Origin of the sequence: Janthinobacterium aestuarii (assembly GCF_046113285.1) — a bacterium.
Lineage (GTDB): Bacteria > Pseudomonadota > Gammaproteobacteria > Burkholderiales > Burkholderiaceae_D > Janthinobacterium.
On record NZ_CP142524.1, the window covers coordinates 5726985 to 5840829 of the forward strand.

A 113845-nucleotide genomic window follows, 5' to 3' on the forward strand; every position below is an offset into this window, starting at 1 on the left:
CGACGCCGCTTGCGCGACGGCGTTTTCATCGTCGCCGACGATGTCGCCAAACAGGGCCATCTTCGGCAGCACGCCCCGCTTCGACTTGGTGGCGTAGCCGACGGCGCGCAGGTAGCGCTCGTCCAGGTGTTCGAGACCCGCCAGGCGGATGCTCGTGTATTGCTCGCCTTTCGCCGGCAAGCCGTCGAGGTAATCCTTGATTTCCACGATCGACGGAATCGCGTCGCGCGCCTGGCCGAAGAATTCCAGGCAGACGGTGCGGGCGAACTTCGGCATCTTGTGCAGAATCCAGCGCGCCGACGTAATGAGACCGTCGCAGCCTTCTTTCTGGATGCCCGGCAAGCCGGCGAGGAATTTGTCCGTCACGTCCTTGCCCAGGCCCTCTTTGCGGAACTTGCGGCCAGGAATTTCCAGGATTTCCGTCTTGAACGGCGCGTTCGGTTTCGTCGCGTCGCGCGTGCTCGGGTGACGCCATTCCAGCTGGAAACGTGCCAGCGCGATATCGTGGATCTTGCCCAGGTTATGGTCGAGGCGCGTGACGTCGAGCCAGTCGCCGTTCGGGTCAACCATGCGCCACGAGGCCAGGTTGTCGAGCGCCGTGCCCCACAGCACGGCTTTCTTGCCGCCCGCATTCATGGCGACGTTGCCGCCGATGCAAGAGGCGTGGGCCGAGGTGGGGTCGACGGCAAACACGAAACCGGCCTTCTCCGCCGCTTCCGAAACCTTGTTCGTGATCACGCCGGCGCCCGAATGGATCGTCGCGTATTCGTGCGTCAAGCCAGGCAAGACCGTCATTTCCACGGCGCCCAGGGTGATCAGTTTTTCCGTGTTGATGACGGCCGACATCGGCGTCAATGGAATCGCGCCGCCCGTGTAGCCGGTGCCGCCGCCGCGCGGGATGATGGTCAGCCCCAGCTCGATACAGCCTTTGACCAGGCCGGCCATTTCCTCTTCCGTGTCGGGCGTGAGCACGACGAACGGGTATTCCACGCGCCAGTCGGTGGCATCCGTCACGTGCGACACGCGCGTCATGCCGTCGAAGCGCACATTGTGTTTTTCCGTGTAGCGGCCCAGCACCTTGACCGTGCGCTTGCGCAAATCGTAGGTCTTGCGGAATTCGTCGCCGAAGTCGGCCACGGCCTTGCTGGCGGCCTTGAGCAGCAGCTCGACGTTATGGCTGCGCGCCTGCGCCACTTCCGGCGTCTCGCCGCTGGCAGCCACGTCGCCGCCGGCCGCATCGATGGACAGGCGGCGCTTGTCGACTTCGGCCAGGCGGTGATGCAAGGCATCGATCAAGCCCTGGCGGCGCTTCGGATTGTCGAGCAAGTCATCCTGCAGATAGGGGTTGCGGCGCACGACCCAGATATCGCCCAGCACCTCGTACAGCATGCGGGCCGAACGGCCCGTCTGGCGGGCGCCGCGCAGCTCGTCGAGCAGGCGCCAGGAGTCCTCCCCCAACAGGCGTATGACGATCTCGCGATCGGAAAACGACGTGTAGTTATACGGGATTTCGCGCAGGCGGCTTGCTGCGGGACCATTCGGCGTTTCTGCCAGTAAAGCTTGGATTTGTGCGGGAGCGTTCATGGAGTGTGGTGACGATGTGGACTGGACCCTAAAGACCCATTTTATCTTATTGCGCCGCACCATGCGGGAACAGCCTTAGGCAGCCTAAGGTTTAAGCACCGCATCCGCCACCATAGCAAATATGGAAAAGCCCTCCATTGCCGAATAAAAAACCAGATTCCACGAATTTTCAACGAAAAAATACCAAAAATCAGACCCTGCTGCGAACTATCGAACTGCACGAAATGGGGCAAACTGGCGTTGCAGGCCGTCCCATTCAAGCCAGCATCTGGCCGATCCGGTGCCAAACACCATCGGGGACGTACAGCAGCAAGCCTGTCATGGTCAGGTAGCGTGCGCACTTGCCGATGGCCATATAGGCCACGCTGGGCCAGAACGGCAACTTGAGCCAGCCCGCCAGGGTACACAGGGGATCGCCCACGAGGGGCAGCCAGGCCAGCAGCATGGTCTTGGCGCCATAGCGGGCCAGCCAGCGGAACCAGCGCGTATCGCGCTCCTTGGCGAACGCCTGCTTGGCCCGGTAGCCCATCCAGTAGTCGACGATGCCGCCCAGGGTATTGCCCAGGGTGGCGACGCCGATGGCGGCCCAGAACAGCGCGGGATTGGCCTTGATGACGGCAAACACGGCCGGCTCCGAGCCGAGCGGCAAGAGGGTAGCGGAAATAAAGCTGATCAGAAAGACCGATGTCAGCCCGACTTCCGGTGCTGCGATCAGCTGCAGCAGCCAGGCGATTGCGGATTCGATCATGGAACACTTCGCGATGCGGTAAGGCTCTCCATTATAATGAAGAGCAGCCTGGGCGCCGCACACATCGCGCCGGCTGGCAAAGGCAGACCCGCCCGCAGTTCCACAGAGCATTATTGTCGCCAGGCTATCCGCCGCCGCGCCGCCGCTATCGACAGACACGCTCCAGACCCTTTCTGGCCCAGAATCACTTGCTTGCAGACTATGAACATCGACTACCTCAAGAAAATCCTGACCGCCCGCGTCTATGACGTCGCCACCGAAACGCCGCTGGAACTGGCCCCAGCCCTGTCGCAGCGCCTGAACAACCAGATTTACTTCAAGCGCGAAGACATGCAAAGCGTGTTCAGCTTCAAGATTCGCGGCGCCTACAACAAGATGTCCAAGCTCAGCGAAGCGGAACGCAAGCGCGGCGTGATCTGCGCCTCGGCCGGCAACCATGCCCAGGGCGTGGCCCTGTCGGCCGCCCGCATGGGTTGCCGTGCCGTCATCGTCATGCCCACTACCACGCCGCTGGTGAAGGTCGAGGCGGTCAAGGGGCGCGGCGGCGTGAACGTGGAAGTGGTGCTGCACGGCGAGTCGTACACGGATGCCTACAACCATGCGCTGACTCTGGAAAAGGAACAGAAGCTGACCTTCGTGCACCCGTTCGACGACCCGGACGTGATCGCCGGCCAGGGCACGATCGGCATGGAAATCCTGCGCCAGCACGCCGGCCCCATCCACGCCATCTTCGCCCCCATCGGCGGCGGCGGCCTGATCGCCGGCATTGCTGCCTACGTAAAACAGATTCGCCCCGACATCAAGATCATCGGCGTGCAAAGCGTCGATTCGAATGCCATGGCCCGCTCGCTGAAGGCGGGCGAACGCGTGACCCTGAACGACGTGGGCCTGTTTGCCGACGGCACGGCCGTGCGCCTGGCCGGCGAGGAAACCTTCCGCCTGGTGCAGGCGTATGTCGATGAAATCATCACCGTCGACACGGACGCCATCTGCGCCGCCATCAAGGATGTGTTTACGGATACGCGCAGCATCCTTGAGCCGTCCGGCGCCTTGGCCATCGCGGGCGCCAAGGCCTATGTGGAGCGGGCCAGCCTGACCAAGCACCCCGTCAACAATGAAACCCTGGTCACCATCGCCAGCGGCGCCAACATGAATTTCGACCGGCTGCGCTTCGTGGCGGAACGGGCCGAGCTGGGCGAATTCCGCGAAGCCGTGTTCGCCGTTACCATGCGCGAACAGCGGGGCAGCTTCAAGCGTTTCTGCTCCCTCATCGGCGCGCGCAACGTGACGGAATTTAACTACCGCATCAGCGATGAAAAAGCGGCGCACGTGTTCGTCGGCATTCAAATTGCCGACAGGCATGAATCCAGCGTGCTGGCGAAGACCTTCGAGGAACACGAATTCAAGACCCTCGACCTGACGCACGACGAGCTGGCCAAGTCGCACATCCGCCACCTGGTGGGCGGCAAGAGCCGGCTGGCGCAGGACGAGCTGCTGTACCGCTTCGAATTCCCCGAACGCCCGGGCGCGCTGATGCGCTTCCTCGACAGCATGGCGCCGAACTGGAATATTTCCCTGTGCCATTACCGCAGCCAGGGCGGCGACGTGGGCCGCATCCTGATCGGCCTTCAAGTACCGCCCGATGAAATGGGAGAATTCGCCCGCTTCCTCGATACCCTCGGTTACCGTTATTGGGATGAGAGCAGCAATCCCGTCTACAAGCTGTTTTTAGGTTAGTTCTAACCCAGGCGAACAAGCTGGGGTCAGACCCGACGGGTCTGACCCCGAAATAGGCTACCATGCGTGCTTGACTGAATTCACGCCACACGACCATGACCACCACCAACGACCTCGCCGAACAATCCCCGCTGGGCAAAAGCTCCGCCTACCACACCGATTACGCGCCGGAATTGCTGTTTCCGATTCCGCGCCAGGGCAAGCGCGACGAGCTGGAACTGCACGGTACATTACCGTTTTTCGGCCTCGATATCTGGAACGCCTACGAACTGTCGTGGCTGAACCAGCGCGGCAAGCCGCAGGTGGCCATTGCCAAGGTCAGCGCGCCGGCCGATTCGCCCAACATCATCGAATCGAAATCGTTCAAGCTCTACCTGAACTCGTTCAACCAGACCAAGCTGGACAGCCCGCAAGCCCTGCTGGCATTGCTCCAGCAGGATTTGTCGAATGGTTTCGGCGCGCCCGTGCAAGTGGAACTGACTTTGCAGGAAGATTTCGGCAAGCTCAAAATGGGCGAGTTCGACGGCGTGCTGCTCGACCGTCTGGACCTGGAAATCACGCAATACACGCCCTCGCCGCTGCTGTTGAAGGCGGCGCTCGATGAGGCGCCCGTGGAAGAAAAACTGGTGTCACATTTGCTCAAATCAAATTGCCTGGTGACGGGCCAGCCCGACTGGGGCAGCGTGCAGATCGTGTATGCGGGGCCGCAGATCGACCAGGAAAGCCTGTTGCGCTACCTGATCGGTTTCCGCGAACACAATGAATTCCACGAGCAATGCGTGGAACGCATCTTTGTCGATATCTTGCGTCAGTGCAAGCCCCAAAAACTGTCCGTGTATGCGCGCTATACGCGCCGCGGCGGCCTCGACATCAATCCCTGGCGCAGCAACTTCAGCACGGGAGCGATGCCGGGCAATCTGCGCAACGCGCGCCAGTAACGCTAGGCAACACCGCGCAACACCCCAAAACCATGCCAACAGGAATGTTGGCTGTGTTTTAAAACAACGTTGCAGTAGTGCCGCAGAGCATGTCAAAGACGCTGAAAAATCGGAAAATCGGCATTCGGCGGCGGAAAAACCGGCGCGCCGCGTGTTTTTAATCAAGAAATAGCCGATACACGCCGATGTTATTTTTTTGCTAAAATGATGGTCACATTGGCTGTAGCGCCCACTGCGCCCGCAGCGGACGTATACTGTTGAGAATTGGCGTTACAGGCCGCGAAAACAGGCCTATAATTCGGCTCGCAAGCCCTCTGCGCATTGCACCATTTCATTGAGTGTCATGACTAATCTTAGCAAAATATTATCCCTCGAAAACGTCCTGCTGGATCTGGAAGTTTCCAGCAAGAAGCGCGCCTTCGAGCAAGCCGGCCTGATCTTCGAAAACAATTACGGCATCGCCCGCTCTACCGTCTCGGACAATCTGTTTGCCCGCGAACGTCTGGGCTCGACCGGTCTGGGTCATGGCGTGGCCGTGCCGCATGGCAGAGTCAAGGGCAGCAAGACCTTGAAATCGCCGCTGGGCGCCTTCGTGCGCCTGGCCGAACCGATTCCGTTCGAGTCGCCCGATGGCAAGCCCGTCAATCTGCTGTTTTTCCTGCTGATTCCCGATCATGTCACCCAGCAACATCTGGAAATCCTGTCGGAAATCGCCGAAATGTTTTCCGATGACGCCTTCCGTACGGCATTGGCCACGGATCCGGAACCGAAATCCGTGCATTCGCGCATCGTCAATTGGCAACCCAGTCTGCAAGCGGCGGGTTAAACTTCAGGTATTCCTCCACTCCTGAAGAAGACTGCCATGTTGCAAACGCCGCTGACGATACAACGCCTGTACGACGACAATCGTGAAAGTCTGCAACTGGGCTGGTTCGCCGGCTTCCCCGGCGGCGAGCGCCTGATCTCGGGCGACGTCTCGTCGGCCGCCGACCAGGTGGGCCACTTGAACCTGATCCATCCGGGCCGCATCCAGGTCTTTGGCCACCAGGAAATCAATTACTATCAGCGCCTGAAGGTCAATACGCGCACCCACGTGATCGGCGAACTGATCGCCGGCGGTCCGCCCGCGCTGATCATCGCGCAAGGGCTGGAAACGCCGCCCGACATCCTCGCCATCTGCGACGAGCAAAACATCCCCCTGTTCTCCACCCCGCTGCCGGCCGCGCAAGTGATCGACTTTCTGCGCGTCTACCTGTCGAAAAAACTGGCGCAGCGCATCATCATGCATGGCGTGTTCATGGACGTGCTGGGCGTGGGCGTGCTGATCACGGGTGATTCGGGCCTGGGCAAGAGCGAGCTGGGGCTGGAGCTGATTTCGCGCAGCCACGGCCTGGTGGCCGACGACGCCGTCGAATTCTCGCGCATCGCGCCGAACATGATCGAAGGCCGCTGCCCGCCCCTGTTGCAAAACCTGCTGGAAGTGCGGGGCCTGGGCTTGCTCGACATCAAGGCCATCTTTGGCGAAACGGCCGTGCGCCGCAAGATGCGCCTGAAACTGATCGTGCACCTGGTGCGCCGCAACGCGCTGGAAGAAGAAGTCGAGCGCCTGCCCTTCCTGTTTCCCACGGAAGACGTACTGGGCTTGCCCGTGCGCAAGGTCGTCATCCCCGTCGCCGCCGGCCGCAACATCGCCGTCCTGCTGGAAGCGGCCGTGCGCAACACGATTCTGCAGCTGCGCGGCATCGATACCTTGCAGGAGTTCATGGAACGGCAACGCCTCGCCATGAGCGGCGATTAGCAACGTAGGTCGGATTAGCGGGGCCGCCGAGGTGGGGCAAGGCCCCGCGTAATCCGACAGCATTGTTGGCGCGTGCAGCAAAGAAATATCACAGCCCAAATTGCAATAATTTGTAAAGATAATTGCATCGGGAGCGCGGTGCCGGTCTTTATTGTATGATCGGGCTATGCATATCGTCCTTATCACCGGAATATCCGGCTCCGGTAAATCCGTCGCGCTCAATGTGCTGGAAGATACCGGCTACTATTGCGTCGACAACCTGCCGCCGGCCTTGCTGCCGAGCCTGGTGCAAACCTTGCTCGACGAAGGCACGCCGCAACTGGCCGTCGCCGTCGATGCGCGCAGCGCCGAATCGCTCGTCAGCTTGCCGCACAATGTCGCGCTGTTGCGCGACCAGGGGCATGACGTCAAGGTCATGTTCCTGACAGCCACCACGCATTCGCTGGTGGCGCGCTTCTCGGAAACGCGGCGCAGCCATCCGCTGTCGCACGAGTTGCGCCCGAACCAGAATCCGGCCAGCCGCCGCACCCTGATCGAGTGCATCTCGGAAGAACGCGAACGCCTGTCGGCCATCGAACAGCTGGGCCATGTGATCGATACCTCGGAACTGAGCGCCAACAAATTGCGCGCATGGATCAAGGATATCGTCGCCTCAGAGCGCGCGCCGCTGACCCTGTTCTTCGAATCGTTCGCCTTCAAGCTGGGCGTGCCGCTCGATGCCGATTTCGTCTTCGACGTGCGGGCCTTGCCCAATCCCTATTACGACCTGGCCCTGCGCCCGCTCGACGGCCGCGACGCGCCCGTGATCGCTTTCCTCGACGCACAGCCGAGCGCGCTGGAGCTGCTGGCCGACATCCGCGCCTTCATCGAGAAATGGTTGCCGTCGTTCAAGTCCGACAACCGCAGCTATTTGACGGTGGCGCTGGGCTGCACGGGCGGCCAGCACCGCTCCGTGTACATGGCGGAACGGCTGGCGCAGTATTTCGGCCCCAAAGAAAGAGTCGTACTGCGCCACCGCGAGCGTTCTTAATCAGTCCAGGTGGCGCAGCGGATGGGCTTGCGCCGGCCAGACGGGGGCGAAGAACCGCGCCACCATGGCCGCGTCGACCCCGTCCAGGCTGGCAGGCTGCCAGCGCGGCGCATTGTCCTTGTCGACCACCAGCGCGCGCACGCCCTCGAGCACTTCGCCATGTTCGAAATTGTGGCGCACCACCGTGCGCTCCATGCGCAGGCAATCGGCCACGCCCAGGTGGGCGCCCCGCTGCAGCAACTCCAGGGTCACCGACATCATCAAGGGCGAGCGCAAGCGCATGGCCGCCAGCGCCTTCGCCGCGAATGCGCCGTCATCCTGCGCCAGCGAGGCCATGATGGCGGCCACCGAACCCGCGCTGAAGTGGCGGTCCAGCGCCGCGCGCGCCGTGGCCAGGAGGGAAGCGCCCGCCTCGGCCTGGAATGGTGCCGCCAGTGCCTTGATAGCGACCGGCAAGCCTTCGCCCGGCGTGCACTCGAACAGGGCCAGCAGCGCCCCCATCTGCGCCTCGGGCAGGTAGACATCGGCCAGGCCCGTGTAGAGGGCGTCGGCCGCGTTGATCGTCAAACCCGTCAAGCCCAGGTACAGGCCCAGCTGACCCGCCAGACGGGACAAAAAGTAACTGCCGCCCACATCGGGGAACAGGCCGATATTGACTTCCGGCATGGCCATGCGCGTGCGGCCCGTGACGATGCGCAGGCGGTTGCCGGGCCCCGCTTGCGCCACGCCCATGCCGCCGCCCATCACCACCCCATCCATGACGGCGATATACGGTTTCGGATAAAAATGGATCAAATGATTTAAAGCATATTCTTCCGTAAAGAAATCTTCCAGCAAGGCGCTGCCGCCCTGTGGCGTGGCCAGGCCAGCGTCGTAAAAGAAACGGATGTCGCCGCCCGCGCACAGGGCTTTTTCGCTGCTGGAGCGGATCACCACGGCGTCCACCTGCGGATCGTCGCGCCAGGTCAGCAAGGCCGCGCTCAGGGCGCGCACCATCGCCAGCGACAGGGAATTCAAGGCTTTCGGACGGTCGAGCACGATGTGGCCCGTGCGGTGGCGGATGGAAATCTGGACGAGGTCGCTCATGGCAGGCAGGAAAGAAGTGAAAGTGCAAACATTCTAGCGCCTGCGCGGCGAACATTGCGTTTCGCTGGACGCAAAAAAGGGCGCAATGTGCGCCCTTAGTTGATCACAGCCGGTTGAAAGTCGCGGGCCGCTTAGGCGGGGGCGAATTCTTCTTCCGAACTGTCTGGCAGATGCTTGATCGCCTCTTTACCGTGCCCTTGCACTTTGGTTTTGTATTTCATCACTTGCCTATCGAGCTTGTCGATCAGGGTATCGATCGCGGCATACAGGTCGTGCGCCAGGCTTTCCACATAGACAGTTTTGCCACTCAGACGCAGGTTGACTTCGGCCTTTTGACGTTTTTCTTTCTCTTTGAGGTTATCCACGGTCAGAATCACGGCGATATCGATAACTTGATCGAAATGACGTTTCACGCGCTCCAGCTTCGTTTGTACGTATTCACGGATGGCTGGTGTCACTTCGAGATGATGTCCGCTGATGGTGAGATTCATACACACTCCTAAAGATGATCGGGTTCGTGCGGTCCATCGTATCCGGCCCGCAGAGGAACCGAAAAAAACTTACAAACACTTACGCAGGCTCACTGGCGGAATTTTTAATGCTTCCCGGTATTTGGCAACAGTACGTCGCGCAATCACCATGCCTTGTTCCCCCAGCATGTCCGCAATCTTACTGTCGGATAAAGGATTTTTAGGGTCTTCTGCTCCTGTCAGTTGCACGATCAATGCCCGTATCGCCGTCGATGACGCTTCGCCCCCCGCTTCGGTGGCGACGTGGCTACCAAAGAAATATTTCAACTCGAACATGCCGTGCGGGGTCAGCATGTACTTTTGAGTTGTTACCCGCGAGATAGTACTCTCGTGTAAACCCAGTGTATCAGCTATTTCACGGAGCACAAGGGGGCGCATGGCAACGGCCCCATGCGAGAAAAAGTTCTTTTGTCTTTCTACTATCGCCTGCGCCACGCGCAGAATCGTGTCGAAGCGCTGGCGCATATTCTTGATCAGCCACTTGGCTTCCTGCAACTGTGCACCCATGGCGCCCTCGCCCTTGCCCTGCTTGAGCAAGTTGGCGTACATGGCATTGACGCGCAGGCGCGGCATGACGTCGTTGTTCAGGGTCACTTGCCAGCCATTGCGCGCGCGCTTGACGACGACGTCGGGCACCACGTAATCGGACACGTCCGCAGCGAACACGGCGCCCGGATGCGGGTTGCACTGGCGAATTACCGTCTGCGCTTCACGCAAGTCTTCATCGTCGCAATCGAGGGCTTTTTTCAGCTTGTTGAAATCGCGCTGGGCAAACCAGGCCAGGTGCTTTTCCACGATGACGAGGGCCATGCGCCGCGTCACCATGGCGATGTGCGGCAAGCGCTTGATTTGCAGCGCCAGGCATTCGGACGCATTGCGCGCGCCCACGCCGGGCGGATCGAAACTTTGCAGCAGCGACAAGGCCGTGCGCATCTCGTCGGCATCGATTTCCAGCTCTTCCGGCAGGCGCGCCAGGATGTCGTCGAGCGACTCTTCCAGGTAGCCATTGTCGTCGAGCGCGTCGATGATCAGCTCGACCAGCGCGCGGTCGCGCAATTCGAGCACCGTCACGCGCATCTGCTCCATCAGGTGTTCGCGCAGGGTACAGTGATGGGCCTCCAGTTGCGGGCGGGAATCTTCGTCGTCGGGCGCCTTGCCCCGACTCGCTTCGCTCCAGTCGCTGTCGCCGCCATCCGCGGCGGCCGGGCCCTCGCCCGCCTCGCCGTCAAAGGTTTCCGCTTCGGCCGGCGCCGCGGGCGCCTCCTGGCCTGGCGGCTGGGGCGGCGCTTCGGCCGGCGCGGCCGTGGAGCTCAAGGCCCCGTCGGACAGCAGGCGCAGCGAACGGTCGAGCGGATCGTCGAGGCGCTCGAGCAAGGGATTGTCCGTCAGCAGTTGCTCGAGTTCCTGGTGCAATTCCAGAGTAGACAATTGCAACAGGCGTATCGATTGCTGCAACTGCGGCGTCAGTGCCAGGTGCTGCGAAGTGCGCAGCTGCAATGATTGTTTCATTGGCTTACATGCGGAAGTGTTCGCCCAGATAGACCCGGCGTACCGACTCGTTCGCGATGATGTCGTCGGGGCGTCCCGACGCCAGTACCGAGCCCTGGTTGATGATGTAGGCACGGTCGCAGATACCCAGCGTCTCGCGCACATTATGATCGGTGATCAGCACGCCGATATTGCGCTCCTTCAAGAAGCGCACGATGCGCTGGATCTCGATCACGGCGATCGGGTCGACGCCGGCGAACGGTTCGTCGAGCAGCACGAAACGGGGATCGGTGGCCAGGGCGCGGGCGATTTCCACGCGGCGGCGCTCCCCGCCCGACAGGGACAGCGCCTGGTTCTCGCGCAACTTTTCAATCTGCAAGTCGGCCAGCAGTTTATCCAGGCGTTCCTCGATCTCGGCCTTCTTCAAAGGACGGCCTTCGACGGTCTGGATTTCCAGCACGGCGCGGATATTGTCTTCCACCGTCAACTTGCGGAACACGGACGCCTCCTGCGGCAGATACGACAGGCCCATCTGTGCGCGGCGGTGGATCGGCAGGCTGGAAATGTCCACGCCGCTGATGTCGATGCTGCCGCCGTCCGACGGCACCAGGCCGACGATCATGTAGAACGAGGTGGTCTTGCCGGCGCCGTTCGGGCCCAGCAGCCCCACCACTTCGCCGCATTCGACTTGCAGCGAGACATCATGCACGACTTGCCGCTTGCCATAGGTTTTCTGCAGTCCGCGAACGATCAGGGTGCTGCCGCAACGGGTATTGTCCATTATTTCGTTCCTGGCACAGGTGTGGCCGGCGCTTTCTCCGCCGCGGGCGCCTTGGTCTTCGGCTGGATCACCATGCGCACGCTGCCGCCGTCGGAGGTGCTGGTGCCGCTGTCGGAATTTTCCATCTTGAATACTTCCTTGCGGCTGTCATACGAGATGAAGGCGCCATTGGCCACGTCCGTCACTTTCGTGCCCTCCAGGCGCGTCAGCTTGGCCTTGGAAAACAGTTTCACCACTTCCGTCTTGTTGTCGTATTCCACGCGCTCCGCTTCGCCTTCGACCCACAGGTCGCCGGCGCCATCGCGCTTCTGGCGGAACGTGGCCAGCTTGCCGGGATCGGCCCAGAAGGTGATGAACTGGTAGCCTTGCGGGTCTTCCGTGATCAGGGCCCGGCCCGCCTTCATGGTCAGCGTGCCCTTGACCAGCACGACGTCGCCCGTCAGGGTACGAATCTGCTTGACGTCATCGACGTGGCCGCTACGCGCCGTGATGACGGCTTCCTTCTCGGAATCGGCCTTCTCGGCATGCGCCACGCCCATGAGGGCCAGAGAAAATACGCTCAACAGCAAGATGTTCTTCATAGTATGGTTTCCTTGTTTCATTCTGTCATTTTGCCGCCGCGGCCGGGCGCGGTTTCGGCGGGAGGACCATGCGCAAGGCATTCTGCACTTCCACCACGCCGGTGGCGTTATTGGCCTTCATGCCGATACCATTGATGCGCGAGGCGCCCGTCAGGATATCGACAGGCACGTCCGTTTCCATTCTTTCTTCGTCCGGAAACACCGTCAGCGCTTCCGTCCTCACGGTCAGGTTCTGCGCCTTCGGACTGGCCACGCGGTCGATCACGACCTTGCGGTGCAGTTGCAGCCGGGTATTGTCCTGGTCGATATGCGCCAGTTCCGCATTCATGTTCAGCGGCGGCATGCCCGGCGTGAGCTTGCGCACGAAGGGCTGGTCGATATCGGACGAATCGTCGGCCGGATAATGCGTGAGCTTGTTGCCCGACACGATATAGCTGGGCTTACCCGTCAAGTCCATGCGCACCAGGCTGAAATTGGTGATGAAATAGTCGGGCTCACCCAAATTCTTGCTGGCCTTGATGTCCTGGCCATTCTTGTTCATCACTTCAAGCAGCCAAAAGCTGGCCAGCGCGACGACGACCGCGCCCAGCAGGGTAAAAATCATGCGCCAGCGATGGGCGCCTCCTGGCTTACGCATAGGGTTTCACTCTTTCATAGGTCACTGGCGGCAAGGAGCACCTCACTCCAGGAACGGCGCCATGACGCGCGCATAGTTGTCCTGGGCGCGCAGCAGGAATTCGCAGATTTCGCGCACCGCGCCGCGGCCGCCGCCGGCCTGCGTCACATGGTGCGCCAGGCCCTGCGCTTCCGGACGCCCGCCCGGCACGCTGACGGCAAAGCCCACGCGACGCAGGATGGGCGCATCGATGACGTCGTCGCCGATGTAGCCGCATTGCTCTTCCGTCAAGCCCGTCAGCGCCAGCAGTTCGCGAAACGGCGTCAGCTTGTCGTGACCGCCCTGGTGCACATGGGTAATGCCCAGGTCTTGCGCGCGGCGTGCCGTGATGGCCGAGCGGCGCGCGCTGATGATGGCCGTCTGCACACCGGATTCCTGCAGCAGCTTGATGCCCAGGCCATCATACACATTAAACGTTTTCATCATTTCGCCATCGGGGCCGAAATGCAGGCTGCCGTCGGTAAGCACGCCGTCGACGTCAAAGATCATCAGTTTGACCTTGGCCGCGCGCGCCAGGTTGTCCGCTACGCTCTCCATCAGATCACCTTCGCTTGCGTCAGATCATGGATATGCAGGGCGCCCACCAGCTTGCCGTCGGCATCGACGACCAGCATCTGGTTGATGCGGAACTGTTCCATCACGGCCACGGCATCGACAGCCAGGCGTTCGGGCGCGATGCTGCGCGGCTGCGCATGCATGACGTCGCAGATCGCCACTTGCGTGAAATCCTGCACACGCTCGAACATGCGGCGCAAGTCGCCATCCGTAAACACGCCCACGGGGCGGTTGTCCGCATCGACGACGGCCGTCATGCCCATGCCCTTCTTCGTCATTTCTTCCAGCGCCTGCAGCAGCGAAGCGTCCACGGGTACTTTCGGCACCCGTTCGCCGCTGCGCATGACGTCATGCACGTGCGTCAGCAGGCGACGGCCCAGGGCGCCGCCCGGGTGCGAGCGGGCGAAATCTTCTTCCTTGAAGCCGCGCAAGTCGAGCAAGGCCACGGCGATCGCATCGCCCAGAGCCAGGGTGACGGTGGTGCTGGCCGTCGGCGCCAGATTCAGCGGACAGGCCTCTTTTTCAACAGAAATATCCAGGTGCACATCGGCCAGCTGGGCCAGGCTCGAGTTCGGCTTGCCCGTCATGGAAATCAGTACGCCGCCCATGCGCTTGACGACGGGCATGATGGCCATCAGTTCGGACGACTCGCCCGAGTACGAGATGGCAATAAAAGCATCGTCCGAGGTGACCATGCCCAAGTCGCCATGGGCCGCTTCGGCCGGATGCACGAACAGGGCCGGCGTGCCGGTGGAAGCGAGGGTGGCGGCGATCTTGCGCGCGATATGGCCGGACTTGCCGATGCCCGAGACGACGACACGCCCCTTGCACTGCAGCAGCAGCGCCACGGCGCGGCCCACGCTGTCGTCCGTGGCCAGGCGCGCGTGCAGCGCATTGATGGCGTCGGACTCGATCTGCAAGGTGGTGCGGGCCAGCGCGACGGCGCGCTCGGTCGTCGCTTGCATGTCAATTCGATCAAAAGCTTTCAGCATTGTTTTTTCATGGGTTACACTCATGCCCAAAGTATAAACGAATTAGGAAAGCAAAAAACTTGCCAGTCACAACAAACAACGATTTCCATTGACCGCACCGGGCAACCCATGTTTTCCTCGCTTGAACTGACCCTGATGTTACTCGGCAGCGCCGTGCTGGGCGTGGTCGCTTTCAGAATGTTGCATTTGCCGCCCATGCTCGGCTACCTGGCCGTCGGCATCGTCATCGGCCCCCATGCGCTGGGCCTGGCGGCGGAAAACGAAGCGAGCCATACCCTGGCCGAGTTCGGCGTCGTCTTCCTGATGTTTTCCATCGGGCTCGAGTTTTCTTTGCCCAAGTTCCTCGCCATGCGGCGCATCGTTTTCGGCCTTGGCATGGCGCAGGTGGTCACCACCATCATCGCCACCGTCGTCTTCGGCTGGTTCGTCGGGCGCTACCTGTCCGCCTACATCCACCTGAGCTGGCAAGCCGCGTTCGCCCTGGGCGGCGCGCTGGCCATGTCGTCGACGGCCATCGTCTCGAAAATGCTCACGGAGCGGCTGGAACTCGAAAGCGAACACGGCCGCAAGATCATCGGCATCCTGCTGTTCCAGGACCTGGCCGTCGTGCCCCTGCTGATCCTGATTCCCGCCCTCACGCGCGATTCGGACAACCTGGCCGAAACCCTGGCCTGGGCCGGCGGCAAGGCCCTGGTCGTGCTGATCTTGCTGCTGTTCCTCGGCCAGAAGATGGTGCGCGGCTGGCTGACCATCGTCGCCAAGCGCCGCTCGCAGGAATTGTTCATGCTCAATCTGCTGCTGATCACCCTGGGCGCGGCCTGGATCACGGAGCGGGCCGGGCTGTCGCTGGCCCTGGGGGCGTTTGTGGCCGGCATGCTCATTTCCGAAACGGAATTCAAGCACCAGGTGGAAGAGGATATCAAACCGTTCCGCGACGTGCTGCTGGGCCTGTTCTTCATCACCGTCGGCATGCTGCTCAATATCCGCGTGGTGCTTGATAACTGGTGGCTCGTCCTGCTCTTGCTGTGCGGCCCCGTGCTGCTGAAATTCACCCTGATCGCGGGCCTGGCCCGGCTGTTCGGCTCATCGACAGGCGTGTCATTGCGCACGGGCCTGGCGCTGGCGCAGGCGGGCGAGTTCGGCTTCGTGCTGCTGAATCTGGCTGGCGGCATCAAGCTGATGGACCCGTTCGTCGTACAGGTGGTGCTGGCCTCGATGGTGCTGTCGATGCTGGTGGCGCCCTTCCTCATCGCCAAGTCGGACGCCATCGTCATGAAACTGGCTGCCAACGACTGGATGATGCAATCGCTGGCGCTGACGAAGATCGCCACGCGCACCATGGCTTCGCAGAAACACGTGCTGATCGCCGGCTTCGGGCGCAGCGGGCAAAGCCTGGCCACCCTGCTGGCGGAGGAAAAGATCGAATACCACGCGCTGGACCTGGACCCGGAACGGGTGCAGGAAGCGCAGCTGGCCGGCGCCCACGTCTCGTATGGCGACGCGGGCCGGCGTGAAAGCCTGGTGGCGGCCGGCATCTACCGGGCCAGCGCCGTGGTGATCACGTATGCGAATACCCCCTCGGCACTGAAGTTATTACATTTACTCAAAGAAATGGCGCCGACCTTGCCCGTCATCGTGCGCAGCCACGACGATACCGACCTCGACCAGCTGAAAAGCGCGGGTGCGGCCGAAGTCGTGCCGGAATTGATGGAAGGCAGCCTGATGCTCGCTTCGCACGCGCTCATCATGATGGGCGTGCCCCTGCGCCGCGTGGTGCACCGGGTGCAGGCGGCGCGCGAGGAGCGCTATGCGTCCCTGCGCGGCTATTTCCACGGTTCCAGCGACGCGGGCGACGATGCCGAACTGGAGCGCCTGCATACGGTCACCGTCAGCGAAGGCGCGCACTGCGTGGACTTGCCCTTGAGTGCGATCGACGTGGCCGGCTGCGGCGCGTTTGTGACGGCCATCCGCCGCGGCCGCGGCAGCCTCGATGTCAGCCCCGAAACGCAGCTGGCCAGCGGCGACGTGGTGGTGCTGCGCGGCACGGCCGACGCCGTGGCCAAGGCGGAAACCTTGCTATTGAAATAATCAGCCGATCTTGCTCAGCTGCTCTGCGGCTGCCAGCTGACGACCTTGTTGCGGCCATCGGCCTTGGCCTGGTACAAAGCCTGGTCGGCGTGCGCCACCAGTTGCTGCGCCACCGTTTCGATCGGCAGCAGCGCCGCGTCCGCTTCAAGGCTGGCCACGCCGATCGACACGCTGACCCACGCTTGCGCGCTGCCTGGCAAGTCGAACATGGTGCCGGCGATGCTGGCGCGGATGCGTTCGGCCACGAAGGTCGCGCTGTCGAGGTCGGCGTCGATCAGCAGCACGACGAATTCTTCGCCGCCGAAGCGGCCCAGTGCATCGGAGCGGCGCAATTCCGTGCGGATGCGCGTGGCCACTTCGCGCAGCACTTCATCGCCGCCCTGGTGGCCATGCTTGTCATTGAACAGCTTGAAATGGTCGATATCGATATACATGCATGAGATGCAATAATTCTGGCGCCGCGCACGGGCGATTTCTTCCAGCAGGCGGCGGTCGATATAGCGGCGGTTGTAGACGCCCGTCAGGGAATCGGTCAAGCCGATGTATTTGAGCATTTCATTGCTGATCACGTTTTCCAGGCAAATGGCGATGATGGACGCCATGTGCTTGATGAAATCCGTGCCCAGCGCGGGCGTAAAGCGCGTCACGTCGCTGCTGGCCAGGTTCAGGCTGCCGATCAGGCGCTTGTTGCGCAACAAGGGCACCAGCGCCACGCTGCGCAGAGATGCGATCTGCGGAAAACGCGGGCCATGCACGGCCGCGTCGAAGGCACCGAGCAACGGCGATGGCGGCAAGGCCGCTTCGCCCTCGGCCGCCGGCACCGGCGACGTAAACCCCAGCTCCGCCACGGCATGCACGAACAGCAACTGCGGGAAGGCGCTGAAATCGACGCCCAGCTTTTCCATCACCAGCACGATATCGTCATCCTCGTCGAGCAGGCTCAAGGTGACGCCGTCGAGGTCGGAAATCACGGGCAAGGTGCGGAAAATGGTGCCGATCAACTCGGGAAACGTGGACGCGCTGACGATTTCCAGGTCGAACGCCTGGTGGCGGCACATGATGTCGTGGTTGCGCTCGACCTGTTCCAGCAGGAAAGCCATGCGCGCGCGCAAGGCCTGGTTTTCGGCTTCGAGGCTGGCAATGCGCGGGTCCGGCGGTATTGCTTGATTCATAGAAACCTTAAACCCTTGTGTACGGGCGCCATGCTTAAAATGCCAGTTCGAAACCGATGTCCTGCCCCACCACGATACGCTCATCGCCGCCTTCGGTGACGATGGCGTTCATGCCGAAGCAGATGGCGCCGTCGAGTTCGGGCTTGGCGCGATAGCCATGCATGACGTCGAGCGGATCCGGGCCGGGCACGCCCGTGGCCTGGTCCACCGACGGGATCGGGCAGCGCGAACACGGCTTGACGGGTTTCAAGGTCGTCGCGCCCAATTGCAGGAACGCGGCGTAGTCTTCCTCGAAGGCGCCGATATCGCCGATGACGAGGTTGGGCCGGAAGCGGTTCATCGGCAGCGGTTCACGGCCGGCGGCGCGCAGCTTGTCGTTGACATCGGCCAGCGAGGCGGCACCCGCGATCAGCACCGGGTAGCCGTCGGCAAACATGGTCGAGGCGGCAACGCCATCCGTCCATTTGGTGCTCGTGGCGCGCACCACGTCCGGGTGAAAGCGCGCGAGGCGGCACGGCACGCCGATGGCCTGGGAAAACCACGTCGCCGTCACCTCGTCGCAATCGTAGGCGCGCACGGTATCGTCCCACACCTGCACCTCCAGCATCGGTGCCAGTTGCGGATGCGGCAAGCCCAGCTCGATTTCCAGGCGCAGCATGCCCGGCGCGCGCAATTCCAGCGTGCTGGCCTTGATGGATGGCACGATCAGCGCCATGCGCGGATGCTCGCGCTGGGTCAGAAAGCGGCCCTGCGGGTCGACCACCATCCATTCGCGGTCGAACACGTGCTCGCTCATCAGCCCTGAGCGCGTCAGGACCGCCTCGCGCAAATGGATGCCGGCGCACGATTTGATCGGATACAGGATGATGTCGGACAGGATAGCCATGGACAGGGGGAGAAGGAACAGTGTTGCTGCTTCTGCCAGGAAATTATTCAGAAGCGAAGTATGGCAGCAAAGCGGGCAAGCGTAAATCAGCCAGATTCAGCCAATGAGGCTGAATCTGGCGCGGTCATGATCAATACGTGTAGAAAATACGCTGGATTTCTTGCGTGCTGTTGGTTTTGGTCAAGGCCAGCATCAGCAGGATGCGGGCTTTTTGCGGGTTCAGGGTGTCGGATACGACACTGTCGAGTTCATCGTCGTTGGCTTCGCCATTGCGCGCCACGATGCCCTGCCCGACCCGGCTCGAACGCACGATCAGCACGCCCTTCTGGCGCGCTTCCACCAGGGCCGGCTTCATTTGCGCGGCCACGCTGCCATCGCCCACGCCCGCGTGGATGATGCCCTTGGCGCCGGCGGCAATGAAGGCGTCCATGCCGACACGGTTCATGTTGGCATAGCCGTAGACGATGTCCACTTGGGGCAAAGCGTCGAGCTTGCTGATGTCAAATTCCGATTCCAGGGTGTGCTTGCGCGTCGACTGGCGATAGAAGAAAGGCTTGCTGCCCTGGATGTAGCCGAGCATGCCCAGTTCCGGCGACTTGAACGTGTCGGTGGTGGACGTATTTGTCTTGGTCACTTCACGCGCCGCGTTGATCTGGTCGTTCAAGGCCACCAGCACGCCCTTGCCCACGGCTTCCTTGCTGCCGGCCAGCATCACGGCGTTGTACAGGTTGATGGGACCGTCAGCCGAGATGGCCGTCGAGGGACGCATGGCGCCCACCACCACGACCGGCTTGTGGCTTTTCACGGTCAGGTTCAGGAAATACGCCGTTTCCTCGATGGTGTCGGTGCCGTGCGTGACGACCACGCCATCGACATCGTTCGAGGCCAGCAGCACGTTGATGCGCTTGGCCAGGGCCAGCCAGTGGCTGTTGCCCATGCTTTCGCTGGCGATCTGGAACACTTGCTCGCCTTTCACATTCGCCACTTTCTTCAATTCCGGCACGGCCGCGATCAGGCGCTCGACGCCCACGGTGGCCGAGGTGTAGCCGACGGTGGTGGTGCTGTCGGCGCCGCTGCCGGCGATGGTGCCGCCCGTGGCCAGGATCACCACATTCGGCAATTTGACGGCCGCCTGCTGCGCGCGTGCGGGGGACGCGGCAACAAAGCCCATCAGCAAGGTGGCCAGCATCAGCTGTGCACAAGAATGGAATTTGCGTGAAAACATGGTGCTCCTGTTCGGTGATGTGTCAAAGATAACAAAGTCGTGTGCAAATTATATGTCATCAGTGCTACAAAAAAGCCCCGATTGACGCGTTCAGCGCAAACGTGCGCGCCTTCCCATGCGCTACAGTGGCGCCATGTCCACACTCCCGTCCTTCCGCTCTTGCCTCGTCCTGCCGTTCGTCCTGATGGCGCTGGGCGCCTGCTCCACGCAGGTCGAACTGCGCACGGCGGCGCAGCAGGAGCAGTGGGGACGTGAAGCCGCTGGCCAGGGCGACTGGGCGCAAGCCATGCGCAGCTACGCGGCCGCGGCCGAGAATGCCGAACTGGGCCATGGCGATGCAGCTTGGCAGGCGCGGCTGCACCACGAAGCGGGACGCGCCGCCAGCGCCGCCTGCCGCTACGATGCGGCCGCATTTCATTTCCGCCAGGCTATCGCGCTGGCAAAGCAGGCCCGTACATCGAGCGCCCTCAGCGACAAGGCGCTGGCATCGCTACAGGCCGGCAAACCTTGCGCAGTTCCCCCATGAACGTCGCGCACACCTTGCTGGCAGCATCCACCCTCCTCGCCGCCATGGCGCCGGCGCGCGCCGTTGAACAACCGCTGCCTTTATGGGAAGCGGGCGTCTTCGGCGGCACAGCCGTCACGCCCGCCTATCCGGGCGCCAGCGAACGCTCGACGCGCAGCCTGGCCCTGCCCTATCTGATTTATCGCGGGAAAGTATTGCGCGCCGACCGTTCCGGCGTGGGCGCGCGCCTGCTTGATACGGATCGCCTCGACTTCGATATCGGTTTTGCCCTGTCCTTGCCGGCCCGCTCCAGCGATGTACCGGCCCGGCGCGGCATGCCCGACCTGGGCACCTTGGTGGAATTTGGCCCGCGCCTGAAAATCAAGCTGGCCGAGCCGACGCAGCACAGCCGCCTGGGCCTGGAACTGCCCTTGCGCGCCGTCATCGAAGCGCGCGGCGGCCTGCGCCGCCAGGGCGCCACGTTCGAACCGCGCCTCGTGTACGCGCTGCAAGGCGAGGGGCAGGCATGGCATGTCGATGCCAGCGTCGGCGCCGTGCTGGGCAATGCCGCCATCAACGATTACCTGTATGGCGTCAGCCCCGCGTTTGCCACCGATGGGCGCCCCGCGTATGCGGCCAAAAGCGGGCTGATGCTCACCCGTCTGGGCCTGGGCGGCTCCTACCGGCTACAGCGGGACTGGCGCGCCTTTGCCTTTTTACGCTACGACAATTACACGGGCGCCGCCAACCGCGCCAGCCCCCTGCTGCGCCAGAACAGCGGCACCTCGGCCGGCATCGGCCTGATGTGGACGTGGCAGCGCTCGGAGAGCCTGACACGGGGCCACGACGATTAGAGAACCAGCTGATGGCAGACATGCTGGCCATCCGGGCAATAAAAAACCCTGCAAATCAATGACTTGCAGGGTTCGTTGTCGCCCCGTATGGGACCGGCGTAGGGATTAGACGTTGAACAGGAAGTTCAGCACGTCGCCATCCTTGACCACGTATTCCTTGCCTTCGGCGCGCATCTTGCCCGCTTCCTTGGCGCCCGCTTCGCCCTTGTAGGCGATGAAGTCGTCATAGGCGATGGTTTGCGCGCGGATGAAGCCGCGTTCGAAGTCGGTGTGGATCACGCCGGCCGCCTGTGGCGCCGTGGCGCCCACGGGGATGGTCCAGGCGCGCACTTCCTTCACGCCCGCCGTGAAGTAGGTTTGCAGACCCAGCAGCTTGTAGCCGGCGCGGATCAGGCGGTCCAGGCCCGGCTCTTCCATGCCCATGTCGGCCAGGAAGGCGCCCTTGTCGGCGTCGTCCAGGTCGGCGATTTCCGCTTCCAGCGCCGCGCAGATGGCGACGATGGGGGCGTTTTGCGATTGCGCATACGCCGTCAGCTGGTCCAGCAGCGGATTGTTGGTAAAGCCCGTGTCGGAGACGTTGGCCACGAACATGGCCGGCTTGGCCGTGATCAGGCACAGCGGCTTGATCAGTTCCATTTCGTCGGCGTCCAGGCCCATGGCGCGCACGGGTTTCGCGTCGTTCAGGTACGGCATCATGCGTTCCATGATGGCCAGCAGCTTGGCCGCATCCTTGTCGCCCGAGCGGGCTTTCTTGTTTTCGCGGTGGATGGCTTTTTCCACGGTACCCATGTCGGCCAGCGCCAGTTCGGTCTGGATGACTTCGATATCGTCGAGCGGGTTGATCTTGCCGGCCACATGGATGACGTTGTCATCTTCGAAGCAGCGCACGACGTTCACGATGGCGTCCGTTTCGCGGATGTGCGACAGGAACTGGTTGCCCAGACCCTCGCCCTTCGATGCACCGGCCACGAGGCCGGCGATGTCGACGAATTCCACGATGGCGTTGACCATGCGTTCCGGCTTGACGATGGCGGCCAGCGCATCCATGCGCGGATCCGGCACTTCGACGACGCCGACGTTCGGCTCGATGGTGCAGAACGGATAGTTTTCAGCCGGGATACCGGCTTTCGTCAGTGCATTGAACAGGGTGGACTTGCCGACGTTCGGCAAGCCGACGATACCGCATTGGAGACTCATGGAAAACCTTTAATAATCAAAGCACATGGCGCCGTCTATCGGCGTGCTTGCCGTGCTGTTAGGGAAAACGGGCGATGGTTCGCCCTTTTCCGGGGATAGTGCGTGTGCTGCATTTCAAGGGGTCAATTGTACCCCTGACAGGCGCGCTTCAAAAGCCCGATGATGGGCAAATGACGCCAAAACAGCCGTATCGTGACGCCATCAGGCCCTGTTCTCAGGCGGTGTGCAGCTTCATCGTCGCCGCCTCGAACTTGCCCTCGACGATCTGCGGCATGACCTGCAGGGATTTGTCGATCGCCTGCTCGATCAGCTCCTGGTCTTCGCGGCGCGGGCGGTGCAGCACGAAGTCGGCCACCTGCTGCTGCAGGCTCAGGGTGCGCGGGTGGCCGATGCCCAGGCGCAAGCGCCAGTAATCCTGCGTGCCCAGCGCGGCCGTGATGTCTTTCAAGCCATTGTGGCCGCCGGCCGAGCCGCCCTTTTTCAGGCGCGCAATGCCGGGCATCAAATCGAGTTCGTCGTGCACGACCAGCACTTCATCGGCGGCGATCTTGAAAAAGCGCGCCAGCGCGCCCACGGACTGGCCCGAGCGGTTCATGAAGGTCAGCGGTTCGAGCAGCCAGACTTCGTTGCCGCCAATCGACGTTTTCGCCAGCATGGCGTTGTAGCGCGAATCGCGCTGCAGGCGCGTGCCGGGCAGGCTGTTGGCAAGATTGTCCACCAGCCAGAAGCCGGCATTGTGGCGGGTTTGTTCGTATTCGGGTCCCGGATTGCCGAGGCCGACGATCAGGCGTATGGGCATGGCTGTGTCTGCAATGTAAAAGAAAGCATTATCGGTGAAAACAGGCAGAAAAAAACCCGCGCGGCGAACCTGGCGGGTTTTTCCTTGCGACTACCGCATTGCTGCGGCGGCAAAATTACTTCTTGTCGGCTTCTGCAGCAGCGGCTTCGGCTTCAGCAGCAACGTGGCCAGCCGGTACCGAAGCGGTAGCGATGGTCAGGTTGGCGCCGTGGGTGACAGCGGTCACGCCAGCTGGCAGGACCAGGTCGCCAACGTGCAGCGAGTGACCGACGTCGATGTTCGACAGGTCAACGTTGATGAATTCTGGCAGTTGGCCTGGCAGGCACGAAACTTCGATTTCGTTGGCTACGTGGCTGATGGTCGCGCCGTGCAGTTTGACTGCTGGGGAAACGTCAGCGTTTACGAAGTGCAGCGCCACTTTTACGTGGATAGCTTGCTTAGCGTCAACGCGCTGGAAGTCAGCGTGCAGAACCAGTTGTTTGTATGCGTGGACTTGGAAGTCGCGCAACAGAACTTGCTGGGAAACGCCGTCGATTTCCAGATCCAGGATCGACGAGTGGAACACTTCTTTTTTCAACGCGTGGTACAGAGCGTTGTGATCCAGCGAGATCAGCACCGGGGCTTCAGCGCCACCGTAGACGATACCAGGGGTTTGGCCGGAAATGCGCAGGCGGCGGCTCGCTCCGGAACCTTGCAATTCGCGTTTAAATGCGATAACTTTCATGTGAAACTCCAAGAAGAACAAGGCTTGCGCCTTGTGTTATGAGGACTCCCGCGACCAGGAATCCTCGAAAATGGGTGCAAAACACCCCGAAAACTAAAACACTGCGGCGCAACAGGCAAAAGCCGGTCGCGCCGCAGGCATTACGTCTGTTGCTGCTCTTGCCGAATTAATCGATGAACAGCGAGATGACGGAGTCACCCTTGATGATGCGTTTGAACGTCTCGGCCAGCAGCGGCGCGCACGTCAATTGACGGATCTTGCCGCAGGCCAGGGCCGCTTCGGACAGGGGGATCGTGTCGGTCACGACCAGCTCATCGAGCGGCGAGGCCGAAATACGGTCGATCGCCGGGCCCGACAGCACCGCGTGCGTGCAATACGCCACGACTTTTTTCGCGCCGCGCTCTTTGAGCACTTCGGCAGCCTTGGTCAGGGTGCCTGCCGTGTCGACCATGTCATCCATGATCACGCAGTTGCGGCCTTCGACTTCACCGATGATGTTCATCACTTCGGACACGTTCGCTTTTGGACGACGCTTGTCGATGATGGCCAGGTCGCAGCCCAGGCGTTTTGCCAGGGCGCGCGCACGGACAACACCGCCGACGTCCGGCGACACCACCAGCAGATCCTGGTAGTTTTTCTTTTGCAGGTCGCCCAGCAAAATTGGCGAAGCGTAAATATTGTCGACTGGGATATCGAAGAAACCTTGAATCTGGTCAGCGTGCAAGTCCATGATCAGGACGCGCTCGACACCGGCTTCTTCCAGCATGTTCGCCACCACCTTGGCCGAAATCGCCACACGCGCGGAGCGTGGACGGCGGTCTTGGCGGGCGTAGCCGAAGTAAGGAATCGCGGCGGTGATGCGGCCAGCGGAAGCACGTTTCAAGGCATCAACCATCAGCATGATTTCCATCAGGCTGTCGTTGGTTGGAGCACAGGTGGATTGCAAAACAAAAACATCCTTGCCGCGTACGTTTTCGTTAATCTCGACCATTACTTCGCCGTCGGAGAATTTCGAAACGTTTGCTTTACCGAGAGGGATGCCGAGGTTTTTTGCGACCCCCTCTGCCAACGCTGGATTCGCGTTGCCGGTAAAAACCATCAGGTTTTCGTAAGCCATGGGAGTCCCAAGAGGTGATAAAGAAGTCTTGAAAAGCACTAACCGGGCATAGGCCCGGTCAGTCATTGTTTAGAATATGCCGCGTGGCGGCACATCTGCTTTTTCCCGTACTGGACGCCAACTTCGCATCGACAGACTACGGTGAAATGGTGGCAGGGGAAGAAGGATTCGAACCTTCGCATGCTGGAATCAAAATCCAGTGCCTTAACCAGCTTGGCGATTCCCCTACGTTACTGACTGCTTGCCGTCATGTTGGCCAGTATTATACCGACTATTTGACGCTAAGCAAAATCTTTTTTTGCTCTCTACAACATGGTGAGCATCGGGTGGCGATTCAGCGCTTTTGCCTTCCAGGCGACCCAGACTGGTGGCACATCGCTGAGCACCGCATCCGCTTCTTCCTGACTGCCAAACGCACTAAATACACAAGCACCGGAACCAGTCATCCTGGCCTCACCGTAAGCACCCAGCCATTCTACCGCATCTGCTACCGGCTTGAAAAGACTGCATGCTACTTGCTGTAAATCATTCTTTCCAAACCCGCCCGCATCGTTTCCTTCTGCGAGGTACCTGGAAAAGTCCGCTATTGTGACGGGTTCGGTATTTCTCGTCAAGCCTTCCGCGCAAAAAATTGCGGCGGTCGGCACTTGCACGCCCGGCTCGATCACCACATACCAGCATGCGGGCGTGGCGACGGGCTGCAAGGCTTCGCCCACGCCTTCGGCAAAGGCGTTTTCGCCAAAGATGAAAAACGGAATATCGGCGCCCAGCGGCAAACCCAGCGCCATCAAATCCTCGCGCGTCAAACCGGCCTGCCACAGGCGATTGAGCGCCATCAGCGCCGTGGCCGCGTCGGACGAGCCGCCACCCAAGCCGCCGCCCATGGGCAGCACCTTGTCGATGGCGATATCGACGCCGCGCGGCAAGGCGCCCGTGCGGCGCAATACTTCCGCCTGCAGCAATGTCGCGGCGCGGATGATCAAGTCCTGCTCTTGCGGCACGCCGGCCAGCTCCGTCACGCGGACAATCGCCGTGTCGTCGCGCAACGCGAAGTGCAGGGTGTCACCATGGTCGAGCAACTGGAACACCGTCTGCAGCAGATGGTAGCCATCGGCGCGGCGGCCGTTGACGTGCAAAAAGAGGTTCAGCTTGGCGGGAGCCGGGCAGTTATTCAGGGTCGTCAATGTCATGGTGCTGGTGCGGATGGGGCGGGATCGAGGACGATGCGCAGCGAGACGGCATCGGCCTGCGCGCTGGCATTGCGTTCGGCATCGATACGCCGCGGTTGGGGCAAAGCGCCCGGTGTATTGTCGGCCGCATTTTGCCCTACTTCTTGCCACGACACATAGCGCAAGCGCCAGCCGTCTTTCGTCGTCACACTGTCGTTGGCCGGCGAAGCGACGAAGCGCTTGCCATCGGCGCCCACGGCATAGCCTTGCAGCCAGTCGCGCAAGCCCGACACGGGCAAGGACCAGCCCAGCATCTGCGCGCTCAGGGTGTCGACATCGGGCGCGCTGCGCGGCGCCTTGCCGCTTTGCGTCAGCACGGCCTCGCGCGGCGTGACGGCAATCGTCGCCAGCGTGCTGCCGACGGGCGAATACAGGGTCACGTCCGTGCGCTGCGCCGTCTGCTGCCAGTTGAAATTGACGGTGGCCGATTCGGGCTTGTCATCTTTCTGGTACACGACGTTCAGGCGGCCCGTCAGCTCCACCTGTTCGCGGTAGGGCGCGACGGTGTTGGCGGATGGCGCGGCGCCTGACGAGAATGGGGAACTCAGGGTCGAGCAGGCCGAGAGTGACAGGCAGACGAGTGTGAGGGGAAGCAGTTTTTTTAACATGGGTACAAGGAAAAACCAGCGCCATGGCGCTGGTTTTTTATAGTTGAGATAATCGATTCAATCACAAACTGACATTCAGGCGCGCCAAGGTGCTTTTCAGCGCCTCGTTTTTCGGGTCCTTGCCTTGCGCCTCGCGCCACAGTTTTTGCGCTTCGGCCTTGTCGCCCTTTTGCCACAGCACTTCGCCCAGGTGGACGGCGATTTCCGGATCGCTGCGCACGGCATAGGCGCGGCGCAGCGCGTTTTCCGCGGCGGCCAGGTTACCCATGCGGAACTGCACCCAGCCCATGCTGTCCATGATGAACGGGTCGCCCGGCGCCATCTGCAAGGCTTTTTCGATCAGTGCATGGGCTTCCTCGAGGCGCAGGCCCCGTTCGGCCAGCGAATAACCGAGCGCGTTGTACGCGTGCTGGTTGTCCGGCGCCAGCGCCATCACGCGGCGCAGGCTGGCCTCCATCCGCTCGAATTTGTCCATGCGCTCGGCCAGCAAAGCGTAGTCGTACAGCAGTTCCGGATTGTCGGGAAAGCGCAGCAAGGCGTTTTCCAGCACCGTGTAGGCGCTTTGCACGTAGCCGGCGTCGCGCAGGAATTGCGCGTCGACCAGCAGCACCTGCGCCTGGCTTGCCGGATCGTCCGTTTCGATTTCCGTCAGCGCCTTGCGCGCCGCATCGAGATTGCCGCCGCGGGCGATCAGCTGGGCGCGGCGCAAGCGCGCCTCGACATAGCCGCTTGATGCGCTGTTGTCGACCTTGTCCAGCCAGGCGATGGCGCCCGCCGTGTCGCCGCGCGTCTCGGCGATCTGCGACAGTATCATCAGGGCCTTGAACGGATCGCGCGTGTCGCCGGGAGATTTTTCGAGCACGGCCAGGAAGCGCTTGAAGTACTGCTCCGCGCCCTTGGTGTCTTCCAGCTGCAGCGCCACGATGCCGAGCGCATACAGGGCGCCCACGTTATCGGGAGCGCTTTTCAACAGCAGCAGGAACTGCTCGCGCGCCGGTTCCAGCTGCTTCTGTTCGACCAGCAGGCGCGCGTATGCGCCGCGCACTTCGACGGCGTCCGGATTCTTTTGCAGGAAAGCGGCCAGCACCTTGCCCGCCGCCTCGGGTTCGCCCGTCACTTGCGCCAGGGTCAGCACGGCCAGCTCGGAGTTTGGCTTGATCGCCAGCGCCTTGTTCGCTTCGCCGATGGCACGGTCACGCTCGCCGATCGACAGGGCGCCCTGCGCCAGCACCAGGTGCGCTTCGAACATGTCCAGGTAAGGCTGCACCAGGCGCGTCACCATCGAATAGGCATACAGCTTGTCATTCGAGCGCGACAAAATCTGCTGCATCTGGAACAGGGCCACGCCCCGTGCGCCTTGCGGCGCATTGGCCAGGCGTTCGGCGAAAATCGGTTCCGCTTCTTCGATCTTGTCCGTCAACACGACAAAGCCGAGGAAGAACTGCGTCGCCTCGTCCGAGTCGGGCGCCAGCTCGCGCCACAGGCGGATGGCCGCCAGCGCCTCGCTGCCCTGCTTGGCGGCCAGCGCCATTTCGGAAGCGCGGCGCGCCAGGCGCGGATCGCGCGTCTGCTGCGCCGCCACCATCATCGTCACATACGGCCCCTGCCACTGGCCGCTCTTGAATTCCATCTCGGCCTTGGTCAGCTTGTACAGCAAGTCGCTGCTCAATTCGACCTTCGGCAGCTCATCGCCGGCGGGCCCCTCCTTGGAGGTGGCGTCCGGCTCCTGCGGCGCGGCGGGCGCAGACGCAGAGGGGCTGGCCGCGGCATCGGCGGGGGCGACAGGCGTCTGTGCCATGGCATGCGTGGCCATCAGGGCGGACAAGGTTACAATGGCGAAAGCGTTTTTCAAAGGCTGATCCTGGCTAAACGGCAAAGTTTGATTCTACGCCCAACGCGGCTATCGCGTACTTCACGTATGTAACGAAATATATGCGTCGTGGCGGCGTAGCCTGCCAGAGCCAGCCCTCGGCCGGCAAGCCGCCTGTTTTTTACCCGGTTTTCAACCATTCGAGCCCTATGCCAGAATTGCCAGAAGTCGAAGTCACACGGCGCGGTGTCGCGCCCCATCTCGAAGGGCGCGCCGTGCGCTCCGTCGTGCTGCGCCGCGACGGCCTGCGCTGGCCCTTCCCTCCTGCCCTGGGCGAACAATTGTCGGGGCAAACCATCGGCCTGACGGGGCGGCGCGGCAAATACCTGCTGATCCACTTCCGCCACGGCACCCTGATCATCCACCTGGGCATGTCCGGCCACCTGCGCGTGCTGCCGACGGGGACGCAGGCGCAAAAGCACGACCATTTCGACCTCGTCGTGGAGGACGCGGACGGCGGCAGCCAGGTGCTGCGCATGACGGACCCGCGCCGCTTCGGCGCCGTGCTGTGGCATGACGAGGCCGACGGCCCGCTGGACGGCCACGCGCTGCTGCGCGGGCTGGGCACGGAACCGCTCGAAGGCGGCTTCACGGGCCAGCTGCTGTTCGAGAAAACGCGCAACAAGGGCACCAACATCAAGCAGGTGCTGATGGCGGGCGACATCGTCGTCGGCGTGGGCAATATCTATTGTTCCGAAAGCCTGTTCCGCGCGGGGATCAACCCGAAGACGCCGGCCCGACGCATCGGCCTGGCCCGCTACGAGAAACTGGCGCAGGCGATCCGCGACGTGCTGGCCGAAGCCATCGTGCAGGGCGGCAGCACCCTGCGCGACTTCATCGGCGTGAACGGCCAGTCCGGCTACTTCCAGCAGACGTATTTCACGTACAACCGCGCGGGCAAGCCCTGCCGCGTCTGCGGCGCGCCGATCCGGCAAATTGTGCAGGGACAGCGTTCCACGTTTTACTGCGTGAATTGTCAAAAGTAAGCACACTCACAGAGGGAGCCAGATGGTCAGAGACCTGGAACAATACAGCGCATGGCGACAGGACGTGCAGGCTGCCTTGCAGGCATACCGGCAAGCCGCCAGCGCGGCGGGCCTGGTCGACGGCGCCTCCGCGCTGCGCCTGGCGCGCTGTGGCTCCCGCCTGCTCGATGACCGTTTATCCGTCGCCTTCGTGGCGGAATTCTCGCGCGGCAAATCCGAGCTGATCAACGCCATCTTCTTTGCCGGCTATGGCCAGCGCATCCTGCCCTCGGGCGCGGGCCGTACCACCATGTGCCCCACCGAGCTGCTGTACGACGCGGCCTGGCCGCCATCGATCCGGCTGCTGCCCATCGAGACGCGCGCGCAAAACCTGTCGACCAGCGACTACCGCGAGCTGCCCGCCGCCTGGACCGTCCTGCCCCTGAATATCGAAGCGGGCGACGACATGCAGGAAGCCATCCGCCAGGTCAGCCTGACGAAAAAAGTCAGCGTGGAAGAAGCGGCGCGCTACGGCCTGTATGACGCCGGCGATGCGGACGCTCCCGCCATGCTCGACGAGGACGGCCAGGTGGAAATTTCCATGTGGCGCCACGCCATCATCAACTTTCCCCATCCGCTGCTGAAACAGGGCCTGGTCATCCTCGACACGCCGGGCTTGAACGCCATCGGCACGGAACCGGAACTGACCCTGAACCTGATCCCGAATGCGCACGCGGTGCTGTTCATCCTGGCGGCCGACACGGGCGTCACGCGCAGCGACATCGAAGTGTGGCGCAACCATATCGGCGCCGGCGCGGGACGCCTGGTGGTGCTCAACAAGATCGACAGCATGTGGGATGAATTGCGCGGCGATGCCGAGGTGGCGCAGGCGATCGAACGCCAGCAGGCCAGCGTGGCGCACCTGTTGACGCTGGACGCTGGCCAGGTGTTTCCCGTCTCGGCGCAAAAGGCCCTGGTGGGCAAGATCAACCACGATGCGGCGCTGCTGGAAAAAAGCCGCCTGCAGGCGCTGGAGACGGCCCTGTTCGAGGAGCTGATTCCCGCGCGCAAGGACATCATCCGGCGCCAGCTGGCGTTCGACCTGGACGCCATCGAAGCGGCGCAGCAGGTGCAGGCGGCGGCCCGCGCGCGCGGCATCGCCGAGCAACTGCACGAACTGCACAGCCTGCGCGGCAAGAACCAGAGCGTGATCGCCCACATGATGCGGCGCATCGACATCGAGAAGAAGGAATTCGACAGCAGCCTGTTCAAGCTGCAAGCGACGCGCGCCGTGTTTACCCGGCTGTCGACGGAGCTGTACACGAGCCTGGGCATGGACATCGTGCGCGACGATATCGACGGCGTGCGCGCCGCCATGCAGCGCAGCCGCTTTTTCACGGGCCTGCGCGAAGCCGTGCGCCAGTATTTCGAGCGTATCGGCCAGAACCTCGACCGCTCGGAAGGCAAGACGGCCGAGATCACGGAAATGATGAACGTGATGTACCGCAAATTCGCCTCCGAACATGGCCTGGCGCTGGCCTTGCCGATGCCGTTTTCGCTGGCCCGCTACCGCCAGGAGATCGCCGATATCGAAGCCGTCTACCATAAACAGTTCGGCACGGCGACCCTGCTGACCACCAGCCGCGTCGTGCTGATGGAAAAATTCTTCGACACCATCGCCTCGCGCGTGCGCCGCAGTTTCACCAACGCCAACGACGACGCCAGCGCCTGGCTGAAAGTCATCATGGCGCCGCTCGAAGCGCAGATCGTCGAGTACAAGGAACAGCTGAAACTGCGCTTTGCCTCGATCCAGCGCATCCACGACGCCACGGGCAGCCTGGAACAGAAAATCGCCGGCTTCGAAGCGAGCCTGGCGGCGCTCGAACGCGACAAGACGCAGCTGGCGCAATTGCTGGCGGCCTTGCGCGCCGCCAGCGCAAACTGAACGCAACATCAGCACCATCAAACAACAGAACACTGGAATCCTGCATGAAACGTCTGCTGCATCCGCTCTCGCCCGCCACGGGCGCGGCACCTTTGGAAGATTACGTCGACCCGACTTTTTCCGCCACCGTCATCGCCTGGCAAAAGCAGCATGGCCGCCACGCGCTGCCGTGGCAAAACACGCGCGACGCCTACCTGATCTGGCTGTCCGAAATCATGCTGCAGCAAACGCAGGTCACCGCCGTACTCGCTTACTACGCGCGCTTCCTCGAACGCTTCCCCACCCTGCGCGATTTGGCCGCAGCCCCGGTGGAAGACGTGATGGCGCAGTGGAGCGGCCTCGGTTACTACACGCGGGCACGCAACCTGCACAAGTGCGCGCAGCGCGTGGTGGCCGAATATGACGGCGTGTTCCCCAGCGACCCGCTGCTACTGGCCGAGCTGCCCGGCATCGGCCGCTCGACGGCGGCCGCCATTTCCGCGTTTTCCAGCGGCACGCGGGCGGCCATCATGGACGGCAACGTCAAGCGCGTGTTTGCGCGCACCTTCGGCATCGACGCCTATCCCGGCGAAAAACGGGTCGAGGAAGCCATGTGGCGCCGCGCCGAGGCGCTGCTGCCTGAAACAGGTATCGAGGCCTACACGCAGGGCCTGATGGACTTCGGCGCCACCCTGTGCACGCGCAGCAGCCCCGATTGCGGCCGCTGCCCGCTGCAGCCGCGCTGCGTGGCCTACGCCACCGGCCGCACCAAGGATCTGCCGGTACGCAAGCCGAAGAAAACCAGCCCGGAAAAGCACGCCGTCATGCTCGTCATCATCGACGACGGCCAGGTGCTGCTGGAGCAGCGCCCCGGCTCGGGCATCTGGGGCGGCTTGCTGTCGCTGCCCGAACTCGATGGCCACGTGCTGGCCGATGAAGACTCGCCGCGAGAAATAAACCAGCAGGCACTGGCGCGCGCCGTGGCACCGTTCGGTGAAATCGAAACGCAGGAACGGCTGCTGCCCATTGTCCACGTGTTTACCCACTACAAGCTGCACATCGTCCCCTGCCGCATCACCCTGGCGCGCCGCCTGGCGCTGGCCGGAGAAGCGACGCACGTCTGGTATGACGGCGAGAAAATCGCCGACGCGCCGCTGCCCGCACCGATCAAGAAACTGCTGCTGGACCTGTTCGGCGATACGCGCGCGGCGCAGCGCAGCATGTTCTAGTGCGGCGTTTTTTACTGTTCGCGCTGACGGCGCTGTATTTGCACGGCGTCCAGGCGGCTGACGCGCTGCCGGAGGTACGCATCGGTGTGCTGGCCTACAAGGGCGGCGACGCCGTGCAGCAGGACTGGTCGTACGTGACGCGCCACCTGCAGGCCAGCATCCCCGGCATCCGTTTTACATTGGCAGACTACGACCAGGCGGGCCTGACGCGGGCCGTGCAGTCGCAAGCCATCGCCTTTGCCATCACCAGCAGCGGCCACTACGTGGCGCTCGAACACAGCGACGGCGCCAGCCGCATCGCCACGCTGGAGTCGCCTTGGACGGACTCGCCGCGCCAGGCCATCGGCTCGGCCATCGTCGTGCGCAGCGCGTCGCCGCTGCACGACCTGGCCGACCTGGCAGGCAAGAACGTGATGGCGGTGGCGCCCGACGCGTTTGGCGGCTACCAGATCGCCGCGCGCGAACTGCAGGAAGCGGGCATCGATCCCACGCACGATTTTGCCAGCCTGCGCTACAGCGGCTTTCCTTCGCAGCAGATCGTCGAGGCCGTGCGTGCTGGCCGCATGGACGCCGGCATCGTGCGCACCTGCCTGCTGGAACAGATGGTGGCGCGCGGCGAAGTGCGGGCCGAGGAACTGCGCGTCATCACCACGCGTCCGATTCCCGGTTTTCGCTGCGCCAGCTCGTCGCGGCTGTATCCGGACTGGCCCTTCGTGGCCCTGCGCCAGACGCCGCCCCCGCTGGCAAAAAAAGTGGCGCAGGCCCTGCTGGCCATGCCGCGCACCAGCGAAGGCTACAGCTGGACGGTGCCCAGCGATTACCAGATCGTCGATGAACTGTTCCGCGAACTGCGCATCGGCCCCTACGCCTATTTGAACAAGCTGACGTTCGAGACGGCCCTGCGCCGCTACTGGGGCTGGATGCTGCTGGTGCTAGCCTTGCTGGTGGCGTGGGCAGTGCACACGGTGCGCGTGGAATACCTGGTCAGCCGGCGCACGGAGCAATTGCGCGCGGCGCAGCACCAGCAGCGCGCGCTGGAAGAACAGGCGCGCCAGCGCCAGGCCACGCTCGACCACACGGCGCGCCTGGCCATCCTGGGCGAAATGGCCAGCGCCATCGCGCACGAATTGAACCAGCCGCTGGCGGCCATCGGCAATTTCGCGCGCGGCATGGCGCGCCGCATCACGGCGGGACGGCTCGACGCGGCGCCCTTGCTCGACGGCGCGCAGGAAATCGCCACGCAAAGCGAGCGCGCGGGCGCCATCATCCGGCACATCCGCGCGATGGCGCAAAAGCGTCCCGCGCACAGCACGGCCTTCGCGCTGGCCGACGCCGTGGAGCAGGCGGTATCGCTGTTCCGCGCGGCCCATCCGCAAGCCAATATCAGCTGGCGTCACGAGGCGGCCAGCGCTGCACCGCGCGTGCTGGCCGACCCGCAGCAAGTGCAGCAGGTGCTGCTCAATTTATTGAAAAATGCGCTCGACGCGCAGGTGGAAAACGACCATCCGCAGCACCCGATCGGCGTGCTGCTGCACCGCGAAAACGGCGCCTGCACAGTGGCCGTGCGCGACGCCGGCTGCGGCCTGGCCGCGGAGCAGATGGCGCGCCTGTTCGAGCCCTTCTTTACCACCAAGGCCGAAGGCCTGGGGCTGGGCATGTCCCTCAGCAAAAGCATCATCGAGTCGTTCGGCGGCAGCCTGTCGGCCCACGCCAACGCCGATGCGCCAGGCTTGACGGTCTGGTTCCGCCTGCCCGAAGATACGCATATGGAAGTAGATAAGGAAACACCATGAACGAAAGCGATGCGATCATCTTTGTCGTCGACGACGACGCCGCCATGCGCCGCTCGCTGGCCTATCTGTTCGATTCGGCCGGCTGGCAAGTGCAGACGTTCGAATCGGCGCGCGACTTCCTGCAGCGCTACGAGGGCCATGTGCCGGGCTGCCTGCTGCTCGACGTGCGCATGCCGCTGATGAGCGGACTGGAACTGCAACAGGAGCTGTCGCGCCATGCGATCTCCCTGCCCGTGATTTTCCTCAGCGGCCACGGTGACCTGGCGATGGCCGTGCAGACGATGAAGGCGGGCGCCTGCGATTTTCTGGAAAAGCCGTGCAAGGACCAGGTATTGCTGGACGCCGTCTCGCGTGCCGTGGCCCGCAGCGTGGAAGAAAGCCGCAGCGCCGCCAGCGCGAATACGGCGCAAACGGCGCTGGCGAGGCTCACCGCGCGCGAGCGCGAAGTGGCGCTGCTGATGGCCGAAGGCAAGGCCTCGAAAGTCATCGCCCGCGAGCTGGGCATCAGCGACAAGACGGTGCAGGTGCACCGCCATAACGCGATGGAGAAACTGGGCCTGCATTCAGCAGCCGAGGTAGCCCGGCTGCTGATGGCGGGTGGGCAAATCTAGGCCCGCACGATGCGGGCAGGAAGCCCCTGCCGCACCGACGTGCCCGAGACGGGATCGACGAACACGTTCTTGTCGCCGCGGCTCGGATCCGTCAGCCCCAGGTCGTTCAGGTTGATGCCCGCGCCGATGGCCGGTTCGTCGGGCTGGCGCAGCTTGCCGATGCGGTGGGCGCGCGCGCCGTGTTCCTTGTGACCGAAACCGTGTTCGACGGCGATCACGCCGCGCTGCACGCCATGGCGCAGCATCACCGTGGCCCTGGCCTTGCCACCCGGCGTCTCCAGATAAATCTGGTCGCCATTTTCCAGCTTCAGGCGCGCCGCATCGTCGGGATGCACGGCGACCGGATTGTCCGGATGGATGCCGCGCAAGCGCCGCGCGCCGATGCTGTACGAGTTTTGCAGCGCCGATTTAAAACTGATCAACTCGAACGGCCATTCGCTGGCCGGGTAGGTTTTGCGCACGGGCGTGCCGTCGGCGAAAGCCGCCACCCTCCACGCGGGCGTGCCGGGGAAACGCTTGCCGCTCAAGCTGTTCTTGCTCACGCCCAGACCCTCGTTGTACAGCATCATCGGTTTCAGGTAGCGGTGCGTGGACCAGTCCTGCGGATACGGCGTCTCGTCGGCCACGGGCGCAGCAGCAGCAGCAGCAGCAGCAGCGGGCGCCTTGGCATTCGCCGGCGGCGGCAGGCGCAGGCCGAACATCTCGCCATAGCTCTGGTAGCGCCCTCCCCGCGCCAGCATGAAGGCCACCTTGCGCCACTCTTCCGGCTTCAGGGTGCGCTCCAGTTCTGGGCGGATGCGCGCCACGCCGGACAGCGCGATATCGTCGTCGCTCGCCTCCGGCACGGCCGTCTTGCCTTGCCAGGCGATGTTGGCGCCGCCGCGCAGATACCAGTCTTCCGCGCGCTGCAATGGGAAGCGCTGGCCCTCCATGTCCTGCAGGGCTTCCGGGCCGAAGCCGGGCAAGGCCATCGTTTTGGCCAGCGCGATGAAGAACGATTCCATGCAGATGGTCTGGCCGTCCGGCGTCTTTTGCACGCGCGGTTCGACCACGGGCCAGCGCGCCGTGCTCATTTTGACGGGCATGCCGCCCCAGGCGCCGGCCCAGCCCCAGCTTTCATACAGCAAGGTATCGGGCAGCAGGTAGTCGGCAAACGCCGAGCTTTCATTGATGAAGGGATCGATGGCGACGATCAGGGGAATCTTCTTCGGATCGGCCAGCTCCTTGCCGATCTGCGCGCGCAAGCCCGTGATGCCGTAGACGGGATTGCAGCTCCACAGGATCAGCGCCTTCAAGGTGTAAGGATAGCCGTTCACGGCGCTGGTGAGCCATTCGGTGGCCAGCGCGGGCGCGTTCGGATACCACGGCGCCCTGGCCGGATACGCCTTGCCCGCTTCCTTCTTCAGCTTGAATTCCGAGGTTTTTTCATACGGCACATTGCGCCCGATCGGCATGCCCGTCGCCTTGATCTCGCCGTCGAAACTTTCGAGGTTGTAGCGCGGGCCGGGGCCCGCATCCTTGAAGCTGCCGCCGTTGACGAGGGTGCCGCCCTTGCGGTTCAAGTTGCCGATCAGGGTATTGAGCATGACCAGCGCATACGCGTTATAGAAACCTGCGCCCGACATCATGCCGCCGTGCGCATTGACGGCGGCGCGCTTGCCATGGCTGGTCAGTTCCCGCGCCAGGCCTTCGATGATGTCGCGGGGGATGCCGCAGGCGCTGGAATAGTCCTCCATGCTGTGGCGCTGCGCTTCTTCGTTGAGCATCGTCATGGCCGTCTTCAGGTGCAGCGGCGCGCCGGTCACGTCCAGCGGGCCGTCGAAGAACAGGCGCGCTTCGCCCTTGGCGGCATTGTGCGGCACGATCGCTTGCGTGGCCGCGTCGATCACGCAGAACGCGTCACCATCCTTGTAGCGCTCTTCTTCCGCCAGTTCCACCGCGCCGATGTCCGACGCGCGCAGGTAGCGGCCGTCGCGCGGATGGCCTTTTTCGCTGATGATCAGATGCGTGGCGTTGCACCAGGCGGCTTCGCCCGCCGCTTCCGCCACCTTCAGGTTGGGCTGCACGAGGAAGTTGCGGTCATAGCGTTCGTGCTCGATGATCCAGCGGATCATGGCCATGGCCAGCGCGCCATCCGTGCCCGGCTTGATCGGCACCCAGCGGCTGCGGTCGCCCGCGGCCAGGCTGTCCGCATTCGTCAGCACGGGGTCGACGACGACGTAGCTGAATTCGCGCTTGCCCGAACGGGCTTTCGCGATCAAGGTGCCCTGGCGCTTGAACGGGTTGCCCGCATTGCCGGGCGCCGTGCCGACGAAGATGCAGAACTCCGTGTTTTCCAGGTCCACTTTCGCATGCGGCATTTTCTTCATGTCGCCGAACATGGCGCCCGAGCCGCTGCGGTAGGCGCCGCCGCAATACGAGCCGTGGTTGACCAGGTTCAGACTGCCGTACGATTGCTTGAAAAAACGCGTGCCGAACGCCAGGCGGCCATCGTCGGTGCTGCACATCAGGCCCACCTGATTGACTTGCGGACCCAGTTCCGGCTGCGCCGGATCGATCGGTTTTTCCAGCTCGCGCAAGGCGCGCAAGCCCTGCACGTGGCCTTCGCCAAACAGGTCGCCGCCTTCCGTCACTTCCTTGACCAACTGGTCGAAGGCGATCGGCTCCCACTGGCCGCCGCCGCGCGGTCCCACGCGCTTCATGGGCGCCAGCACGCGGAAAGGCGACTCCATCTGTTCCAGCACGCCGTTGCCGCGGCCGCAAGCGGTGGAACGTCCCTTCAAGCCCTTTTCCTCGAAACGCGACAGGGAAATGAAGCTGTCGCGTATCGGGGTCTGGTACGGCAGCGCCGGATCGGCCGACAGGGGGCTGTACGGATTGCCCGCCACGCGCAGCACCTTGCCGCTTTTTTTATCCAGGCGCACGCGCACGCCGCAAAACGTGGTGCAGCCCATGCACATGGTGTAGCTGACCTGCTGGTCGGGATTGACCGTCAGTTTGCCCGTGGCCGTGTCGACGGAAAACTCGGGCGCCAGCGAATTGCCGTGCAAGCGCTGTACGGGTTTGTCCTTGCCCAGCGCGTGGTCGACCATGCGGCCGGCCGTGGTGGAAAAGCTGGCGGCAAAGGCGGCCAGCCCGCCGCCGATGGCGCCATAGCGCAGCAGCTTGCGGCGTTTTTCTTTTTCGTCTTCAGGGACGTCATTGCGGTCGTCGTTGTGTATTTGATCGTTCATTGTTGACTCCTCAGTGCGTGGCCATGGCGGGACGGCTGCGTGCAGCGACGACGCGTCCGGCCCATGGCAAAAATTCCAGCATCAGCAACAGCAGCGCGATCCACAGGCCGGCCGTGCCGATAATCCCCATCAAGCCGTCGTTCCCCATCGGCAGGTGGTAGTCGTACAGGCCCGCGCCCGTCTTCGGGATGTTCTGCCCGCCGATGAAAATCGTCCAGCGCATCATCCAGGCGCTGTGCAGCGCGATCAGGCCGTTGACGAGGCCACTCGTGGCGGGACGCCAGATGGCCAGGGCCATCGGCACGATTGACGACAGCACGGCCCAGACTGCCGTGAACTGCCATTGCGGCATGCCCGCCACCTGGGTAAAGGCCATGCTGTGGCTGGCGCTTACGCCGGACAGGCTGACGAACAGCCAGCCGCCGCCCAGCGCCAGCACCAGCGCCAGCGACAGCGCCAGCGCGCGGTTCAGGGACACTTCCAGCGCCATGTCGCGGCCCGGCAGGAAACGGTTGAACAGCAGCGCCAGGCCCACCGCCCCGACAAAGGCCGTGGCGGCAAATTGCGCCGGCAGGAACGGCGTGAACCACAGTGGACGGGCGCGCACCACCATTACTTCCATGCCCGTGTACAGCCCCACCACGAAGGCGGCGAGCAGGGTGAAGGCGGCGGCGGTGATGATGGCCTTGCGCGATGCGGCGCCGCCACGTCCCAGCAGCCGATAGGCAAAGGCCAGGCGGTCCCGACCCTGCCCCCGCGCGGCGAAGTCCCCGCGCAGCGCCAGCCACGCGTACAGCATCAGACAGCCCAGATACAGGGGAATGAAGAACGAACCCCACGACATCCACGACTGCGGCTGGAAGTAAATGTAGAAATGGTAGAAGCGGCCCGGCCCGTGCAAGTCGGCCAGCAGCGCCACGGGCGCCGTCATGCCGCAGACGAGGGACGCGAGCAGCGCGATGCGCCCCAGGCGTTCATACGCCTTGCGGCCGAAGACGAAGTACGGCAGGGTCAGCATGAAGCTGCCGTAACTGAGGCCGATGAGGAAAAAATACTGCACCGCCCACGGCAGCCATGCCGCTTCGCGCGTGACGTTGACAATTTCGGTGATGTGGCTGTCCATGGTTTATTTCCCGTGTTTGCTCGGTTGCCAAAGTGTCGCTTCGCCCTCGACGTGGCCGGCGAAGCGCGTGTCCAGTCCCAGGTAAAACACGTGGGGCTGGGTACCCTGTTCAGGCTTGAGCACCTTCACCTTGTTCTCGCTGAGCAGCTGATGCACCATGCTGTCCGGATCATTCAGGTCGCCGAAGATGCGCGCGCCGCCCACGCAGGTTTCCACGCAGGCCGGCAGCAGCCCTTCATCGACCCTGTGCGCGCAGAACGTGCACTTGTCGGCCTTGCCCGTCTCGTGGTTGATGAAGCGCGCATCGTAGGGGCAGGCCTGCACGCAGTAGGCGCAGCCCACGCAACGGTCGCCATCGACGACGACGACGCCATCCTTGCGCTGGAAGGTGGCGCCCACGGGACAGACGGGGATGCAGGGAGGATTGGCGCAGTGGTTGCACAGGCGCGGCAGCATGTAAGTGCCGCAGCGGTTCTCTTCCTTGACTTCATAGGTCGAGACGACGGTGCGAAAGCTGTTTTCCGGCACGGCGTTTTCCATGATGCAGGAGACCGTGCACGCCTGGCAGCCGATGCATTTCTGCACATCGACCACCATCGCCCAGCGCTGGCCGCCTTCGCCCCTGGTGGCGGCCTTGCCTGGCAGCGGCGCGATGGCCGCCCCAATGGTAACGGCGGGCAAGGCGCGCAAGAAACTGCGGCGCGATTCGATCATGACACTCTCCTTGACGATGGGCGGCAAGCCCTTGTTGACTTGCTGCCATGATAGAAAAGAAGTTGCCGTACGGATATTGGGGTGATCGTGCGGGGACCTAGATGATCATGCCAATTGACAGGATCGACAATGCGGAGTAGGTCGGATTAGCGGGGCCGCCGAGGCGCGCCAGCGCGTAATCCGACAACATTGTTGGCATGAAGTGTCGTGGTATCGCGCAGACATGTCGGATTACGCTGCGCTAATCCGACCTACGTCAGATTCCCCATGACCGCTTGCATAGGCAGGTCGGGTTAGCCGGCACGGCGTAACCCGACACGCAGCGTCGCGCGGGCAGGTCAGTGCCCGCAGTGACCGTTACAGCTCGTCGAGCGAATACAGCCGGCGATGCTCGCGGATCGCGTAGCGGTCCGTCATGCCGGCGATATAGTCGGCGATCTTGCGCGCCTGCTTTGTCACATCATCGCCGCTGATCTGATAATCGGGCGGCAGCAGGGCCGGTTCGGCCATGAAGCTGTCGTACAGTTCGCGCACGATGCGGCTCGCTTTGACGCGCATGCGGTTGACCTGGTAGTGGCGGTACAGGTTCGCGCGCAGGAAGCGTTTCAGGTCTGTCGCATCCTTGCGCATGGCGTCCGAAAAACGGATCAGCGGCGGACTGGCGCGCACTTCGCTGACGTCGCGCGGCGCGGCGTCGAGGATCAGGGCATTCGACGTGACGATCAGATCGTCGGCCAGGGCCGTGATCAGGCGTCGCAGGGTTTCGTAGATGGCGCGCCGGCCCGACAGGCCGGGAAACGCCTGCTGCACGTCGCGCCACAGGCGGCCGAAGAATTCCACCTCTTCCAGCTGCGCGATGGTGATCAGGCCCGAACGCAGGCCATCGTCGATATCGTGGCTGTTGTAGGCGATTTCATCGGCCAGGTTGGTCAGCTGCGCTTCCAGGGTCGGTTGCGTGCGGTCGATGAAGCGCTGCGCCACGGGACCGAGTTCGCGCGCATGCGCGAGCGAGCAGTGTTTTAATATGCCTTCGCGCGTCTCGAACATCAGGTTCAAGCCATCGAAGGCGCCGTAGTGCTCTTCCAGGGTATCGACCACGCGCAGGCTTTGCAGGTTGTGCTCGAAACCGCCGTGCGCCTGCATGCACTCGTTGAGCACGTCCTGGCCCACGTGGCCGAACGGCGTGTGGCCCAGGTCATGCGCGAGCGCGATGGCCTCGACCAGGTCTTCGTTCAGGCGCAGGTTGCGCGCGATGGAGCGGCCGACCTGCGCCACTTCCAGGCTGTGCGTCAGGCGCGTGCGGAACAGGTCTCCCTCGTGATTGAGGAAAACCTGGGTCTTGTATTCGAGGCGGCGGAAAGCCGAGGAATGGATGATGCGGTCGCGGTCGCGCTGGAACTGGCTGCGCGAGGCGTGCGCCGCCTCGGCAAAGCGACGTCCCTGCCCCTGTGCCGAATGGGCGGCATAGGGGGCTAGCCATCCTTGGGCGAGGACGTCTTCCGGCGTCATGGCTATTGCACTCCGGCGGCCAGGGTGGCCAGCACCAGTTCGTGCGGCGCGGACGTGATGCACGGGCTGCCCAAGGGTTTCAACAGGATGAACTTGATGGCGCCGCCCTCGTTCTTCTTGTCCACTTCCATCAATTCCAGCCAGCGCTCGACACCGAGGTCCGGCGCCTTGACGGGCAGGCCGGCGGCGGCGACGAGTTTGCGCACGCGCTCGACGGCCGCCTGGTCGATATAGCCCATGCGGCACGACAGGTCGGCCGCCATCACCATGCCGCAGCCGACGGCTTCGCCGTGCAGCCAGTGACCGTAGCCCAGGCCCGCCTCGATGGCGTGGCCGAAGGTGTGGCCGAAGTTCAGGATGGCGCGCAAGCCGCCTTCGCGCTCGTCCTGACGCACGACGTCGGCCTTGATTTCGCACGAGCGGGCGATCGCATAGGCGAGCGCGCCCTTGTCGCGCGCCATCAGCTTGGCCATGTTCGCTTCGATCCAGTCGAAAAACGCGGCGTCGATGATGGCGCCATGCTTGATCACTTCGGCCAGGCCCGCCGACAGCTCGCGCGCCGGCAGGGTTTCCAGGGTCGAGGTGTCGGCGATCACGACGCGCGGCTGGTAGAAGGCGCCGATCATGTTCTTGCCCAGCGGGTGGTTGATGCCCGTCTTGCCGCCGACGGAAGAATCGACCTGCGCCAGCAGGGTGGTCGGCACCTGCACGAAGCCGATGCCGCGCATGTAGCTGGCCGCCGCGTAGCCGGTCAGGTCGCCGATCACGCCGCCGCCCAGCGCCACCAGCGTGGTCTTGCGGTCGCATTTATTGGCCAGCAGCGCATCGAATATCTGCATCAGGCTGGCCCAGTTTTTATATTCTTCGCCGTCCGGCAGGACGATGCAGATCACTTCGCGGCCATCGCTGGCCAGCGCCGCCTGCAGGCGGCCCAGGTACAGCGGCGCGACGGTGGTATTGGTGACGATGGCCACCTTGTGGCCGCTGATATGGCGCAGCAGCGCATCGGCGTCGGCCAGCAGGCCGGGACCGATGGCGATCGGATAACTGCGTTCGTCGAGGTCTACGCTCAACAACATTTTGGATTGCTCGTTCATCGAAGGCTCTGCATGAATGACGCAGTTGGGCGAGGCCTCGCATTCGAGACTGGCCAGCTGCATCAGGATGGTCTGAACCATCGATTGTACGTTAGGACGGCCCGTGTCGATCACAATGTCGGCCACTTCCATGTAATGGGGCTCACGTTGCGCCGTCAATTCTTCCAGCTTCTTGCGCGGGTCGGCCGTCTGCAGCAGGGGGCGGTTCTTGTCGTGGCTGGTGCGCGCCAGGATGTTGCTGACGCTGGCGCGCAGGTACACGACCGTGCCCCGCTCCTTCAGGTAGGCGCGGCTGTCGGCGTTGAGGATCGCCCCGCCGCCCGTGGCCATGACGATCCCTTCCTGGGCGCTCAGGTCGCGGATGACCTCGGCCTCGCGCCGGCGAAAGCTGGCCTCGCCCTCGATCTCGAAGATCCACGGGATGGTCGCTCCCGTGCGTGCCTCGATTTCGTGGTCGGAATCGACAAAGCGCAAGCCCAGCTTGCGGGCCAGGATGCGCCCGATCGTGGTTTTGCCTGCGCCCATGAGGCCGACAAGAAAGATATTACTGTTGGAAATTTCGGACACTTTTTATATCAATCAGAAAATAAGCAGGCGCCGCCTCTACGGCGCCCGTTTCCCCTTACGTCAAGGACAGGAGAATGTCAGTCTAAACGGGTAACTGGTGGCGTTACCCAGCGGCGTCGTCACTGTTACATTAAACGTGCTGACCACATTCGCTACACAATTTGTCGGCGTCAGACTGTTAATTGTAACGGCATGCCGGCCTCCCTGGTTACCTTGAATGTTGCCTCCGGTACGGTCATCCACGCCAAGCGTGTTGTGCGGATAGATATTTTGTATGCTGTCCGGAGTAATGGATCCAACGCCATTGATCATATTCGTAATCGCGACCGTGGTCCCAGAGGGCATGGGGTTTTGATGCAAATCGCTGAATCTCAAGCTGAATTGACGCACTGCAGCGGCTGAAACGCTTCCAAGATCATAGGTGCTGCGATCCAGGCTTACCTGGGCCGACTGATCGAACAGCATGACATTCTCGGGACGGCTGCCGCTCAGGAAGATGGCGATCTTCGCGAACAACGTCTTGTTGCCGTCCGAAGTGCTGGCGCAGACGGTAGCAAGACCGGGCCACAGGCTGTCGGCCGTGCCGCCATTGCTGACATCATTGCAGGGCGTGACAGGTGGATTGGTCGCCACACGCGGGTTCTGGCTGCGGAAGTCGACCGAGCAGCCACCATTCATGGTAGTGCAGCCGCCCATGCTGGACGAGCCGATGGCGCCCAAATTGCTCTGAAATACCACCGGCGTGCCGTCAGGAACAGGGTTGCCCGCTTGGTCTGCCAGCAAGATAGTGACGGTCGTGGCAGGGGTGCCTAAGGGGCTGTCATACGACCAGCCTTCCACGCTAGACTTGACGGAGCTGAGCGAAAACGCCGTTTGCACAGGCAAACCCGTCGTTACTAGGATGGAATCGGACAAGGTGGAAATGCCAGAGGCCAGGCTGGCCTTAACACGGAAGGTGGTCGGGGTGTTGCCGGAATTCACGGTGGTGATGACGTCACCATTGGCATCCGTGGTGTCTTTCACTTTATTGAGCGTCATGCCAGGGCCGTTCAACAACGAAAACGTCACTTCCTGGCCGACCAGAGGTTTGTTGAAAGTATCGAATACGCGGAAAGTGAGCGTAGCCATTTCCGTGCGCGCTATGCCGCCCTGCCCTTGAATCACGATCGATTTTCCTACCGGACTGACGCTGGAAAATTGTACCGATGCCGGCGCGACGCGGCCGATCGGCAGCGTCGCGTGATACATGGAAGCGCTGCCCGCCACTGTGGCATTGACCATATCGTAGTCATTGCAACCCAGGTCGCGGAAAACAGCTGTGGCCTTGCCATTGACTACCGGCACGCCGCTGGTCACGCTAGCCTTGCCGGCCTGCACGCAAGTCGAACTGAAATTTACCGTCTGGCCTGATCCTGTGTACAGGCTGGTGCCAGCCATGACATCAACCGTGACGTTGGTGGTGCCATAGGCCGGGATGCTGGCGGGCGAAAACCGCATGTTCTCCGCACTCAGGTCGGTGGCTCCCAGCACATAATTGATCTGGCTGCTGGCAACGGCACCATTGGCCGTCGTGGTCGCCCGCAACGTGGCGGCGCCGCTGGCCGACAGACTGAAAGGACGCAGCGTTACGCTGGCCGTACCTGTCGCATCGGTCAGTGCCGTCCCTACCGATGGTGACATCACTGCCATGGTATTGTCAGTCGAGAATGCCACCAACACGTCGCTGATCGGTTTTCCGTTCAAATCGGTCACCAACGCCTTGGCCGTCAGCGGCATGGCGCTCGACAGCGCGTTACTGGCGCTGCCGCCATTGAGCAGCGCCAGTGTCATTTTGGCGCCCGATGCCTGGGCCGTTTTGATTTCATAACTGGCGTCGCCGGTGACCATAGCGGTGCCTGCCGCGACAGTGGCCGTCAGCTTGCCGGCACCGGTGACCGTCGCATTCAAGGCCGAGACGGTGATACTGGCATAGCCCTTGGCGTCGGTCAGCGCTGTGCCGTTGGTCGATGACAACGTTACCAGCGCGGGGTCGGCCGAAAACGTGACCACGGCATTGCTGATAGGAACGCCATTTTTATCGTTGACGAGCGCCTTGGCCGTCAGCGGCGTCGTGCTGCTCAATGCATTGCTAGGCTGGCCAGCGGCGTTCAACAGGCTCACCATGACCGTCGCGGCCACGCCGCCCGTCGTGCCGCCGCTGCTGCCGCCATCGAGGGTCGGATCACCGCCGCCGCCGCCGCAGGCGGCCAGCAAGGAGCCCAGCGCCAGCATGACCAGCCAATTCGATACCCTACTCCAAGAAGTATTGCCAAAAGAAAAATTCCGCATAGTCGCCATCAGTCCGCTTTCGTTTGCATTGTTACTTAAACGTAAAGATGTGACATTAACGTGTTGCTGGCCGATCTGCCACTATTTTCGGCGTAATAAACACCATCAGTTCCGTTTTTTCTTGACTGCGGCCCGTGCTGCGGAAAAAAACACCAAACACGGGGATGTCGCCCAGCAGCGGCACCTTGCTGTCCGTGCCCCGCTCCGATTGCTGATAAATACCGCCCAGCACCACCGTGCCGCCATCTTCCACCATCACTTGCGTGCGCACGTGCTTGGTGTCGATGGCGAAACCGGAGCGGGTTTCCTGCCCCACGCTGTCCTTGTTGACGTCCACTTCCAGCACCACGTTGCCGTCGGGCGTGATTTGCGGCGTCACTTCCAGACGCAGGTTCGCCTTGCGAAACGTGATCGACGTGGCGCCGCTGCTGGTGGCAACCTGGTACGGCAGCTCGATGCCCTGCTCGATCAACGCCAGCACCTTGTCGGCCGTCACCACGCGGGGGCTGGAAATGATCTTGCCCCTGCCGTCCGCTTCCAGCGCGGACAACTCCAGGTTCAGAAAGCGGTTGGCGGCGGCCGAAAACAGGCTCAGGGCGAAACTGGCCGGCTGCAAGCCGTTGATGCTGGCGGCCGGCAAGTTGACGAATTGCGTGTTCGGCACGAAGGCGCCGCTGCCCGCCACCGTTTGCCCCGTCGCCTCGCCCACGCCCTGATACGTGCCGCCGATGGCCGCGCGGCGTCCGCTGCCGCCCAGCGAAAAACCGGGCACCTGGCCCGCCGCCAGCCGCTGGTCCGTAAAACCGAGGCGCGCGCCCAGGTTGCGGCTGAAACTGTCGTTCGCCTCGACGATGCGCGCCTCGATCATGACTTGTCGGGTTGGAATATCCGTCTTGGCGATCAGCTGACGGATCTGTTCCAGGCGCGCCGGCACGTCGGTGACGAACAGCTGATTCGTGCGCGGCTCGATCAGCACGCTGCCACGGCGCGACAGCAGCCGGCTGCGCCCTTCCCCCGCGTCCAGGCCGAACACGGCGCGGAACGCTTCAGCCTTCTGGTAATTGAGCTGGAAGATGTTTGATTGCAAGGGTTCAAGTTCCGCGATCTGCGCGCGCGTTTCGAGCTCCAGTTTTTCGCGCGCGAGGATTTCCTCGCGCGGCGCGATCCACAGCACGTTGCCATTGCGCCGCATGTCCAGGCCCTTGGCCTGCAGCAGCACGTCGAGCGCCTGGTCCCACGGCAAGTCGCGCAGGCGCAGGGTTACATTGCCCGCCACGCTGTCGCTGGCGATGATGTTTTGTCCGGACGCATCGGCCAGGATGTGCAAGGCCGCGCGCACGCCCACGTTCTGGAAATCGACGGAGATTTTATCGCCCGCATACAGACGCGGCGCCGTCACCTGCACCACCGCCTCCTGGGCAAGGACACCGGCATGCAGACACAGCATGGCGGCCACGAGCATGCGGAGCGGCCTCATGGCGCCGCCTCGGGCAGGCTGGCCTTCGCCCCTGTCACCTGCAAGGCCAGGCTGCCGCGCCGCTCGCGCCAGGGGCCATCCGCCTCGCGCAGCAATTCACGGTACTGCACGGCCTGTTCACTGATGCCCGTCACCACACCGTGGTCTTGTCCCAGATACTGGCCAACGGCCACCCGGTACACGCGCTGGCCCGCCAGCAGCAGCGCGTTCAGGCGCCCGTCCTGTTGCACGCTGCCGACCATGGTGATGGCAGGCAAGGCCACGCTTTCCAGCGGCTCGCGCACGCGGCGCGGGTCCGGCCCCGCCACGCCCCCACGCTGTCCGGGCGCGGGCGGCAAGGCATTAAATGGATCGGCCAGGGCGGCCGCCTCGTAGGGATGCGGCGCGACAGCGGCAAGCGGGCGCCATGCCGGCGCACTGCCCTGTGAAGGCAATGCCGCTTGCGCCGCCAGCTCCCCCGCTTCGGGCAAACGATACGCCTGCAGCACGGCATCCAGGGTCAACAAGCGATCCTTGCCAAGGGTCAAGGCCAGCGCATGCACCGTGACGATGCGCGGCAGGCGCGCCAGGTCTGCCAGCAGCGCGCCCATGGCGTGGTAGCCGCCACGCAACTGTATCGTGATCGGCAAGGCGACATACGGCGCTTGCGGCCGCGCCGCGCCCGGCTTGAACAGTGAAAATTGCAGCCCGCGCGACCGGCCGGCGGCATTAATGTCCGTCAACAGCGCCGCCATCGCCTGCTGGTCAGGCAGTTGCTGTTCCAGCAGGGCCAACTCGGCGCCGGCCTGACGCTGCTCTGCACGCCACTGCGGCAACTGCTTTGCCCTGGCCTGCGCCGCCAGATAATCGGCGCGCAAGCGGGCTTCCTCACTGTGCGCCAATCGCACTGCAGCCATCAGTCCATCGAGCCATGTGGCATGCAGCAGGGCAGCCACCAGCATGCCGGCCAGCGCAGCGCAAGCAAGGCGCGCCGGCAGCGGCCACAGTGACGCGGTCTTCAAGCTCAGCATGATCAACCTCCACGACTAAGAGCCTATCCCAGTAGATGAATACATCTCTTGCAAGCGCCCCTCAGAAGCGGGGAGTCGTCGCGTGGCTCGCCACGCGTCCTCCTCGCGCCTTGTCCGCGCTCCTGATGTGCTGCCTGCAAAAGACGCTCCCTACTGGGATAGGCTCCAAGATTGTCCAGCGGGTGCCAAAGCCAGCCGTATCGTCCATTCCACGGCGCCATCGGCCGCGCCGCGCACTTCCATCACTTCCGGCCGGGACCAGGGCGCGGCCTGCTCCAGCGCCAATAATAGTGCCGCGACCTTTTCCTGCGAAACGGCCTGCCCTTGCAGGCGCACCATCGCCGTTTCCTGGCGCACACTGTGCAGGGCGACGCCAGACGGCATCGCCTGGGCCAGGGCCGCCAGCATGCGTACCCAGGCATTGCGCTGCGCTTGCAGACTAGCAATGGCTTGCTGGCGCAGCAGCAGGGCCGCCGTCTCGCCCTGCACGCGCTTGCCTGTGACAAGGACCGTATTGACTTGCTGCATGGCATGGCGCCAGCCCTCCTGGCGGTGCAACTGCACGTCGAGCTGGTGCTGCAGCCAGGCGCCCGCCGCCAAGGCCGTCAGCAATCCCAACAGCGCCCCGCCGGCCAATTGCCACAGCAGCCGCTGAATACGCCTGCGGCGTGCCGCCTGGCGATACGGCAAAAGATTGATGCATGGCACTTCCGCCACGGCCTTCATCGGGCGTACCGGTGCATGGCCAGGCCCCAGGCCAGTTGATAGTTCAGGCCGCCGCCGGGCAAGGCTTGCCAGCCGCCCTGCGCGAGCGCCGCCTGCAAGGCAAGCGCCTCGCTATCCATAATGACGGGCGTCAAGCCGGCCGCCTTGGCCGCATCGAGACGGCGCTGCACGCTGGCGCGCCGCGCCGCCACCAGCAGCACGTCGATCTCGCTGCCGGTCTGGCCGGCAAGCGGCGGCGCAGGGCCGAGAATGAAAAAATCCAGGTTGGCGTCTTCCAGCGCAAACGGCATGTATTGTCCCGCTTCCAGTTCCACGAGGATTTCCAGTTGTTCCTCCGGCAATCCGGCAGGCAGGCGGATCGCATGCGTGATCAGGGCCGTGGCCGGCATGGCCAGCGCCACGCGCGTGCAGCCGCTGCCACTGTCGCGGCATGCCAGGCGCACGGCGGCAGCCAGGCCCTGCAGATCTTCGATCATGCCCTCACGCATTACTCCTGCCGCCAGCGCGGCGCTGCCGCAATGCCGGCACGCCAGTGTTCCCCGCCGGCGTATCAACTCGACCACACGCACGGCGTCGTCCGCGATGTCGAGGCCCAGCAAGCCGGTGCCAAGAAGACTGCTGATGGACATGTTTTTCATAGAGAAACGTCAGCGTGGAAGGAAGTCCTGCCATCCGCAAGCCTAGTCCCGGCAGCGCTGGCTTGTAAACGGATTTCACGCTGGTGTCTGCGGCGCGCGGCGCCTATCTGGCGGGGCCGTGATCTGGCGCAGGATAATTGTTACCAAATCCTGGTTGCCAGCGGGCCAATACACGCTTATATAGAGTATCGGCAAGTTTCAACACTCCCCCGGCAAGCGCCACGGCGCGCTGCCACCCCGGCAAGCTCGCTTATAATTGGCCGGCATAATTAACCGAAAGACATACGACGCATGACATCTTCAAAATCCGCTGGCCCCGCTGGCTCGAAGCCGCCCACCAAGGGCAGCAAACCCAAACGTTTCCTGCTGATGGCCCTGGCATCGCTGCTGGGCCTGGGCATCGTCGGCGTGTTGCTGGTGGTCTTCGGCCTGGCCATGGCCTATCCGAACCTGCCGGCGCTCGATACCTTGACCGATTACAAGCCCAAGATGCCGCTGCGCGTGTTCACGTCCGACAGTGTGCTGATCGGCGAGTTCGGCGAGGAACGGCGCAACATGGTGCACATCAAGGATATTCCCGATGTCATGAAGAAAGCCGTGCTGGCCATCGAAGATGACCGCTTTTATGAGCATGGCGGCGTCGATTACCTGGGCATCACCCGTGCGGCCCTGCACAACCTGACGGGCGGCGCCAAGCAAGGCGCCTCGACCATCACGCAGCAGGTGGCGCGCAATTTCTTCCTGTCCAGCGAACAGACCTTGAAACGCAAGGCGTATGAAGTCTTGCTGGCATGGAAGATCGAGAAAAACCTCAGCAAGGACCAGATCCTCGAAGTGTATATGAACCAGATTTATCTGGGACAGCGTGCCTACGGCTTCGCCTCGGCCGCGCAAATCTATTTCGGCAAGAATATCCAGGATCTCACCGTGGCCGAAGCGGCCATGCTGGCCGGCTTACCGAAAGCGCCGTCCGCCTACAATCCCGTCGTCAATCCGAAACGCGCGCGCATGCGCCAGCAATACATTCTGCAGCGCATGGCGCAACTGGGCTACATCACGCCGGCGCAGTACGAAGAAGCGAAAAATGAAGAGCTGAAAGTGAAAACCGACAGCAGCGCCTTCGGCGTGCACGCGGAATATGTGTCGGAAATGGCGCGCCAGCTGGTCTACGAGCAATTCAAGGAAGACACCTATACGCGCGGCCTGAACGTCTACACCACCATCACCAAGGCCGACCAGGACGCCGCCTACATCGCCTTGCGCAAGGGCGTGATGGATTACGAAAAACGCCACGGCTACCGCGGCCCGGAAGCGTATATCGAGATTCCGAAGACCAAGGCCGAAGCCGATGACGCGATCGAGACGGAGCTGGCCGACCACCCGGACAGCGACGACATCATCGCCGCCATGGTGCTGCAGGCCTCGCCCAAGTCCATCCAGGCTGTCACCTCGGCCGGCGAGGAAATCACCATTACCGGCCCCGGCCTGACCTTCGGCGCGGCCTGGCTGTCGGAAAAAGCGGCGCCGAACCGCCGCATCAAGCGCGGCGCCGTGATCCGTGTCATGCAGGAAAACAACGCCTGGGTCCTGACGCAGATGCCGGAAGTGCAATCGGCATTCATCTCGGCCAGCACCACGGACGGCGCCATCCGCGCCATGGTGGGCGGCTTCGATTACAACCGCAACAAGTTCAACCACGTCACGCAGGCGTGGCGCCAGCCCGGTTCCGCGTTCAAGCCCTTCATCTATTCCGCTTCGCTGGAACGGGGCCTGTCGCCGGCCACCATCATCAACGATGCGCCCATCTCGTTCGACGCGGGCCAGACGGGCGGCCAGGCGTGGGAACCGAAGAACTACGACAGCAAATACGATGGCCCGATGACCATGCGCAAGGGCTTGATGAAATCGAAGAACATGATTTCCATCCGCATCCTGCACAAGATCGGCGCCAAGTATGGCCAGGAATACGCGACGCGCTTCGGCTTTGACGCGGACAAGAACCCGCCGTACCTGACCCTGGCACTGGGCGCCGGCAACGTGACGCCCCTGCAGATGGCGGGCGCCTACGCCGTGTTCGCCAACGGCGGCTACAAGATCAACCCGTACCTGATCGCCAAGGTGACCGACAGCGACGGCAATGTCCTGTCGCAAGCCAAGCCGGACCTGGCGGGCGAGGAAGCCAACCGCGTTATCGACGAGCGCAATGCCTTCATGATGAATAGCATGCTCAACGACGTCGTACGCTTCGGCACGGCAAACAAGGCCATGGCCCTGAAGCGCCCTGACCTGGCCGGCAAGACGGGCACGACCAACGATTCCATCGATGCGTGGTTCGCCGGCTACCAGGCCAAGCTGGTGGGCATCGCCTGGATCGGCTACGACCAGCCGCGCAACCTGGGCAACCGGGAAACGGGCGGCGGCCTGGCCTTGCCGATCTGGATCAGCTACATGGCGAAAGCCCTGAAAAGCATTCCCGTCGAGGAGCGCGCCGTGCCGGAAGGCCTGATCCGCGTGGGCGATGAGTACTACTATGCGGAAAATCCGCCGGGCACGGGCGTCGGCAGCCTGGAAGGCGCGGCGCGCGGTACGCCGGAAGAAGAAAAGGCGAAAGAAGCCGTGAAGAACGAGTTGTTCTGACGGCAGCGCATGGAGTAGGTCGGGTTAGGCCGCAGGCCGTCACCCGACACCACGCCGGCGCCAAATGTTGTCGGATTACGCAAGCAAAAAGGGCAGCCCATGCAGGCTGCCCTTTTTATTGCGCGCGGCTAAAACAATTACTTCAATACCACCGGTGCGCCCGCCTGCTCGCTGGCCATGCCGGACAAGGCCGTAAACAGTTCCGAGCCGTCGCGCGTGTTGATCCACTCGTCGCCCACGCGCTTGTAATGAAAACCGCCGGAACGGGCGGCCACCCACATTTCGCGCATGGGAGCCTGGCTGTTGACGATGATTTTCGTGCCGTTGTCGATGAATTCGATTTCCAGCACATTGCCGCTGCGGCTGCATTCGACGTCGAGCACGTCTTCATCGTTCAGCCGGTCCAGTGCCGCCTCGATCTGGGTCAGGGTGGCTTCGGCCAGGGCCAGGAATTCCGATTCGCTCATGCTACACTCCAAAGATCTTAATCAAACCGTGATTCTAATCGTGAAGTCATCCTCAGCGTTTTATATCGGCATCGCCATTGTGGTTTCTAGCGTCCTGGCCGGCTGCGGCCAGCCCGGCCCCCTGTATCTGCCCAAGCCGCCAGCGGCCAAGGGCGCACCGGCCAAAGGCCCCGTCGAACCGGCCCCCGTGCCGCCGCCGCCCGTCATCGTGCCGGCGACCTAAACGGAGCGCACCGGGGCGGCGGCATGCGCCGCCCTGGCAGTTTTGACACGCTTATTCCAGGCAAAAACCACGCGGATTAACAGCAGTAGCGCGACGATAGAGCCGAACAGGATCGGTTGCGCGAAATTGTGCTTGCCCGCCTTCATCCACCAGAAGTGCAGGATGCCGAGCGGCGCGATCACATAGATCAACCGGTGCAGCCACTGCCAGCGCTTGCCGCCCAGGCGCTTGACCATGCCGTTCGTGCTCGTCACGGCCAGCGGAATCAGCAACACAAAGGCAATAAAGCCCACCGTGATGAACGGCCGCTTGAGCACATCCTTCCACATTTCCTGCAGATCGAAAAAGTGATCGAACCATAAAAACGTGGTGAAGTGCAGCGCCGCGTAGAAAAACGCAAACAGGCCCAGCATGCGCCGCAGCTTGATCAGCCAATTCCATTGGGTGAGGCGCCGCAAGGGCGTCACCGCCAGGCTGATGCACAGGAAATACAGGGTCCAGTCGCCCGTGCCGCGCGTGATGAATTCCAGCGGCTCCACCAGTTGCCCCGTGTACGTCAGCCAGACCATGCGTGCGAACGGCAGCAGCGCCAGCAAAAAGATCAGGCTTTTCAGCAGCGACAACTGCCTGGTCGAGGGATTGAGGGCCATGGTCTTTCCTTAAAAGAACTTCTTCAGATCCATGCCCGCGTACAAGGAAGCAACATCGTTGTAGCCGTTGAACATCAGGGTCTTGCGCTTGCGCGCGAGAAAACCGTCTTCGCCGATGCGCCGCTCGGACGCCTGCGACCAGCGCGGATGATCGACGTTCGGGTTCACGTTCGAATAAAAACCGTATTCGGACGGCGCCGACAGGTTCCAGGACGTGCGCGGCTGTTCCTTGACGAAACGGATCTTGACGATGGATTTGGCCGATTTAAAGCCATATTTCCACGGCAAGACCATGCGCACGGGCGCGCCGTTCTGGTTCGGCAAGGTTTCGCCGTACATGCCCAGAGTCAGCAGCGCCAGCGGATGGTTCGCTTCGTCGATGCGCAAGCCTTCCGTATAGGGCCACTGCAGTACGCGGCTGCCCACGCCCGGCATCTGCTTCTTGTCGGCCAGGGTGATGAATTCCACGTACTTGGCATTGCCCGTCGGGTCGACCTTCTTGATGATTTCCGAAAAGGAATAACCGACCCACGGGATCACCATCGACCAGCCTTCCACGCAGCGCAGCCGGTAGACGCGCTCTTCCAGCGGCGCCAGCTTGAGCAACGCATCGAGGTCCAGGGTCATCGGCTTTTTCACTTCGCCTTCGATGCTGACCGTCCACGGCCGCGTGCGCAGGGTGCCCGCGTTTTGCGCAGGGTCGCTCTTGTCCGTGCCGAATTCGTAGAAATTGTTGTAGCTGGTGGCGTCTTTATAGGCCGTCTGCTTGTCCAGCGCCGAATAGGCGGGATTGAGTTTGGCTGCCAGCTTGGGATTCGTGCCTTGCGCGAAGGCTTCGCGGCTGGCCATTTCCAGCAAGGCCGCGCTGGACATCGAGCCCAGCGCCACTTGCTTGATGAAGCTGCGGCGCGATTCAAACACGGCGCGCGGCGTGATTTCGGAAGAGTACGGCAACTCAATGCCGTTGGGACTGCGCTTGATCAACATGGCGGCTCCGGAAAAAGGTGATTGGATATACCTTACACCAGTTTTTCCGGGCCGTTCATGACGCTTCTGTCATTAAAGCTTGCCGTAAGAATGTAATCCAGAAAGGAACATGTTGACGCCCAGGAAGGCAAACGTCGTCACCAGCAAGCCCACCAGCGCCCACCACGAGGCGACGCGGCCGCGCAAGCCCGTCATCAATCGCATGTGCAGCCAGGCTGCATAGTTGAGCCAGACAATCAGCGCCCACGTTTCCTTCGGGTCCCACGACCAGTAGCCGCCCCACGCTTCGGCCGCCCACAGGGCGCCCAGGATGGTCGCTACCGTGAAGAAAGCGAAGCCGACGGAAATGGCCTTGTACATGACGTCGTCGAGCACTTCCAGCGACGGCAGGCGGTCGACCAGGTAGCCGCTCGACTTGAGCAGGTAGGCCGCCGCCACCATGGCCGACAGGGCAAACGTGCCGTAGCCGATGAAGTTGGCCGGTACGTGGATCTTCATCCACCAGCTTTGCAAGGCCGGCACCAGCGGCTGGATTTCCGCCGCGTCGCGCGTGACCGTGTACCACATCAGGAACACGACGGCCGCCGAAATGACGAGCATGACGAAGGCGCCCAGCTGGCGCGTCGCATAATGCTGCTCGTAATACAGGTAGAACATGGCCGTGATCAGGGAAAACAGGATGAACACTTCATACAGGTTCGACACGGGAATGTGGCCCACGTCGGCGCCGATCAGGTAAGACTCGTACCAGCGCACCAGCATGCCCGTCAGGCCCAGCACCACGCCGGCCCAGCACAGCAGGGAGCCGACGGACGAACCGAATTCCGAACGCGCCACCAGGCCGATCCAGTAGAACAGGGTCGACAGCACGAACAGGGTGCCCATCCACAGGATGGCCGATTGGCTCGACAAGATGTATTTCAGGAAGAATTTCTGGTTCGCCATCTCCAGGTGGCCGCTATACAGTTCGATGGCGAACAGCGACAGCACGGCCGCCAGCGGGATCAGCCAGCGCACGGGCTTCCAGTACCAGCCCAGCCACGCGAACGTGGGTGCCGCGGCCAGCAGGATGGCCTTTTCATAGATATCCATGAAGGCGCCAAAGCGCATCAGGCCGAACAGTGAGGCCGCCAGCAAGCCGGCGCCGTACAGCCAATCGATCAGGCTCAGGCGCTTGAAAAATCCTGCTTCCTGCGTATATATTTGCTTGTTTGCCAATTCCATCATTTTCTCCATTCCCGGCGACGCGCAAGCGTCCCGAAACTCAGCCAATCCAACTCAGCGCAGCTTACGCCGATTGCGGCAGCTTTGCCTTCAAGTTCTCAAATTCTTTTTCAAAATCCAGCGTCTTGCGTTGCGTGCTCATGGCCATCAGGGCCTCGCTGCCGCCCTCGCCATCCTTGATCCACACCCACAGGCGGCGCTCGCGGATATAAAACATGGAAAATACGCCGATCACGAGGAACAGGCAACCGAGGTAGACCACGCTCTTGCCCGGCGAACGCGTCACCTGCAGCACGGAGGCCTTGATTTCCGTAAAGTCGTCAAGCTGCAGGTACACGGGCGCGCCATAGAAGAAGCTGTCGGACAGCGCATTCGTGGCCAGCTGCAGGAAGCGGCCGTGCTTGTCATCGGCCTCGACGGCTTTCAAGCCATCCTGGGCGCGTGCCGCCTGCCACAAGTCCCACAGGCTGCCATTGAGGATTTTCATGAAGATATCGGCCGCTTTTTCTTGCTCGGCGGCAGGGATTTTCTCCAGGAAACGAGAAATGGCGAGGAAACCGCCCTCTTGCCCGTTGCCGGCAAAGATGCCCAGGCTTTTCGCCGCCGATTCCTGCAACTGGCCGCGCAAGGCTTCCGCGTTCGCCTGCGGCATGGCGCGCGCCGCATAGCGGGCGGCGGCCTGCTGACGCAGCGCTGGATCTTGCAGCGCGGCACGCAAACGCATCCACTCATTCACGCTGACATTGTCGTCGGCGGGAATGCGCAGATAGCTGAACGGGTCGCTGGGGTTGACGCGCATGCCGGCCAGAAACACCGTCGTGCCATCGACCGTGACCGGCTGCATATAGTTCTGGTACTCGCGCGCCTGTCCCGTCTTGTCGCGCAATTTGTATTGCACCGACGGCCCCACGTTCTTGAGATCCTTGTTGTTGGCGTTCTTCGCGGCCGACCCGAGGCGCTTATCGAGGCCGACGGCAAATTTATCATTGAAACTTTCCGCCTTGTTGACGGCGCGCACGTCCTGGCCCGCGCTGAGGTTTTCCACGTTAAACGGACGGAAACCCGACCATTCCACCGTGTAGGAATTGCCGTCGCTGCGCTCGAGCGGCGTGCTGCCGCCCACTTCGCCGCCGATATCGAAGCGTTTCGTCGTCTTGCCCGTCATGGGAAAACCCGTCAACTTGAGCTTGCTGCCGCCATCCTCAAAGCTGGACTGGTACAGGGCCAGGCCTTTGTACAGCAGCGGCTGGTTGACCTTGATGGTTGCAGGAAAACTTTCTCCCGTTGCATGGTCGGTGATGACGACATCGCTGGCGAACAGCTTGGGCATGCCCGTGCTGTAGAAATCGATGTGGAATTTCTTCAGCAGGATGGTGATGGGCAGATCCTGAATCAGCACGCCATCGGCCTGCGGAATGATGGCCGTGTTGCTCGACGAGCCTTCCGGAATCATGGTATTGCCGCGGAAAGTAGGGTTCGACAGGCTCAAGCGGTGCTGGGCGGGAATGTCGGCGATCACGCCGCTGCCGGAAAACGGCGTCTTGCCAAAGAACCATTGCTGTACGCGGATCGGCATTTCCGAATCGAGCAAGCCGCCCACGCAAATGATGACGATGGCGCCATGGGCAAAGATATAGCCCCATTTATTCGCCGCGCCCCGCTTGGCCGCCACCAGGGTGGCGTTGTCCTTCTCGACCACCTTGGCCCCGTAGCCGGCGTCTTTCAGGCGCATCACCATCTGCTGCGCCAGCACGGCGCGCGGCAGCGGCGCCTGCCATTCCAGCTTGTGGTGGAAATTGCGCAGCGATTGCTCGCGCACGGTTTCGCGCCAGCTGCGCATGTCCTTGAGCATCTTCGGCGCATTGCGCACGATGCACAGCGAGGTCGAGGCGACCAGAAAACCCATGATGACGAGGAACCACCAGGCCGAATACACGGAATACAGGCTCAGCTTGTCGAAGACGGCAAACCAGAACGGACCAAACTGGTTGACATAATTGGGCATGGGCTCGTTTTGCTTGAGCACGGTGCCGATGATGGAGGCGACGGCGATCAAGGTCAGCAAGCTGATGGCAAAGCGCATCGACGAGACCAGCTCGACGAATTCAGCCAGGCTGCGGCGTTGGGTCTTTAACTCGATTCCGGTCGTGCCAGTGCTCATACGTGGATACTCATACGGGATATGCAATCTTCAAGGAAATGTAGGCATGGAGCAGAGTGTTTCTCCGCGCAAGGCGGCAGCATACTCCTGTTTGGCCCCTGCCATGAAAAAGGGCAGCCTGTGGAAACGGCCGCCCTTGTTCACGCGCGCTGCTGCGCCTGGCAATCTCTTGCCACTATGAAAACTTACTTCAGGCCGGCGATATAGTCGGCCACGGCGGCGATTTCGTCATCCGACATGCGGGCGGCGATGGTGTGCATTTGCGCGCTGTTCTTGCGGGCATCGGCCTTGGTGCTGCGGAACATCGTCAGCTGGGCCACCGTGTAATCCTGGTGCTGGCCGGCGATGCGCGGATACTGGACGGGAATGCCATTGCCCGTCGCACCATGACAGCTGGCGCAGGCGGCAACTTGCTTGGAAGCAATGCCACCACGGTAGATTTTCTTGCCCAGGTCGATAGTATCCTTGTTTTTCGCGGCACCCGGCTTGGACAGCTGCGCGCCCAGGTAGGCGGCGATATTCTTCTTGTCGGCGTCGCTGAGCATCTTCGCGTACGTCGTCATGACGGGCTGGTTGCGTTCCGGCGTGGTGAAGTCGACCAGTTGCTTGTAGATATAGCTTTCGTGCTGGCCGGCCAGCTTCGGATTGACCGTGATGGTCGAATTGCCGGCCGCGCCATGGCAGGAGACGCAGGCAGGCAAGCCGCGCGCCGCATCGCCATCGGCGTACAGGGTAGCGCCCTTGGCAGCGTCGGCCTTGACGGCCGGTTTTGGTGCTTCGACCGCAGAGGCAGTTGCCGATACAGCCAGCAAAGCGAGCAGCATGGATTTGAACAACGGTGAAAACGCACGATTCATTCAGGCACCCTGAGACAGTGAGAAATTAGTGGTGGACATTGCCGCGCCCTGTGGATTTTTGCTTTATTTTCAGGGCCGCAAGCCGCATCGCTGCTACGCCGGCAACAATAAACAACCCCTTATTGTACAATAGCTTCTTGGCGTTATCGCTCCCTTATCGCTCCCTTTTGTTGCTTTACTACTCCCATGTCAAAACTCTGGCAAGCCCGCTTCTTTACGACCGTCAACCAATTGCGTGACCTGCCCGATACCACGGTGCCGGAAATCGCCTTTGCCGGCCGCTCCAATGCCGGTAAATCGACCGCCATCAACATCTTGTGTAATCAGAAAGGCTTGGCGTTCGCCTCCAAGACACCTGGCCGTACCCAGCACATCAACTACTTCTCCATCGGCGGCGCCCACGTGGCGCAGCACCGCAAGGATGCCACCATCGTCGAAGAGATCGAATGCCTGCTGGTCGACTTGCCGGGCTACGGCTACGCGGAAGTATCGGGCTCGGCGAAATTGCACTGGCAGCGCCTGCTGGGCGACTACGTGCAGCGCCGCGAACAATTGGCCGGTTTGATCCTGATCATGGATTCGCGCCGCCCGTTCACCGACCTGGACATCCAGATGCTGGAATGGTTCGCCCCGACGGGTAAACCGATTCACTGCATCCTGACGAAAGTCGATAAGCTGAACCGCAATGAATCCGTGAATGCCTTGCGCCAGGCGAAAGCCAAGCTCGACAGCTATGTGGACGAAGACGGCGTCGGCTTCCCGTTCACCGTGCAACTGTTCTCGGCCCTGAAAAGAGTCGGCATCGACGAAGCCAACGACAAGATCATGGAACTGGCCGGCATCAGCGAAGACGGCGCGGCCCAGATGGTCGACCTGATCGACATGGAAGACGACGTCGAGCCGGAATCCGACAAGCCGGCTTGATCGACATCAACGCTGCGTAAAAAAAGGCTGCCCGTTCACACGGTGCAGCCTTTTTTATTGCGCGGGCGCCGGGCGCCTAGCGCCGTCCCGGCCCCGGCCGCTTCTCGGAAAAGAATTCCTGGCGCAGGAAGGCAGTCAACTCGGCCGTGTCTTCCACGCGGGCGCTGAGGTTGACGTTACGCCCCAGGCGCCTCGATTCCCAGACGAAATCGCCGGGCTTTTCGGCACGGATCAGCTGGATCATCTTCTTGATGATGGCCGTTTCGATATCGGGCTCATTGCCCAATTCCACTTTTTCCTGCTTCAGCCAGTTGCGCTTGAAGTTGCCGTTCCAGCCCTTGAACTTGACTTCGGCACTGAACGAGGTCTGGTTGACGATGGAAAACACGCCGCCCGAATCCTCACGGTCGCTGCCGGAATTGCGTCCCTGCGCGCCGGCGATATTCGCCTTGGCAACACGCATGGCACGGTCGTTTTCGCTTTCTTCGGCCGGCGGCGCGGGGTTCTGCGCCTCGCGCTGCTTGCGGCGCTGCTCGATCATCGAACTCATGTCTTCAGCGGGCGGCGGCGGCAACGGCACTTTCGACACCAGCGGCGGCGTGTAGGTTTCCAGTTTCGGTTTATCGCGCGGCACGTCTTTTGTGACCACGCGCTTGCTCGGGGCCGGCGGCGGTTTCACCTTGGCCACTTTCGTGTCCTTCGGCTTGGGTGTGGGCTTGGGCTGCGGCTTCGGTTGCGGCTTGTCCTTCAGCGGCGCGATGTAGACCATCGCGCTTTCCTTCTTCGGCGGCGGAATCTTTTCGATGGTGTCGCTGCGCAACAGAACATAGGCCGCCAGCAGCACGTGCAGCAAGACCGACACGCCGAGCGCAACCTTGCGCGTGGTGCTGGTCTTGGACCCGTAGGCCGGAGGTGGCTGGATCACTTGCCCGCAGGTGGGGCAAACATCGGAATCGGCAGCCAACAAATGGGTCGTGTCATGCAAAATGAATCGTGCTTTCTGTGTAGCGAAGAAATAACATTACAGGGCAGCCATAGTGCCAGAGTCCCTTGCTTTTGGGAACACTTCCTCGGCCTTTCCAACCCGAAGCGTACAGGATAGCGACATTCCTTGCAGCGCTGACCAGAGTACCCGAGCCATCCCTTGACGGTTGTTACCGTATGTATCACTGCCCATACAAAACCGGCGCCCCATTCACGCAGAAATGGGGCGCCGGTCACGGGTCATCAGTCACGCATGCGCTCAAGCCTTGTTGTCGAGCGCCACCAGTTGCTCGTCCGTCATCGGCCCCGTGCCGCTGTACTTGTCCAGGAATAAATAGATGACGGGGGTGATGAACAGGGTAATCACTTGTGAAAACAACAAGCCACCGACCACGGCCAGCCCAAGCGGCTGGCGCAGCTCGGCGCCGGCGCCCAGGCCCAGAGCGATCGGCAAGGCGCCCATCAGGGCCGCCGCCGTCGTCATCATGATGGGACGAAAACGCAGGATGCAGGCCTGGCGGATGGCCTCTGCCGGCGCCAGCCCTTCGTTGCGCTGCGCATGCAGGGCGAAGTCGATCATCATGATGGCGTTTTTCTTGACGATACCGATCAGCATCAAAATGCCGATGATGGCGATCATGGTCAGGTCCATGCCGAACAGGCGCAAGGTCAACAGCGCGCCCACGGCCGCCGACGGCAAGCCGGCCAGGATGGTGAGCGGGTGGATATAGCTTTCATACAGCACGCCGAGCAGCACATAGATCACGCCCAGCGCGGCAATGATGAGGATGATCTGACTCGATTGCGAGCTCTGGAACACGGCCGCGTCGCCGCCGTAGCGCGTGATGATGGAGGCCGGCAAGCTCATGTCCTTGGCCATTGCGTCGATCTTGCCCGTGGCGATCCCCAGCGGCACGTCCGGCGCCAGGTTGAAGGCGATGGTGACGGCTTGCAGCTGCCCCTGGTGGTTGACGGAGGTGGGGCCGATCGTGCGTTCCACGTAGGCAATGCTCGACAATTTCACCAGTTCGCCCGACTTGCTGCGCACGGACACGCGCGTGAGCGCATCGTCATACTGGCGGTCCGCCGTGGCCGCTTCCAGGATCACGTAATAGCTGGCCGCCGACGAATAGATGGTCGACACTTGCCGCTCGCCAAAGGCGCTGTACAGTGCCGTGCGGATATCGGACATCTGCACGCCCAGCAGGTTGGCCTTGTCGCGGTCGATCCGGAGCGATGCCTGCAAGCCCTTGATCTGCGAATCGCTGGTGACGTCGCGGAAGGCGGGATCGGTGCGCATGCCTGCAATGAACTTTTCCGCCCAGTCATTCAGGGCGTCGGGACTGACGCTTTGCAAGGTGTACTGGTAGCGGCTCTTGCTCTGGCGCCCGCCCAGCTGCAAGTTTTGCACGGGCCGGAAATACACGGCCATGCCGGGCACGGTGCCCGCCGCGCGGCGCAGGTTTTCCAGCACCACGGGCATTTTCGGGCGCTCGCTGCGCGGTTTCAAGACCATGAACATGCGGCCCGTGTTGCCGCCGCCGACGAACGACGTCACGTCCTGCACGCTTGGGTCCGCCTTGAGCACGGCCGCCACGCGGGCTTGCAAGTCCTGCAATGCCGCGGACGAAATATCTTCCGACGCTTCCGTATTCACCTGGATCTGGCCCAGGTCTTCTTCGGGGAAGAAACCTTTGGGAATGGTCGCGTACAGCAGCACCGTCAGCGCAAAGGTGCACACGGCAACGAACAGCACCACATTGCGGTGCGCCAGAGCCTTGTCGAGCAGATGCACATAGCCGTTGCGCAATTTCGTGAAACCGGCTTCGAAATGGCGGCCGATAAAGGTTTTCTCGCCATGACTGGGGTCGCTGTCATTGTGCTCGCGCGAGTCGGCCGGCAGGAAGCGGCTGGCCAGCATCGGCACCAGGGTCAGCGACACGACGGCGGACACCAGCACGGCCAGCGAGACGACGACGGCGAACTCGTGGAACAGCAAGCCGATCACGCCCGGCATGAAGAAAATGGGGATGAACACGGCCACCAGCGAGACGGAAATCGAGATGATGGTAAAGCCCATCTCTTTCGCCCCTTCCAGGGCCGCGCGTATCGGTTTCTTGCCCATCTCGATATGGCGCACGATGTTTTCCAGCACCACGATGGCATCGTCGACGACGAGACCCACGGCCAGGGTAATGCCCAGCAGGGACACGTTGTCGAGGCTGTAGCCGAGCCAGTACAGCAGGGCCAGCGCACCGAGCAGCGAGATCGGCATGGTGACGGCCGGAATGAAGGTCGCGGCCGCGCGGTGCAGGAACAAAAAGATCACCAGCACCACCAGCACCACCGTCAGCGCCAGGGTCAGATTGACGTCGTGGATGGCTTCGCGGATCGACAGCGAACGGTCGTTGACCAGGCTGATTTGTATCGACTGCGGCAATTGCTCCTTGAAGCCCGGCAGCAAACGGCGCACGCCGTCGACCACTTGCACGGTGTTGGCGTCCGGCTGGCGCTGCACCATCAGGCTGATCGAGCGCTCGCCGTTGAAACTGCCGACGGACTTGATCGATTGAAAGCTGTCTTCCACCTCGGCCACGTCTTTCAGGCGCACGGGCTGGCCGTTGCGGCTGGCGATGATCAGTTCGGCAAAATCAGCCGCCTTCATCATTTGTGGATTACCCTGGATAGTCAGGGTCTGGCTCGGACCGTCAAGGATGCCCAGCGGGGAATTCGTGTTCGAGGTGCGCAAAGCAACAGCCAGCTCGTCCATCGTCAGGTTGCGCGCATTCATCAGGTCGGCACGGGCGCGCACGCGCACGGCGAAGCGTTTCTGGCCATTGACGATGACCTGGGCGACGCCAGGCAGGGTCGACAGGCTGGGCGCGATCAGGTTTTCCGCATAATCATTGAGATCCGACAAGTTCAGCGAGGGCGACGTCATCTGGATGAACAGCACCGGCGCATCGGCCGGATTGACCTTGCGGTAAGACGGCAAATCCGTCATTTCCGTCGGCAACTGTCGCTGTGCGCGCAGCAGGGCCGCCTGCACGTCGACGGCCGCCTCGTTGACATTGATGCTGGCGTCAAATTCCAGGGTCAGCGAGGTATTGCCCAGCGTGCTCGTGGACGTGATCAGACTGAGGCCGGAAATGGTGGAAAACTGTTTTTCCAGCGGCAAAGCCACCGACGAGGCCATGGTTTCCGGGCTGGCGCCGGCCAGGTCGGCGCTGACGTTGATGACGGGCGTGTTGTAGCTCGGCAAGGCCGCCACGGGAATTTGCAGATAGGCCAGCACGCCGGCCAGGATGATGGAGAGGGACAGCAACACCACCATTACGGGGCGGCGGATGCTCAGTTCGGACAGGTTCATGCTGGCTTGCCCTGCGCTGCGGCGGCGCCGTCGGCAGCCTTGTGTTTTTCCGCCAGGCGCACCTTGCTACCCGGGCGCAAGTTCTGCTTGCCGTCGACGATGACTTTTTCATCGCCCGCCAGGCCGGTGACGACGGCGCTCGGTCCGAATGCATACACGCGGGTAATCTTGCGCATCTTGGCCGTGTTGTCCGCCTCCATCGAGTACACGAAGGTGCCGGCGGTACTCGTGATGATGGCGTTTTGCGGGATCACCAGCGCATCCTTGAGCGTGCGCACGGTCAGCTGCGTATTCACGTACTGGCCAGGCCACAGGTCGGTGCCGCCATTGTTGAAGCGCGCCTTGACCTTGATGACGCCCGTAGCGGGGTCGACGGCATTGTCGATAAAGTTCAGTTTGCCATCGAGCTGCTTGCCGCCCGCGTCCGACAACAGGGCCGTGACGGGTACCTCGCCCGCCTTTTGCGCCGCCAGCAAGCCCGACAGGCTGCTTTCCGGCAAGGTGAAGACCACGTCGATCGGGTCGAGCTGGGTGATGCTGGTGAGCGACGTGGTCGGCTGCACCAGGCTGCCCGCGTAGACATTGATGGCGCCCACGCGGCCCGCCTGCGGCGCGCGCAGGACGGTGTAGCTGGAGTCGACCTGGGCGGCGCGCAAGGCGGCCTGGTCGGCGGCCAGCAAGGCGCGTGCCGCGTCGAGCTGGCTTTGCAGCGTGTCCACGGCGCCCTGGGCGATGAAATTCTTGCTCAACAAATCCTGGTTGCGCTTGAGCTGGCGTTCGAGATCGGCTACCGAGGCGCGGTCGCGCAAGACCTGCGCCTGCGCCTTGTCGACGTTCGCATGCTCGCTGCGCGCGTCCAGCGTAAACATCAGCTCGCCCTGCTTGACGAACTGGCCTTCGCGGATGTGCACCTTGGTAATCGTGCTGGTCGTCTGCGGATGCAAATCGACGCTGCTGATCGGCGTCACGCTGCCATTGGCTTGCAGCAGCATCGGCACATCCTGGCGCACGGGCGCGACCACGCTCACCGTCGTCGGCGCCTGCCCGCCCTTGCCCCCTTTGCCATCCTGCCCACCGGCCGCTTTGCCTGGCTGATGATTGAAATACCAGATGCCGCCACCGATACACAGGGCCGCACCCACGAGGATTGCCAGACTAGTCTTTTTCATTGTTCTGTCATGCTGTCGCAGCGCGGGGCTGCAGGTTGAATGTAGGTGCCAGGGAGCCTAAAGCACAATATTGTCGCACGGAAATGATCACTTTCCTGCGTAATACTCTGGCACGATGAGGGTGACTTCCAGTCCACCGTCGACGTGATTGGCCAGCAAAACCGTGGCGCCGTGCTGCTCGGCGATATTGCGCGCGATGGTCAGGCCCAAGCCCGTACCGCCCGATTCGCGCGAACGCGAGGTCTCGATGCGGTAAAACGGTTCGAACACCTTGGCCAGCTGATCTGGCGCAATCCCCGGCCCGCCATCGCGGATGCGGATGCGTGCCGCACCGGCGATGCGCTCGACGGTCACCTGCGCGTACTGGCCATATTTGACGGCATTGTCGATCAGGTTCACCAGGCAGCGCCGCATGGCGATCGGGCGCGCCATCAAGGCCATGCCGGCCTGCCCGGCCAGGGTCACATTCTGGCCCGCATCGGCCGCGTCGGAGCAGACGCTATCCAACAGCGAATCGAGATCGAGCGCCTGCATCGCTTCCGTGCTATCCATCGAACGGGCCAGGTCCAGCCCCTCCTTGACCATGCTCTGCATGGCCGACAGGTCGCCCACCAGGCGGTCATACAATTCCGTATCGGCCACTTTTTCCAGGCGCAGGCGCAAGCGAGTCAGCGGCGTCTGCAAGTCGTGCGTGATGGCAGCGAGCATCTGTGTACGCTGGGAAATATGCTGACGGATACGCGCCTGCATGGCATTGAAGGCGGCGCTGGCCTGGCGGATCTCGCTGGCGCCCGACAGGGTCAGCGGCGGATGGTTGATGTCGTTACCGAGGTCTTTTGCCGCCTGCGCCAGTTGCTTGAGCGGGCGCATGGTCATGCGCGTGACCAGGTAGGCGAGGATGGCGATGCTGATCAGGAAAGGCAGCAGAGTCATCCAGTCGTTATGTTCATTGAACGGCGGCTGCTGGCGCGGCGGCAAGACCATCAGGCGCAACACGTGGCCATCCTGCATGCGCACGTCGAGGTTTTCGCAGGTACCGCCCCATGGCTTGGCGGAAAACATGCCCGGCGACTGGCGCGGCTTGACACAGGCTTCCGGGCGTTCGGCCAGCGCGCTGACCTTGAAGCCTTCGCCCAATTTGGCTTGCAGGGCGGAGGAAAATTCCGTCGGCTTGCCCGGCACATGCTCGACGTCGGGACGCAATTCCAGGCGTACGCTGCCCTTGTTGGCCACCTTCAGGTACGCGGCGCGCGAGGCCAGCGGCACCACGTCGGCCGCCATCACCAGCTGCTCGGCCCGCTCGACGGCGTGGTAGTCGCGGTATTGCTCGATGGCGCGCTGGCGTTCGCCCACGGCCAGCCACTGCGTCAGCGCGGCCGAAGCGACGATGCCGATCAGCAAAAACATAAAGACACGGCCCGTCATCGATCCCAGGAAGGCCTTCACGCGTGCGGCTCCACATTGACCTGGCCGGCCAGCACGTAGCCGCCGTTGCGCACGGTCTTGATGATTTGCGGCAAGCGGGCATCTTCACCGAGCTTTTGCCGCAGGCGGCTGATCTGGATATCGATCGAGCGGTCGAACGGGTCCGCGTCGCGGCCCTGCGTCAGGTTCAGCAGCTGGTCGCGGTTGAGCACGCGGTTCGGGTGCTCGAGGAACACGCGCAGCAAGCGAAATTCCGCGCCCGACAGCATGATTACCAGGCCGCTGGGATTGAGCAGGTGGCGCGCCGTCAAGTCGAGGGTCCAGCCGGAAAAGCGGATTTGCTGCGCCTTGTCCGACGGTACGTTCGACGGCATGGCATGGCTGCGGCGCAAGACACTGCGTATGCGCGCCAGCAATTCGCGCGGCTCGAACGGTTTCGGCAAGTAATCGTCGGCGCCCATCTCCAGGCCCAGGATACGGTCCAGCGGCTCATTGCGCGCCGTCAACATGATCACCGGCACCGTCGATTGGGCGCGCAGCTTGCGGCACAGGGTCAGGCCGTCGTCGCCGGGCAGGTTCAAGTCGAGCACGATCAGATCGGGCCGCGTTTCATCGAGGATTTTCCACATGGCCGTGCCATCCGCCGCGCCCAGGGTGCGGTAGGCGTTCGTTTCCAGGTAGTCCGCCAGCAAGCTGCGGATATCGCGGTCGTCGTCGACGATGAGAATTGTAGAAGTGGGTTCCATGGTACGAATTATCCCCACTTCCCCCACCCTTGCACAACGCATTTGTATCGTCTTGTATATAGAAGACCCGAAGAAACATATAGATACAAACTGTCTGGCAGCGGACACTTCGGGGAAACATGGGGCGTCCAACATGGATTCATGTGCAGCAACATGTACATCCCTCACTTTTACAAAGGAATCCAGATGAACGCCTCAATGACAACCTTGCGCAAGAATTTGATCATCGCCATGAGCGTACTCGGCATGGGTGCGGCATCGCTGACCGTCCACGCCCAGGAAGCGGCCGCCAGCGCGCCTGCGGCCAGCACCAAGATGCAACATGAAGGCCAGCGCGGCCAGCACCGCGATGGCAACCCGGCCGAGCGCATGGCCAAGTACCAGGGCCGCCTGCATGACAAGCTGAAGCTGACGGCCGCCCAGGAACCGGCCTGGGCCACGTTCACGGCCGCCAATGCGCCGAAAAAACCGATGGGCGACTGGAAAGCCAGGCACGAAGCGATGGCCAAGCTGTCGGCGCCGGAACGCATGGAACAATGGATCGCCATGTCGAAGGAACGCATTGCAGACCAGGAAAGCCGCCTGGCTGCACTGAAGACTTTCTACGCCGTGCTGACGCCGGAGCAAAAGAAAGTGTTTGATGACAGCGTGCCGGCCGGCCGGCACGGCGGCCATCGCGGTGGCCACCATGGCATGCAGCAGCATCCGAAAGCAGGGTAAATCGTAGGTCGGATTAGCGGCAACGCCGCGTCATCCGACAACATGGTTGACGTATGCGGTGGCGTCGGGTTACGCCCTGACGGGCTAACCCGAGCTACCCGACCTGCCCCTCCTACTGCTCGAGCTTGCGCAACGAAGTCAGGAAGGTGGCAGCGTTCTGGAAGCCGATCACGCGCGACTGGGCGATTTCCTGCCCCTGCGGGTTGAACATGATGATGCCCGGCGGGCCGAACAGCTGAAAACGTTTCAGCATGGCCTTGTCGTCCGCGTCATTGGCCGTCACGTCCACCTGCAGCAGCACGGCTTGCCCCATCTTCGCGCGCACGGCGGGGTCGACGAAGGTCAGCTTTTCCATCTCGATGCACGACACGCACCAGTCCGCATAAAAGTCCAGCAAGGCCGGCTTGCCACCCAGCTGCGCCAGCGCCGCATCGAGCTGCGCCACGGTCTTTACCCGTGTAAACGGTTGTGCGTGCACCTGGCCACCGCCGAGGTGTGCCAGCGGCGCCAGCGGATCGCGGCCACCGCTGGCCACGCCGACCAGCTGCATCGCGCCCAGCACGGCAAATACGAGGCCGAAGGCCTTGGCCACCCAGGCGTGTTGCGCGCCGCTCTTGCCCACCAGCAGATACATGCCGTAGCCGACGAACAAGACCGTCCAGCCCAGCATTTGCACGGCACCCGGCAGCACGGGCGAGACCAGCCACCAGGCCACGCCCAGCTGCAGCACGCCAAAGAAGCGTTTGACGGCATCCATCCACGCGCCAGCGCGCGGCAGCAAGGTGCCGGCCGACACACCCACCAGCAGCAGCGGCACGCTCATGCCCACGGCCATGGCAAACAGGGCGCTGCCGCCGATGACGACGTCGCGCGTCTGGCTGATGTACAGCAAGGCGCCGGCCAGCGGCGCGGCCACGCAGGGCCCCACGATCAGCGCGGAAATGGCGCCCATGACGAACACGCCCGCCAGGCGGCCCGACGATTGCTGGTTCGATACGCTCGTCAGCTTGCCTTGCAGGAAAGCCGGCACTTGCAGCTCATAAAAACCGAACATCGACAAGGCCAGGCCCGCCATCAGCAAGGCAAAGAAGCCCAGCACCCACGGGTTTTGCAGTTGCGCCGCCAGGCCTTCGCCCGCCAGGCCAGCCGCCACGCCCAGCGCCGTGTAGACGATGGCCATGCCCAGCGCGTAGGTCAGCGACAGCAGCAAGCCGCGTGAGCGGCTGACCTTGGCGCCATCGCCGATGATGATCGACGACAAAATCGGCACCATCGGCAGCACGCACGGCGTAAACGCCAGCCCCAGGCCCAGCAGCATGAACAGGGGCACGATGACGAGCAGCTTGCCGCCCTTCAGGGCCGCCTCGATCTTGCCCATCTCGCTTTGCGCGGGTGCGGCGCTTGCCGCCACGGGCGCCGCCGCTACCGGCTCGGACGTGCTGGTGATATCGGCCTGGGGAATGCTCAGCACGGACACACCGGGCGACGCCTGCGCCTGCGGACCGTTGATGGCAGCCGTATCGACTGCGGGCGCGGCGGGCAAGGCGAATTTCGACGGCAGGCCCGCGCCGGGCGCCACACTCTGGCCGCCGCCCCCGCCCACCAGCTGGGCTGTCGCATCCTGCGGCGCATAGCACAGGCCCTTGTCGGAGCAGCCCTGGCCCGTCGCCTTCAGGGTGAACGCCCCGGCCGCCTCAACGGGAATGGTGATGGTCAGGGTCTTGCGGAAGGTTTCCACATTCTTCTGGAAGGTATCGTCAAACTTGACCTTGCCAGCCGGATACACGGGCGTGCCCAGCTTGGCGCCCACGGCCTCGAACTTGAATCGCTCGTGGTACATATAGTAGCCGTCGGCGATCACGTAGGTGACGGCGATGGTGGACGGATCCTGCATGCGGGCGGAAAACTTGAACGCCAGTTCCGGATCGAGGAACTCATCGTCGGCGCGGGCATGACTGGCGCCGAAGACGGCCATGGCCAGCAGCAAACAGGCGGCAAGCCAGATCAGCAATTGATGTAATGGAGCGGCGCGCGCGGAGGCGCTGGAGGGGAAACGGGACATGAACTACCTTTTCGACCATTCGACAGAGGACGCGCGGAGCAGGCAGCGCTTGTGCCGGGCCGGCGCGAAAGAAGAATAGTACACCGCTGAAAGGATAGCTGCAGCAGAAAACAAAAAAGCCAGGCTAGGCCTGGCTTTCTCAGATGCAATTACTGGGATTACTCGCCAGCAACTTCAACTGCTTCGGTCGTATCTGGACGATCCATCAGTTCAACGAACGCCATAGGAGCGTTATCGCCGACGCGGAAACCCATTTTCAGGATACGCACATAACCACCGTTACGGTTGGCGAAACGTGGGCCCAGTTCAGCGAACAGTTTGACGACCATTTCACGGTCGCGCAGGCGGTTGAAGGCCAGACGCTTGTTTGCCAGGGAGTCGGTTTTGCCCAGGGTCAGAATTGGCTCGACAACGCGGCGCAGTTCTTTTGCTTTTGGCAGGGTGGTTTTGATCGCTTCGTGACGCAGCAGCGATACTGTCATGTTGCGCAGCATTGCCAGACGGTGGGACGAGGTACGATTCAGTTTACGGAGGCCGTGACCGTGACGCATGATAAATCCTTTCGGTGAGTGTTTAAATTCCAGCTCTTCGATCAATGAGGCAGAAGCTTCATCGCGGGCCGGTTTGGTACTACAAAATAAAAGCCTGGGACACCTGTCCCAGGCAGTTTGCTACAACTACGAATTACTTTTCCAGGCCGGCAGGCGGCCAGTTTTCCAGCTTCATGCCCAAGGTCAAGCCGCGCGATGCCAGCACTTCCTTGATTTCGTTCAGGGACTTGCGGCCCAGATTTGGCGTTTTCAGCAGTTCGTTTTCCGAACGTTGGATCAGGTCGCCGATGTAGTAGATGTTTTCCGCTTTCAGGCAGTTCGCCGAACGCACGGTCAACTCCAGGTCGTCGACTGGACGCAACAGGATAGGATCGACCAGCGGAGCGCGCGATGGCGCTTCGGCGGCAGCTTCCGTGCCTTCCAGGGCAGCGAACACATTCAACTGGTCCACCAGGACGCGGGCCGACTGGCGGATCGCTTCTTCCGGCGAGATCACGCCGTTGGTTTCGATGTTGATGATCAGCTTGTCCAGGTCGGTACGCTGTTCAACGCGGGCCGATTCAACGAAGTACGATACGCGGCGCACTGGCGAGAACGATGCATCGAGAATGATGCGGCCGATGGTCTTGTTCGTGTCTTCCGACAGGCGACGCACGTTACCAGGAACGTAGCCGCGGCCTTTTTCAACCTTGATCTGCATGTCCAGCTTGCCACCAGCGGTCAGGTGGGCGATCACGTGGTCAGGGTTGATCAGTTCGACGTCATGCGGCAGGTCGATGTCGGAGGCCAGGATCGCGCCTTCGCCTTCTTTTTTCAGGGTCAGGGTTACCGAATCGCGGTTGTGGACTTTGAAAACCACACCCTTCAAGTTCAGCAACAGATCGACGACGTCTTCCTGCACGCCATCGAGGGAGGAATATTCGTGGACGACGCCAGCGATCGTCACTTCGGTCGGCGCGTAGCCTACCATCGACGACAGCAGAACGCGGCGCAACGCGTTACCCAATGTGTGGCCATAGCCGCGCTCGAACGGTTCCATCACGACCTTGGCGTGACCTGCACCGAGAGCTTCAACATCGATAATACGTGGCTTCAACAAACTGTTTTGCATGAAATGTCCTTTTCAATACCCTCGGCTCATTACACCGATAAGGCTGATGGCATTAGTGAAACGCCCACTTTACAAAAGCAAAGTGGGCGGAGATCTTGCTACTGACTACTATTAACGCGAGTACAGCTCGACGATCAGCGATTCGTTGACGTCGTTAGCGATTTCGTTACGCTCTGGCAGGGACTTGAAGGTACCTTCCATTTTCTTGGCATCAACCGAAACCCAGCTAGGCATACCAACTTGTTCAGCCAGCGACAGTGCTTCAACGATACGCACTTGCTTTTTCGATTTTTCACGAACAGCAACGATGTCGCCAACTTTGACTGCGTACGAAGCGATGTTCACAACGATACCGTTCACGGTGAACGCCTTGTGGCTGACCAATTGACGCGCTTCAGCGCGGGTCGAGCCAAAGCCCATGCGGTAGCAAACGTTGTCCAGACGCGTTTCCAGCAACTTCAACAGCGTTTCGCCGGTGTTGCCTTTACGACGGTCTGCTTCAGCGAAGTAGCGGCGGAATTGACGTTCCAGCACGCCGTACATGCGCTTGACTTTTTGCTTTTCGCGCAGTTGGTTACCGTAGTCCGAGGTGCGGGCGCCGGATTTGACACCGTGCTGGCCTGGCTTGACGTCCAGTTTGCACTTGCTGTCCAGCGAGCGGCGGGCGCTCTTGAGGAACAGGTCTGTACCTTCACGGCGGGAAAGTTTTGCTTTAGGTCCGATATAACGTGCCACGATACTTCCTTTTTTTTAAATGATAACGCCCCAGCCACATGCATGATCAAACACACTGATGCGGTTAGGCGCTAGTCTGATTTGGTTTCAATCAGACGGTGGCTGAAAACGAAAAACCCGTCAAACAGAATTTGACAGGCAAGAACAGCCGGGCAGTATAACCGTTTCCGGCTCCCTGCTCCAGCGTTTTCACACAACTGTACTGAGTTACAACAGACAGCAAAGCAGCTGGCGCCGAAGCGCCCTCTGCAACACTATCTTAGATACGACGACGTTTCGGTGGACGGCAACCGTTGTGCGGTACCGGCGTCACGTCCTGGATCTCGGTGATCTTGATGCCCAGGTTGTTCAGCGCGCGAACGGCGGATTCACGACCAGGACCTGGGCCCTTGATACGTACTTCCAGGTTCTTGACGCCACACTCAACAGCCACTTTACCAGCGGCTTCCGCGGCGACCTGCGCTGCGAACGGGGTCGATTTACGCGAACCCTTGAAGCCTGCACCGCCGGAGGTAGCCCACGACAAGGCATTGCCTTGACGATCGGTGATGGTAATGATGGTGTTATTGAACGATGCGTGGACATGTGCGATGCCTTCAGCGACGTTCTTTTTAACTTTTTTACGCACGCGTGCTGATGCGGCGTTATTTTGCGACTTAGCCATAATTATTCCCTAGCGGATTATTTTTTCAGCGATTGAGCGGCTTTACGCGGTCCCTTGCGGGTACGTGCGTTCGTACGCGTACGCTGGCCACGGCAAGGCAGACCCTTACGATGACGCATGCCGCGGTAGCAACCCAGATCCATCAAACGCTTGATGTTCATGGACAGTTCACGACGCAGATCGCCTTCGACGATGAATTTACCTACTTCATCGCGCAGCTTTTCCAGTTCGCTGTCATCCAGATCTTTGATCTTTTTGTTGGTTGCTACACCGGTCGATGCACAGATTTTCTCTGCGCGTGGACGGCCCACACCGTAGATGGCCGTCAGGCCGATAACGGTATGCTGATGATTTGGGATATTAACCCCTGCAATACGTGCCATTTGTTATTCCTCGATTAACCTTGACGCTGCTTGTGACGTGGTTCCACGCAGATTACGCGGACTACGCCTTTGCGCTTGATGATCTTGCAGTTGCGGCAGATCCGCTTGACTGATGCGAGAACTTTCATTTTGGGGCTCTTTCTTTCGCTTCTTTGGTTTGATTCAGTGTGTTACTTGGTACGGAACACAATGCGGGCTCGGCTCAGGTCGTACGGCGTTAACTCCACCGTCACCTTGTCTCCAGGGAGAATGCGAATATAGTTCATCCGCATTTTACCTGAAATATGCCCGAGCACCACGTGTCCGTTCTCCAGCTTCACTCGAAATGTTGCATTTGGGAGATTCTCAAGAATCTCGCCCTGCATCTGTATGACGTCGTCTTTTGCCATTCGGTATGTTTACCGCGCTTAACGCGTCGGAATTCCGCCCTTGAAATTTGCTTTGCGCAGCAGTGAATCATATTGCTGCGACATCACGTAGTTCTGTACTTGCGCCATGAAATCCATGGTGACAACTACAATAATCAATAAAGAAGTACCGCCGAAATAGAATGGTACTTTCCACTGGGCTTGCATAAATTCCGGCAATAAACACACCAGGGTGATGTAGACTGCGCCGGCAAGTGTCAAGCGTGTCAGGATCTTGTCGATGTAACGGGCTGTCTGCTCGCCTGGACGGATCCCGGGAATGAACGCACCGCTTTTCTTCAAGTTATCCGCTGTTTCCTTGCTGTTAAATACCAGCGCTGTATAGAAGAAACAGAAAAACACGATCGCCACTGCGTACAACAGCGCATGGATAGGCTCACCAGGCCCCATCGATGCTGCCAAATCTTTCAAGAACCGCACCGCAGGGTTAGCGTTGTCGGCGCCCTTTGAAAACCAGTCCACGATAGTGGCCGGGAACAAGATGATCGAAGAAGCAAAGATCGGCGGGATCACGCCGGCCATGTTCAGCTTCAACGGCAAATGGCTGGTTTGACCGCCATAAATCTTGTTGCCTACCTGGCGCTTCGCGTAATTGACCAATATTTTGCGCTGACCACGTTCAACGAATACAACGAAGTACGTTACCAGTGCTACCAGAATCACGATGAAAATCGCGCTGAAGCTGCCGATCGAACCATTCGACACCTGAGTGAACAAGCCACCCAACGCCGACGGCAGACCTGCTGCAATCCCGGCAAAAATGATGATCGAGATGCCATTCCCCAAGCCACGCTCGGTAATTTGCTCACCCAACCACATCAAAAACATTGTTCCGGTCAACAAAGTGACGACCGTCACGAAGCGGAATGCAAGACCAGGTTCCAACACCAGACCAGCTTGCGACTCCAGTGCGACTGCAATGCCTAACGCTTGGAACAGTGCCAGGGCAACCGTGAAATACCGGGTGTACTGGGTGATCTTGCGACGACCTGCTTCGCCTTCTTTTTTCAACGCTTCCATCTGCGGTGACACGATCGACAGCAATTGCATGATGATCGAGGCCGAGATATAAGGCATGATACCCAGCGCAAACACTGTAAAACGAGACAAGGCACCGCCCGAGAACATGTTGAACATGCCCAGGACGCCGCCTTCGTGCTCCTTGAACAGCGAGGCTAATTGTGTCGGGTCAATCCCGGGAACCGGGACGTGAGCACCGATACGATAAACCACCAATGCGCCAAGCAAAAACCAGAGCCGTCCCCAAGGGAAACCGGCCGCTGCACTTTTAGCAAGTTGTGGATTAGTCGCCAATTTTCGCTCCGATCAAGCTGTTAGCGGTCAACTCAGGCTACCGAGCCGCCGGCTGCTTCGATGGCGGCTTTCGCGCCAGCGGACACTTTCAAGCCCTTCAAATTCACCGCTTTGGTGATTTCGCCGGACAAGATCACGCGCACGTCACGGGCCAACACGCCCAGAACGCCAGCTTGCTTCAAGACCAGAATGTCGACATCGCCAACAGCCAGGTTGTTCAGATCGGACAGGCGCACTTCAGCTTTGAAGGTTGCGTGCATCGATTTGAAACCGCGCTTAGGCAGACGGCGTTGCAGAGGCATCTGACCGCCTTCGAAACCGACTTTATGAAAGCCGCCCGAACGCGATTTCTGACCTTTGTGACCACGACCCGAGGTTTTACCCAGGCCGGAGCCGATACCGCGACCGACGCGACGCTTGTAGTGCTTAGCGCCTTCGGCTGGTGCAATAGTATTCAATTCCATGATTTGCTCCGTTCGTGTAAGCCCGAAGGCTTACCCGACAACTTTAACGAGATACGATACTTTATTGATCATGCCGCGTACGGATGGGGTGTCTTGCAATTCGGAAACCGAATTTACACGACGCAGACCCAGACCGCGCACGGTAGCGCGATGCGATTCGCGCGTACCGATCAAGCCCTTGACCAATTGCACTTTGACTGTGTTTGTCATTTTGTCCACCTTAAGCCAGAATGTCTTCGACCGACTTGCCGCGTTTGGCAGCGATATCGGAAGCAGTGCTCATTTTCGACAGGCCGTCCAGCGTAGCGCGTACCAGGTTGTATGGGTTGTTCGAACCGGTGGATTTCGCCACCACGTCCGTCACGCCCATCACTTCGAAGATAGCGCGCATTGCGCCACCAGCGATAACGCCAGTACCAGGCTTAGCTGGGTTCATCAGGACCTTGGAGGCGCCGTGACGACCAACAACCGTGTGATGCAAGGTGCCGTTTTTGAGCGGTACTTTGATCAGGTTGCGACGGGCTTCTTCCATTGCCTTCTGCACGCCAACTGGCACTTCTTTCGATTTGCCCTTGCCCATGCCGACGCGGCCATCGCCATCACCAACTACGGTCAGCGCGGCGAAACCCATGATACGACCACCCTTGACCACTTTGGTCACGCGGTTGATCGCGATCATTTTTTCGCGCATGCCATCATCCGGCTTGTCGCTTTGCATTTTTGCTTGCATTTTTGCCATGATTGATCCTTAGAACTTCAGACCGGCTTCGCGTGCGGCTTCTGCCAACGCTTTCACACGGCCGTGGTAACGGAAACCGGAGCGGTCAAACGCAACTTCGGTAATCCCTGCTTTCAACGCTTTTTCAGCGACGCGCTTGCCGATCAAGGCTGCAGCAGCGGCATTGCCGCCTTTGCCGGATTGGCCTGCCAGTTCAGCGCGAACTTCCGCTTCAGCCGTCGAGGCCGAAACCAGGACTTTAGCGTCCGGGCTGATCAGGTTGGCGTAAATGTGCAGGTTGGTGCGGTGCACCGACAAGCGATTTACTTTCAATTCCGCAATCTTGATGCGGGTTTGGCGTCCGCGGCGAAGCCGTGATTCTTTCTTATCCATCGTCAGCCCCTAATTACTTCTTCTTGGTTTCTTTAAGCTTAACCACTTCGTCCGCATAGCGAACGCCCTTGCCCTTGTAAGGCTCAGGGGAGCGGTAAGCACGAACTTCAGCGGCTACCTGGCCAACCTGTTGACGGTCGATACCTTTAATCAGGATCTCGGTCGGGGTTGGTGTTGCGCAGGTAACGCCGGCTGGCATGTCATGCACTACAGGGTGCGAGAAACCCAGGGACAGATTCAACTTGTCGCCTTGAGCTTGCGCCTTGTAACCCACGCCTACCAGGTTCAGCTTTTTCTCGAAACCCTTGGTGACGCCAACAACCATGTTGTTGACCAGTGCGCGCAGCGTGCCGGACATGGCATTGGCTTCGCGGCTGTCGTTCGCCACGTCGAAACTCAGGGTTCCTGCATTGTTTTCCACTTTGACCTGGCCGGTGAGGGCCTGGGAAAGTACGCCCAGCGGGCCTTTTACGGTGATCGCTTGTGCGGAGATGGCGACTTCGGCGCCAGCTGGCACTACGATAGGCATTTTAGCTACTCGAGACATGTGTAACTCCTTAAGCCACGTAGCAAATAACTTCGCCGCCGACACCGGTAGCGCGTGCTTTGCGGTCAGTCATGACGCCTTGCGGAGTCGACACGATCGCCACACCCAAGCCATTCATCACAACAGGGATCTCGTCTTTACCCTTGTAGACGCGCAGACCCGGACGGGACACGCGCTCCAAGCGCTCAATGACGGGACGGCCAACATAATACTTCAAACCGATTTTCAGTTCCGCTTTGCCACCAGCTTCGGCAACAGCGAAATCTTCAATGTAACCCTCGTCCTTCAGGACGCTGGCAATCGCAATTTTGACTTTCGACGATGGCATGGCCACGGTCGTCTTTTGCACGCCTTGTGCATTGCGAATGCGGGTCAGCATATCGGCGATAGGATCGCTCATACTCATTGCATATTCTCCTATTACCAGCTTGCTTTTGTCATACCCGGAATTTCACCACGCATGGCGAATTCACGGAGCTTGATACGACCCAGACCGAATTTACGGAATGTGCCGCGCGGACGACCAGTGATGGCGCAACGGTTACGTTGACGCGTCGGGTTCGAGTTACGTGGCAGCGCCTGCAATTTCAGGCGAGCTTCGTAGCGCTCTTCTTCCGATTTCGATTGGTCATCGACGATGGCCTTGAGAGCTTCGCGCTTAGGGGCGAATTTCGCCACCAGGTCAGCACGCTTGATCTCACGATTAATCAGTGACAGTTTGGCCATGATCAGTTCCTGAAAGGGAATTTAAAGGCGGCGAGCAAAGCTTTGGCTTCGTCATCGGTCTTAGCGGTTGTCGTGATGCTGATATTCATACCGCGCAACGCGTCAATCTTGTCGTATTCGATTTCAGGGAAAATGATCTGTTCCTTGACACCGATGTTGTAGTTGCCACGACCATCAAATGCACGGCCGTTCACACCACGGAAATCGCGTACGCGCGGCAGGGCCACGGTAATGAAGCGATCCAGGAACTCGTACATGCGAGCGCCGCGCAGGGTGACCATCGTACCGATCGGGTAACCTTCACGGATTTTGAAGCCTGCGATCGCTTTGCGGGACTTGGTGGTCACTGGCTTCTGGCCGGCGATCTTGGTCAAGTCAGCAACTGCGTGCTCGAGAACTTTTTTATCCGCGATAGCCTCACCAACACCCATGTTCAGGGTGATCTTGGTCAGGCGTGGAACTTCCATTACCGACTTGTAACCAAACTTGCTGGTCAGGTCGGCAACGACTTTTTCTTTATAGAATTCTTGGAGACGTGCCATGATTTCTTAAGCCTTCACTACTTCGCCGGAGGATTTAAAGATGCGAACTTTCTTGCCGTCCACTTCTTTGAAACCCACGCGATCTGCCTTGCCAGTCGCTGCATTAAACAATGCAACGTTGGACACGTGAATTGGCATGGTCTTATCGACGATACCACCAGTTACGCCAGTCATCGGGTTTGGCTTAGTCGCTTTTTTAGCGATGTTAATGCCGTCAACCACGATATGTTCAGCATCGATACGCTGCTGTACCACACCACGTTTGCCCTTGTCTTTCCCGGTCAGAACGATGACTTCGTCGTTTTTACGAATCTTATCCATTACGACTCCTTACAGGACTTCCGGTGCCAGGGACACGATTTTCATGAACTTCTCAGTGCGCAGTTCGCGCGTGACAGGTCCAAAAATACGGGTACCGATCGGTTCCAGCTTGGCGTTCAACAGAACGGCGGCGTTGCCGTCGAACTTCACCAGGGAACCGTCTTGGCGGCGAACACCTTTAGCGGTGCGCACAACCACGGCGTTATAAATTTCACCTTTTTTGACACGGCCACGTGGCGCAGCAACCTTAACGGTTACCTTGATCACATCGCCAATGCCAGCATAACGGCGCTTGGAGCCGCCCAATACCTTGATGCACATTACTTCTTTGGCACCGGTATTGTCAGCCACTTCGAGCCGGCTTTCAGTTTGAATCATAGTATTCTCTTTCCCAACTTAAGCCGAAGAATCCACACAATGTAGACCCACGGTCAGTCTTGGTCCCGCCAGAGCCGCCCTGCTGGGCTTCACTGTTTGGGTGCATGACCTTCATACATCAACTGACCGCGAATGCTACTGTCTGTGGCCAGACACTTTGCGGCGTTACATGAACGAAGCCCGCAAGTATTACATACAATTTGCGGGCCTGCAAGTACTAATTAAAAGCCACCGCCGAAACGGTGGTTTTTATTTAAACGGTTGGTGCGGCTTGAACCACACGTGTCACCGTCCATGCCTTCGTTTTGGAGATCGGGCGACCTTCCTGGATCTCGACCGTGTCACCGGCCTTGACTTGGTTGGTCTCGTCATGCGCGTGATACTTGTTCGAGCGCATGATGATCTTGCCATACAAAGGATGTTTTACGTGGCGCTCGATCAGAACGGTAACGGTCTTGTCCATCTTGTCCGAAACCACTTTACCGATCAGCGTGCGCTTGAGCGACTGTTTCACTGGTTCGTTCATTTGGCTTCCTTCAGATTCATTACCGTCTTCACACGCGCGATATCGCGGCGTACCTTCTTGAGCTGCGAAGTGTTGCTCAGCTGCTGCGTAGCGATTTGCATGCGCAGGCCGAACTGTGCCTTCAACAGGTCATTCAGCTCTTTTTGCAGAGCTGGCTGGTCCTTGCCGCGGAGTTCAGATGCTTTCATATACAACTCCAATTATTGGCCGACTTGGCGGATGACAAACGTCGTCGCCAGTGGCAGTTTAGCGGCGGCAAGACGGAATGCTTCCCGTGCCAGCGCTTCATCAACGCCATCCATTTCGTACAGTACTTTGCCTGGCTGAATTTCAGCGACGTAGTACTCAGGATTACCTTTACCGTTACCCATACGGACTTCAGCCGGTTTGTTCGAAATCGGTTTGTCCGGGAAAATACGGATCCAGATACGGCCACCGCGCTTGATGTGACGCGTCATTGCACGACGCGCCGCTTCAATTTGACGCGCAGTGATACGACCGCGCGCAACTGCCTTCAGACCGAATTCGCCAAACGACACGGCGGTGCCGCGGCTGTGCGAAATACCGGTGTTACGGCCTTTCTGCTCTTTACGATACTTTCTGCGTGCTGGTTGCAGCATGATTATTCTCCTGCTTTCTCAGCTGGTGCTGCTGCGGCGGCCGGTTTAGCGGCGGTACGCACACGTGCACCTGGTGCTGTGGATGGTTTCGCACCGGCACCGGCTGGACGTGGACGGCCAGCTGGCTTGCCATCGTCACGGCGTGGGCCGCGGCTTTTCTTCTCGTCAGCTGGGGTATCGATGACTGGTGCATCGCCGTTAGGCGCGCGGTCACCTTTGTATACCCACACCTTGACACCGATGATGCCGTAGGTGGTCGACGCTTCGCTGGTACCGTAGTCGATATCGGCGCGCAGGGTATGCAGAGGCACGCGGCCTTCGCGGTACCACTCTTTACGCGCGATTTCGATACCGTTCAGACGGCCGGACGACATGATCTTGATACCGAGAGCACCCAGGCGCATTGCATTTTGCATTGCACGCTTCATGGCGCGGCGGAACATGATCCGTTTTTCCAGCTGCTGAGCGATCGAATCGGCGATCAGTTGCGAGTCGATTTCTGGCTTGCGAATTTCTTCGATGTTCACGTGAACAGGCACGCCCATGATCTTGGTCAGCGCGGACTTCAGTACTTCGATGTCTTCGCCTTTTTTACCAATGACCACGCCTGGACGCGAGCTGTAGATCGTGAAGCGCGCGTTCTTGGCTGGGCGCTCGATAACGATGCGGCCAACGGAAGCGTTCTTCAGTTTCTTTTTCAGGTAAGCACGTGCTTTCAAGTCTTCGTTCAGCATGGCAGCGAAATTACCGTTGCCTGCATACCAGCGCGAAGCCCAGTTACGGGTGACCGCCAGACGGAAACCGGTTGGATGAATTTTCTGACCCATCGTGGCTCCTTAGTTACCGACAGTCACGTAAACGTGACAGGATTGTTTCGAAATACGGTCGCCACGGCCTTTTGCACGCGCGGTGAAGCGCTTCAGGACCGGGCCCTTTTCGACGTAGATCGTTTTCACGAACAATTCGTCGATGTCCGCGCCATCATTGTGCTCGGCATTCGCAATAGCGGATTCCAGAACGCGTTTGATGATCGCAGCACCTTTTTTCGGGCTGAATTGCAAGATGTTGAGTGCAGCGTCAACTTTCTTGCCACGGATCAGGTCAGCAACCAGGCGGCCCTTTTGGTCCGACAGGCGCACACCTTTGAGGATAGCTTTAGTTTCCATTATTTCTTAGCCTTTTTGTCAGCTGCATGGCCCTTGAACGTACGGGTCAGTGCGAATTCGCCGAGCTTGTGACCAACCATGTTTTCGGAAACATAAACCGGCACGTGCAGCTTGCCGTTATGCACCGCGATCGTCAGGCCGATGAAGTCAGGCATGATTGTCGAACGACGCGACCAGGTTTTGATTGGCTTTTTGTCTTTGGCTGCTTGTGCGGCTTCAACTTTTTTCACCAGGTGGGCGTCACAGAACGGCCCTTTTTTCAATGAACGTGTCATGTGCTACCCCTTATTTCTTGCCGCGGCGCGAGACGATCATGGAAGTAGTACGCTTGTTGCTGCGTGTCTTCTTACCCTTGGTCTGTTGGCCCCATGGCGAAACTGGATGACGACCAGCTGCTGTTTTACCTTCACCACCACCGTGCGGGTGATCGACCGGGTTCATGACCACACCGCGAACGGTAGGACGAACACCGCGCCAGCGCATCGCACCAGCTTTACCGATTTTACGCAGGCTATGCTCGGCATTGCCGACTTCACCAACCGTTGCACGGCACTCGATGTGCACGCGACGTACTTCACCCGAGCGCAGACGCACTTGAGCGTAGGTACCTTCACGTGCCATCAGCACAACGCCAGCGCCGGCGGTACGTGCCATTTGGGCACCTTTACCTGGCAGCATTTCGACGCAATGCATCACGGTACCGACTGGGATGTTACGGATTGGCAAGCAGTTACCCGATTTGATCGGTGCTTCCGAACCGTTCATCACGCTGTCGCCAACGGCCATGCCTTTGGTTGCGATGATGTAGTGACGTTCGCCGTCGGCGTAGCACAACAGAGCGATATTCGCGGTGCGGTTTGGATCGTATTCGATACGTTCCACTTTCGCTGGAATACCATCTTTGGTGCGCTTGAAGTCGATCAAGCGGTAGTGTTGCTTATGACCACCACCGATATGACGGGTGGTGATGTGACCGTTGTTGTTACGACCAGCGGTCTTGGATTTCTTTTCAACCAGGGCAGCGAACGGACGACCTTTGTACAGGTCGGCATTCACCACCTTCACCATGCCGCGACGGCCTGGCGAGGTTGGTTTCATCTTAACGAGTGCCATTATGCAGCCTCCTCGGAGAAGTTGATTTCCTGGCCAGGCTTCAGGCACACGAAAGCACGCTTGGTATGGTTACGACGACCGTTGAACTTGCCGGTGCGCTTTTGCTTACCTTCGCGGTTTGCAGTTTGCACGGACAGAACTTCAACCTTGAACAGCAGTTCGACCGCTGCCTTGATTTCAGGCTTGGTTGCATCCGGCAGTACGCGGAATACAATTTGCTCGTTCTTTTCCGCGACCATGGTGGCCTTTTCGGAAATCACGGGCGCCAACAGCACCTTCATCAAGCGTTCTTCGCTATGTTTCAAAATCGCGCTCATGCCAGCATCTCCTCAATCTTGGCCAATGCAGCTTTGGTGACCAGGATCTTCTTGTAGAACACCAGGGACATCGGGTCTGCGTGACGTGGCTCAACGACGAGTACGTTAGGCAGGTTGCGCGATGCCAGTTCCAGGTTTTCGTTCAGAACGTCGGTGATGATCAGAACCGAATCAAAGCCCAGGCCGTTCAATTTTTGCGACAGCAGCTTGGTTTTTGGCGCGTCGATCGTCAGATCGTCGATGACGATCAGGCGCTCTTCGCGAGCCAGCTGCGACAGGATCGAGCAGATACCTGCGCGATACATCTTTTTGTTCACTTTGTGGGTGAAGTTTTCGTCAGGCGAGTTCGGGAAAATCCGACCACCGCCGCGCCACAGTGGCGACGACGACATACCAGCACGAGCGCGGCCGGTACCTTTTTGGCGCCATGGCTTTTTCGTCGTGTGGTGAACTTCTTCACGGTCTTTTTGCTTGCGGTTACCACTACGTGCATTCGCTTGATAAGCGATGACGACTTGGTGGATCAGCGCTTCATTGTAGTCACGGCCGAAAATCGTATCGGCTGCAGCAACGTTCGAGGCGGCTTGACCTTGCGCATTCAGAAGCTTGAGTTCCATCGTTTAAGCTCCCTTCTTGGCTTTGGTTTTGATGGCTGGCGAGACAACTACCTGGCCATTTTTCGCACCTGGAATCGCGCCTTTGACCAGCAGCAGCTGACGGTCGGCATCGATACGGGCGATCACGAGGTTCTGGATCGTACGGTTAACGTCACCCAGATGACCGGTCATGCGCTTACCAGGGAAAACGCGACCTGGATCTTGTGCCATACCGATGGAACCTGGAACGTTGTGCGAACGCGAGTTACCGTGCGTTGCACGGCCAGAAGCGAAGTGGTAACGTTTGATAACGCCTGCATAGCCTTTACCGATGGTAACGCCTTGCACGTCGATCTTTTGACCGACTTCGAACAGGGAAGCAGCGACAACATCGCCAGCTTTCAGTTCAGCGGCTTTGGCAGCGTCGACACGGAACTCTTTCAACAGAGTACCGGCTTCAACGCCAGCTTTAGCGTGATGACCAGCAACAGCTTTGGTCACGCGGGAAGCGCGACGTTGACCGAATGCGACCTGAACAGCGGAGTAGCCATCTGTTTCAGGGGTTTTGATTTGCGCAACACGGTTGTTCGATACGTCCAACACGGTGACCGGGATCGAATCCCCTTCATCCGTGAAAATGCGCATCATACCAACCTTGCGACCGAGAAGGCCTAGGCTCATTTTTTCTCCATTCCCACCTGCGATTGGGCGGGGCTTGTTTAACTACAAAGTAACGTAGGACTCAAAAAAGACGAATCCATACCGAAGCCGGCTAGTATATAGCACAAAAACCCTTGACGCAACAAGTTAACACGAGGTATGTCAAAGTGTTGCGCGACGCCCCTGCGGGAGTTGTCGGCGCCCCTGAAAAACGCTGCCGCAAGGCAATTTAACAGGCGCAAAGCACGGCGGCATGCGCCCTTGCGGGCGATGGCAGAAAGACACAGGGCGCGCCATGGCATGCGCGCCCTGCTCCACTCATCCTGGGCGTGGCACCCGGAAAAGCTTATTGCTGGCAGTTGATCAGGCAATGTTCGTACAGGTCCTCGCAGATCGGGCTGCCGCCGAGGTGCGCCCGGCAATTCGCCACTTTTTGCCCGCACTCGCTATAGCACTGCGTGACGTCGCCGGCGGCAAACGCGTACGAGGCGCTCAGGCCCAACGCAAACAGAAAAACCATCGTCTTCTTGATCATATTGCATCTCCGTTTTATCGGATGGACAAACAACCAGGACGCCACGCCATCCTCGCACCGCCCCGGGCAGACGCCACGGCGCCCGCCATTCCCTAAAAAGCAATGCCAATAGCATACCGCAAACAATACCAACCAACTACCAATTAATGCTGCAGTTCTTTCCCCGCGCAAAATGCAAAAGCCAGCCCGGGCATATCACTGTCCGAGCTGGCTGCAAGGTGGCGCATGGCGCCCAGGTAAGTCTTACTCTTGCGGCGCTCCTTTGCCAATCTGATACCAGTCCACCTTGCGCGTCGCCACCATGATGGCGGCCAGCACGGCAAACAGCAGGATGCTGCCCATCACCAGCGCATTGTTTTCCGAGCTCAGCAAGCCATACAGGGCGCCATATAGCATGGTCAGCCCCACGCCGAAGCCGATCCCGCGCCAGGCGTTGTGCAGCACGTGCACCAGATAAAAGCTGGTCAGCACGATACAGGCGGCGCTGGCGATCAGGTAGGCGGCCAGGAAGGCGATGTGTTCCGCCAGGCCCACCAGCAGCAGGAAGAAGATCACCAGCGACAGGCCCACCAGCAGGTACTGCACCGGGTGGATCGGCAGGCTTTTCAGGATTTCAAAGATGAAGAAGGCGGCAAAGGTCAGCGCCACGAACAGCAAGCCATATTTGGTGGCCCGGTCCGATTGCGAATACACGTTCACCGGCTCGATGAAGCCCACGCTGAAGCGGTCGATCTGGCCCAGCGGCGCACTGTCGGGCACCTTGAACTCGCCCTCGATCGTGCTCAGCTGCGTTTGCGCATTGGTGGCCAGCGAGGAGATGCTCCACTCGACCTGAAAGCCATCGGCGTTGATCTGGCGGAATTTCGGCGACGGCAGGAAGCGCCCGCCAAACTGCGGATGCGGCCAGTTCGACTTGATGCTGATCTGACTGTTTTTCGCCACCGGCACGAAGTGCTGGCGTTCGATGCCGTCGAGGCCCAGATCAAAACTGAAGTGCACCTGCTGCGGTGCCGTCAAAGGCATGGCGCCCAGCGGCGCATGCAGGCCGCTGCGGAAGGCAAACAGGTCGGTGCCCTGCTCGAACTCGATCTTCTGGCCGCCCCAGTCGATTTTCGGAATATTACGGATACCGCGCACGTCCTCGATGGACAGGGCCACGAACGGCGCACCCAGGGTCACGCGCGAATCCGGCGACTTGCGCGGCAGCTGGCTGCCGGCAGGCACCGTGAAGTCGCCCTTGAACGCGTGCTGGCCGCTGTAGACCAGCACCTGGTGGATGCCGCGGTAGCGGCGGTCCGTGTCGATGTTACCGTTGAGCAGTAAATTGTTCGGGTAGACAAGCAGACGGCGCTGCACCGTGCGGCGCAACAACTCCGTGCGCACCGCCGATTTCGCTTCCTTGTCATCGCCCTTGGCCACCTCCACGCGCTCTTCATACTGCTCCGTGTAGGGAATCACCAGGATGGGGCCGATGATGGTTTGTTCGCGCACCGAATCGGCGGCGATGCTGTTGACGGCTTCCTGGCGGAATTCCATCCGCTCCTTGATCGTTTCCTGAATCATCAGCAAAGGCAGGCCGATTATCAGCATCAGGCCGAACACGATCAACGCTTTGACTAACAGAGTTTTTTGCATGGCGCATCCTTGAAGTAAGGCGGCCAGTGTAAAAAAGCTGTATGCGCTGACGATGCAGTCCGTGTGAAGCGGGCAAATAAAATGCGCTAAGAGTGTGCTAGGCCAGCGGCAGGCACAGGCGCGCGCAGGCGCCACCGTCCGCATGATTGAGCACCTCGACCGTGCCGCCGTGCAAGGAAGCGACCTCGCGCACGAAGGGCAGGCCCAGGCCCGTGCTCTTGCCAGTGCTCGGGCGCGGCAGAGAGTAGAAACGCTCGAAGACGCGCTCCAGCGCATACGCGGGGATGCCTGCGCCGCGGTCGCGCACGGCGATTTCCACGTGCGTGCCCTGGCGATGCGCCGTCACATCGATGCAGCTGCCCGGCGGCGCAAAGCCGGCCGCGTTGTCGAGCAGATTGCCCAGCGCCTGGCGCAGCAGCAAGGCATCGCCGTCCACACTCGCCTCGTCCGCCTGAAGCTGCAGGCGCACGCCGCGCGCCGCCAGCGTGGCGGCCGCATCCTGCGCCACTTGCGCGAGCAGGGGCCCCAGCGCGATGCGCTCGGGGTGGTCGAGGCGCTGCTGCTTCTCCACGCGCACGAGGGCCAGCAGCTTGTCGATCAATTGCCGCTGGCGCGCGTTCTGCTCGAGGATACTGGCAAGGAACTGGCGCCGCTCGGCCGGCGGCATGTCTTCCTGCAGCAACTCGGCCGAGGCCTGGATGGCGGCGATCGGGCTTTTCAATTCATGCGTCAGCGTATGCATCAGCTGCTCCACGTATTCCTTGCCTTCCAGGCGCGTGCGCATCGCTTCCAGCGCCCGTCCCAGGGTGCCGATCTCGTTCGTGCCCAGCGCCGGCAGCGCCACCTTGCGCCCCGCTTCCACATCGCCGATATAGGTCATCAGCTTGCCCAGCGCATGGTGCAGCCACCACGCGAACGCCAGGCCGATCAGCAGCGACAGCAGCAACAGCACGGCACCGCGCTGCAGGATCTTGCGCTGGCTGCGCTCGACAAACGCTTGCACGCTGGCGTTCGGCTTGGCCACCGTCAGCACGCCGATGACCTCATTGCCGTCGCGAATCGGCGCGGCCACGTGCATCACGGTCGACATCTCGTCGTCGGGCCGGCTGCGCGTGCTGCGCGCGCCATACTTGCCCTGCAAGGTCAGATACACGTCATTCCAGCGCGAATAGTCGCGCCCCACGTCGCGCCCGCTGGAATCGAACAGCACAATGCCGTGCCGGTCCGTGATGGTGATGCGGTAATCGAGCGTGCGCTTGCGCACGCCATTGATATTGACGTCCACGCCATGGCGCGCGTAATCCTGCATGCGCGCGGCCACGGGCGACTGCGCCAGCGTGCCCGCCTTCACGTCGGGCGCCACCAGGCTGGCCAGAAGCTGCGAGGTGTCGACCAGGGTGTCTTCCAGGGTCGAGCGCACGCCCGGCTTGACCTGCTCCATGAAGACATTCAGCAGGAACCACGCGGCCAGTCCGACGATCAGGAAGTAGCCGAGCAGAATGCGCAGGCCGATCTTCATGCGCCGGCCAGGCTGTAGCCGAGGCCACGGTGGGTGTGGATGGGATCGGCCTGCGCATCGACGGCGCGCAGCTTGGCGCGCAGCGATTTGACATGCGCATCGACCGTGCGCTCGAGCGTGTCGGGCGCCCCGCTCCACACGCGCTCCATCAGCTGCGCGCGCGACAGCACGTGGCCCGGATGCGCGAGCAGGGTTTTCAGCAACAGGTATTCATAGCGGGTCAGGTCCAGCGGCTGGCCGTGAAACAGTACCCGCGCCTCGAGCGCGCGCAACTCGAAGCGCGCCGGCGCGGTCGCGACGACAGGCGCAGCTATCGTCATGCCCGCCTCGCGCGGCGCCTGGGCGACGCCTGCGCGGCGCAGGATGACGCGGATGCGCGCCACCAGTTCGCGCGGCGAAAACGGTTTGGTGACGTAATCGTCGGCGCCGATTTCCAGGCCGACGATACGGTCGATCTCGTCGCTGCGGGCCGTCAGGAAGATCACGGGCACCTCGGAAAACTGGCGCAGCCGGCGGCATACTTCCAGCCCGCTCATGTCAGGCAAGCCCACGTCGAGCACCACGAGAACAGGCGTCTGAGCGTCTTCGCCGGACATGGGGCGCAGCGCGGCCAGGGCGTGCTCGCCCAACATCACATGGCGCGGCGTAAAGCCGTCCGTGCGCAGGGCATAGGCGATGCTGTCGGCAATCGCCTGTTCATCTTCCACGATCAGGACAGTCTTGGACATGGCGGCGGCACGCATTAGTGGACAAGCCCGGAGTATCCCTGAAGCATGCAAGCGGCGTCAATCCGGCGTCCATCGCGTGCGCCGGCGAAAAGCCACCCGCCCCAAAAAACTTGGAGTATATTTATTACGGCATGACTCCGCCGATACACCGTGTTTGACACCCGTCCGAGGAGACTATGAAGACCCATACCATCAGCCTGCTATGCGCTGTCAGCCTGCTGGCCGCCTGCGCGGCGCCAGCGACACTCGCCACCTCCAACGCACAACAAGATGCCTGTAACGCGGCCGAACGCAAGGGCCAGTTTGGCGAAGCGGAACTGGCTTGCGTACAGGCGCTGCGCAGCGCCGAGCAGGCCGGGGCCGGCGCGGACATCGTCTCGCAGCGCCAGTCCAACCTGGGCCGCATCAAGCGCTTGCAGGGCAAGAATGCCGAAGCGGAGCAACTGTACCGGCAAGCCCTGGCCACGGAGGAGGCGGCGCAGCCGCGCAGCGATGCGCGCGTCGGCCGCCGCATGGTGGAACTGGCGTCGGCCCTGGCCGCGCAAGGCAAATGGCAGGAAGGCACGGGCTATCTGGAACGCGTGCTGCCGCTGCTGCCGAAGCTGTCGCCCGGCTCGCGCACGTATTCGGCGGAAGTGCTGCGCCAGTACGCCAAACAGCTGCAGGGCGGCCCGCAAGCAGCGCTGGGCGCGCGCTTCGAGGCGGTGGCGGCCAGCCTGTAATAAGCGACTGCCTGCGCCTAAGGCTGGGCCACGTGGATGCTGGCCTTGATGTGCTTGAGGTGGGCCACGATGGTGAACGTCATCACCACCAGCAGCGACCATGAGCTCCATTTGCTGACGTGCACCACCGACCACGCGCCAAGCTGGTTCGGATAGCGCCACACGCCCCAGAAGGTGCTGATGTTTTCGGCCAGCCAGATGAAGAAGCCGACCAGCACGAAACCGAGCAGCAGGGGCATGCTGCGGTCGCGGTCGAGCGGGCGGAACACCACGGTGGTGCGCGCATACAAGCCCAGCGCACAGGCGGCCAGGTACCAGCGATAGTCGCCGATGTAGTGGTGGGTAAAGAAGTTAGCGTAGATCAGCAGCGCGATCAGCACCGCCATCCAGTACGGCGGATGGTGGCGGATCCGCATGTCGAGCAGGCGCCAGGTCTGGATGATGTAGCTGCCCACGGCCGCATACATGAAGCCGGAAAACAGGGGAACGCCAAACACCTTGGTGTAGGCAAAGTCGGGATAGCTCCACGACTGTATCGTCCCCGACACCTTGAACACCTCCAGCGCGAAGCCGACCGCATGAAACAGGCAGATGGCTTTCAATTCATCCCACGTTTCCAGCCCGCTCCAGACCATCGCGCCCTGGATCGCCAGCGCTACCAGCAGCAGCACGTCATAGCGCGGCAGGCCGAACAGGCCGGCGCGCGGCACCAGGAACACGGCAGCAAAAAACAGTCCCACAAACAGGCATGACCTCGCCTCCTTGATGCCGAAATACAAAAATTCGGTCAGGAAGCGCGGCCAGCCGCGCAGGCGCTGACGGGGAGTTGCATTGAGCAGGTGGGTATCGAGGGCGTTGAGCATGCGGCAACTTTATCGGGCGGGCGCGGCACTGTAAAGTGGTTTTGCACGGCACAAAAGCAATGGGGCCGGGCGCACTCACGATCGTGAGCAGGCCCGGCCCCATCTCAGGCGGCGGGATACCCCGCCAGCCTTCTTAAAAACGATTATTGCAGTTTGATTTCGACATCAACACCAGCTGGCAGGTCCAGCTTCATCAGCGCGTCAACGGTTTTGTCCGTTGGGTCAACGATGTCCATCAGGCGTTGGTGCGTACGGATCTCGAACTGATCGCGCGAAGTTTTGTTGACGTGCGGGGAACGCAGCACATCGAAACGCTGAATACGGGTAGGCAGTGGTACTGGGCCTTTGACGACAGCGCCGGTGCGCTTCGCGGTCTCAACGATTTCCAGAGCGGACTGGTCGATCAGCTTGTAATCGAAAGCCTTCAGGCGGATACGGATTTTTTGGTTTGGTGCCGACATGATATTTCCTTAAAAGAACGAACCGCGCGATTTGCACGGCAATGAGGTCATACGGGAATTTCTGACGCAACAACCGTCAGGGTCGACATGATAGCACCAAAATGCTTGCCAACCCCGGCAGTTGAATAAAAAGAAGGGCGCCGGGCGACGACGCGTCTTCTTTTATATTCGCTTAATAATTAAGCGATGATTTTTGCAACAACACCAGCGCCGACGGTACGGCCGCCTTCACGGATAGCGAAGCGCAGGCCTTCTTCCATCGCGATCGGGTTGATCAGCTTGACGGTGATCGACACGTTATCGCCTGGCATGACCATTTCTTTGTCTGCTGGCAACTCGATCGAACCGGTTACGTCCGTCGTGCGGAAGTAGAACTGTGGACGATAGTTGTTGAAGAATGGCGTATGACGGCCGCCTTCGTCTTTCGACAGAACATAGATCTCGCCGGTGAAGTGCGCGTGCGGCTTGATCGAGCCTGGCTTGGCCAGCACTTGACCACGTTGCACGTCTTCACGCTTGGTGCCGCGCAGCAGCAGACCAACGTTGTCGCCAGCTTGACCTTGGTCCAGCAGCTTGCGGAACATTTCCACGCCGGTGCAAGTCGTTTTGACGGTATCGGTGATACCGACGATTTCGATCTCTTCGCCGACTTTGACAATGCCGCGCTCGATACGACCGGTCACAACGGTACCACGACCCGAGATCGAGAACACGTCTTCCACTGGCATCAGGAACGCACCGTCAACAGCGCGCTCTGGCGTTGGGATGTAAGCATCCAGCGCATCGGCCAGACGCAGCACTGCGTCAACGCCCATTTCGCCTTCTTTGCCTTCCAGCGCCATACGTGCCGAACCTTTGATGATAGGCAGGTCGTCGCCTGGGAATTCGTACTTCGACAACAGCTCGCGCACTTCCATTTCAACCAGTTCCAGCAGCTCTGCGTCGTCGACCAGGTCGCACTTGTTCAGGAACACGATGATGTATGGAACGCCAACTTGGCGGGCCAGCAGGATGTGTTCGCGGGTCTGTGGCATTGGGCCGTCAGCTGCGGAGCACACCAGGATCGCGCCGTCCATCTGGGCTGCACCGGTAATCATGTTTTTGATGTAATCGGCGTGGCCTGGGCAGTCAACGTGCGCGTAGTGACGCGTTTCCGTTTCGTACTCGACGTGGGCGGTGTTAATCGTGATACCGCGCGCTTTTTCTTCTGGAGCCGCATCGATCTGGTCGTATGCTTTGGCTTCGCCGCCGAATTTCTTCGACAGAACCGTTGCGATTGCAGCGGTCAGCGTGGTTTTACCGTGGTCGACGTGGCCGATGGTGCCGACGTTGACGTGCGGCTTGGTCCGTTCGAATTTACCTTTTGCCATTTTATTCTTCCTTAGAACAATGATTTAAATGTAGGGACCGGCATTCTCGTGAAAGCCGGCCCGGAACTTCTATTACTTAGCTTTCGAGCTTACGATTGCTTCAGTCACATGCTTAGGTGCTTCAGCATAGTGCTTGAATTCCATCGTGTAAGTCGCACGACCTTGGGTCGACGAACGCAACGATGTAGCGTAACCGAACATTTCCGACAGAGGTACTTCGGCCTTGATGATCTTGCCGCCACCGCCAGCAATTTCATCCATACCTTGCACCATGCCGCGACGCGACGACAGATCGCCCATCACGGTACCGGCGTAGTCTTCCGGCGTTTCCACTTCCACGGCCATCATCGGCTCCAGGATGACTGGCGATGCTTTGCGGCAGCCATCTTTGAATGCCATCGAAGCGGCCATGCGGAATGCATTTTCGTTCGAGTCAACATCATGGTACGAACCGAAGAACAGCGTGACTTTCACGTCAACGACTGGGTAGCCAGCCATCACGCCCGAAGTCAGCGTGTCGCGCACACCTTTTTCAACTGCAGGGATGTATTCGCGAGGAACGGTACCGCCCTTGATCGCGTCAACGAATTCGAAGCCCTTGCCCGGTTCTTGCGGTTCGATCTTCAGAACCACGTGACCGTATTGACCACGACCACCCGATTGCTTGACGAATTTGCCTTCCGACTCTTCGCACACTTTACGGATCGTTTCGCGGTAAGCGACTTGTGGCTTGCCGACGGTCGCTTCAACGTTGAATTCGCGCTTCATGCGGTCAACGATGATGTCCAGGTGCAACTCGCCCATACCGGCGATGATGGTCTGGCCCGATTCTTCATCGGTACGCACGCGGAACGATGGATCTTCTGCAGCCAGGCGGTTCAGCGCCAGGCCCATTTTTTCCTGGTCGGCCTTGGTTTTTGGCTCGACTGCCTGCGAAATCACCGGCTCAGGGAAGACCATGCGCTCCAGAACCACGCTGGCTTTTTCGTCGCAAAGCGTATCGCCCGTGGTGGTGTCTTTCAGACCCACAACGGCGGCGATGTCGCCAGCGCGCATTTCCTTGATTTCTTCGCGTTCGTTCGCTTGCATCTGCACGATACGGCCGATACGCTCTTTCTTCTGCTTCACGGAGTTCAACACCGAGTCGCCCGAATTCAGGGTACCCGAGTAGCAACGGATGAAGCACAACTGACCGACGAACGGATCGGTTGCGATCTTGAACGCCAATGCCGAGAATTTCTCATTGTCGTCAGCTGCGCGCTCGACTGGCTGCTCGTCGTCATCCAGACCTGGGACAGGCGGAATGTCGATAGGCGATGGCAGGTACTCGATGACCGCGTCCAACATGGCTTGCACGCCCTTGTTTTTAAAGGCGGTACCGCACAACATTGGAACGATTTCGCTGGCGATGGTACGCTGACGCAGAGCAGCCTTGATCTCGGCTTCCGACAGGTCGCCTTCTTCCAGGTACTTGTTCATCAGGTCTTCCGACGCTTCAGCAGCGGCTTCAACCATGTTCTCGCGCCACTTGGCAGCATCAGCGGCCAGGTGTGCAGGAATGTCGCCGTATTCAAACTTCATGCCTTGCGACGCGTCGTCCCAGATAACCGCTTTCATCTTGACCAGATCGATCACACCGGTGAAGACGTCTTCAGCGCCGATAGGCATCTGAATAGGTACCGGGTTCGCTTTCAGACGCGAACGCATCTGATCGTAGACCTTGAAGAAGTTGGCGCCGGTACGGTCCATCTTGTTCACGAAGGCCAGACGTGGCACTTTGTACTTGTTAGCCTGACGCCATACCGTTTCCGATTGTGGCTGCACGCCGCCGACTGCACAGTAAACCATGCAGGCGCCATCCAACACGCGCATCGAACGTTCCACTTCAATGGTGAAGTCAACGTGGCCTGGGGTGTCGATGATGTTGATGTGGTGCGCTGGGAAGTTGTTTGCCATGCCTTTCCAGAAGCACGTAACAGCAGCCGAGGTAATCGTGATACCGCGCTCTTGCTCCTGTGCCATCCAGTCGGTGGTGGCAGCGCCATCATGGACTTCGCCCAGCTTGTGGTTCACGCCTGTGTAGAACAGGACGCGCTCGGTCGTGGTCGTCTTACCTGCATCGATGTGAGCGGAAATACCGATATTGCGGTAGCGCTCAATGGGGGTCTTGCGGGCCATAATTAATCCTAAATGAATGGACAAAACCGAGCAGCATTTTTTTGCAAAAATGAGCCCGGCCTCGAACAACAGATGCTTGACAGCCGCCTTGCGGTAGCTGGCTTTATATTAGAAGCGGAAATGCGAGAACGCTTTGTTCGCTTCAGCCATACGATGGACTTCGTCGCGTTTTTTCATCGCGCCGCCGCGGCTTTCAGCCGCTTCCATCAGCTCACCGCCGAGGCGTTGTGGCATCGATTTTTCGCTGCGCTTGTTAGCAGCTTCACGCAACCAACGCATGGACAGAGCCATACGACGGACTGGGCGAACTTCGACCGGCACCTGGTAGTTTGCACCACCGACGCGACGGGATTTCACCTCAACCAGCGGCTTGGCGTTGTTGATTGCGGTAGCAAAAACTTCGAGCGGATCTTTGCCCGATTTTGCTGCGATGTGCTCGAAAGCACCGTAGATGATGTTTTCTGCAACCGATTTCTTACCGGACAGCATCAGCACGTTTACAAATTTAGCGACATCAGTGTTGCCGAATTTTGGATCTGGCAAAATTTCGCGCTTGGGTACTTCACGACGACGTGGCATATCAATTCCTTTCAATCTTCAGTTGAGCGCGCGTTCTTCGCACACTCGCGGACGACCATCATAGTCTTCCACTTACTCGACCAGATGCGGTCGACTACATTCACTTAGCTAGTTGCCACTGAGCGAAACTTGGGTTTGCTGCGTACAACTTATTACTTCTTGCCAGCTTTAGCGCGCTTGGTACCGTACTTCGAACGCGATTGCTTACGGTCTTTGACGCCTTGGGTATCGAGGGCACCGCGAACCATGTGGTAACGCACACCCGGCAAATCCTTGACGCGGCCGCCGCGCAACAGCACAACACTATGCTCTTGCAGGTTATGGCCTTCACCGCCAATGTACGAAATGACTTCGAAACCATTGGTCAGGCGAACTTTAGCGACTTTACGCAGAGCCGAGTTAGGCTTCTTTGGAGTCGTGGTGTAAACACGTGTGCAGACGCCACGTTTTTGCGGGCTGTTTTCCAGCGCCGGCGATTTGCTCTTCACGGTCAAAGCGACGCGTGGATTGCGAATCAATTGATTGATGGTTGGCATCGTTATAAATCCAACAAAAAACTACGATTAATAACCCGGGCAAGATGCCCGGCGACTAAAACCTCGTCCCGCTTTCATCTACTGCGCACCGGAGGCGCCCGCAGCCACTCGATAAGGAGCGGCCATGAAATGCCAAGTAATGCGTAAACGATGAGCAGAATAAAATCGAGAACTCGCTAGTTTAGACCTTGTGTTACAGGGGGTCAATCAGTTTACCGCTTTTTGCTATAAAAAAAGGCAAAGAACGGGGGCATTTGTGGTGTTTTGACTAATTTTCGGCAGCGAGGCGTGGACGCCGCCACGCGCAAACGCTTGATGATTTGGCACTCTTTCCCTGCGACCAAGCATCTGACACGCACATTCTTGTATGACCGCAAGACAACAAAAGGATTGATAATAGCGGACATTTTTCGCTGCCCTCCCGCCCTCCTTTATGCGCTCCTTGCTTCGCCCCGCCAATCTGTTCCTGCTCCTGACGTATGCCTTGCTGACGGCCGTGCCTTTCATCCCCACGCTGCTGGGGCGCGCGCTCGATCATCCGTGGCAGATGCTCACGTTCGAGCTGCTGGCCTGGCTGGCCGTCTGGAGCGTGTTCCAGCGCCCCGCCTACTTCCACTGGCTGCTGGTGCCCGCCTTCCTGGCCCTGCCGACGGAAATCTACCTGTTCATCTTCTATGGCCAGGGCATTTCCACGCACCACCTGGGGATCATCTTCGAAACCAGTCCCAAGGAAGCGATGGAATTTCTCGGGCAAAAAGTATGGCTGATGGGCGCCGTCATGCTGGGCGTGATCGCCTGGTGCGCCCTGAGTTGGTATGCGGCCACGCGCACGCGCGACCTGGACTGGCGCGGCAAGACGCGCCCGGCCGCCTTCGTGCTGCTGATCCTGCTGGGCGGCTTCTGGTGGTATGGCTACGAATTCGGTTTCGAGGCCAAGGCCGTGCACAGCACCGCCGCATCCGCCAAGGCCAGCCATCCGGCGGCCAGCGGCAAGGCGGGCGCCTCCGGCTTCGGCGACGCCAGTTCGGCCGACGACGAAACGGCCGAGGAAGACGAAGAGAGCAGCAAGCCCGAGAACGCCAGCATCGCCGGCGCCGACGAGACGGGCCTGGGCTGGCCCAGCCTGCCCCACTGGGCGCGCCTGCCCTACGCCTTCGACACCGTCAGCAATTCCTGGCCCTTCGGCCTGGCCGCGCGCGGCTTCGATTTCTACAAGGAACGCAGATACCTGGCCGAGCTGGGACAGAAGAGCAGCAGCTTCCGTTTCGGCGCGCACCAGCAACAGCCAGATCCCCATCCGGAAGTGGTGGTCATGGTGATCGGCGAATCGTCGCGTTACGACCGCTGGAGCCTGAACGGCTACGAACGCGACACCAATCCCCTGCTGAAACAGGAAAATAACCTGGTGCCGCTGGCCGACGTCATCACAGCCGTTTCCGCCACGCGCCTGTCCGTGCCCGTCATCATCTCGCGCAAGCCGGCCACGCAAAGCCTCAAGGATGGCTTCTCGGAAAAATCCTTCCTCACCGCCTACAAGGAAGCGGGCTTCAAGACCTACTGGCTGTCGAACCAGATCTCGTTCGGCCAGTTCGACACGCCCGTCTCCGTATTCGCCAAGGAAGCGGACGTGGTGCAATTCCTGAACCTGGGCGGCTTTACCAACAGTTCGAATTTCGACCAGATCCTGTTCGACCCGTTCAAAAATGCGCTGGCCGACCCGGCGCCGAAGAAACTCATCGTGCTGCACACCCTGGGCAGCCACTGGAACTACAGCCAGCGCTATCCGAAATCGTTCGACAAGTGGCAGCCGTCGCTGTTCGGCGTCGACAAGCCCGTCTACACGGACACGGCCATCAAGCCGCAGCTGAACAACAGCTACGACAGCTCCATCCTGTACACGGACTGGTTCCTGTCGAACGTGATCGGCATGCTGAAGGACGACGGCCAGCGTACCGCCCTGCGCAGCTCGCTCGTCTATGTGGCCGATCACGGCCAGACCCTGTACGACGGCACCTGCCGCCTGGCCTTCCATGGGCACAACACGCAGTTCGAATTCCACGTGCCCGCCTTCGTCTGGTATTCGCCGCAATTCCAGCAGCATTATCCGGACAAGGTGACGCAGCTGCGGCGCCATCAGAAGGCGCGCCTGTCGACGGAAAACATGTTCCACACCCTGCTCGACCTGGGCGACATCCGCTTCGCGGGCGAACAGCCCGAATGGAGCATCGCCAGCCCCCGCTTCAAGCAGCACAAGCGCTACGTCGACAGCTATGGCTGGACCAACTACGACAACGCCATCATCCGTGGCGATTGCCGCGAAGTGATCGACAAGAGCACGCCGGAAAAGCAGGACAAATAAGGGCGGCCATCACGCCCGTTCCAGCACGCCGCCGCAATCGGCCGGTTGCGCCATGTGCATGCTGAGCCAGTCGAAGACGCGTTCCGCCTTGTCTTCGATGGCGCTGTCAAAGCCCCGCTGTGCCAGCAGGGCGATGCCGTTCGTGGCCTGCAGCACGCCGGGCGCCAGCAGCAGCGCGCCCGCATCGTCGCGGCGCACGCACCACGGCGCCAGGCAGTCTTCCAGCAAGGGGCCCAGCACCAGGTTGTGCGACGAGACGATCACCAGGTGGCGCGCGGCCAGCGTATGCAGCACGGCGGCAGCCGCCGCCACGGATTCGAGGTGGTTCGTGCCGCGAAAAATCTCGTCGATCAGGAACAGCGCCGGCGCCCCCTCCTCGGCCAACGCCAGCAATTCGCGCGCGCGGCGCAATTCGGCGATGTACAGACTTTCGCCGCCATCGAGCGAGTCCTCGTTCTGCATGCTCGCATACACGGCCAGGCGCGGCACATCGGCGCTGTGCGCATGGCAAAAGCCAAAGGCCCGCGCGCAGACCAGGTTCAAGCCTATGCAACGCAGCAAGGTGCTCTTGCCGATACCGTTCTGTCCGGAGATGAAGCCCCCCTTGCCCTGCACGCCGAACGACAGCGGCGCGGCGTTCGCCAGCAGTGGATGCCGCATGCCCTGCAAAGCCAGGGAGCGCGGCGGCGCGGTGCCCGCCCAGCAAAACACGGGAAGCGCGCGCAGGTGCCGCGCCAGCGCCAGGTCCGCTTCCAGCTGCGCCACCTGGGTGAAGCAGTCGCGCAGAAAGGGCAGCTGCTGCGCCACCAACTGGCGCGTGCGGAAATAGCGCTTGATGTTTTTCAGCAGGAGCCAGTCGCCATATTCGACCAGTACCGTATCGATGAAGGGCACGTAGTGCAGCAGCGAGCGCTCGATGGCGCGCGTCAGCCTGGCCGCCTGCGCGCCGCCGGCGGCCCATGGCAAGGCTGCCGGTCCATCAAGCCGCGCCAGCGCGGCACGGGTTTTCAGCAGGAGGCGCAAGGTATCGAGCGTGCGCTCCCATTGCTTGGCGCTTTCGTAAAAACGCACCTGTACGGCCATCAGCGCGACACAGGCGGCCAGCACGCCAAACAGCGCCGGCCAGCCCACCAGCCAGGCGGCGGCGATGGCCAGCAACAGGGCCAGCGGCACCAGCCATAGCCAGGCGCTCCACCATGGCGCCGGTGCCAGCGCCGCGCCGAACAGGGTCTCGCTCACCTCTGTATCGGCCTGGCGCAAGGGCAGGCAGGCGCGCTCCAGGCTGGCCACTTGTGCCTGGTCGTCCAGCAATCGCCGGACGCGCGCGACAGAGGCCGGATCGGCCTGGCCGCCGCTCAGACGCCGGTGCAGCTCCTGCTGGCCGAAGATGCCGGTCTCGCGCGCCAGCTGCGCCGCATACTGGTCAAGCAGCAGCTCGTCCCAGGTCTGACCATCGAGCGATGGCGCCTCGCCCGTCAGCCGCTGCAGCATCGCCACGTCGCTGCGCGCGAAAGGATAATCGAGCGCCGGCGCGAAGGCGCTGGCAGGGAAAAGTTGCTGGAGGAACGGATGCATGGCGCCTGCGGAGGAGTCGATGAAGGGAATGCCACAGCAGATGCAGGCGATTGCCAATTTATCAAGTGCCGCATGCACGGACGGACACGCCGGACGGCGCGGACACGGCGGACAGCCGGACGCCCGATATTTTTCCCATTCAAATCAACGGCTTAATCATTGGCATGGATCGTGCATTGGAAAAGTCATCCTTCACAAGACATAACCATGATCCGCGACACCTCCTCTCAAGACGCCGTACTGTCCGCCCCGCCGGGCCAGCGCCACCAGCAACGCGCCCTGCTGCTGGCCGGCGCCGTCATCGTCATCGGCGCCGCCGTCGCGGTCGTTGCCGGCTGGCGCAACAGCGAGCATTCCGTCAACGCCAGCCGCCTGCGCATCGCCGACGTCACGCGCGGCACCCTGATCCGCGACGCGGCCGTCACGGGCCGCGTGGTCGCCTCGATCAGCCCCACCCTGTATTCGACCACGGTGGCCACCGTCACGCTGAAAGCGAAGGCGGGCGATACGGTGAAAAAGGGCGACATCCTGGCCGTGCTGGAGTCGCCTGACCTGTCCGACGCCCTCAAGCGCGAGCAGTCGAGCGTGCAGCAGCTGGAGGCGGAAGTGGCGCGCCAGCAGATCCTGGCCAAGAAGCAGAAACTGCTGGCGCGCCGTGAAGCCGACACGGCCGAGATCGAGCGCCTGTCCGCGCAGCGCACCCTGGAGCGCTATGAGAGCGTGGCGCAGGTGGGCATCATCGCCAAGATCGATTACCAGAAGGCGAAGGATGCCTTGAATTCCGCCGATATCCGCAGCAAGCACGCGTCGCAGGCGGCGGGCCTGGAAAGCGAAGACGTGACCCTGGCGCTCAAGACCAAGGTCAACGAACTGGAACGCCAGCGCCTCGTCCGCGACAACGCCCAGCGCAGGGTCGACGAGCTGACCGTGCGCGCGCCCGTCAACGGCTTCATCGGCACCCTGTCGGTGGCCAACCGCAGCGTGGTGCAAGCCAATACCGCGCTGATGACCCTGGTCGACCTGTCGCAGCTGGAAGTCGAGCTTGAAGTGCCGGAAACCTATGTGGCCGACATGGGCCTGGGCATGCGCGCCGAGATCGAAACGGGCGCAGTCAAGGCAACCGGCAAGCTGTCGGCGCTGTCGCCCGAAGTGGTGAAAAACCAGGTGCTGGCGCGCGTGCGTTTCGACGGCGCGCAGCCGGCCGGCCTGCGCCAGAACCAGCGCGTGGCGGCGCGCCTGCTGATCGATGAAAAACCGGATGTGCTGATGCTGGCGCGCGGCTCCTTCGTCGAAGCCGAAGGCGGCCGTTTCGCCTACGTCGTGCGCGACGGCGTGGCGATGCGCACGCCGATCAAACTGGGCTCGACCAGCGTGGCGGCCGTGGAAATCCTCGACGGCTTGAAGCTGGGCGACAAGGTGGTCGTCGCCGGCACGGAAAACTTCGAGAACGCGGCCCGCGTCTCGCTCAACTGAATCTCACTCATCTCACTCCCACAAGAGGCCCCGCCATGCTGCGCATGCACAACCTGAGCAAAGTCTACCGCACCCACATGATCGAAACCCACGCGCTGCGCGGCTTCGACATCCATGTGCAACAAGGTGAATTCGTCACCGTCACGGGGCCGTCGGGCTCGGGCAAGACGAGCTTTCTGAACATCGCCGGTCTGCTCGAGGAATTCACCGACGGCGAATACATCCTTGACGGCGTCAACGTCAGGGGCATGGACGACAATGCCCGCTCGCGCCTGCGCAATGAAAAACTCGGTTTCATCTTCCAGGGTTTTAATCTGATCCCCGATCTGTCGCTGTTCGACAATGTCGACGTGCCGCTGCGCTACCGGGGCTTCAACCGCGCCGAGCGCAAGGAGCGCATCGAGGACGCGCTGGCCAAGGTGGGACTGGCGTCGCGCATGAAACACTATCCGGCCGAATTGTCGGGCGGCCAGCAGCAGCGCGTGGCGATCGCGCGCGCGCTGGCCGGGTCGCCCAAGCTGCTGCTGGCCGATGAACCGACGGGCAACCTGGACACGCAGATGGCGCGCGGCGTGATGGAACTGCTGGAAGACATCAATGCGCAAGGCACCACCATCCTGATGGTCACGCACGATCCGGAACTGGCGCTGCGCAGCCAGCGCAATGTGCACATCATCGACGGCCAGGTGTCGGACCTGGTGCAGCACGGCGCCTCGCTGTCGGCCAGGCCGCAGCACGCCGCGACCGCGTAAGGAGAGACCATGTTCCGCTACTATTTCACGCTGGGCCTGCGCAGCCTGCGCCGCAACCGCGCCCTGACCGCGCTGATGGTGCTGACCCTGGCCGTCGGCGTGGCCGCCAGCGTGTCGACCGTCACCATCCTGCACGCCATGTCGGGCGACCCGCTGCCGCACAAGAGCGACCGCCTGTTCGTGCCGATGATCGACGTCGTCCCCTTGAAAAGTTATGTGCCGGGCGCCAAGCCCAGCTTCGGCCAGTCGCAGCTGGCTTACACCGACGCGAAGAATTTCATGGCCAGCAACATGGGCGTGCGCCGCACCGTCATGTACGGCGTGGCCGGCCCGGTCGAGCCAGCACGCACGGATATCGGCGCCTTCCAGGCCCAGGGCCTGGCGCCCACGCGCGATTTCTTCGCCATGTTCGAAGTCCCCTTCCTGTATGGCCAGCCATGGAGCGAAACCGATGACGCCAGCGGCGCCGACATCATCGTGCTGAGCCGCTCGCTGGCGGAAAGACTGCTGGGTACGGTCAATCCCGTGGGCCGGCGCGTGACGGTACTGGGACAGTCCTATCTGGTCAGCGGCGTGCTCGATCACTGGGATCCCGTGCCGCGCATACACCGCATCATCGGCAGCAAGGGCGCCTTTGGCACGGAAGATGAATTCTTCATTCCGTTTGCCAGCGCCATCCGCCATGAAACGCGGCATGACGGCGGCATGGCCTGCAGCGGCGTCGAACGCGGCCCCGGCTTCCAAGGCACCCTGGCGTCGGACTGTACCTGGCTGCAGTTCTGGTTCGAGATGGAAAACGCGGGCCAGCGTGGCGAGCTGCAGGCATATCTCGACAGCTATGCTGCCGAGCAGCGCAAGCTGGGCCGCATGCCGCGCCACGCGCCCAACGCGCTGTACAACGTCAAGGAATGGATGGTGTTCCTGAACGTGGTCGACAACGACAACAAGCTGGCGGCCTGGCTGGCCTTCGGCTTCCTGCTGCTATGCCTGGTCAATACCATCGGCCTGCTGCTGGCGAAGTTTTCCGTGCGCGCCAGTGAAGTGGGGATCCGCCGTGCGCTGGGCGCCACGCGGCGCGACATCTTTCGCCAGTTCCTGATCGAGACGGGCGTCATCGGCCTGGCCGGCGGCGTGCTGGGCCTGCTGTTGGCGTATGCAGCGCTGGCCGTCGTGCGTTCGCAATCGAAGGAACTGGGCACCGTGGCGCACATGGATATCCCGATGCTGCTGCTGACGTTTGCCGTCTCCGTGCTGGCCGCCCTGCTGGCGGGGTTGCTGCCCACCTGGCGCGCCTGCCAGGTGACGCCGGCGATACAGCTCAAATCCCAATGACATTCACCGTACCGCAATGAGGTTCAACATGGAAATCCGCCCCATCCTGTCGGCACTGATGCGCAGCAAAACCGGTGCCGTACTCGTCGCCGTGCAGGTCGCCATCAGCCTGGCCATCCTGGCCAACGCCCTGCATATCGTTAACCTGCGCCAGGCGATCGCCGCCCGCCCCACCGGCGTGGCCGCTGAAAACGACATCTTTTATGTCAATATCCAAAGCATGGACAAAGGCAGCCACCAGCGCCAGCTGGCCGACCAGAAACGCCAGGCCGCCTTGCTGCGCAGCCTGCCCGGCGTGCTCTCCGTGGCGCAGACCTCGCAGGCCGTGCTGTCGCGTTCCGGCAGCAGCACCAATGTCTCCATCAAGCGTGGACAGCCCACGGCCAGCGCCACCACGTCGATGTATTTCACGCCTGACTCGCTGGTCAAGACATACGGCCTCAAGCTGGTGGAAGGCCGTGATTTCCATCCCGACGAGGTGCTGGAAATCGATGAAAAAGTCGATGAGACCTTTCCCAAGGTGGTCATCGTGACGCTCGCCGCAGCGCAAAAGATCTGGCCTGGCGAAAGCAGCTTTGTCGGCAAGACCCTGTTCAACGGCACCGGCGACGATGACGACGAAATGCGCGTGATCGGCGTGGTGGAGCGGTTGCAGACACAGGTCGGCCAGGTCAGCGCGCATGGCGAGCATTCGCTGATCCTGCCGGCGCGCCTGACGGGTTCGCGCGACTCGCTGCTGTACGCCGTGCGGGCCGAGCCTGGCCAGCGCGACCGCCTGATGAAGGAGGCCGAGCAAGCCATCCGCAGCGCCACCAGCGAGCGCCTGCTGGTACGCACCGATACACTGGAAAAGCACCGCACGTCACGCTACCGGGCCGACCAGGGTTTGTCCTGGATGCTGATCGCCGTGTCGACCTTGCTGCTGCTCGTGACGGCCAGCGGCATCGTCGGCATCGCCAGCCTGTGGGTGACGCAGCGCAGAAAGCAGATCGGCGTGCGGCGCGCACTGGGCGCCCGCCGCGTCGACATCCTGCGCTACTTCCTGACCGAGAATTTCATGATCACCAGCGCCGGCGTGGCGTGCGGCGTGCTGCTGGCCCTGGGCTTGAACCAGCTGCTGGTAAGCCAGCTGGAAATGGCGCGCCTGCCGCCCGGCTACCTGCTGGCCGGCGCGCTCGTGTTCTGGCTGCTGGGCCTGGGCGCCGTGTACGGCCCGGCATGGCGCGCGGCCAGCATTTCGCCGGCCACTGCCACCCGCAGTACCTGAGCCGGCACCTGAGTGATATGCTGCGCGCATGCCTACCGTACTGATTATTGACGACAATGCCGCCGTGGCCATCGCGCTCGACGTGCTGTTTTCCCTGCACGAGATCGACGCCGTGCGCGCCGCCTCGCCCGAGGAAGGCTTGCGCCTGCTCGAGCGCCACGCCATCGACCTGGTGGTGCAGGACATGAACTTCACGGCCGACACCACGTCGGGCGAGGAAGGCAGCGCGCTGTTCCACGCCATCCGCGCGCGCTACCCCGACCTGCCCGTGATCCTGCTGACGGCATGGACCCAGCTCGACGCGGCCGTCGACCTGATCAAGTCCGGCGCGGCCGACTACCTGGCCAAGCCCTGGGATGACCGGCGCCTGATCGCCAGCGTGCAGAACCTGCTGGAACTGGGACAGGCCAACCGCGCGCTGCGCCAGCGCGTGCTGTCCGAACAGCGCCAGCGCCACGCCCTGGAACACGACTTCGACTTGCGCGGCATGGTATGGCAAGACCCGGCCACCGAAAGAGTGGTGCACTTGGCGTGCCAGGTGGCGCGCGCCGACGTGCCCGTGCTCATTTCGGGGCCGAACGGCAGCGGCAAGGAACGCATCGCCGCCATCGTGCAAGCCAATTCCCAGGTCGCCGGCGGCCCCTTCGTCGTGCTCAATTGCGGCGCCGTTCCCGTGGAGCTGATCGAGGCGGAACTGTTCGGCGCCGAGGCCGGCGCCTATACCGGCATCACACGGGCGCGCGACGGCAAGTTCGACGCGGCCGACGGCGGCACCTTGTTCCTCGACGAGATCGGCAACCTGCCGCTGGCCGGACAAATGAAACTGCTGCGCGTGCTCGAAACGGGGCGCTTCGAACGCCTCGGCTCGAACCGCGAGCGGCAAGTGAAAGTGCGTGTCATCAGCGCCAGCAATGCCGACCTGCCGGCGATGATCAAGGCCGGCACGTTTCGCGAAGACCTGTTCTACCGCCTGAACGTGATCGAACTGCGCCTGCCGCCGCTGGCCCAGCGCCCGCTGGACATCCTGGTACTGGCGCGGCATTTTCTGGGCGGCGAAAAAACGCTGGATGCGCAGGCGCAGGCTAGTTTGCTGGCCCACGGCTGGCCGGGCAATGTGCGCGAACTGAAAAACGTCATGCAGCGCGCCAGCCTGCTGACGGCCGGCCCGGTGATCGGCGCGATGGAAACGGGCTTGCCGCTGGCCGGTGCCACATCGCCGCGCGCGCCGCAGGATGCCGGCGCGGCGGAACCGGACCGCGACAGCGTCACCGCGGCGCTCGCGCGCGCGCACGGCGTGGTGGCGCAGGCGGCGCAGGAACTGGGACTGTCGCGCCAGGCCCTGTACCGGCGCATGGAGCGCCTGGGCATCGCGCGCGGCTGATGGCAGACCGCCCCATGCGTCTTTCCCTGCTCACGCGCTGGACGGCGCTGATCGTCACATTGCTGGTGCTGGGCATCGTCATCGCCCTGCTGCTCGCGCATTTTTTGCCAGGCCAGCCGCTGCTGGTGCTGGCCGGTACCCTGCTGTGCGTGCTGCCGGTGGCCGTCATTACCATCCGCGCGCAGCTGCAGGCGATGCTGTCGCTGTTTCGCGCCTTGAGCGGCACGGTCGCCAGCTACCAGGACGGCGACTTCGGCTTCAGCCTGCGCTGGCCGCAGAACGATGAACTGGCCGACCTGGTGGCGGCCCACAATGCGCTGGGCGACGTGCTGCGCAAGCAGCGCCTGGACCTGGTGCAGCGCGAACTGCTGCTCGACACCATGGTGCAAAACACGCCGGTGGCCATGCTGCTGGTGGCCGAGGGCAGCGCCATCGTCTACGCCAACCTGGCCGCGCGCCAGCTGCTGCACCACGGGCGCCGGCTCGAAGGGCATCATCTGGCCGACATCGTGCGGCAGGCGGCGCCGGCCCTGGCCGAAGCGCTGGCGCGCCGCAACGACGGCTTGTTTACCAGCGGCGAAGGGGAACAGGAAGAGGTGTACCACCTGGCGCGGCGCAGTTTCAGCCTGAACGGGCGCAAGCACGAACTGCTGCTGCTGCGCCAGCTGACGCTGGAGCTACGGCGCCAGGAAGTGCAAACCTGGAAAAAGGTCATCCGCGTCATCAGCCATGAGCTCAACAACTCGCTGGCGCCGCTGGCCTCGCTGGCCCATTCCGGCGCCGAGCTGGTGCGCCGCGGCCAGACGGAACGCCTGCCGCAAATCCTCGCCACCATCGAAGAGCGCACGCGCCACCTGGAAACCTTCATCCTCGGCTATGCGCGTTTTGCCAAGCTGCCCGCGCCGCGCCTGGCGCCATGCGAATGGCAACCCTTTCTCGACAGCCTGGCCTCGCAAGCGGCCTTCACGCTGGACGGTCCGCCTCCCGCGCAGGCTGCCGTGTTCGATGCGGCGCAAATGCAGCAGGCGCTGCTGAACCTGCTCAAGAATGCGCTGGAGTCCGGCTCCAAGCTCCAGCATATCGGCCTGCACGTCAGCCAGGCGCAAGGGCAGCTGCGCATCGAAGTGAGCGACCGCGGGCCGGGCATGAGCGGCGCCGTGCTGGAAAACGCGCTGGTGCCGTTTTATTCCACCAAGCGCAGCGGCACGGGACTGGGCCTGGCCCTGGCGCGCGAAATCGCCGAAGCCCATGGCGGGCGCATCACCCTGGCCAACCGCGAGGACGGCGGCCTGGCGGTGACCTTGATTCTTCCCTTACTCGACAGAAATTAGTTCCTTGTGTAACGATCTTTAAATCACATCACCCGCAATTATTTTTCAGTGCAATATTGATAATTATCATGTCAAATATTGCAACCACACGGGCGCCATGCCCGTGTGTTAGAAATAAGCTATTTGAGTTTGCATAATGATATCAAAATAACTAATTGACAATGACTAGTCTCGGCGATAATTTATCAACGCGGTACGGTTTTTTTGAAACATTAATCGTTTTTTCGCGGGGATCAATATGAAATTAAAATCACTCATCGCAGCGGCAGTCCTGAGCGCTGCTTCCATTGGCAGCGCCAGCGCCACCGCCTACACAGTCAACCTCGTCAATACCACGGGCAATCTGTGGACCAGCGGCTTCAGCGCCGTTCCCAGCCCGCTCGGCGACTTCACCGATACGTTCACGTTCACGCCCAACGCGACCTTCGGTTCAACCGCGCAAGCCTTCCTGGCCAACCTGTCCGTCACGGGTTCGGACAGCTCTTCCATCAGCTTCAGCAGCGCCAACCTGAATGGCATCGGCCTGACGGGGTTTGGCAGCCCCACCCCCTTTGGCTATGCCCAGGGCGAAGTCCTGGCGCCTACAAGCCTCCTGTTCAACGGCCCGCTGGTCCTCACCGTCATCGGCAATACCAAGGGCGGCAGCTATGGCGGCGTCTTCAATCTGAACCTGGCGCCCGTTCCCGAACCGGAAACCTATGGCATGCTGCTGGCCGGCCTGGGCATACTCGGCTTCCTGGCGCGACGCCGCAAGCAATCTTGAGCGCTCTAACCAAAAGACGCCACGGCGTCTTTTTCTTTGGCGGCTGCTAAACTGGCGCCATGACGACCGACTTTATCTCCACCAGCAACACCGCTTTCAGCCACCCGGGCCACCCGCCCGCCACCACCACCGAACACCGCGGCATCCGCTACCTGCACCTGGGCACCAAGTGGGTGCAGGGCGCCATGCGCCTGGACAAACCTGACGCCATCGAGCTCGAATACGTGCAGATGATGATGATGTGGATGCTGTTCAAGACGCAGCCCAAACGCATCGTGCAGCTGGGCCTGGGCAGCGCCGCGCTGACCAAGTTCAGCTACCGCCGCTTTCCCGACGCCACGGTCACGGCCATCGAACTCAATCCGAACGTGATCGCCATCTGCGGCGCCCAGTTTGCGCTGCCGCCGAACGACGCTCGCCTCGACGTGCGCGAAATGAATGCGCTCGACTTCGTGCTCGCCCCGGCCAACCACGGCACGGTCGACGCGTTGCAAGTGGACCTGTACGACGAAGACGCTCGCGGCCCCGTGCTCGACACGCCCGAGTTCTACCAGGCCTGCTTTGACTGCCTGACGGACGACGGCATCATGTGCACGAATGTCTTCGGCGACTTCCCCAACTACGACAAGAACTTGCAGGCGATGGAACTGGTCTTCGACGCCGTCGTCTGGGTGCCGGAAATGGAAGATGAAAACATCGTCGTGCTGGCCTTCAAAAAATCGCCATCGCTCGACTTCAGTGAGCTATATGAACGCGCCGCCACCATCAAGAAACAGTTCAACCTGCCCGCCAAGAACTGGGTCAACGGCTTGAAGCAGTGGATGCAGGATCAGCAGTAAGCCCCATCGGGCGCGATGCCCGTGCAATATCATTCAAGAGCCTCTTCCCATCGCCCTTCGGCGCGATAAAACCCCAGCTTCTTGTCGCCCTTGAAGCGCCCGGCCTTCATCAGGCCAGCAAGCTCGCTGGAGAGCAACAGGTCGCCCGATTGCGCATCCCTGGCGATCTGCCTGGGCGCCATGGCATCGTCGCGGAAAAACCTGCTCGTGAAATAGATGATGTTGCCCTTGTCATCTCTTTCCGCGATTGAACGCTCGAGGTCCACCGTCTGTACTTGTTGCGCCGCATTGACGATGTAAAACGGCTGCTCCACCGGTTCACCGCCCGCCATGATGCAGGCGGGGGCGAGCAATTCCACGTCCTGGCCGGCGGCGCCGGCGAGGAACTCGGCCAGGCGGGCCGAGACCAGCGGCACCTCACCGAGCAGCCACAGGCAGTCATATTTCAGCAGCCGTTCCCTGGGACAGACAAAATGCACGGGTGGCTTGTCCATACCGCTCGGAAAAGGCGCACCCTGCAGCAGATCGAGGTAGTCGAAGTTCGATCCGGCCGTCTCATACGACCCACGTTCCTTGTCGTAGGAACCGGTGAGTTTGTCATTGTAATAAATCGGGGCTTTCCAGCTCAGTATCATGGGCAGTCTTCTTCCGCAGCCTGGCAAAAGCCTATTGTGCCAGCCTCGCCTGTCCAGCCGCGCCAGCTTGCGCAAGCACTGCGCCCAGGCGGCGCGCCAGGCCATCCATGTTCTCGGCCGGCACCTGCGCATAACCGAGCAGGAAACCGTTCCAGCCCGGTCCCTCGCCGGTGCCATGCGCGGACAGCGCCAGCGCCACGATGCCGTCCTGCGCGGCGCGGCGGCTCAGCGCCAGGTCATCCCATGCCGTGTCGTGAAAACGCAGCGCCAGGTGCATGCCGGCCGTACCGCCATGGATGGCCGCGCCCGCGCACGCATGGCGCCGCAAGGCCTCGCCCAAGGCGTCGCGGCGCTGGCGGTACAGCCTGCGCATGCGGCGCACGTGGCGCGCAAACAGGCCGCTGCGCAGGAACTCGGCCAGCGCCAGCTGCTCGGCGACGCGGCCGCGTGCGGCGCCCTGCGCCTGCATCTGCGCGAAGGCGCCGGCCAGCGCGGCCGGCACGACGATAAAGGCGATGCGCAAGGCGGGGAACATGGTCTTGCTGAAAGTGCCCAGATACACGACGGGCGCGTCGGCCACCAGTCCCTGCATGGCCGCCAGGGGCGGTCCGCCATGGCGAAACTCGCTGTCGTAATCGTCTTCGATGATCAGCGCTCCGGCCGCGCGCGCGCGTTCGAGCAGCGCCATGCGGCGCGCGGGACTGAGCACGCTGCCCGTCGGATACTGGTGCGACGGCGTCGTGTAGATCAGACGCGGCGGCGTATCGCGCCAGTCGGCGTCCGTCGGCGCGATGCCATCGATGTCGACGGCGACGCCGGTCACCTGCAAGCCGGCGCCACGGCCCGCCGCCAGCGCGCCGCCATAGCCGGGATGCTCGATCCACAAGGTGTCGCCCTGGTCGGCAAACGCGCGCAGGCAGACATCGAGACTGCTCTGCGTGCCGTCCGTGATGAACACCTGGCCCGCATCGCAGACGACGCCGCGCGCGGCGCGCAAATGGTCGGCGATGGCCATGCGCAGCTGGGGCTCGCCGGAAGGGTCGCCGTAATTGAGCTGGCGCGGCGTCAGCGCGCGCCACGCGCGGTCCAGCATGCGCCGCCACTGCGCCAGCGGAAATGCGTCGAGCGCCGGCACGCCAGGCGCGAACGCGCCCATGGCGTCGGCGGGAAACACCAACGCCGCGCTGGCATCCTGTCCTGACACGCCGCGCAAATGCCGGGCGCGGCGCGACAAGCCATCCTGGCCGCCGCTCACCGGCGACGTCACCGGCATGCCGGCGCCGCCGGCGACGACGGTGCCGCGCCGGTCCGGCAAGACAAACCCTTCGCTGGCCAGCTGCTCGTAGGCATACAGCACGGTATTGCGCGCCACTCCCAGTTCGGCCGCCAGCACGCGCGTGGCGGCCAGGCGCGTGCCCGGTGCCAGCTGGCCGCCGCGGATGGCCGCGCGCAGGCATTCATGCAGCAGGCGCTGGCGCGGCCAGCCCCGCTCGCGGTGCGTGCGCTCGAACGCGCCCAGCAGCAAAGCGAAATCCATGCGCCCCTTTCATCGTGGCTCTATATTATTTGGCAGTTCTGGATCTTTTTTCAGGGCCAGATGCCGATTATAGTGCGGCCTGCTTCTTCAACCAACCGGATTCCCGCCATGACCGCTACCGCCCTGCCTCCCAGCCCCCGTACCCGCGTGCGCCGCGTCGCCGAACTGGCCAGCTACGAGCAAGCCGCCCTGTACGCCATCGTCGATGCCGCCTACCTGTGCCATATCGCCTTCCACGACGGCAAGGGCAGCCATTGCATCCCGACCGCCTGCTGGCGCATCGATGGCCACCTGTACATCCATGGCTCGAACGGCAGCCGCATGCTCAAGCGTTTGCAAGAGAGCGACGTATGCGTGACCATCACCCATCTCGACGGCCTGGTGCTGGCGCGCTCCGCCTTCAACCACACGATGAACTACCGCTCGGCGATGGTGTACGGGCAGTTTGAAAAAGTAAGCGATATCGGCCGGCAGCATGCGGCGATGGATGCGCTGATGGAAAAGCTGGTGCCGGGACGCCTGGCGCACGTGCGCGGCGGCAGCGCCAAGGAATACGCGGCCACCACCGTGCTGCGCATCGCGCTCGACGAATATGCCGTCAAGCAGCGCCAGGGCGGCCCGCTCGACGACGCGGACGACATGGCGCATGCCGTCTGGACGGGCGAACTGCCGTTTACCCACGGCCGTGGCGCGGCCATCGCCGATGCGCTCAACACCAGCGACATGCCCGCGTATGCCGCCGCATGGGGTACGGAATCCGCTTGACCGGCCGGCGTGCTTGACCGATGATCGGCGTTGATGGCGATCGCCACCAAGTTACCAACCGATCCAATCACGCATGGAGCATATGATGATGAAGCGAGTATCCCTGGCAGCGGCCCTCACGGTCATGCTGGCCTGTGGCGGCAGCGGCGCGGCACTGGCCGCCGATACGGGCGACGCGGCCCTGAAGGCGGCCATCGCCGGCAGTGCGCGCACGCCGGCCAATGCGCTGCGCGACAGTGCCCGCCACCCGTATGAAACACTGACGTTCTTCGGCATCAAGCCGACCATGACGGTGGTGGAACTGGCACCCGGCGGCGGCTGGTACACGGAGATCCTGGCGCCCTACCTGCGCGACAACGGCAAGCTGATCGCGGCCGGCAACGACCCGCAATCGGCCAGCGAAGGCGCCCGCCGTGGTGCGGCGCGCTTCCAGCAAAAACTCGACGCCAACCAGGCCGCCTTCGGCAAGGTGGAAATCGGCGCCTTCGCACCGCCCACCACCTACCGCATCGCGCCCAAGGGCACGGCCGACATGGTGCTCACCTTCCGCAATATCCACAACTGGATACCGATCGGCGAAGCGGGCATGCAGACCCTGTTCAAGGAGGTGTATGACAGCCTGAAACCGGGTGGCGTCTTCGGCGTCGTCGAGCATCGCCTGCCGGCGCACAAGGCGCAGGACGCCACGGCCAGCAGCGGCTACATGCACGAAGCGTATGTGATCAAGCTGGCCGAAGGCGCGGGCTTCAAGCTGGCCGAAGGCGCGGGCTTCAAGCTGGCGGGCAAGTCGGACATCAACGCCAATCCGAAAGACACGGCGGACCACCAGGGCGGCGTCTGGGCGCTGCCACCCACCTACGCCAACAAGGACGTGGAGCGCGACAAGTACACGGCCATCGGCGAGAGCGACCGCATGACCTTGAAGTTCGTCAAGCCCTGAGTCACTAGAAAAGCCAATGGTGGCGGGCCGATACGGCGCGCCCCATTGCCTTGTGCGCGCAGCGCGCCTTAAAGGTAAATACCGTACACGCCGCAAGAGCGCGAGACAAGCATGCACTGGCTCGCCGTGCCATTTTCGGTGCAGTCAATCAGGGCCTGCATGCACTCCCGGCGTGTCGGCTGCGCATACGCGGTGCTCACGGCACCGGCCAAACCAACGGCGGCGCAGAAGACAAATATCGCCTTTTTCACATCGATCATTTTTATTTCACTCCCAAAGAGTTGAGCCGATTTAGAAACTAGTGAACTGGAAGATCACAACAGCGCGTGCACGCAGGCAGCAACACGCTCAGACGTGAATGCCGTACACGCCGCACAGGCGACGCACCAGCGCGCAGTCGTTTTCATTGCCATCGGCGAGACAGGAATCGCGGGCTTCCTCACACGTTTCACGCGACGGCAAGGCATATGCACTCGAACTGACGGCACCGGCGAAACCGACAGCGGCACAGAAGACAAATACGGCTTTCTTGAAATTGATCATTTTTATCCCGTTAGCAAAAAAAGTTCATCGTTATAAAAAACCAGGGCAGAACGCCAGCCGCCAACTTCCATCTATCGATAGACGTATAGCGCATAAAAATAGTAGCACCAAAGAAAGTTACTAAATACTCAAACAAGAAAACAAGATAACGTTTTCATTTCATGCCCTTTCATGGAATAAAAACCGGCCCGCCGCCCTTGCGCCGCGCATTTGCATGGCAACGGGCGAAAAAAAACCGCAGCACAGGCTGCGGTTTTGGTATCGACCCTTTATTTCTTCGCTTCCTTCGGCTTCACCGGCACCAGGCTCAGGTCCTGGAAGTCGTAGCTGAAATCCGTCTCGGCCGACACAGGCGCCATCTTTACCCGGTCGATGCTGCCATCGGGGTTGAGCGAGAACGTCACGTAGGCGTCCGCATTGAAATTGCGCTCTTTCCAGCGCACGATGAAGGTGTCGTGCTGCCAGTGTTCCAGCTCGCCCGTCAAGTCCGGCGTGCGCGTAAAACTGAGGATATGTTTTTTCCCTTCCGGCTTGATCACGACCTTGCCGTACCAGGCGTCTTCATACTCGCCGTCATACGCCGCCAGCGGCAGCGAAGGCCGCGAT

The 113845-nt window shown here is 61.5% G+C and carries 114 protein-coding genes, 1 tRNA gene and 1 pseudogene (2 of these 116 only partly in view); 29 read left to right on the plus strand and 87 right to left on the minus strand.

Annotation, left to right across the window (positions count from 1 at the left end; translation table 11 throughout):
- Positions 1 to 1584, minus strand: partial view of a DUF3683 domain-containing protein gene (locus OX462_RS25770; protein ID WP_409027361.1) — the 5' portion only. The gene continues 2457 nt to the left of window position 1, outside the view; only the first 1584 of its 4041 coding nucleotides appear in the window; the start codon lies at positions 1582 to 1584; the stop codon falls past the left edge of the window.
- Positions 1585 to 1840: 256 nt separating this feature from the next.
- A complete protein-coding gene (locus tag OX462_RS25775) occupies positions 1841 to 2332 on the minus strand; it encodes a YqaA family protein (RefSeq protein ID WP_070221645.1) in 492 nt (163 codons plus the stop codon).
- Between the two features lie 201 nt (positions 2333 to 2533).
- On the opposite strand from OX462_RS25775, the gene ilvA reads away from it, so the two are divergent.
- The 5 genes from ilvA (at position 2534) to rapZ (ending at position 7835) form a co-directional block, all read left to right on the plus strand.
- Positions 2534 to 4069 (plus strand): threonine ammonia-lyase, biosynthetic, encoded by a 1536-nt coding sequence (gene ilvA / locus OX462_RS25780; RefSeq protein ID WP_034753344.1) that lies wholly within the window; start codon positions 2534 to 2536, stop codon positions 4067 to 4069.
- 95 nt (positions 4070 to 4164) lie between these two features.
- Positions 4165 to 5007 (plus strand): NADPH-dependent 7-cyano-7-deazaguanine reductase QueF, encoded by an 843-nt coding sequence (gene queF / locus OX462_RS25785; protein ID WP_121668351.1) that lies wholly within the window; start codon positions 4165 to 4167, stop codon positions 5005 to 5007.
- A 343-nt stretch (positions 5008 to 5350) separates the two neighbouring features.
- Entirely contained in the window at positions 5351 to 5833 is a 483-nt protein-coding gene (locus tag OX462_RS25790) for a PTS sugar transporter subunit IIA (protein ID WP_034753339.1), read from the plus strand.
- 36 nt (positions 5834 to 5869) lie between these two features.
- Complete coding sequence (hprK, locus tag OX462_RS25795) at positions 5870 to 6805, plus strand: HPr(Ser) kinase/phosphatase (protein WP_034753337.1); 936 nt, start codon at positions 5870 to 5872, stop codon at positions 6803 to 6805.
- A gap of 166 nt (positions 6806 to 6971) precedes the next feature.
- On the plus strand, positions 6972 to 7835 hold the full coding sequence (gene rapZ, locus OX462_RS25800) for an RNase adapter RapZ (RefSeq protein ID WP_070221648.1): 864 nt from the start codon (positions 6972 to 6974) through the stop codon (positions 7833 to 7835).
- Here rapZ and OX462_RS25805 read toward each other — a convergent pair whose 3' ends face one another.
- The 8 genes from OX462_RS25805 to OX462_RS25840 all read right to left on the minus strand — a co-directional run bounded on the left by OX462_RS25805 (position 7836) and on the right by OX462_RS25840 (position 14548).
- On the minus strand, positions 7836 to 8921 hold the full coding sequence (locus OX462_RS25805) for an enoyl-CoA hydratase/isomerase family protein (RefSeq protein WP_409027362.1): 1086 nt from the start codon (positions 8919 to 8921) through the stop codon (positions 7836 to 7838).
- A 131-nt stretch (positions 8922 to 9052) separates the two neighbouring features.
- Positions 9053 to 9412, minus strand: coding sequence for a ribosome hibernation-promoting factor, HPF/YfiA family (gene hpf / locus OX462_RS25810; protein ID WP_070221650.1), 360 nt, complete (start codon positions 9410 to 9412; stop codon positions 9053 to 9055).
- 69 nt (positions 9413 to 9481) lie between these two features.
- Positions 9482 to 10960, minus strand: a complete 1479-nt coding sequence (locus OX462_RS25815; protein ID WP_070221651.1) for an RNA polymerase factor sigma-54 — start codon at positions 10958 to 10960, stop codon at positions 9482 to 9484.
- 4 nt (positions 10961 to 10964) lie between these two features.
- Complete coding sequence (gene lptB / locus OX462_RS25820) at positions 10965 to 11720, minus strand: LPS export ABC transporter ATP-binding protein (protein ID WP_034753325.1); 756 nt, start codon at positions 11718 to 11720, stop codon at positions 10965 to 10967.
- A complete protein-coding gene (gene lptA, locus OX462_RS25825; RefSeq protein ID WP_070221652.1) occupies positions 11720 to 12301 on the minus strand; it encodes a lipopolysaccharide transport periplasmic protein LptA in 582 nt (193 codons plus the stop codon). Before lptA ends, lptB begins: the two co-directional genes overlap by 1 nt.
- 25 nt (positions 12302 to 12326) lie before the next feature.
- Positions 12327 to 12938, minus strand: a complete 612-nt coding sequence (lptC, locus tag OX462_RS25830; RefSeq protein WP_070221653.1) for an LPS export ABC transporter periplasmic protein LptC — start codon at positions 12936 to 12938, stop codon at positions 12327 to 12329.
- A gap of 42 nt (positions 12939 to 12980) precedes the next feature.
- The gene (locus tag OX462_RS25835) at positions 12981 to 13514 is read right to left on the minus strand and encodes a KdsC family phosphatase (RefSeq protein ID WP_070221654.1); all 534 of its coding nucleotides are present in this window, start codon (positions 13512 to 13514) and stop codon (positions 12981 to 12983) included.
- A complete protein-coding gene (locus OX462_RS25840; RefSeq protein WP_070312623.1) occupies positions 13514 to 14548 on the minus strand; it encodes a KpsF/GutQ family sugar-phosphate isomerase in 1035 nt (344 codons plus the stop codon). Before OX462_RS25840 ends, OX462_RS25835 begins: the two co-directional genes overlap by 1 nt.
- An 84-nt stretch (positions 14549 to 14632) precedes the next feature.
- Here OX462_RS25840 and OX462_RS25845 point away from each other — a divergent pair, with 84 nt between their 5' ends.
- Positions 14633 to 16612, plus strand: a complete 1980-nt coding sequence (locus OX462_RS25845; protein WP_070221655.1) for a monovalent cation:proton antiporter family protein — start codon at positions 14633 to 14635, stop codon at positions 16610 to 16612.
- 14 nt (positions 16613 to 16626) lie between these two features.
- Here the strand turns inward: OX462_RS25845 and OX462_RS25850 are convergent, their stop codons facing one another.
- The 3 genes from OX462_RS25850 to OX462_RS25860 form a co-directional block, all read right to left on the minus strand.
- Positions 16627 to 17784, minus strand: a complete 1158-nt coding sequence (locus OX462_RS25850; protein ID WP_070221656.1) for a GGDEF domain-containing protein — start codon at positions 17782 to 17784, stop codon at positions 16627 to 16629.
- Positions 17785 to 17818: 34 nt separating this feature from the next.
- Positions 17819 to 18670 carry an MOSC domain-containing protein gene (locus OX462_RS25855; RefSeq protein WP_070292352.1) on the minus strand — a complete coding sequence of 284 codons (852 nt, stop codon included), beginning with the start codon at positions 18668 to 18670 and terminating at the stop codon, positions 17819 to 17821.
- A 130-nt stretch (positions 18671 to 18800) separates the two neighbouring features.
- A complete protein-coding gene (locus OX462_RS25860) occupies positions 18801 to 19895 on the minus strand; it encodes a type II asparaginase (protein ID WP_121668345.1) in 1095 nt (364 codons plus the stop codon).
- A gap of 133 nt (positions 19896 to 20028) precedes the next feature.
- Between OX462_RS25860 and OX462_RS25865 the strand changes: the two genes are divergently transcribed.
- Together OX462_RS25865 and OX462_RS25870 are read left to right on the plus strand one after the other, a co-directional pair.
- A complete protein-coding gene (locus tag OX462_RS25865) occupies positions 20029 to 20421 on the plus strand; it encodes a hypothetical protein (protein WP_409027363.1) in 393 nt (130 codons plus the stop codon).
- Positions 20418 to 21254 (plus strand): MipA/OmpV family protein, encoded by an 837-nt coding sequence (locus OX462_RS25870; protein ID WP_070292350.1) that lies wholly within the window; start codon positions 20418 to 20420, stop codon positions 21252 to 21254. Before OX462_RS25865 ends, OX462_RS25870 begins: the two co-directional genes overlap by 4 nt.
- A 105-nt stretch (positions 21255 to 21359) precedes the next feature.
- Here the strand turns inward: OX462_RS25870 and ychF are convergent, their stop codons facing one another.
- From ychF to OX462_RS25910, 8 genes are all read right to left on the minus strand, one after another.
- A complete protein-coding gene (gene ychF / locus OX462_RS25875) occupies positions 21360 to 22451 on the minus strand; it encodes a redox-regulated ATPase YchF (protein ID WP_071325626.1) in 1092 nt (363 codons plus the stop codon).
- Positions 22452 to 22665: 214 nt separating this feature from the next.
- A complete protein-coding gene (gene pth / locus OX462_RS25880) occupies positions 22666 to 23250 on the minus strand; it encodes an aminoacyl-tRNA hydrolase (protein ID WP_034753275.1) in 585 nt (194 codons plus the stop codon).
- A gap of 115 nt (positions 23251 to 23365) precedes the next feature.
- Positions 23366 to 23974 carry a 50S ribosomal protein L25/general stress protein Ctc gene (locus OX462_RS25885; protein WP_070221672.1) on the minus strand — a complete coding sequence of 203 codons (609 nt, stop codon included), beginning with the start codon at positions 23972 to 23974 and terminating at the stop codon, positions 23366 to 23368.
- 166 nt (positions 23975 to 24140) lie between these two features.
- Complete coding sequence (locus OX462_RS25890; protein ID WP_034753270.1) at positions 24141 to 25091, minus strand: ribose-phosphate pyrophosphokinase; 951 nt, start codon at positions 25089 to 25091, stop codon at positions 24141 to 24143.
- A 150-nt stretch (positions 25092 to 25241) separates the two neighbouring features.
- Positions 25242 to 25318: transfer RNA gene (locus OX462_RS25895), tRNA-Gln, on the minus strand.
- A gap of 78 nt (positions 25319 to 25396) precedes the next feature.
- Entirely contained in the window at positions 25397 to 26281 is an 885-nt protein-coding gene (ispE, locus tag OX462_RS25900) for a 4-(cytidine 5'-diphospho)-2-C-methyl-D-erythritol kinase (RefSeq protein ID WP_409027364.1), read from the minus strand.
- Positions 26278 to 26928, minus strand: a complete 651-nt coding sequence (locus OX462_RS25905; protein ID WP_121668340.1) for an outer membrane lipoprotein LolB — start codon at positions 26926 to 26928, stop codon at positions 26278 to 26280. Before OX462_RS25905 ends, ispE begins: the two co-directional genes overlap by 4 nt.
- A gap of 61 nt (positions 26929 to 26989) precedes the next feature.
- Positions 26990 to 28780, minus strand: coding sequence for a tetratricopeptide repeat protein (locus OX462_RS25910; protein WP_121668339.1), 1791 nt, complete (start codon positions 28778 to 28780; stop codon positions 26990 to 26992).
- A 167-nt stretch (positions 28781 to 28947) separates the two neighbouring features.
- Here OX462_RS25910 and mutM point away from each other — a divergent pair, with 167 nt between their 5' ends.
- The 5 genes from mutM to OX462_RS25935 are packed head-to-tail and all read left to right on the plus strand — an operon-like array spanning position 28948 to position 35320.
- On the plus strand, positions 28948 to 29784 hold the full coding sequence (mutM, locus tag OX462_RS25915) for a bifunctional DNA-formamidopyrimidine glycosylase/DNA-(apurinic or apyrimidinic site) lyase (protein ID WP_070221676.1): 837 nt from the start codon (positions 28948 to 28950) through the stop codon (positions 29782 to 29784).
- Between the two features lie 22 nt (positions 29785 to 29806).
- Positions 29807 to 31708: a dynamin family protein gene (locus OX462_RS25920; RefSeq protein WP_409027365.1), complete on the plus strand. Its 1902-nt coding sequence runs from the start codon at positions 29807 to 29809 to the stop codon at positions 31706 to 31708.
- A 44-nt stretch (positions 31709 to 31752) separates the two neighbouring features.
- The gene (gene mutY, locus OX462_RS25925) at positions 31753 to 32916 is read left to right on the plus strand and encodes an A/G-specific adenine glycosylase (RefSeq protein ID WP_409027366.1); all 1164 of its coding nucleotides are present in this window, start codon (positions 31753 to 31755) and stop codon (positions 32914 to 32916) included.
- Entirely contained in the window at positions 32916 to 34709 is a 1794-nt protein-coding gene (locus OX462_RS25930; RefSeq protein ID WP_409027367.1) for a sensor histidine kinase, read from the plus strand. The genes mutY and OX462_RS25930 overlap by 1 nt, the downstream gene beginning before the upstream one ends.
- Entirely contained in the window at positions 34706 to 35320 is a 615-nt protein-coding gene (locus OX462_RS25935) for a response regulator transcription factor (RefSeq protein ID WP_409027368.1), read from the plus strand. Before OX462_RS25930 ends, OX462_RS25935 begins: the two co-directional genes overlap by 4 nt.
- Here the strand turns inward: OX462_RS25935 and OX462_RS25940 are convergent.
- The 10 genes and pseudogenes from OX462_RS25940 to pilM all read right to left on the minus strand — a co-directional run bounded on the left by OX462_RS25940 (position 35317) and on the right by pilM (position 49733).
- Positions 35317 to 38553, minus strand: a complete 3237-nt coding sequence (locus OX462_RS25940) for a molybdopterin dinucleotide binding domain-containing protein (RefSeq protein ID WP_409027369.1) — start codon at positions 38551 to 38553, stop codon at positions 35317 to 35319. The genes OX462_RS25935 and OX462_RS25940 overlap by 4 nt on opposite strands.
- Before the next feature lie 10 nt (positions 38554 to 38563).
- Positions 38564 to 39676 carry an NrfD/PsrC family molybdoenzyme membrane anchor subunit gene (nrfD, locus tag OX462_RS25945; RefSeq protein WP_070221682.1) on the minus strand — a complete coding sequence of 371 codons (1113 nt, stop codon included), beginning with the start codon at positions 39674 to 39676 and terminating at the stop codon, positions 38564 to 38566.
- A 3-nt stretch (positions 39677 to 39679) separates the two neighbouring features.
- Positions 39680 to 40390 (minus strand): sulfate reduction electron transfer complex DsrMKJOP subunit DsrO, encoded by a 711-nt coding sequence (gene dsrO, locus OX462_RS25950; protein ID WP_070221683.1) that lies wholly within the window; start codon positions 40388 to 40390, stop codon positions 39680 to 39682.
- Between the two features lie 357 nt (positions 40391 to 40747).
- On the minus strand, positions 40748 to 41899 hold the full coding sequence (locus OX462_RS25955) for a deoxyguanosinetriphosphate triphosphohydrolase (protein WP_409027370.1): 1152 nt from the start codon (positions 41897 to 41899) through the stop codon (positions 40748 to 40750).
- Positions 41900 to 41901: 2 nt separating this feature from the next.
- Positions 41902 to 43521 (minus strand): bifunctional shikimate kinase/3-dehydroquinate synthase AroKB, encoded by a 1620-nt coding sequence (aroKB, locus tag OX462_RS25960; RefSeq protein ID WP_409027371.1) that lies wholly within the window; start codon positions 43519 to 43521, stop codon positions 41902 to 41904.
- 102 nt (positions 43522 to 43623) lie between these two features.
- Positions 43624 to 45834 (minus strand): Ig-like domain-containing protein, encoded by a 2211-nt coding sequence (locus tag OX462_RS25965; RefSeq protein ID WP_162995528.1) that lies wholly within the window; start codon positions 45832 to 45834, stop codon positions 43624 to 43626.
- A gap of 112 nt (positions 45835 to 45946) precedes the next feature.
- Positions 45947 to 47272, minus strand: a pseudogene (locus tag OX462_RS25970) (type IV pilus secretin PilQ); the annotation flags it as partial.
- 92 nt (positions 47273 to 47364) lie between these two features.
- Positions 47365 to 48378 (minus strand): pilus assembly protein PilP, encoded by a 1014-nt coding sequence (locus tag OX462_RS25975; protein WP_409027372.1) that lies wholly within the window; start codon positions 48376 to 48378, stop codon positions 47365 to 47367.
- Positions 48379 to 48528: 150 nt separating this feature from the next.
- Positions 48529 to 49104 (minus strand): PilN domain-containing protein, encoded by a 576-nt coding sequence (locus OX462_RS25980; RefSeq protein WP_121668330.1) that lies wholly within the window; start codon positions 49102 to 49104, stop codon positions 48529 to 48531.
- A complete protein-coding gene (pilM, locus tag OX462_RS25985; protein WP_162995526.1) occupies positions 49101 to 49733 on the minus strand; it encodes a pilus assembly protein PilM in 633 nt (210 codons plus the stop codon). The genes OX462_RS25980 and pilM overlap by 4 nt, the downstream gene beginning before the upstream one ends.
- A gap of 300 nt (positions 49734 to 50033) precedes the next feature.
- Between pilM and OX462_RS25990 the strand changes: the two genes are divergently transcribed.
- Positions 50034 to 52379: a penicillin-binding protein 1A gene (locus OX462_RS25990; protein ID WP_230506602.1), complete on the plus strand. Its 2346-nt coding sequence runs from the start codon at positions 50034 to 50036 to the stop codon at positions 52377 to 52379.
- A 137-nt stretch (positions 52380 to 52516) separates the two neighbouring features.
- Here OX462_RS25990 and cyaY read toward each other — a convergent pair whose 3' ends face one another.
- Positions 52517 to 52846, minus strand: coding sequence for an iron donor protein CyaY (gene cyaY, locus OX462_RS25995; protein WP_070312499.1), 330 nt, complete (start codon positions 52844 to 52846; stop codon positions 52517 to 52519).
- A 40-nt stretch (positions 52847 to 52886) separates the two neighbouring features.
- Between cyaY and lptM the strand changes: the two genes are divergently transcribed.
- A complete protein-coding gene (gene lptM / locus OX462_RS26000; RefSeq protein ID WP_070221692.1) occupies positions 52887 to 53069 on the plus strand; it encodes an LPS translocon maturation chaperone LptM in 183 nt (60 codons plus the stop codon).
- Here lptM and OX462_RS26005 read toward each other — a convergent pair.
- From OX462_RS26005 to OX462_RS26025, 5 genes are all read right to left on the minus strand, one after another.
- Positions 53066 to 53719, minus strand: coding sequence for a protein-methionine-sulfoxide reductase heme-binding subunit MsrQ (locus OX462_RS26005; protein ID WP_070312498.1), 654 nt, complete (start codon positions 53717 to 53719; stop codon positions 53066 to 53068). The genes lptM and OX462_RS26005 overlap by 4 nt on opposite strands.
- Positions 53720 to 53728: 9 nt before the next feature.
- A complete protein-coding gene (msrP, locus tag OX462_RS26010; RefSeq protein ID WP_409027373.1) occupies positions 53729 to 54706 on the minus strand; it encodes a protein-methionine-sulfoxide reductase catalytic subunit MsrP in 978 nt (325 codons plus the stop codon).
- Positions 54707 to 54778: 72 nt separating this feature from the next.
- Positions 54779 to 55930, minus strand: a complete 1152-nt coding sequence (gene ccsB, locus OX462_RS26015) for a c-type cytochrome biogenesis protein CcsB (protein ID WP_070221695.1) — start codon at positions 55928 to 55930, stop codon at positions 54779 to 54781.
- Positions 55931 to 55994: 64 nt separating this feature from the next.
- Entirely contained in the window at positions 55995 to 58091 is a 2097-nt protein-coding gene (locus tag OX462_RS26020) for a cytochrome c biogenesis protein ResB (protein WP_070221696.1), read from the minus strand.
- A gap of 185 nt (positions 58092 to 58276) precedes the next feature.
- Positions 58277 to 58948 carry a c-type cytochrome gene (locus OX462_RS26025; RefSeq protein WP_070221697.1) on the minus strand — a complete coding sequence of 224 codons (672 nt, stop codon included), beginning with the start codon at positions 58946 to 58948 and terminating at the stop codon, positions 58277 to 58279.
- A gap of 186 nt (positions 58949 to 59134) precedes the next feature.
- Between OX462_RS26025 and yihA the strand changes: the two genes are divergently transcribed.
- Positions 59135 to 59872, plus strand: coding sequence for a ribosome biogenesis GTP-binding protein YihA/YsxC (gene yihA / locus OX462_RS26030; protein WP_070221698.1), 738 nt, complete (start codon positions 59135 to 59137; stop codon positions 59870 to 59872).
- 76 nt (positions 59873 to 59948) lie between these two features.
- Here yihA and OX462_RS26035 read toward each other — a convergent pair whose 3' ends face one another.
- The 5 genes from OX462_RS26035 to OX462_RS26055 form a co-directional block, all read right to left on the minus strand.
- Positions 59949 to 60797, minus strand: coding sequence for a hypothetical protein (locus tag OX462_RS26035; RefSeq protein WP_086139055.1), 849 nt, complete (start codon positions 60795 to 60797; stop codon positions 59949 to 59951).
- A gap of 318 nt (positions 60798 to 61115) precedes the next feature.
- Positions 61116 to 64226, minus strand: a complete 3111-nt coding sequence (locus tag OX462_RS26040) for an efflux RND transporter permease subunit (RefSeq protein ID WP_070292331.1) — start codon at positions 64224 to 64226, stop codon at positions 61116 to 61118.
- Positions 64223 to 65395 (minus strand): efflux RND transporter periplasmic adaptor subunit, encoded by a 1173-nt coding sequence (locus OX462_RS26045; RefSeq protein WP_409027374.1) that lies wholly within the window; start codon positions 65393 to 65395, stop codon positions 64223 to 64225. Before OX462_RS26045 ends, OX462_RS26040 begins: the two co-directional genes overlap by 4 nt.
- Before the next feature lie 87 nt (positions 65396 to 65482).
- A complete protein-coding gene (locus OX462_RS26050; RefSeq protein ID WP_070292329.1) occupies positions 65483 to 66841 on the minus strand; it encodes an ATP-binding protein in 1359 nt (452 codons plus the stop codon).
- Positions 66838 to 67566: a response regulator gene (locus tag OX462_RS26055; RefSeq protein WP_034753223.1), complete on the minus strand. Its 729-nt coding sequence runs from the start codon at positions 67564 to 67566 to the stop codon at positions 66838 to 66840. The genes OX462_RS26050 and OX462_RS26055 overlap by 4 nt, the downstream gene beginning before the upstream one ends.
- 186 nt (positions 67567 to 67752) lie before the next feature.
- Between OX462_RS26055 and OX462_RS26060 the strand changes: the two genes are divergently transcribed.
- Positions 67753 to 68286 carry a Spy/CpxP family protein refolding chaperone gene (locus OX462_RS26060; RefSeq protein ID WP_175445264.1) on the plus strand — a complete coding sequence of 178 codons (534 nt, stop codon included), beginning with the start codon at positions 67753 to 67755 and terminating at the stop codon, positions 68284 to 68286.
- A gap of 112 nt (positions 68287 to 68398) precedes the next feature.
- Here the strand turns inward: OX462_RS26060 and dsbD are convergent, their stop codons facing one another.
- From dsbD to creB, 33 genes are all read right to left on the minus strand, one after another.
- The gene (gene dsbD, locus OX462_RS26065; protein ID WP_083293628.1) at positions 68399 to 70348 is read right to left on the minus strand and encodes a protein-disulfide reductase DsbD; all 1950 of its coding nucleotides are present in this window, start codon (positions 70346 to 70348) and stop codon (positions 68399 to 68401) included.
- Positions 70349 to 70506: 158 nt separating this feature from the next.
- Positions 70507 to 70899: a 50S ribosomal protein L17 gene (gene rplQ, locus OX462_RS26070; protein ID WP_034753219.1), complete on the minus strand. Its 393-nt coding sequence runs from the start codon at positions 70897 to 70899 to the stop codon at positions 70507 to 70509.
- A 133-nt stretch (positions 70900 to 71032) separates the two neighbouring features.
- Positions 71033 to 72010 carry a DNA-directed RNA polymerase subunit alpha gene (locus tag OX462_RS26075; RefSeq protein ID WP_008444343.1) on the minus strand — a complete coding sequence of 326 codons (978 nt, stop codon included), beginning with the start codon at positions 72008 to 72010 and terminating at the stop codon, positions 71033 to 71035.
- A gap of 111 nt (positions 72011 to 72121) precedes the next feature.
- Positions 72122 to 72745, minus strand: a complete 624-nt coding sequence (gene rpsD, locus OX462_RS26080) for a 30S ribosomal protein S4 (protein WP_010394478.1) — start codon at positions 72743 to 72745, stop codon at positions 72122 to 72124.
- A 259-nt stretch (positions 72746 to 73004) separates the two neighbouring features.
- Positions 73005 to 73409, minus strand: a complete 405-nt coding sequence (gene rpsK / locus OX462_RS26085; protein WP_010394475.1) for a 30S ribosomal protein S11 — start codon at positions 73407 to 73409, stop codon at positions 73005 to 73007.
- A gap of 17 nt (positions 73410 to 73426) precedes the next feature.
- Positions 73427 to 73792 (minus strand): 30S ribosomal protein S13, encoded by a 366-nt coding sequence (gene rpsM / locus OX462_RS26090; RefSeq protein ID WP_046681666.1) that lies wholly within the window; start codon positions 73790 to 73792, stop codon positions 73427 to 73429.
- Positions 73793 to 73806: 14 nt separating this feature from the next.
- A complete protein-coding gene (gene rpmJ / locus OX462_RS26095; protein ID WP_010394471.1) occupies positions 73807 to 73920 on the minus strand; it encodes a 50S ribosomal protein L36 in 114 nt (37 codons plus the stop codon).
- A gap of 42 nt (positions 73921 to 73962) precedes the next feature.
- Complete coding sequence (gene infA / locus OX462_RS26100; RefSeq protein ID WP_005663428.1) at positions 73963 to 74181, minus strand: translation initiation factor IF-1; 219 nt, start codon at positions 74179 to 74181, stop codon at positions 73963 to 73965.
- 18 nt (positions 74182 to 74199) lie between these two features.
- Positions 74200 to 75534 (minus strand): preprotein translocase subunit SecY, encoded by a 1335-nt coding sequence (secY, locus tag OX462_RS26105; RefSeq protein WP_010394438.1) that lies wholly within the window; start codon positions 75532 to 75534, stop codon positions 74200 to 74202.
- Positions 75535 to 75566: 32 nt separating this feature from the next.
- A complete protein-coding gene (rplO, locus tag OX462_RS26110; RefSeq protein WP_034753211.1) occupies positions 75567 to 75998 on the minus strand; it encodes a 50S ribosomal protein L15 in 432 nt (143 codons plus the stop codon).
- Positions 75999 to 76028: 30 nt separating this feature from the next.
- A complete protein-coding gene (gene rpmD / locus OX462_RS26115; RefSeq protein WP_010394435.1) occupies positions 76029 to 76208 on the minus strand; it encodes a 50S ribosomal protein L30 in 180 nt (59 codons plus the stop codon).
- A 10-nt stretch (positions 76209 to 76218) separates the two neighbouring features.
- On the minus strand, positions 76219 to 76737 hold the full coding sequence (gene rpsE / locus OX462_RS26120) for a 30S ribosomal protein S5 (protein ID WP_010394433.1): 519 nt from the start codon (positions 76735 to 76737) through the stop codon (positions 76219 to 76221).
- A 9-nt stretch (positions 76738 to 76746) separates the two neighbouring features.
- Positions 76747 to 77109: a 50S ribosomal protein L18 gene (gene rplR, locus OX462_RS26125; RefSeq protein WP_010394431.1), complete on the minus strand. Its 363-nt coding sequence runs from the start codon at positions 77107 to 77109 to the stop codon at positions 76747 to 76749.
- Between the two features lie 13 nt (positions 77110 to 77122).
- A complete protein-coding gene (gene rplF, locus OX462_RS26130; RefSeq protein WP_065310145.1) occupies positions 77123 to 77656 on the minus strand; it encodes a 50S ribosomal protein L6 in 534 nt (177 codons plus the stop codon).
- Positions 77657 to 77666: 10 nt separating this feature from the next.
- On the minus strand, positions 77667 to 78062 hold the full coding sequence (gene rpsH / locus OX462_RS26135; RefSeq protein WP_034753208.1) for a 30S ribosomal protein S8: 396 nt from the start codon (positions 78060 to 78062) through the stop codon (positions 77667 to 77669).
- 14 nt (positions 78063 to 78076) lie between these two features.
- Positions 78077 to 78382: a 30S ribosomal protein S14 gene (gene rpsN / locus OX462_RS26140; protein ID WP_010394423.1), complete on the minus strand. Its 306-nt coding sequence runs from the start codon at positions 78380 to 78382 to the stop codon at positions 78077 to 78079.
- A gap of 2 nt (positions 78383 to 78384) precedes the next feature.
- Positions 78385 to 78924 carry a 50S ribosomal protein L5 gene (rplE, locus tag OX462_RS26145; RefSeq protein WP_010394421.1) on the minus strand — a complete coding sequence of 180 codons (540 nt, stop codon included), beginning with the start codon at positions 78922 to 78924 and terminating at the stop codon, positions 78385 to 78387.
- A gap of 6 nt (positions 78925 to 78930) precedes the next feature.
- Positions 78931 to 79245 carry a 50S ribosomal protein L24 gene (gene rplX, locus OX462_RS26150; RefSeq protein ID WP_034753204.1) on the minus strand — a complete coding sequence of 105 codons (315 nt, stop codon included), beginning with the start codon at positions 79243 to 79245 and terminating at the stop codon, positions 78931 to 78933.
- A 9-nt stretch (positions 79246 to 79254) separates the two neighbouring features.
- The gene (gene rplN, locus OX462_RS26155) at positions 79255 to 79623 is read right to left on the minus strand and encodes a 50S ribosomal protein L14 (protein ID WP_008444317.1); all 369 of its coding nucleotides are present in this window, start codon (positions 79621 to 79623) and stop codon (positions 79255 to 79257) included.
- A gap of 253 nt (positions 79624 to 79876) precedes the next feature.
- Positions 79877 to 80149 carry a 30S ribosomal protein S17 gene (rpsQ, locus tag OX462_RS26160; RefSeq protein WP_010394415.1) on the minus strand — a complete coding sequence of 91 codons (273 nt, stop codon included), beginning with the start codon at positions 80147 to 80149 and terminating at the stop codon, positions 79877 to 79879.
- Positions 80146 to 80337 (minus strand): 50S ribosomal protein L29, encoded by a 192-nt coding sequence (gene rpmC, locus OX462_RS26165; RefSeq protein WP_010394412.1) that lies wholly within the window; start codon positions 80335 to 80337, stop codon positions 80146 to 80148. The genes rpsQ and rpmC overlap by 4 nt, the downstream gene beginning before the upstream one ends.
- Before the next feature lie 12 nt (positions 80338 to 80349).
- The gene (gene rplP, locus OX462_RS26170; RefSeq protein ID WP_034753201.1) at positions 80350 to 80769 is read right to left on the minus strand and encodes a 50S ribosomal protein L16; all 420 of its coding nucleotides are present in this window, start codon (positions 80767 to 80769) and stop codon (positions 80350 to 80352) included.
- Between the two features lie 2 nt (positions 80770 to 80771).
- Entirely contained in the window at positions 80772 to 81596 is an 825-nt protein-coding gene (gene rpsC, locus OX462_RS26175) for a 30S ribosomal protein S3 (RefSeq protein ID WP_034753199.1), read from the minus strand.
- A 9-nt stretch (positions 81597 to 81605) separates the two neighbouring features.
- The gene (rplV, locus tag OX462_RS26180) at positions 81606 to 81938 is read right to left on the minus strand and encodes a 50S ribosomal protein L22 (protein ID WP_170840583.1); all 333 of its coding nucleotides are present in this window, start codon (positions 81936 to 81938) and stop codon (positions 81606 to 81608) included.
- Complete coding sequence (rpsS, locus tag OX462_RS26185; RefSeq protein ID WP_008444295.1) at positions 81935 to 82210, minus strand: 30S ribosomal protein S19; 276 nt, start codon at positions 82208 to 82210, stop codon at positions 81935 to 81937. The genes rplV and rpsS overlap by 4 nt, the downstream gene beginning before the upstream one ends.
- Before the next feature lie 10 nt (positions 82211 to 82220).
- Entirely contained in the window at positions 82221 to 83048 is an 828-nt protein-coding gene (rplB, locus tag OX462_RS26190; protein WP_034753198.1) for a 50S ribosomal protein L2, read from the minus strand.
- Complete coding sequence (gene rplW / locus OX462_RS26195) at positions 83048 to 83365, minus strand: 50S ribosomal protein L23 (RefSeq protein WP_010394398.1); 318 nt, start codon at positions 83363 to 83365, stop codon at positions 83048 to 83050. The genes rplB and rplW overlap by 1 nt, the downstream gene beginning before the upstream one ends.
- Entirely contained in the window at positions 83362 to 83982 is a 621-nt protein-coding gene (rplD, locus tag OX462_RS26200; RefSeq protein ID WP_034753197.1) for a 50S ribosomal protein L4, read from the minus strand. Before rplD ends, rplW begins: the two co-directional genes overlap by 4 nt.
- Positions 83983 to 83985: 3 nt before the next feature.
- Positions 83986 to 84642 (minus strand): 50S ribosomal protein L3, encoded by a 657-nt coding sequence (rplC, locus tag OX462_RS26205; RefSeq protein WP_010394393.1) that lies wholly within the window; start codon positions 84640 to 84642, stop codon positions 83986 to 83988.
- Positions 84643 to 84967: 325 nt separating this feature from the next.
- Positions 84968 to 85156, minus strand: a complete 189-nt coding sequence (locus OX462_RS26210; protein WP_070221705.1) for a hypothetical protein — start codon at positions 85154 to 85156, stop codon at positions 84968 to 84970.
- 243 nt (positions 85157 to 85399) lie between these two features.
- Positions 85400 to 86791 (minus strand): cell envelope integrity protein CreD, encoded by a 1392-nt coding sequence (gene creD / locus OX462_RS26215; protein WP_070292327.1) that lies wholly within the window; start codon positions 86789 to 86791, stop codon positions 85400 to 85402.
- 97 nt (positions 86792 to 86888) lie between these two features.
- Complete coding sequence (creC, locus tag OX462_RS26220; RefSeq protein WP_070292326.1) at positions 86889 to 88310, minus strand: two-component system sensor histidine kinase CreC; 1422 nt, start codon at positions 88308 to 88310, stop codon at positions 86889 to 86891.
- Positions 88307 to 89038, minus strand: a complete 732-nt coding sequence (gene creB / locus OX462_RS26225; RefSeq protein WP_070292463.1) for a two-component system response regulator CreB — start codon at positions 89036 to 89038, stop codon at positions 88307 to 88309. The genes creC and creB overlap by 4 nt, the downstream gene beginning before the upstream one ends.
- Before the next feature lie 176 nt (positions 89039 to 89214).
- Here creB and OX462_RS26230 point away from each other — a divergent pair, with 176 nt between their 5' ends.
- Positions 89215 to 89760, plus strand: coding sequence for a tetratricopeptide repeat protein (locus tag OX462_RS26230; protein WP_070292325.1), 546 nt, complete (start codon positions 89215 to 89217; stop codon positions 89758 to 89760).
- A 17-nt stretch (positions 89761 to 89777) separates the two neighbouring features.
- Here OX462_RS26230 and OX462_RS26235 read toward each other — a convergent pair whose 3' ends face one another.
- From OX462_RS26235 to rpsL, 6 genes are all read right to left on the minus strand, one after another.
- Positions 89778 to 90623: a DUF817 domain-containing protein gene (locus OX462_RS26235; RefSeq protein WP_070221709.1), complete on the minus strand. Its 846-nt coding sequence runs from the start codon at positions 90621 to 90623 to the stop codon at positions 89778 to 89780.
- Between the two features lie 143 nt (positions 90624 to 90766).
- Positions 90767 to 91084: a 30S ribosomal protein S10 gene (gene rpsJ / locus OX462_RS26240; protein WP_010394389.1), complete on the minus strand. Its 318-nt coding sequence runs from the start codon at positions 91082 to 91084 to the stop codon at positions 90767 to 90769.
- Positions 91085 to 91263: 179 nt separating this feature from the next.
- Positions 91264 to 92454, minus strand: a complete 1191-nt coding sequence (gene tuf / locus OX462_RS26245; protein ID WP_077398776.1) for an elongation factor Tu — start codon at positions 92452 to 92454, stop codon at positions 91264 to 91266.
- Positions 92455 to 92526: 72 nt separating this feature from the next.
- A complete protein-coding gene (gene fusA, locus OX462_RS26250; protein WP_070223447.1) occupies positions 92527 to 94632 on the minus strand; it encodes an elongation factor G in 2106 nt (701 codons plus the stop codon).
- A gap of 108 nt (positions 94633 to 94740) precedes the next feature.
- A complete protein-coding gene (gene rpsG, locus OX462_RS26255; protein ID WP_010394377.1) occupies positions 94741 to 95211 on the minus strand; it encodes a 30S ribosomal protein S7 in 471 nt (156 codons plus the stop codon).
- 152 nt (positions 95212 to 95363) lie between these two features.
- A complete protein-coding gene (rpsL, locus tag OX462_RS26260) occupies positions 95364 to 95747 on the minus strand; it encodes a 30S ribosomal protein S12 (protein WP_010394376.1) in 384 nt (127 codons plus the stop codon).
- A 433-nt stretch (positions 95748 to 96180) separates the two neighbouring features.
- Here rpsL and OX462_RS26265 point away from each other — a divergent pair, with 433 nt between their 5' ends.
- Positions 96181 to 98106 carry a phosphoethanolamine transferase gene (locus tag OX462_RS26265; protein ID WP_409027375.1) on the plus strand — a complete coding sequence of 642 codons (1926 nt, stop codon included), beginning with the start codon at positions 96181 to 96183 and terminating at the stop codon, positions 98104 to 98106.
- 9 nt (positions 98107 to 98115) lie between these two features.
- Here the strand turns inward: OX462_RS26265 and OX462_RS26270 are convergent, their stop codons facing one another.
- A complete protein-coding gene (locus tag OX462_RS26270) occupies positions 98116 to 99681 on the minus strand; it encodes a MutS-related protein (protein ID WP_409027376.1) in 1566 nt (521 codons plus the stop codon).
- Between the two features lie 207 nt (positions 99682 to 99888).
- On the opposite strand from OX462_RS26270, the gene OX462_RS26275 reads away from it, so the two are divergent.
- The 8 genes from OX462_RS26275 (at position 99889) to OX462_RS26310 (ending at position 108819) form a co-directional block, all read left to right on the plus strand.
- On the plus strand, positions 99889 to 101154 hold the full coding sequence (locus tag OX462_RS26275; RefSeq protein WP_409027377.1) for an efflux RND transporter periplasmic adaptor subunit: 1266 nt from the start codon (positions 99889 to 99891) through the stop codon (positions 101152 to 101154).
- A 35-nt stretch (positions 101155 to 101189) separates the two neighbouring features.
- Positions 101190 to 101906 (plus strand): ABC transporter ATP-binding protein, encoded by a 717-nt coding sequence (locus OX462_RS26280; protein ID WP_070223441.1) that lies wholly within the window; start codon positions 101190 to 101192, stop codon positions 101904 to 101906.
- A 9-nt stretch (positions 101907 to 101915) separates the two neighbouring features.
- Entirely contained in the window at positions 101916 to 103238 is a 1323-nt protein-coding gene (locus tag OX462_RS26285; protein WP_121670906.1) for an ABC transporter permease, read from the plus strand.
- A gap of 28 nt (positions 103239 to 103266) precedes the next feature.
- Positions 103267 to 104505 carry an ABC transporter permease gene (locus OX462_RS26290; RefSeq protein WP_121670905.1) on the plus strand — a complete coding sequence of 413 codons (1239 nt, stop codon included), beginning with the start codon at positions 103267 to 103269 and terminating at the stop codon, positions 104503 to 104505.
- 28 nt (positions 104506 to 104533) lie between these two features.
- Entirely contained in the window at positions 104534 to 105886 is a 1353-nt protein-coding gene (locus OX462_RS26295; RefSeq protein WP_070223435.1) for a sigma-54-dependent transcriptional regulator, read from the plus strand.
- A gap of 14 nt (positions 105887 to 105900) precedes the next feature.
- On the plus strand, positions 105901 to 107217 hold the full coding sequence (locus OX462_RS26300; RefSeq protein WP_227742088.1) for a sensor histidine kinase: 1317 nt from the start codon (positions 105901 to 105903) through the stop codon (positions 107215 to 107217).
- Positions 107218 to 107455: 238 nt separating this feature from the next.
- Entirely contained in the window at positions 107456 to 107980 is a 525-nt protein-coding gene (locus OX462_RS26305; protein ID WP_070223431.1) for an FxDxF family PEP-CTERM protein, read from the plus strand.
- Positions 107981 to 108039: 59 nt separating this feature from the next.
- On the plus strand, positions 108040 to 108819 hold the full coding sequence (locus OX462_RS26310; protein WP_409027378.1) for a spermine/spermidine synthase domain-containing protein: 780 nt from the start codon (positions 108040 to 108042) through the stop codon (positions 108817 to 108819).
- 29 nt (positions 108820 to 108848) lie between these two features.
- Here OX462_RS26310 and OX462_RS26315 read toward each other — a convergent pair whose 3' ends face one another.
- Both OX462_RS26315 and OX462_RS26320 read right to left on the minus strand, forming a co-directional pair.
- Positions 108849 to 109454 carry a hypothetical protein gene (locus tag OX462_RS26315; protein WP_409027379.1) on the minus strand — a complete coding sequence of 202 codons (606 nt, stop codon included), beginning with the start codon at positions 109452 to 109454 and terminating at the stop codon, positions 108849 to 108851.
- 31 nt (positions 109455 to 109485) lie between these two features.
- The gene (locus OX462_RS26320; protein WP_409027380.1) at positions 109486 to 110991 is read right to left on the minus strand and encodes a MocR-like pyridoxine biosynthesis transcription factor PdxR; all 1506 of its coding nucleotides are present in this window, start codon (positions 110989 to 110991) and stop codon (positions 109486 to 109488) included.
- Positions 110992 to 111099: 108 nt separating this feature from the next.
- Between OX462_RS26320 and OX462_RS26325 the strand changes: the two genes are divergently transcribed.
- Positions 111100 to 111756, plus strand: a complete 657-nt coding sequence (locus OX462_RS26325; protein ID WP_409027381.1) for a pyridoxamine 5'-phosphate oxidase family protein — start codon at positions 111100 to 111102, stop codon at positions 111754 to 111756.
- Between the two features lie 85 nt (positions 111757 to 111841).
- A complete protein-coding gene (locus OX462_RS26330; RefSeq protein ID WP_409028784.1) occupies positions 111842 to 112696 on the plus strand; it encodes a class I SAM-dependent methyltransferase in 855 nt (284 codons plus the stop codon).
- Between the two features lie 68 nt (positions 112697 to 112764).
- On the opposite strand, the gene OX462_RS26335 is transcribed toward OX462_RS26330, so the two are convergent.
- The 3 genes from OX462_RS26335 to OX462_RS26345 form a co-directional block, all read right to left on the minus strand.
- Positions 112765 to 112956, minus strand: a complete 192-nt coding sequence (locus OX462_RS26335; protein ID WP_070223423.1) for a hypothetical protein — start codon at positions 112954 to 112956, stop codon at positions 112765 to 112767.
- Positions 112957 to 113044: 88 nt separating this feature from the next.
- A complete protein-coding gene (locus tag OX462_RS26340; RefSeq protein ID WP_230519307.1) occupies positions 113045 to 113239 on the minus strand; it encodes a hypothetical protein in 195 nt (64 codons plus the stop codon).
- Positions 113240 to 113508: 269 nt separating this feature from the next.
- Positions 113509 to 113845, minus strand: partial view of a serine hydrolase gene (locus OX462_RS26345; protein ID WP_409027382.1) — the 3' portion only. It continues 1301 nt past the right edge of the window; 337 of the gene's 1638 nt are visible here — the last part of the coding sequence; its start codon lies beyond the right edge, outside the window — the gene reads right to left on this strand; the stop codon is at positions 113509 to 113511.

Coding starts and splice junctions, on each gene's coding strand:
- OX462_RS25775 (WP_070221645.1), bottom strand. CDS start 2,332: ATGATCGAATCCGCAATCGCCTGGCTGCTGCAGCTGATCGCAGCACCG.
- ilvA (WP_034753344.1), top strand. CDS start 2,534: ATGAACATCGACTACCTCAAGAAAATCCTGACCGCCCGCGTCTATGAC.
- queF (WP_121668351.1), top strand. CDS start 4,165: ATGACCACCACCAACGACCTCGCCGAACAATCCCCGCTGGGCAAAAGC.
- OX462_RS25790 (WP_034753339.1), top strand. CDS start 5,351: ATGACTAATCTTAGCAAAATATTATCCCTCGAAAACGTCCTGCTGGAT.
- hprK (WP_034753337.1), top strand. CDS start 5,870: ATGTTGCAAACGCCGCTGACGATACAACGCCTGTACGACGACAATCGT.
- rapZ (WP_070221648.1), top strand. CDS start 6,972: ATGCATATCGTCCTTATCACCGGAATATCCGGCTCCGGTAAATCCGTC.
- OX462_RS25805 (WP_409027362.1), bottom strand. CDS start 8,921: ATGAGCGACCTCGTCCAGATTTCCATCCGCCACCGCACGGGCCACATC.
- hpf (WP_070221650.1), bottom strand. CDS start 9,412: ATGAATCTCACCATCAGCGGACATCATCTCGAAGTGACACCAGCCATC.
- OX462_RS25815 (WP_070221651.1), bottom strand. CDS start 10,960: ATGAAACAATCATTGCAGCTGCGCACTTCGCAGCACCTGGCACTGACG.
- lptB (WP_034753325.1), bottom strand. CDS start 11,720: ATGGACAATACCCGTTGCGGCAGCACCCTGATCGTTCGCGGACTGCAG.
- lptA (WP_070221652.1), bottom strand. CDS start 12,301: ATGAAGAACATCTTGCTGTTGAGCGTATTTTCTCTGGCCCTCATGGGC.
- lptC (WP_070221653.1), bottom strand. CDS start 12,938: ATGCGTAAGCCAGGAGGCGCCCATCGCTGGCGCATGATTTTTACCCTG.
- OX462_RS25835 (WP_070221654.1), bottom strand. CDS start 13,514: ATGGAGAGCGTAGCGGACAACCTGGCGCGCGCGGCCAAGGTCAAACTG.
- OX462_RS25840 (WP_070312623.1), bottom strand. CDS start 14,548: ATGAGTGTAACCCATGAAAAAACAATGCTGAAAGCTTTTGATCGAATT.
- OX462_RS25845 (WP_070221655.1), top strand. CDS start 14,633: ATGTTTTCCTCGCTTGAACTGACCCTGATGTTACTCGGCAGCGCCGTG.
- OX462_RS25850 (WP_070221656.1), bottom strand. CDS start 17,784: ATGAATCAAGCAATACCGCCGGACCCGCGCATTGCCAGCCTCGAAGCC.
- OX462_RS25855 (WP_070292352.1), bottom strand. CDS start 18,670: ATGGCTATCCTGTCCGACATCATCCTGTATCCGATCAAATCGTGCGCC.
- OX462_RS25860 (WP_121668345.1), bottom strand. CDS start 19,895: ATGTTTTCACGCAAATTCCATTCTTGTGCACAGCTGATGCTGGCCACC.
- OX462_RS25865 (WP_409027363.1), top strand. CDS start 20,029: ATGTCCACACTCCCGTCCTTCCGCTCTTGCCTCGTCCTGCCGTTCGTC.
- OX462_RS25870 (WP_070292350.1), top strand. CDS start 20,418: ATGAACGTCGCGCACACCTTGCTGGCAGCATCCACCCTCCTCGCCGCC.
- ychF (WP_071325626.1), bottom strand. CDS start 22,451: ATGAGTCTCCAATGCGGTATCGTCGGCTTGCCGAACGTCGGCAAGTCC.
- pth (WP_034753275.1), bottom strand. CDS start 23,250: ATGCCCATACGCCTGATCGTCGGCCTCGGCAATCCGGGACCCGAATAC.
- OX462_RS25885 (WP_070221672.1), bottom strand. CDS start 23,974: ATGAAAGTTATCGCATTTAAACGCGAATTGCAAGGTTCCGGAGCGAGC.
- OX462_RS25890 (WP_034753270.1), bottom strand. CDS start 25,091: ATGGCTTACGAAAACCTGATGGTTTTTACCGGCAACGCGAATCCAGCG.
- ispE (WP_409027364.1), bottom strand. CDS start 26,281: ATGACATTGACGACCCTGAATAACTGCCCGGCTCCCGCCAAGCTGAAC.
- OX462_RS25905 (WP_121668340.1), bottom strand. CDS start 26,928: ATGTTAAAAAAACTGCTTCCCCTCACACTCGTCTGCCTGTCACTCTCG.
- mutM (WP_070221676.1), top strand. CDS start 28,948: ATGCCAGAATTGCCAGAAGTCGAAGTCACACGGCGCGGTGTCGCGCCC.
- OX462_RS25920 (WP_409027365.1), top strand. CDS start 29,807: ATGGTCAGAGACCTGGAACAATACAGCGCATGGCGACAGGACGTGCAG.
- mutY (WP_409027366.1), top strand. CDS start 31,753: ATGAAACGTCTGCTGCATCCGCTCTCGCCCGCCACGGGCGCGGCACCT.
- OX462_RS25935 (WP_409027368.1), top strand. CDS start 34,706: ATGAACGAAAGCGATGCGATCATCTTTGTCGTCGACGACGACGCCGCC.
- OX462_RS25940 (WP_409027369.1), bottom strand. CDS start 38,553: ATGAACGATCAAATACACAACGACGACCGCAATGACGTCCCTGAAGAC.
- nrfD (WP_070221682.1), bottom strand. CDS start 39,676: ATGGACAGCCACATCACCGAAATTGTCAACGTCACGCGCGAAGCGGCA.
- dsrO (WP_070221683.1), bottom strand. CDS start 40,390: ATGATCGAATCGCGCCGCAGTTTCTTGCGCGCCTTGCCCGCCGTTACC.
- OX462_RS25955 (WP_409027370.1), bottom strand. CDS start 41,899: ATGACGCCGGAAGACGTCCTCGCCCAAGGATGGCTAGCCCCCTATGCC.
- aroKB (WP_409027371.1), bottom strand. CDS start 43,521: ATGGGCGCAGGCAAAACCACGATCGGGCGCATCCTGGCCCGCAAGCTG.
- OX462_RS25965 (WP_162995528.1), bottom strand. CDS start 45,834: ATGCTGGCGCTGGGCTCCTTGCTGGCCGCCTGCGGCGGCGGCGGCGGT.
- OX462_RS25975 (WP_409027372.1), bottom strand. CDS start 48,378: ATGCTGAGCTTGAAGACCGCGTCACTGTGGCCGCTGCCGGCGCGCCTT.
- OX462_RS25980 (WP_121668330.1), bottom strand. CDS start 49,104: ATGAAGGCCGTGGCGGAAGTGCCATGCATCAATCTTTTGCCGTATCGC.
- pilM (WP_162995526.1), bottom strand. CDS start 49,733: ATGTCCATCAGCAGTCTTCTTGGCACCGGCTTGCTGGGCCTCGACATC.
- OX462_RS25990 (WP_230506602.1), top strand. CDS start 50,034: ATGACATCTTCAAAATCCGCTGGCCCCGCTGGCTCGAAGCCGCCCACC.
- cyaY (WP_070312499.1), bottom strand. CDS start 52,846: ATGAGCGAATCGGAATTCCTGGCCCTGGCCGAAGCCACCCTGACCCAG.
- OX462_RS26005 (WP_070312498.1), bottom strand. CDS start 53,719: ATGGCCCTCAATCCCTCGACCAGGCAGTTGTCGCTGCTGAAAAGCCTG.
- msrP (WP_409027373.1), bottom strand. CDS start 54,706: ATGTTGATCAAGCGCAGTCCCAACGGCATTGAGTTGCCGTACTCTTCC.
- ccsB (WP_070221695.1), bottom strand. CDS start 55,930: ATGGAATTGGCAAACAAGCAAATATATACGCAGGAAGCAGGATTTTTC.
- OX462_RS26020 (WP_070221696.1), bottom strand. CDS start 58,091: ATGAGCACTGGCACGACCGGAATCGAGTTAAAGACCCAACGCCGCAGC.
- OX462_RS26025 (WP_070221697.1), bottom strand. CDS start 58,948: ATGAATCGTGCGTTTTCACCGTTGTTCAAATCCATGCTGCTCGCTTTG.
- yihA (WP_070221698.1), top strand. CDS start 59,135: ATGTCAAAACTCTGGCAAGCCCGCTTCTTTACGACCGTCAACCAATTG.
- OX462_RS26040 (WP_070292331.1), bottom strand. CDS start 64,226: ATGAACCTGTCCGAACTGAGCATCCGCCGCCCCGTAATGGTGGTGTTG.
- OX462_RS26045 (WP_409027374.1), bottom strand. CDS start 65,395: ATGAAAAAGACTAGTCTGGCAATCCTCGTGGGTGCGGCCCTGTGTATC.
- OX462_RS26055 (WP_034753223.1), bottom strand. CDS start 67,566: ATGGAACCCACTTCTACAATTCTCATCGTCGACGACGACCGCGATATC.
- OX462_RS26060 (WP_175445264.1), top strand. CDS start 67,753: ATGAACGCCTCAATGACAACCTTGCGCAAGAATTTGATCATCGCCATG.
- dsbD (WP_083293628.1), bottom strand. CDS start 70,348: ATGTCCCGTTTCCCCTCCAGCGCCTCCGCGCGCGCCGCTCCATTACAT.
- rplQ (WP_034753219.1), bottom strand. CDS start 70,899: ATGCGTCACGGTCACGGCCTCCGTAAACTGAATCGTACCTCGTCCCAC.
- OX462_RS26075 (WP_008444343.1), bottom strand. CDS start 72,010: ATGCAAAACAGTTTGTTGAAGCCACGTATTATCGATGTTGAAGCTCTC.
- rpsK (WP_010394475.1), bottom strand. CDS start 73,409: ATGGCTAAGTCGCAAAATAACGCCGCATCAGCACGCGTGCGTAAAAAA.
- rpsM (WP_046681666.1), bottom strand. CDS start 73,792: ATGGCACGTATTGCAGGGGTTAATATCCCAAATCATCAGCATACCGTT.
- rpmJ (WP_010394471.1), bottom strand. CDS start 73,920: ATGAAAGTTCTCGCATCAGTCAAGCGGATCTGCCGCAACTGCAAGATC.
- infA (WP_005663428.1), bottom strand. CDS start 74,181: ATGGCAAAAGACGACGTCATACAGATGCAGGGCGAGATTCTTGAGAAT.
- rplO (WP_034753211.1), bottom strand. CDS start 75,998: ATGGAATTGAATACTATTGCACCAGCCGAAGGCGCTAAGCACTACAAG.
- rpmD (WP_010394435.1), bottom strand. CDS start 76,208: ATGACAAACACAGTCAAAGTGCAATTGGTCAAGGGCTTGATCGGTACG.
- rpsE (WP_010394433.1), bottom strand. CDS start 76,737: ATGGCAAAAATGCAAGCAAAAATGCAAAGCGACAAGCCGGATGATGGC.
- rplR (WP_010394431.1), bottom strand. CDS start 77,109: ATGGATAAGAAAGAATCACGGCTTCGCCGCGGACGCCAAACCCGCATC.
- rplF (WP_065310145.1), bottom strand. CDS start 77,656: ATGTCTCGAGTAGCTAAAATGCCTATCGTAGTGCCAGCTGGCGCCGAA.
- rpsH (WP_034753208.1), bottom strand. CDS start 78,062: ATGAGTATGAGCGATCCTATCGCCGATATGCTGACCCGCATTCGCAAT.
- rpsN (WP_010394423.1), bottom strand. CDS start 78,382: ATGGCCAAACTGTCACTGATTAATCGTGAGATCAAGCGTGCTGACCTG.
- rplE (WP_010394421.1), bottom strand. CDS start 78,924: ATGGCACGTCTCCAAGAATTCTATAAAGAAAAAGTCGTTGCCGACCTG.
- rplX (WP_034753204.1), bottom strand. CDS start 79,245: ATGGATAAGATTCGTAAAAACGACGAAGTCATCGTTCTGACCGGGAAA.
- rplN (WP_008444317.1), bottom strand. CDS start 79,623: ATGATTCAAACTGAAAGCCGGCTCGAAGTGGCTGACAATACCGGTGCC.
- rpsQ (WP_010394415.1), bottom strand. CDS start 80,149: ATGAACGAACCAGTGAAACAGTCGCTCAAGCGCACGCTGATCGGTAAA.
- rpmC (WP_010394412.1), bottom strand. CDS start 80,337: ATGAAAGCATCTGAACTCCGCGGCAAGGACCAGCCAGCTCTGCAAAAA.
- rplP (WP_034753201.1), bottom strand. CDS start 80,769: ATGCTGCAACCAGCACGCAGAAAGTATCGTAAAGAGCAGAAAGGCCGT.
- rpsC (WP_034753199.1), bottom strand. CDS start 81,596: ATGGGTCAGAAAATTCATCCAACCGGTTTCCGTCTGGCGGTCACCCGT.
- rpsS (WP_008444295.1), bottom strand. CDS start 82,210: ATGACACGTTCATTGAAAAAAGGGCCGTTCTGTGACGCCCACCTGGTG.
- rplB (WP_034753198.1), bottom strand. CDS start 83,048: ATGGCACTCGTTAAGATGAAACCAACCTCGCCAGGCCGTCGCGGCATG.
- rplW (WP_010394398.1), bottom strand. CDS start 83,365: ATGAGCGCGATTTTGAAACATAGCGAAGAACGCTTGATGAAGGTGCTG.
- rplD (WP_034753197.1), bottom strand. CDS start 83,982: ATGGAACTCAAGCTTCTGAATGCGCAAGGTCAAGCCGCCTCGAACGTT.
- rplC (WP_010394393.1), bottom strand. CDS start 84,642: ATGAGCCTAGGCCTTCTCGGTCGCAAGGTTGGTATGATGCGCATTTTC.
- OX462_RS26210 (WP_070221705.1), bottom strand. CDS start 85,156: ATGATCAAGAAGACGATGGTTTTTCTGTTTGCGTTGGGCCTGAGCGCC.
- creD (WP_070292327.1), bottom strand. CDS start 86,791: ATGCAAAAAACTCTGTTAGTCAAAGCGTTGATCGTGTTCGGCCTGATG.
- creC (WP_070292326.1), bottom strand. CDS start 88,310: ATGAAGATCGGCCTGCGCATTCTGCTCGGCTACTTCCTGATCGTCGGA.
- creB (WP_070292463.1), bottom strand. CDS start 89,038: ATGTCCAAGACTGTCCTGATCGTGGAAGATGAACAGGCGATTGCCGAC.
- OX462_RS26230 (WP_070292325.1), top strand. CDS start 89,215: ATGAAGACCCATACCATCAGCCTGCTATGCGCTGTCAGCCTGCTGGCC.
- OX462_RS26235 (WP_070221709.1), bottom strand. CDS start 90,623: ATGCTCAACGCCCTCGATACCCACCTGCTCAATGCAACTCCCCGTCAG.
- rpsJ (WP_010394389.1), bottom strand. CDS start 91,084: ATGTCGGCACCAAACCAAAAAATCCGTATCCGCCTGAAGGCTTTCGAT.
- tuf (WP_077398776.1), bottom strand. CDS start 92,454: ATGGCAAAAGGTAAATTCGAACGGACCAAGCCGCACGTCAACGTCGGC.
- fusA (WP_070223447.1), bottom strand. CDS start 94,632: ATGGCCCGCAAGACCCCCATTGAGCGCTACCGCAATATCGGTATTTCC.
- rpsG (WP_010394377.1), bottom strand. CDS start 95,211: ATGCCACGTCGTCGTGAAGTACCCAAGCGCGAAATTTTGCCAGATCCA.
- rpsL (WP_010394376.1), bottom strand. CDS start 95,747: ATGCCAACCATCAATCAATTGATTCGCAATCCACGCGTCGCTTTGACC.
- OX462_RS26265 (WP_409027375.1), top strand. CDS start 96,181: ATGCGCTCCTTGCTTCGCCCCGCCAATCTGTTCCTGCTCCTGACGTAT.
- OX462_RS26270 (WP_409027376.1), bottom strand. CDS start 99,681: ATGCATCCGTTCCTCCAGCAACTTTTCCCTGCCAGCGCCTTCGCGCCG.
- OX462_RS26275 (WP_409027377.1), top strand. CDS start 99,889: ATGATCCGCGACACCTCCTCTCAAGACGCCGTACTGTCCGCCCCGCCG.
- OX462_RS26280 (WP_070223441.1), top strand. CDS start 101,190: ATGCTGCGCATGCACAACCTGAGCAAAGTCTACCGCACCCACATGATC.
- OX462_RS26285 (WP_121670906.1), top strand. CDS start 101,916: ATGTTCCGCTACTATTTCACGCTGGGCCTGCGCAGCCTGCGCCGCAAC.
- OX462_RS26290 (WP_121670905.1), top strand. CDS start 103,267: ATGGAAATCCGCCCCATCCTGTCGGCACTGATGCGCAGCAAAACCGGT.
- OX462_RS26295 (WP_070223435.1), top strand. CDS start 104,534: ATGCCTACCGTACTGATTATTGACGACAATGCCGCCGTGGCCATCGCG.
- OX462_RS26300 (WP_227742088.1), top strand. CDS start 105,901: ATGCGTCTTTCCCTGCTCACGCGCTGGACGGCGCTGATCGTCACATTG.
- OX462_RS26305 (WP_070223431.1), top strand. CDS start 107,456: ATGAAATTAAAATCACTCATCGCAGCGGCAGTCCTGAGCGCTGCTTCC.
- OX462_RS26310 (WP_409027378.1), top strand. CDS start 108,040: ATGACGACCGACTTTATCTCCACCAGCAACACCGCTTTCAGCCACCCG.
- OX462_RS26315 (WP_409027379.1), bottom strand. CDS start 109,454: ATGATACTGAGCTGGAAAGCCCCGATTTATTACAATGACAAACTCACC.
- OX462_RS26320 (WP_409027380.1), bottom strand. CDS start 110,991: ATGGATTTCGCTTTGCTGCTGGGCGCGTTCGAGCGCACGCACCGCGAG.
- OX462_RS26325 (WP_409027381.1), top strand. CDS start 111,100: ATGACCGCTACCGCCCTGCCTCCCAGCCCCCGTACCCGCGTGCGCCGC.
- OX462_RS26330 (WP_409028784.1), top strand. CDS start 111,842: ATGATGAAGCGAGTATCCCTGGCAGCGGCCCTCACGGTCATGCTGGCC.
- OX462_RS26335 (WP_070223423.1), bottom strand. CDS start 112,956: ATGATCGATGTGAAAAAGGCGATATTTGTCTTCTGCGCCGCCGTTGGT.
- OX462_RS26340 (WP_230519307.1), bottom strand. CDS start 113,239: ATGATCAATTTCAAGAAAGCCGTATTTGTCTTCTGTGCCGCTGTCGGT.